This window comes from Enterobacter kobei, from assembly GCF_001729765.1.
Taxonomy (GTDB): Bacteria; Pseudomonadota; Gammaproteobacteria; order Enterobacterales; family Enterobacteriaceae; genus Enterobacter; species Enterobacter kobei.
On record NZ_CP017181.1, the window covers coordinates 514,920 to 628,774 of the forward strand.

A 113,855-nucleotide genomic window follows, 5' to 3' on the forward strand; every position below is an offset into this window, starting at 1 on the left:
CACCACGGCCTGAAACGGCGGCGAGCTCATCGCCGCGCCGACGCTCAGCAGAAACGTCGCCACCAGCAGAACGGCGGGGGTGACGTGTCCGGTGAAGGAGAGCACCGTCAGCCCGGCGGCGGCGATAAACACCCACAGCTGGGAGAAGAGCAGGTATTTACGCCGATCGACGATATCCGCCATTACCCCGGACGGCAGGGCGAAGAGGAACATCGGCAGGCTGCTGGCCGCCTGCACCAGCGCGATGTCCAGCGGATCGGCGCTCAGGGTCAGCATGCTCCAGTTGATGCCGACGTCGCTCATCCATGAGCCGACGTTAGAGACCACCGTGGCGATCCACAGCATCCTGAACACCGGCTGGCTTAGCGGCTGCCAGGGCGAAACCGTTGATGTGTGCGTCGTCTCGACGTGTGCGTCGCGAACGTCGTTAACCTGGGTCATGCGAACCTCTCCGCTGCCTTACGCTGCAATCGCCACTGGCCCGGCCCGGTGAGGGCAAGGGTGGTGAAGATAATCAGCAGCAGCCAGCCAAACTGCCCTTCGGCAATCGACCAGTTCGGGTGCACCGCCAGCATCGCCACCAGCAGCACGGCGATAATCGGCAGGCACGCCAGGCGGGTATACACGCCCGCAATGATAAACAGCGGGCAAATTACCTCGGCGACGATGGCCGGGATCAGGCTGGCATAGGGCCCGAAGCCGAACGGATCTTCAATACGCGTCAGCTCTTCACTGAAGTGCAGTACCTTTGGCAGGCCGTGCACGTACAGCAGCAGCAGGCTGCCGGTCAGGCGCAGGAAGAACAGCCCCAGGTCAACCCGGGGCGGAGCAAGCGTGTTTTTCATCAGAATGCAAAGCAGCTGCAGCCCAGCGCCCCCCAGAAAGCGTTATCGTCGGACACCGGTATTTCTGACGTGCGGGCAAAATCATGCTGGTGGCTGTGAACCCCGCACGGGCCGCTGCAGTGGTGAACGGCGCTCATGCCCACGCGTGCGGCCTGCGGCGGCGCGCTGCGGTAGTGGCCCGGTACTTTCACGACCGGGGACCAGTCGGGCAGAACCGGAATGGCGGGCGGCGCGAGCGGGCCAAAGGTGCCTGCCGCGTAGACGATATCGCCGTTGACCACCGTCAGGACGGACTCGATGCCCTTGATCTCCTCTTCCGGCACGCGGAAGTAGTCTTTGCTGAGTACGGCCAGGTCGGCGAGCTGGCCGACCTTGATCTGCCCCTTCTGATTCTGCTCGCTGGAGAACCACGCGCTGCCCTGGGTCCAGAGCATCAGGGCGGTATCGCGATCCAGACGGGCGCTGTGGTCGTACATCTGCATCCCGCCGACGGTACGGCCGGAGACCAGCCAGTAGAGCGCGATCCACGGGTTGTAGCTCGCCACGCGGGTGGCGTCCGTACCTAAGCCCACCGGTACGCCGGTCTCCAGCATTTTCGCCACCGGCGGTGTATGGCGGGTGGCTTCGATGCCGTAACGTTCGGCAAAGTACTCGCCCTGGAAGGCCATACGGTGCTGGACGGCAATGCCGCCCCCGAGCGCTTTGATGCGGTCGATGTTGGCCTGGGTGACGGTTTCCGCGTGGTCAAAGAACCAGTGCAGGCCGTTGAACGGAATGTCGCGGTTCACCTTCTCGAAGACGTCCAGCATGCGGCTGATGGATTCGTTATAGGTGGCGTGCAGGCGGAACGGCCAGCGGTGCTCCACCAGATGGCGCACCACGCGCTCCAGCTCGTCCTCCATGCCCGGCGCGAGATCCGGGCGAGGTTCGAGGAAATCTTCAAAATCGGCGGCGGAGAAGACCAGCATCTCGCCCGCGCCGTTATGGCGGAAGAAGTCGCTGCCCTGGCCCGGCGTGAGCATGTCGGTCCATTTCTCAAAGTCCTCCAGCTCGTGGCCCGGACGCTGGGTAAACAGGTTGTAGGCGATGCGGATGGTCATCTGCTTTTTCTCGTGCAGCTCGGCAATCACCTCGTAATCTTCCGGGTAGTTCTGGAAGCCGCCGCCCGCGTCGATGGCGCTGGTCAGCCCCAGACGGTTCAGCTCGCGCATGAACTGACGGGTGGAGTTAACCTGCTGCTCCAGCGGCAGCTTCGGTCCTTTGGCCAGCGTGGCGTAGAGGATCATGGCGTTCGGGCGCGCAATCAGCATCCCGGTTGGGTTGCCGTTGGCGTCGCGCTGGATCTCGCCGCCCGGCGGGTTCGGCGTGTCTTTGGTATAGCCGACCACCTTCAGCGCGGCGCGGTTGAGCAGGGCGCGGTCATAGAGGTGCAGGATGAAAACCGGGGTGTCCGGGGCGGCGGCGTTGATCTCGTCCAGCGTCGGCATGCGGCGTTCGGCAAACTGGAACTCGGTCCAGCCGCCCACCACGCGTACCCACTGCGGCGATGGCGTGCGCAGGGCCTGCTCTTTCAGCATCCGCAGGGCATCGGCCAGCGACGGCACGCCTTCCCAGCGCAGCTCGAGGTTGTAGTTCAGCCCGCCGCGAATGAGGTGCAGGTGTGAATCGTTCAGCCCGGGGATGGCGGTGTGGCCTTTCAAATCGACCACTTTCGTACCGTCGCAATGATGTTGCATCACCTCAGCGACGGTACCCACTTCCAGAAATTTTCCATCGCGCACGGCAACGGCTTCCGCGATGGGGTTCTCGCGATCGACGGTATGAAACTGGCCATTAACCAGAATGAGATCGGCTTTACCGAGGGTAACCATAACTGCTCCTGACTGAGAGGGGAATGGTCAGGATTATGGGAACCGGTTTCGGCAAAGATCCAGTTATACAATAGGATAGGTATACCAAAGTATAACTATACCTAAGGTTAACTATACGAAGAGATAATTACGCCCAGGGGCGATAAACCGCAGGATGAGGGTGACTTTATCGCCGTGCGCTCACGGCGATTTCTCCCCTTAACCACTGGAAAATGCTATGACCTCTTCAAAGCTCGAAGTGTTAACCCCTGCGAACTGTCAGATAATCTTTATCGATCACCAGCCACAGATGGCGTTTGGCGTGCAGTCTATTGACCGCCAGGTGCTGAAAAATAACACCGTGGCGCTGGCGAAAGCGGCGAAAGTCTTCAATATCCCGACCATCATCACCACCGTAGAGACCGAAAGCTTCTCCGGTAACACCTATCCGGAACTGCTGGACGTGTTCCCGGGCCAGGACATTCTGGAGCGTACCTCCATGAACTCCTGGGACGACCAGAAAGTGCGTGACGCGCTGAAGGCCAACGGCAAGAAGAAGGTGGTGGTAGCAGGTCTGTGGACCGAAGTGTGCAACAACAGCTTTGCCCTGTGCGCGATGCTGGAAGGCGATTATGAAATTTACATGGTGGCGGATGCCTCCGGCGGCACGTCAAAAGAAGCCCACGACTTCGCGATGCAGCGCATGATCCAGGCGGGCGTGATCCCGGTGACCTGGCAGCAGGTCATGCTGGAGTGGCAGCGCGACTGGGCGCGTAAAGAGACCTACACCGCGGTAATGGATATCGTGCGCGAGCACTCCGGCGCGTACGGCATGGGCGTCGATTACGCCTACACCATGGTGCACAAAGCGCCGTCTCGCCAGAAGAGCGAGCACCGCACCTTAGCGCCGGTCCCGGCTCGCTAAGCCCTGTCGGCGGGCTGGTCCCTCATCCGGCTCGCCGCTGCTTTTTTCTCTGGAGTTCACAATGAGTACTGGGCTGATATCCCTTGCGGCAGGCGTGTTGATTGGCCTGATGTATGCCGTGCTGAAGGTGCGCTCCCCCGCGCCGCCCGCGCTGGCGTTGATTGGCCTGCTGGGGATGCTGGCGGGTGAACAGGCGACGCGGCATCTGTTATCCCGCGACAGTGCGCCTGCACAGGTCACCGTTCCGGCAGCACCGCAGACAGGAGCATCATCATGAAAGCATGGATTATTTCGCTGGTGTGCGGCGTGGTAGCTGGGGTAATTTACGCTCTGCTCGACGTCCATTCGCCGGCACCGCCGGTTGTCGCCCTGCTTGGCCTGTTTGGCATGCTGGTGGGGGAGCAGCTCATCCCGGTGGGACGACGCTTAATGAGTCGCGAACCGCTGACCCTCGCCTGGTTTCGTCACGAATGCGTACCGAAAATCAGCGGCACGGCGCCCCCGGCGCCCGCGAAGGACACGCGCGACGTTTAATGATTTGTGAGAGGAAAGACCGCATGACGCTGCCGTGGCGCATTGCCATCATTGATGACGAACGTTCCGTCCGCAGCGGGTTGAGTAATCTCCTGGAGTCGGAAGGGTATTCGACCGATACGTTTGATTCGGCTGAGGGGTTTCTGAGCCATCCTCTCGCGCTGTCCGGCGCGGCGCTGGTGATCACCGATATCAAGCTGCGAGGCATGAGCGGCCTTGAGCTGTTCGACAAGCTGCGGCTGCTGGCCGTACCGCCACCCCCTGTACTCTTTATCTCCGGTCATGCTGATGAAAATATGCAGCGGTACGCCCTCAGTCTGGGCGCCGCTGCATTTTTGCGTAAGCCGATTAACATCGATATTCTGCTGGATCATATTCAGCGGGAGCTGGCCCGCCGACAATAAGGATCGCGGATGAACGAAAACGAGCAGCCTGCATTCTGGCCCGCCCAGGGAAATCTTCATCAGGGGCGGGTTTTTGTCCTTAAAGAGGATGTGATTTTTACCGTGCTGGCGCAGGAGGGCGGCATCGCCTGGATGAACGCACGTCATCCCCATTCCGGCGGCTCCTTCATCATTGCCACCGCGGTGAGCGACGAAGAGGAAGAGCGGGCCACCCGGCTGCTGAAAAACGAGTTTGCGCTGCGCGACGTGCTCCATGACAGCTGGGCCATTCGCGCCGTCGCCTCTACCCAGTACCGGGGGCGTTTCGCGCTGGTTTACGCCCCGTTTTCGTTTGAGCTGCTGGCGCGACGCGCGGGCAGGGCGATCTCCGGGATTGCGCGCTTTATCGAGCTGGCGATCCAGATCTGCGTCCCCCTGCGCCAGATGCATCTGCAAAACCTGATCCACGGCGATATCAAACCCGGCAGTATTTTTGTTTATCACGATGCCACCTGCCGTCTGGGCAGCTTTGGCCTCTCCTGCCGTTTTTCCGATGCCTTCTCGCAGACCCGTCTTACCGTTTCAGGCGGTACCCCCGCCTGGATGTCGCCGGAACATACCACCCGCACCCGTCGCCCCGTCGACAGCCGCAGCGATCTCTACAGCCTCGGCATGGTGCTGTATGAACTTCTGACCGGGCGCCTGCCGTTTGAACTGGGCGCGGACGATCAGACCAACTGGGCACACTACCATATTGCCTCGGAGCCGCTGGCCCCGGACGTGATACGCCCGGACGTGCCGGGAATGCTCTCGACCATCCTCCTCAAGCTGCTGGAAAAGCATCCTGATAACCGCTATCAGACGGTGGACGGGCTGATTGCCGACCTGCGACGCTGCCAGGCGACGTTGACCGGTGAGGGCGAGATCGCCCCCTTTACTCCCGGTCAGCAGGATCGCACCCCGGCGATCCATCTGGCGGATTCCCTGTTCGCGACGCATCCGCAGGCGAATGACGTCATTGCCGCGTTTGAGCGGGTCGGGCAGAGCCGGGTGCCAGAGCTGGTAACGATCGGCGGACCGTCAGGGATCGGGAAATCCTCGATCATCGCGACGGCGCTTAAAACGCTGCAGCAGCGTACGGTGCTGCTGGCGGTAGGCAAGGTGGACCAGTTTTCGCCGTCACTGCCTTACGGCGTGCTAAGTTCCGCGTTTCGCACCCTGACGTTGCACCTGCTGGGGCTGCCCTCAGACGACGTGGCGAAGTGGAAAATCCGCCTCTCGCGCGCGCTGGAGGGCCACGAGGCGCTCGCTGTCAGTCTTGTGCCTGAACTGGGGCTGCTGCTTGAGAGCAAACCGCGCTTCTCGCCGGATACGTTTTCCATTGATGCCCGGGCGCGCTTCAGCCATATGGTGCTGGCGCTGGTCAAAACCTTTGCCTCTCAGGGCTGCCCGCTGGTGCTGGTGCTTGACGATCTTCAGTGGAGCGACGCCGCCAGCCTGCATACGCTCAAATACCTGCTGGTGAACAGCGGGGCAATCCCGCTGCTGGTGGTGGTTGCTTACCGGGATATCTGTTCGTTATCCGATGCCACTTTACAAGCGCTGCTGACGAGTCTTCCGGAAGCGGCGCTAAACGCGAGCGAAATTGTCCCTCAGGCGCTGTCCGTGAAAGCGGTAGCGCGCTGGCTGGCGACGCTGTTTCGAACCCGCAGCACGGCGACGTCTGACCTCGCCACGCTGATCCATGAAAAAACCGGGGGCAACCCGCTCTTTGTGCATGAGTTTTTCCGCCGCATTGTTGATGACGGGCTGGTGGTGCATAACAAATATCAGGATAAGTGGCACTACGATCTGCAGGCGATTCGCGCCCGGCATTACACCGAAAACGTCGTCACCCTGGTGCTGGAGCAGCTCGAAGAGTTGCCCGACGAGACGCGTCGCCTGCTGGGGAGTTTTGCCTGCCTCGGCGGCAAGGGCGAGATGGAGATGATATGCCGCGTTGTCGGCATGTCGATGGCGGAAATGCGCTATGCGCTCCATCCGGCGGTCATGGCGCAGCTCATCGTGCTGACGGAAAAAGAGTACGCCTTCACCCACGACAGGGTGCAGGAAGCCGCCTTCGCGCTGCTGGATCCGCATGAGAAAAGCCACCTTCATCTGACCACCGCCAGCCTGCTGGCCGATGCCGCGCGGCAGGCTGCGGGAAACGAACTGCTTTTCCGCGCCGTTCACCATGTTACGGCCGCACTGGACAGCATTCAGCCCGCTCCGCAGCGGCAGATGTTCCGCGAGCTGAGCCTGCTGGCCGCGCGCCGGGCGAAACGCACGGGCGATTATCTTTCGGCACTGAGCTACATCCAGACGGCGAGAGCGCTGGGCAATGCCGGGGTGGTGTCAGACTTTGTGCTGGATATTGAAGAGGCGGGCTGCGAGTTTGCGCTCGGCCATCTGGAGCGGACCCGCGAGCTGTGCGATGCGATCCTGGGCTGCCCCGGCGGGCTGACCGAAAAAGCGCTGGCGGCCAACCTGCTGGTGGAAGTCTATATTCGCCAGTCGGATAGCCGTCTGGCGCTGGAGGCGGCGCTCTGCTGGCTGGGTATTTTTGGTATTCAGATTGGCCGCCATCCGGAAGATGCCGACTGCGATGCTGCCTGGAAAGACTTCTGTAACCGCACGGGCGACGCGCCGCAAAGCCGCTATGCCCAGCTCTCGCGGATGGAAAATCCGGAAACGGAAGCGGTAATGAACCTGCTCTACAGCGCCAGCATTTGCGCCAGCTTCATCTGTCCGCGTCTGCACTTTTTGCTGCTCTGCCGCATGATGCACCTGACCCTCGACCACGGCATCACCGGCGCCTCCACCACGGCGATGGCCTGGTTTGGCGTGTTGATCGGCCACCGCTATGCCGAGTATCGCCTCGGGTTCCAGTACGGCACGCTGGCCCGCGAGCTGGTCAATCGCCACGGCTACGATGCGTATGAAGCGAAAACCCTGCTGCCGCTCGATCAGCTCAGCGTCTGGACTCAGCCGCTGTCGTTCACCATTGAGTGCGCAAAAGCCTGCTTCACCGCGGCGGTGACCCACGGTGATATGACGATGGCCTGCTTCGCGGCCTGCCACCAGGCCATTAACTTCCTCTCTCGGGGCGATCATCTCGACGGGGTGCTGACCAGCATCGATCGCGGCCTGGCCTTTGTGCGGAAAACCCACTTCCAGGACGTTGAGACCATTTTGATGGTTCAGCGCGGCTACGTTGAGTTTTTACGCACGCCGGTGATCGGCACCTGGACCGCCTCGCAGGTGCTGCCGGAGGCGCTGCTGCCTGCTTCGCCAGAGCAGGCTCCGGAACAGACGTCGACCATGCTGTTCTGGTACTGGCTCTATCGCGGTATGGCGCACTTTACCTGCGGCGAATTTGCCGATGCGCAGGCGGATCTTGAGATGGCGGGCTGGTACGCGTGGTCTGCGCCTGGCCATATCCATCTGCTGGATTACCATCTCTACAGCGCCCTGGCGCTTTCCCGCCAGCTAACGCCGGAGACGTTCTCGGCGAATCATCGACGCAGTATTCACGCTCACTACGACAAAATTGCCCTCTGGGCGCGCATTAATCCGGGGACGTTTGCGGATAAAGAAGCGCTGATTTACGCCGAAATCGTGCGTCTGGACGGCATGAACAGCATTGCGCTTGAGCAGTATGAGAAAGCGGTCCGGCTGTCACGCGAGGGCGGCTTTAATCCGATTAACGCCCTGGCGCACGAGCTGGCGGGTCGCTTTTCGCTGTCCTGCGGTTACCCGACCGCGTCAGATGCGCATTTTCGCGGCGCCATTGCCGCCTGGGGCCGTGCCGGGGCACAGGCTAAGGTGCGCCAGCTGGAGCAGGATTTCCCGCATCTGCTGGCCTCTGGACAGGCCAGCGCCTATGACACGGTAGCGTTTGCCCAGAATGAAGTGATCCGCGATTTGCAGAGCGTGATCAAAGCCTCACGCGCCCTGTCGGAAGAGATCAACCTTGAGCGGCTCATCGAAAACCTGATGACGCTGCTGCTCGAACGTGCCGGGGCGCAGCGCGGCCTGCTGCTTCGCGTGAGCGATAACCTGATTCCGGAGATCGAAGCCAGCGCGTGGACCAGCACCGATGGCGTGCGGGTGCGGATCCTGAAGGACGTACCGGTAGCGACCGACATGCCGCTGTCGGTGCTGGCGGCGGTGATCCGCACCGGACAGGAGATCCGCACCGGTAAACCGGAGGAGTTCCATCCCTTCAGTCAGGATCCCTACCTGGTGACCTCGGGGGCGGCCGTGATGTGCGTTCCTATGTTCAAACAGGCGCGGCTGGTGGGGGTGCTCTATCTGGAAAACCGCCTGATGCCGGAGGTCTTCACCGCCGAGCACTCTCGCGTGGTGAGCCTGCTGGGGGCGCAGGCTGCGGTCTCTCTGGAGACGGCGCGTCTGTACGCCGAACTGCTGGCGGAGAACATCCAGCGCCGACGCGTGGAAAAAGAGCTGCGCGCCAGCCAGAACTCGCTGATGCTGGGTGAGCAGATCAGCCACACCGGTAGCTGGCGCTGGGAGCTGGAGCAGGATCTGATGTTTATGTCCGAAGAGTACGCCCGTATTCTCGGCCTGCCCGAGCAGCAAAAGATGATCTCCATGGCGGAGTTTTTGACCTTCGTCCATGAGGATGATTACGCCCGCATCAGCGCCATTGTCACCCAGAGCGTGCGCGAGGGGCTCTCTATGCGCGCGGAGTTTCGTATTAAGCGTACCGACGGTTCCACGCGCTATATCCTCGGGATTGGCGATCCGGTGGGCGTGGGCAGTGAGGTGAACGAGTATTACGGCATCATTACCGATATCACCAGTCAGCGCGCCGCAGAGGATGCCATGCGGGTGGCGCAGGCGGAACTGGCGCGGGTGTCGCGTGCCACCACGGTCGGTCAGTTAACCTCTTCCATCGCCCACGAGATCAACCAGCCGCTGATGTCGATCGTCTCTAACGCCGGGGCAAGCCTGCGCTGGCTTAACCGTGAACCCGCCCGGCTGGATAAAGTGCGGGAAGGGCTGGAGGAGATCGCCGCGGAAGGTGCCCGGGCGGGGGAGATCATCCGCAGCATTCAGTCCCTGACCCGCAAGCAGGATCCGACCTTCGCGCGTATCGATCTCCACTATCTGATCCACCACATTATTACCCTTTCCCGCAGCGAGCTGGAGCAGAGACACATCAGCGTGGATTATCTGTTAAACGCCGGTGACAGCTTTATCACCGGGGACAGCGTGCAGATCCAGCAGGTGCTGCTGAATCTGGTGATGAACGCCGTTGAGGCCATGGCGGAGGTTAACGATCGCCCCTGCATCATCACGCTCAGCACCGGCAACGCCGACGGGAACGTTATCGTCGAGATCGCCGATACCGGCAGCGGCATTGAGCCCGAGCGGCTGGAGAAGATTTTTGACTCGTTCTATTCCACCAAGGCGCAGGGAATGGGGATGGGGCTGACCATCAGCGCCAGCATCATTGAGCGACACAGAGGAAAACTGAGCGCGCGCCGCCGGGAGCCACACGGCACGGTGTTTGCGTTTGTGTTACCGCTTGCCGGGCAGGCAGGGGAGTAGTTAATCCGAAGGCTGGCTGTGGGTCAGGCGCTCAACGGCCCTGACCAGCTCCGCCACGGAGCGCACCTGCATTTTTTCCATTACGCGACGGCGATGCACTTTCACCGTGATCTCGCTGACGCCAAGCTCGGCGGCAATTTGCTTGTTCAGCATCCCGCTTATCGCCAGTGTTAACACCTCATGTTCCCGTGGCGTAAGGGACATGTGGCGCTGCTTCAGGGCGTAGTGCTCTTTGTTGCGCACGGCGTTGTTTTCCGCCAGCTGGAGCGCAGACTGAATGGCGTCGATCAGCGCGGTGGATTCAACGGGCTTGGTGAGAAATTCGTACGCGCCGCCTTTAATGGCGCGCACCGACATCGGGATAGTGCCGTGGCCGGTGAGAAAAATAATCGGGATGTCGCGCCCGCTGTCCTTGAGGGCGTCCGCTACGTCAAAACCTGAAATGGCGGGCATTTGCATATCGAGGATCACACACGACGGCAGATCCTCAAAACGGTGCTGAAGAAACGCCTCTGCTGATGAAAACCCCATGGCGTCTAAATCCGCCGATTCCAGCAGGCCGAGAACGGACTGCCTGACCGCGTCATCGTCGTCAACCACATACACAATGTGTTCCATTCACTGCCCCGGTGCTGAGTTAACTGTCGAGAAAATATACACGTCCCGTCATGTAAGAGACTGTTTCTGCTGACTTTCATCTTAACACATTAAATATCATTATCATTTAACAATATGATAACCGTATGAAGAGGAAGTATAGCGAACGGTTGTCGACTGGCGTGCCGTTTGCCTGCGCACGTTTCATCATCGTTCTCGCGATCTGTCTCTGAGGACTTTACCCCGTAAAACAGGCTACACTCTGGTTTTGAGCGCGACAAGCTGAGGAAACAACAATGCTCTACACACTGAAAGAAAGCGACAAGGATAAGGCGGAAGGGTCAAACGGCGCGGGCGCTCTGCAGCAAAAACTGCTGGAATCCCGTTCGATTGTGATCTCCGGGGAGATCAACCAGGAGCTGGCGCAGAAGGTGATCACCCAGATGATCCTGCTGCAAAGCGTCAGCAACGATCCGATCAAGCTGTATATCAACAGCCAGGGCGGCCACGTGGAAGCGGGTGACACCATCCACGACTTTATCAAATTCATCCGTCCGGAAGTGCACGTCATCGGTACCGGTTGGGTGGCGAGCGCGGGGATCACCATCTTCCTGGCGGCGAAAAAAGAGCACCGTTATTCCCTGCCTAATACCCGCTTTATGATCCACCAGCCGCTGGGCGGCGTGCGCGGTCAGGCAACGGATATTGAGATCGAAGCGCGCGAGATCATCCGCATGCTGGATCGCGTGAACAAGCTGATTGCTGACGCCACCGGCCAGCCGCTGGAGAAAGTGAAAAAAGACACCGACCGCAACTTCTGGATGTCGCCGGCAGAAGCGCTGGACTACGGCATTGTGGGCAAGCTGATTACCCACTATGACGAACTGAAGCTGGACTAAGTTTTAGCGCCGTATTGCGTCGGGTGACGGCAATGCCTTACCCGACCTACGCGAGCTGGTTTGACCCATGACAAGTTCCCCCTCCACCGTCTCCCCTATAATCGCGCCTGTTTCCCCTCTCACTGGTGCTACCCATGGCGTATCAACTGAACCTGAACTGGCCGGAATTTCTCGAAAAATACTGGCAAAAACAACCCGTAGTGCTGAAAAATGCCTTCCCGAATTTTGTCGATCCGATTACCCCGGACGAGCTGGCAGGTCTGGCGATGGAGCCGGAAGTCGACAGTCGTCTGGTGAGCCACGCTAACGGCAAATGGCAGGCCAGTAATGGTCCGTTTGAACACTTTGACGATCTGGGCGAAACGGGCTGGTCGCTGCTGGCGCAGGCGGTGAACCATTGGCATATGCCCGCGGCGGAACTGGTGCGTCCGTTCCGCGTTCTGCCGGACTGGCGACTTGACGATCTGATGATCTCCTTCTCCGTGCCGGGCGGCGGCGTGGGTCCGCATATCGATCAGTACGATGTGTTTATCATTCAGGGGATGGGCAGCCGCCGCTGGCGCGTGGGGGACAAGCTGCCGATGCGTCAGTTCTGCCCGCATCCGGCACTGCTGCATGTCGATCCGTTTGAGCCGATCATCGACGAAGATCTTGCGCCGGGCGATATCCTCTACATTCCACCAGGATTCCCGCACGACGGCTTTACCCACGAAACGGCGCTCAACTACTCCGTCGGCTTCCGCGGGCCGAACGGTCGCGATCTGATCAGCAGCTTCGCCGATTACGCGCTGGAAAACGATCTGGGCGGCGAGCACTATAGCGATCCGGATCTGACCTGTCGTGAACACCCGGGCCGCGTGGAGCAGTACGAGCTCGATCGCATTCGTCAGATGATGATCGAGATGATCAGCAAGCCGGATGATTTCACGAAATGGTTCGGCAGCTTTGTCTCGACGCCGCGCCACGAGCTGGATATTGCCGCCGCCGAGCCACCGTATGTGCCGGAAGAGGTGCTGGATGCGCTTCAGGGCGGCGAAACGCTGTCTCGCCTGAGCGGCCTGCGCGTGCTGAATATTAACGGCAGCTTCTTCATTAACAGCGAACAGCTTGAGACGGTGGATGCGAAGGCCGCGGATGCGCTGTGCCGCTACACCGAACTCGGCCAGGCCGAGCTGGGCGATGCGCTGAAAAACCCGGCGTTTGTTGAAGAGCTCACCGGGCTGATTAACCAGGGGTACTGGTACTTCGACGAGTAGTGCGGCACGGTTTTCTCCCTCTCCCTGTGGGAGAGGGTCGGGGTGAGGGCATCAGGCCGCACTAGCCCTCCTCCATCGCAATCACAATCGCTTCACCCATCTTCTTCAATGCCTCGCGATTTTTGTCCGTCGGCGGCAGCGCCACGTTGATGCGCAGGCAGTTGCGGTACTTCCCTGAAGCGGAAAACAGCGACCCGGCTGCGGCCTGGATCTTCAGCCGACACAGCTGCTTGCTGACGCACACCATATCCACCTTCTCCGGCAGCTCAACCCACAGCAGGAAGCTGCCCTGCGGGCGGGTCACGCAAATCCCTGCCGGAAAATACTGCCGTACCCAGCAGGTATAGGTTTCCATATTCTGCTGATAAATCTGGCGCATACGGCGGACGTGGCGATGGTAATGGCCGTCGCGAATGAACGCCGCCACCGCCATCTGCGTGCCCGGTACGTTAAACCCGCCCGCGGCGTATTTCATGTGCATCACCCGGTCGTAATAGCGTCCCGGCACAATCCAGCCCACGCGCAGACCCGGTGCCACGGTTTTGGTAAACGAGCTGCAGAGGATCACCCGGCCGTCGATATCCATCGAATGAATGGTTCGCGGACGCGGGTACTCCGCCGCCAGCTCGCCGTAGATATCATCTTCAACAATCACAATGTCGTGCCGCTGGGCGAGGGCTAAAACCTGCTTTTTCCGCGCTTCCGGCATGATAAACCCGAGCGGGTTATTGCAGTTGGGCACCAGAATCACCGCTTTGATCGGCCACTGCTCCAGCGCCAGCTCAAGCGCCTCAATGCTGATCCCGGTTTCCGGGTCGGTGGGAATTTCAATCGCCTTGATGTTAAACCCGCGCAACATCTGCATGGTGCCGTGAAACGACGGCGACTCCACCGCCACGATATCCCCCGGTTGACACACCGAGAGCAGGGCAATCGACAGCGCGCCGTGGCAGCCGTTGGTGATGACAATCTCGTTCGCTGCCACGGTGGAGCCGCCGTCCAGCATCAGGCGGGCGATCTGCTCGCGCAGCTCCGGGCGCCCGTCGAGCACGTCATAACTCAGCATCTCACCCGGATTATGCTGCGCGATGCGGCTCATCTCGCGCCACAGGGGCTTCAGGCTCGGCTGGTTAATGTCCGGCGAACCGCCGCCAAACGAGATCATCTCTTTGTCAGCGCGGGCGTCCAGCAGCATCATCACCTCATCCCACTGGGTGACGTCCACGGGGCGCTGCACCGGGCGCGTCATCGCCGGGACGGGCGGCTGGGCTTTACGCTGCGAAACAAAATAGCCGGAGCGCGGCTGGGGCGTAATCAGCTGGAGGTTTTCAAGGATTTGATAAGCCTGCTGTATGGTGCTGATGCTCACGCCGTGCTCCTGGCTCAGCGTGCGCACCGACGGCAGACGTTCGCCGCTGCGATACAGCCCTTGTTCAATGCGTTCTGCCAGGAGATTGGCCAGATGTTGATAGCGCGTCATGCTGTATCCTTTGTTTTCACCATACAGATTGTAAAACCAGTACAGATTGCCGTAAAAAATGCCATGCAGATACCGTTTTAGCGGATCTGTATGGTAAACAAAAGGTGTTTTTGCATCTGTATTGCACAGGCGGATTTCCAGGATGATAACCCCACTGGCACAGTGAGGAGAGCATCATGGAATTTTTCGAGAACCGTTCTAAAAGACCGTTTATCGCGTTTGTCTGGATCGCGAAAACGCTGCGTAACTGGTATCGCATCAACCGTACCCGCCGCATCCTGAGCCAGATGAGCGATGAGCAGCTCAAAGATGTGGGTTTATCCCGCAATGATATTTAAACCGTAGGCCGGGTCAGGCGCAGCCGCCACCCGGCGATGTTCAACTCAACAGCGCAAGCGTCTGCCGTTTCGGCCTTTCCAGCAACGCCACCGCCTCCTGGTATGTCCGCACGTTGTTGTAGCCCATCACCAGCCCGTAGCGTTTTCCCGACCCGCGGTACCACTCGGAGAGCGCGTTGACCTGCAGCTGCTGTTCCTGCCAGCAGCGCGCCACTTCCCGGTCACAACTTCCTTTGGTCAGAAACGCCACGATATGCATCCCGCCGTCGTTCTGCTCGGTGAAAAACAGATCGCCATACACCTCGCACAGGGCGGCAATCATCCAGTCGCGGCGGGTCTGATACAGCGCGCGCATCTTTTTCAGGTGACGGAAAAAATGGCCTTCGTTGAGAAATGCGGTGAGGATCTTTTGCGTCAGCACCGGCTGGCCGCTGGTGGTAATGTCCGCACAGTCGGTAAACGCCCCGACGGTGCTGGCGGGCATCACCACGTATCCCATGCGCAGCGACGGCATGATGGTTTTGCTGAAGGTGCCCATAAAAATTACCCGGTCGTGCTGGTCGAGGCTTTTCAGCGACGGCAACACCTTGCGGGTGTAGTGAAACTCGCCATCGTAATCGTCTTCGATGATCCACGCCTCGTTCTGGCTGGCCCAGTCGAGCAGCTGCTGTTTACGCGGCAGGGAGAGCGTCACCGCCAGCGGGCTCTGGTGCGACGGGGTGACGAGGGCAAAACGGGCGTCGCGATGGTGGCGGAGGAGGTATTCCGTGTCCATGCCGCAGCGATCGACCGGCACCGTGTGCAGACGCGGCACGATCCGCTTCAGGAGCTGCTGGCCCATAAAATAACCCGGATCTTCGAACACCACCTTGTCGCTGCGGCTGGCGAGCGTGTCGAGGATCAGGCGCAGGCTGCCGCTGTAGCCGCTGGTGATGAGCACCTGCCCGGCGGTGCAGGACAAGCCACGCGAGATATTGAGATAGCTGGCGATGGCCTGGCGCAGCGGGTACCAGCCCAGAACGGGCGGGTTAAGCATCTCCTCCTGACGCATGGCGCGCGTCGCCTGGCCTGCCAGCAGCAGCCATTTTTTGTACGGAAAGCTGTCGAGGGATGGGATGCCAGGGCGCAGAAACCCTGCCCGCTCGCGCTGGCTGATAAGCGATGCCGGAAGCGTACCGGTAGGCTGTTCCGTCGGGGCAGGACGCTCCGGCAACAGTAAGTCCGGGTTGACCCGCGTGCCGCGCGCGCCCTGGCTAACCAGATACCCTTCGCCCGTCAGAATGGCATACGCCGTTTCGACCGTTTTACGCGCCACCTTCAGCTCTTCGGCCAGCACGCGGATGGCGGGCACTTTGTCGCCCGGCTTGAGCACGCCGCGCGTAATGTTGTCGCGATAGCGGGAGTAGATCTCGTGATAGCCCGGCTTCATGTCCTACCTCATTTCACGCTTTTTGTGTCTTTTTACTATGTCATGAACGGCGTAGATTTGCCTCATCGCATCACCGATGCCGCACAAAAAAAGAGGAAAGACCATGAGCACTCGCGTCAACCACCATAAAGTTACACCTGCCCTCGCTAACGCACTGTCTGCCCTGAGCATGGAGGTGGCGAAAACCTCCATCGACCCGGCGCTGAAGCACCTGATCGACATTCGAGTGTCGCAGCTGAACGGCTGTACCTTCTGTCTGGATATGCATTCGAAAGAGGCCAAAATTGCCGGCGAACGCGAGCTGCGCCTGTACCATCTGGCAGCCTGGCGTGAATCCCCGCTGTTCAGCGCCCGCGAAAAAGCCGCGCTGGCCTTTACCGAAGCGCTGACGCAGATTGGCGTGCATGGCGTGAGCGATGCCCTGTACCGCAGCGTGGCGGAGCACTTCTCGGACGTTGAGATTTCAGAGCTGAACTTCGCTATCGTGGCGATTAACGCCTGGAACCGTCTGGGAATTACCTCCCGCATGGCGCCAGGCTCGCTGGATGCGGCTTACGGGTTGAATAAAGCTAACCTGGAATAATGCCACGCTCGCGGATCATCGCTACCAGCGCCCGTAACCCTGGCGGGACGTGGCGATGACCAGGATAGTAAAGGCGCAGCCCGGCAAACGGCTGCGTCCAGTCGTTTAGCACGCTCACCAGTTCCCCGCTCTCAAGCTCTTCCTGGATATAGAGTTCCGGCAAAAATCCCACGCCTAACCCCGCTTTTACGGCGCGGATCGAGGCGAAAAGATCGGACGTCGCAAAGCGCGGCGGCACGGCAAGCGCGTACGTTTCCCCCCGACGGGCCAGCTCCCAGCGGTAGATCCCGCCGTGAGCCATACGCATGCCGATCCCCTGATGTTGCAGCAGATCGTCCGGCGTTTGCGGAATGCCGTGACGTGCGAAGTAATCTGGCGTGGCGGTGACGAGCTGGCGGATCTCCCCTGTCAGCGGTACGGCGATCATGTCCTGCGGGATGGACTCTTCGAGGCGGATCCCCGCGTCGTAACCCTCGGCGACGATGTCGATCATGCGTGCTTCACTGACGATCTCCACGCGCATTTTCGGGTAGCGGATCATAAAGTCGATCAGCAGTTGGTCGAGAAAAAGCGAGCCGATATGGTTCGGCACGTTCAGACGCAGCGTTCCGGCAGGTTCCCCGGTGTCGCTGTGGATCTCCTCACCCGCGAGGCGGATTTCCTGCAAGGCCGGCCCCACGCGCGCCACGTAGCGCTGCCCGGCGTCCGTAAGCGCCACGCTGCGGGTGGTGCGGTTAAAGAGGCGAGTCTCAAGGCGGCTCTCCAGCCCGGCGATGGCATTGCTCACCGCCGTCGCGGACATCCCGAGCTCCTGCGCCGCGCCGCGAAAACTGCCGCGGCGCACCACGGCCATCACCACTTCCAGCTCTGTCAGACCTGAACGATGCATAGATTATCCTGAAAATCGAAACAACCCTTGCAGCATAGCGTGGATTATCGCAACGGAGAAGCCGTGCCAGACTGTGCTCACACAGCCTGAGGAGGTTTATATGCACCAGATCGAACAGATTTTTATTAACGGCGAGTTTGTTACCCCGCACGGCACCGAATGGTTTGATTTGTATAACCCGGCGACGGCGCAGGTTATTGGTCAGGTTCGTCTGGCGGATGAGGTTGACGCCGGGCGCGCCATCGCGGCGGCGAAGGCAGCGTTTCCTGCGTGGTCGCAGACCACGAAACAGACGCGCATCGCCGCGCTGAAACGCATGCACGCGGCCGTGGCGGCTCGCCATGACGCGTTGCTGGACGCTGTCATCGAGGAGTACGGCGCACCCGCTTCGCGATCGGCGTGGATGGCCCGCTATCCGGCGGAGGTGATTGCCCAGGCCATTGAGGCGCTGGAGGCGTTTGAGTTCGAGACAACCGCGGGGGCCGCGACGGTACAGATGACGCCCCTTGGCGTGGCCGGGCTGATCACGCCGTGGAACAGCGACGCGGGTTTTATCTGCGGCAAGCTGGTGGTCGCGCTGGCGGCAGGCTGTACGGCAGTGATTAAGCCGAGCGAAATGAGCGCCCTGCAAACCCGGATTGTCACCGAAGCGTTGCGCGATGCTGCTTTGCCGCCGGGCGTGTTTAACATTGTCACCGGGCGCGGTGAAACCGTCGGGGACACCATCAGCCGCCATCCGGACGTGGCGAAAATCTCGTTTACCGGCTCGACGAATACCGGCAAGGCCATTCTGCGTAACGCGGCGGAAAGCTTTAAGCGCGTGACGCTGGAGTTGGGCGGTAAATCGCCGACGATCCTGCTGGATGATGTGGACTTAGCGCAGGCGATCCCGCTGGTGATTCAGGCCGGGTTTATGAACAGCGGGCAGGCGTGCGTGGCGGGAACGCGCATTCTGGTGCCGCAGTCGCGTAAAACGGAAATCGAAACCGCGCTGGCGCAGGCCGTGGCGGCGGTGAAATCCGGTGACCCGCGCGACAGTGCCACGGACGTCGGCCCGATGGTCAGCGAGAAGCAGTGGCTGCGGGTGCAGGGGTATATTCGTCAGGGGCTCGACGGGGGCGCACGGCTGCTGGCAGGAGGCGAAGGGCGGCCAGCGGACACGCAGGACGGCTGGTTTGTACGCCCGACGCTGTTTGCTGATGTGAATAATGACATGGTGATTGCCCGCGACGAGATTTTTGGCCCGGTGCTGTGCATCATTCCCTATCAGGACGAAGCGGAGGCTATCGCGATTGCCAATGACACCGAGTACGGCCTGAGCGCGATGGTGCTGGGTGAGGATGTGGACCGCGCCCGCCGCGTGGCGCAGCAGATTGTCTCCGGGCGCGTGCTGGTGAATACGCTTGCCCATGAGCCGAAAGCGCCGTTTGGCGGGTTTAAGCACTCCGGCGTGGGGCGCGAGATGGGCGAGTGGGGGATTCGGGCGTTTATGGAGCCGAGGTCGATCCTGGGCTAAAACCTGCCCGGTGGCGCTGCGCTTACCGGGCCTACAGGTGCTCGTAGGCCGGATAAGCGCAGCGCCATCCGGCAAAGACACTTCGTCAGTCGCCGAAGTATGAAGTTAATTTTCTCTGCATTCTCTCCTCACTATCACAACGGAGAGACACTTATGATCGCAGTCCTTTTCGAAGCCAAAGCGGAGCCTCATCATCAGGCCCGCTACCTGCAACTCGCCGCCGAACTCAAACCTTTGCTGGCCGACATTGATGGTTTTATTGATATCGAACGCTTTCAGAGTTTGACCACCGACGGCAAAATCCTGTCCCTTTCCTGGTGGCGGGATGAAGAGGCCATCCGCAGCTGGAAGCAAAACGTCTTTCACCAGGCGGCGCAGGCCGAAGGGCGGGGAGCCATTTTTGCGTACTATCGCATTCGCGTGGCACAGGTCGTGCGGGAATACAGTTCCGAAAACGGAGGGCGAGCGAATGCATGACGTTCACGTGATTTTCAGCGACATGCCCGGCGAGCTGGCGCGCTTTGGACAACTGTTAGGCCGTCACGGCGTGGGGCTGGAGGGGGGCGGCGTATTTGGTACCGATGCCCATTTCCTGGTGGAGGACGGGGAAAAAGCCTGCCGCGTGCTGATGGAGGCCGGATTTACCGTTCAGGCGGTGCGCAAGCCGGTTATCAGAAAACTCAGGCAGGAGCGGCCAGGCGAGTTAGGTGACATCGCGGCGGTGCTGGCGGCACGCGGTGTGTCTATTCTTACCCAGTACAGCGACCATGCGAATCACCTTATTCTGCTGACGGATGATGATAAGCTGGCCGCAGAGATCACCGAACCCTGGGCGCCCCATGTTAAAAACGAACCAGCCTCCTGAGAACAGCGCGGCACTGGAACAGGCCATTGCGGCGGTGGCGGCGGCAATGGCCGATCCCTCGCGCGTGAAGATGCTCTGCGCGCTGATGGACGGGCGGGCGTGGACCGCTACCGAACTCAGCACTGCGGCAGACGTTGCGCCGTCGACCGCCAGCGGGCATCTCGCCCGGCTGGTGGAAGGAAAGTTGATTACGTGTTTATCGCAAGGGCGGCACCGCTATTATCGCCTTGCCGGGCACGACGTCGCGGCGCTGGTCGAGCAGATGATGGGGCTCTCCTGGAGCCGCATTACGCCGCCGGAAACGTCTGCGCCAAAAGCCCTGCGTGAAGCCCGCACCTGCTATAACCACCTTGCCGGAACGGTGGCGGTTCAGATCTATGATTTTATGCAGGCGGAAGGCTGGCTGGAGGCTGACGGTTCCGCGCTCACCCTGTATGGCCGTGAGCAGTTTCTGAAACTCGGCATTCCATTAAATGCTCATCCCCGTCGCAAGGCCTGCTGCGCCTGCCTCGACTGGAGCGAGCGACGGTTTCATCTTGGGGGAGAAGCGGGCACGGCGCTGCTCACTTATCTGGAGAGTAAAGGCTGGCTCCAGCGGGTGATGGGGTACAGGGAGGTAGTGGTGACGGCGTCGGGGAAAAGTGCCATTACCCGACATTTTAGCTTTAGCCGTTAAATTCCGCTGCGGGCTGATGCCCTCACCGCGGCCCTCTCCCACAGGGAGAGGGAGAACGTCGTTTTCGCAATTCCTGCGCTTTCGTCCCTCGTTTCTTGATACTTACCCTGATAACTATTATCTTGACTGCGTGTGACGAGAGGGACTCCCTATGAGTGAAGAAGAACTGTTTAGCCGCAGGCCGATGGGTATGCGGATGGCGATGATCGTGCGTCAGTGGCGTGCGGTGATCGACGATGCCATTCTCGATACCGGGTTAACCCAGTCGAGCTGGACGGTGATGATGCAGCTTTTTCAACTTGGGGATAACGTCTCAATGAGTGAGCTGGCGGAGGTTCAGGGCATTGAACTGCCGCCGCTGATGCGCACGCTCACACAGCTGGAAAAACAGGGTTACCTGCTGCGCACCACATCGCCTTATGACAAGCGCATCCGGCTTCTGACGCTGACGCCTGAGGGAAAAGCCATCTTAAAAAGGCTTACTCAGGTGATTGAGACCTATCAGGCGCGGGTATCGCAAAATATCGCGCCGGAACATATCGATATCTTCAGCGCCACCCTGAATCAAATCGCCTGTAATTTGCGGACAATCCGCGAAGAAGACAACAAGACCGAAAAATAATGACCCCTGAACAAAAGTTTGCCCGCTGGGTAAGGGTGAGTATTGCCTCTTTCCTGCTGATGTTTATCTATTTTGTCGTCGCGGATATCTGGATCCCGCTGACGCCGGACTCCACCGTGATGCGCGTGGTGACGCCGGTTTCTCCGCGTGTCTCCGGCTATGTGGCGGCCGTGCATGTGCACAACAACAGCCAGGTGAAGCGGGGCGATCTGCTGTTTGAACTCGACGACACGCCGTTTCGCAATAAAGTGGAAGCGGCGCAAATCGCGCTGGAGCAGGCTCGTCTTTCCAACCAGCAGCTGGACGCGCAGATCGCCGCCGCGCAGGCCAGCCTGAAAACCGCCGTGCTGACCGCGCGTAACGATAAAGTGACCTTCGAACGTTATCAGAAGCTGAGCACGTTACAGAACGTCTCGCAGGCGGATCTGGATAAAGTCCGGACCACCTGGCAGAGCAGCGAGCAGTCCGTCAGCACCATTCAGGCCAATATCCAGAACCTGCGTATTCAGCGCGGCGAGCGGGAGGAACACCGCAACGTCACGCTGCAAAAATACCGCAACGCGCTGGATGAGGCGGAGCTGAATCTCGGCTGGACGAAGGTGTATGCTCAGGCAGACGGCACGGTCAGTAACCTGCAGTTAAGCCCCGGTTTTTATGCCTCCTCAGGCGCAGCGGCGCTGGCGCTGGTGAACAACCAGACCGACATCGTGGCCGATTTCCGCGAGAAAAGCCTGCGCCATACCCATCAGGGCACCGATGCCGCGGTGGTGTTTGACGCCTTTCCGGGACGCGTCTTCCGCGCCCACGTGACCAGCAGCGACGCGGGGATCCTCGCGGGTCAGGAGGCGGTGAACGGCCAGCTCTCCGAGCCGGAAACCTCGAACCGCTGGGTGCGTGACGCCCAGCGCATGCGCATTCACGTCATGCTGGACGAGGCGCTGCCGAAGCCACTGCCGACCGGCGCGCGGGCGACTGTCCAGCTCTATAACAGTGAAGGGCCGTTTGCGCGCTTCTTCTCCGGGATGCAGATCCATCTGGTGAGCCTGCTGCATTATGTCTATTAATACGCTGGCGCGGGTGTTTACCCCGCACGGTAACATCGTTTACACGGCAAACGACTTTCGCCAGACTTTGCGCATCGTCTTTGCCGGGATGATTGCGCTGAGCATTTCCAGTTTCTACAACACCAGCTACGGCGTGTTTTTTGTGGTCTACCCGATCATGCTGCTCTCGCTGGTGCCGGTCTTCAACCGCCATGTGGCGAAGCAGTTTATCTTCAGTGCATCGCTGAACTGCGTTGAAATGGTGATTATCATCGGCTATCTGTCGCAATGGCCGGTCATCATGACGCTGGTGGTGTTTGCCCTGTACGTCATGCGTTTTCGCTTTATGAGCAAAGGGCCGCTGTTCCTGTTCGGGTCGATGGGCGTGGTGTGCCAGAGCGTGATGCTCAATTTTATGAGCTACCCCACCACCAACTGGCACACGCTGCTGTTTTCCAACATCGAAGCGAGCGTGATGGCGGTGTGCCTGAGCGCGCTGATGAACTATCTCCTGCCGGACGTGGAACCCCGCAAGCCGCCGCCATTGATTGAGAAAGACGATGCCCGCGTGCGCCATGAGTCGCTGCTCTCCGGCACCGTCGCGACGCTGATTTTCGTCGTTTTTCAAATCAGTGACTTAAGCGATTCCCTCTCGGCGCTGATGGCCGGGATTTTGATCCTGTTCCCGATGCACTATCGTGGCGCGGTGATGAGCTCCATCTGGCGCGTGGTCGGCGTGGTATTGGGCTGTCTTTATATCCTGGTTGTCCAGCTCATCCTCTACGACCACAGTAGCCATATGCTGCTCATGATGCCGCTGATTGGCCTTGGGCTGGCGTTTGGCGCACGTCTGCATGTGATGGAGAAAGTAGGCGCAGGCGTAGGATTTTCCAGTATTACCACCATCGGCATTATGTTCGGGCAGAACATGCATCCTGACAGCGACCTGGTGTTCAGCGATCTCTATCGCATCACCTCCGTCACGTTTTCGCTGGTGGCGACGCTGACGATGGTCTTTCTGGTGCATTTAATCCTGAATCGCTTCGAGGCGACGCGCTATATCATCGCGCCGCCCAAAGCGGATTAATGTCCCAGCACGGCAGGCAGCTGCGAGAGTAAAAACAGGATCAGGCCAATCGTCCCGCCCACCAGCGTACCGTTGACGCGGATAAACTGCAGATCTTTGCCGATATTCAGCTCGATCTGGCGGGACATGTCTTTAGCATCCCAGCTTTTCACCGTGTCGCTGATGTGGCGGGTCAGGAACGCGGCGAAACCCAGCGCGACGCGATGCGCGGCCTGCTCCAGATGCTCGTTCAGCGACGCCCGCAGGCTGGCATCGTTTGTCAGCGTTTCGCCAAACCACAGCCCGGCGTTGGCGATGCGCTGCTTCACGCGCGAGTCTTCACTTTGCATATCCGCCTTCAGCCACTGGCGCAGATCGGCCCACATTTCCCCCAGATAGCGGTTAAACGCCTCGTCATTTTTCAGGTAGTGCTTGATGTTGTCGGCTTTCGCCGCCATTTCCGGATCGTTTTTCAGGTTGTCGATAAGCTTCAGCGTGGCCCGGTCGAACGCCTGACGGATCTGGTGCGTGCGGTCGTGGCTGATATCGTCCAGCAACGTGTTCACCGCATTCGATACCATCTCTGCACTCTGATCGCCCAGCCACTCGGTGGGCAATACCATCGCTTTGCGGGGATGTTCGGTCTTCAGCCAGTGGACGATCTGGTCAGAGATAAATTCCCGCGTGCTGTCGCGCTGAATCAAGGTAATCAGGCGGTTGATGATGGCATCGAGCAGCACCTGGTGGCGGTTGTTTTTGGTCATGCTCTCCAGCATCACGGCGCTGGTTTCGGTGAAATCGACCTTATCGATGGCCTTATGCACCGCGCGTTTGAGCATCCGCTGAATGCGCCCGTCGTCGGTCAACTCAAGGAACCCGCTCATCACCTGCATCAGATGCAGCCCGACGCGCTGGGCGTTGTCAGGCTTGCTGAACCAGGCACCGATCATGTGCGCGGGTTCATAGCGGCGGATTAACGCGACCAGGGACTGGGTATCCAGAAACTTCTCCTGCACAAACTGGCCAAGATTGTCGCCGATACGGTCTTTATTGCGCGGGATAATCGCCGTATGGCGCGCGATAAACGGAATGGGGACCCGGCGAAAAAGCGCAACGACGGCGAACCAGTCCGCCAGTGCGCCGACCATCGCCGCCTCGGCAATCGCCTTTACCCCGCGCACCCAGAAAGTCTGCGGCAGGAACAGAGTGAAGATAAACGCCGCGGCGGCAACCAGCAGCAGCGACAGCGCGAGAAGCTTAGCGCGTTTGAGTTCAGCTATTTTTTCCATGGGTTAAGGATAGAGGGAGACGGGAAGAAAATGCAAAAATCGCCACAGCACCCACCCACCAAACCCCATCAGCACCACGCCCGCCGTGCGTTCAATCCACCCGAGCGCACGGCTGAGCTTCTGTTGCACCGCTCGCAACCCCATTAGCGACACCAGCGCCAGATCCCACACCAGCACCACCATCACCATCCAGACGCCGCAGGTTGCCTGCTGAAGCAGCGTGACGTCTGGCCCCAGTAACGCCGTCATCAGCGCCAGATAGAACAGCGCGTTCTTCGGATTAAGCAGTGCCGAGCCGAGCCCCAGCAGGATTTGCTTACGCAATGCGGGAAGCCGCTGATGAGTTTCATTCAGCGCCAGCGTCTGCGGGCGGCTGCGCACCAGGTGCGAGCCAATCCACTGCAGGTACAGCGCCCCGGACAGTTCGATTAGCGTAAACAGCCACGTAAACTGGCGCAGGGCGCTCCAGCCGACAATCACCAGAACAATATAGAGCGCATTACCCGCGGCGATGCCGAGGCACAGCCCGGCGCTGCCGCGCAGTCGGTAGCGCGCCGCGTAGCCCACAAGCAAGAAGAAATCCGGACCCGGGCTTAACAGCGCAACAAAATGCGCCAGCGCCAGGGCGAGAAAAGCGGAAGGGAAGAACAGTTCCATAGTGACCTCATAGCCGTAACTGAGATCACCTTACGGTGTTACGTATCCTGATTATTGTCTGATATTGATCGTCCTGTGGCGTACTGGCGCGGCGTAGCGGCGCTATAGCGAACGAAGGTCTTATGGAAATGGCTCTGATCGGCAAACCCACTCTGGTAGCTCACGTCGGCAATATCATCCCCGGCGCGCAGCCGTGCTTTGGCGTATTCCACGCGGGAGATATTAAGGAAGCTGCCCGGCGTCAGCCCGGTGTCCTGCCGGAAGGTACGAATCAGCGTCTCCTTGCGTAGCGAGAAGCGTTGAGCCAGTTCATCAAGCGAAGGCGGTGCAGCCAGATCGGCAAGAAGTGCCTGCTGAATATGCTGGCTGGTTGAACGCAGCGCATCAGGGTTATCCGCACGGTGGGGAAGGACAGAAAGCAGCCTGTCCACGGATGCAGGCGACATTGTCTCAACAATATCAAGGAAGTGGTTGAAGAACGTAGCGTTACGGATCACCTGGAGCGCCAGAGGACGATCGGTGTCGATATAGAGCATATGGTAGCTGCGCGCTTGCCCGGCGATGGGGTTGCAGCTGTGCGGCGCATAAGCCGGGATCACAATCAGATCCCCGGGATGAAGGATGTACTCCCTGTCATGGCACACGCAGCAGGTCTGGCCTTCCACAATCGCGCCAAGAGAGAGTTGAGGATGACAATGACGTTTGTAGGCCTGCGTGCTCTGCCGTGTGCTGCGGAGCTCAAGGCCTGAGGCGCGGTGAAAAGTCTGGAGGATGTGTCGGGTATCGGTCATGGGAACTCCTTCTGGACGTTTTTTATACCACGTCAGGGAACCGTCTGGCAGCGCTTCATTAGGAACCGTCCGGATATACCCAACTTTACGTCCAGAGCCAGTCATGTTGACTACCCTTAATACCCTAAGCGGTAAAACATGGAGATTCGATATGGCTTATCAGACAGTAAATCCTGCCACTAACCAGCTCATCAAAGAATACCCCTCACATACCGACGCGGATATTGAAGCGGCCCTGAAGGCGGCTGATGCGCTTTACCATTCTGACTGGGCGAAAGGCGACATCAACCAGCGTCTCCCGGTGTTGCATAAGCTTGCCGACCTGATCGACGAGCGCGTGGACGATCTGGCGAAAATTGCCAGTCAGGAGATGGGTAAGCTCATTGAGCAGAGCCGCGGCGAGGTGAAGCTGTGTGCACAAATCGCCCGCTACTACGCCGACAACGCGAAGCAGTTCCTGGCGCCGGTGAAGTATCCCTCTGAACTTGGGGAAGCGTGGGTGGAGCATCACCCCATCGGCGTACTGATGGCCGTTGAGCCGTGGAACTTCCCGTACTACCAGCTGATGCGCGTTCTGGCGCCGAACCTGGCGGCGGGGAACCCGGTCATCGCCAAACACGCCAGCATTGTACCGCACTGCGCTGAGACCTTTGCCCATCTGGTACGCGAGGCGGGTGCGCCGGAAGGGGCGTGGACCAACCTGTTTATCTCGTCCGATCAGGTGGCGAACATCATCGCTGACGATCGCGTCCAGGGTGCCGCGCTGACCGGTTCCGAAAAAGCCGGTAGCGTCGTGGCCGCACAGGCGGCGAAGCACATCAAGAAATCCACGCTGGAATTGGGCGGTAACGACGTCTTCGTGGTGCTGGATGACGCCGACCTCGAAAAAGCGGTGAAGACGGGGGTCAGTGCGCGCCTCAACAACGCCGGGCAGGTCTGTACCGCGGCGAAGCGCTTTATCCTGCATGAAAAGATTGCGAATGCCTTCCTGACTAAATTCACCGAGGCGTTTAAGCAGGTGAAAATCGGCGATCCGCTGGACGAAAGCACCACGCTGGGACCGCTGTCGTCTAAAGATGCGCTGGAAACGCTGACCAAACAGGTTAACGAGGCGGTGAAAAACGGTGCGACGCTGCACTATGGCGGTAAACCTGTTCAGCGTGACGGCAGCTTCTTCGAGCCGACGATTCTGACGAATATCTCTCGCGACAACCCGGCGTATTTCGAGGAGTTCTTCGGTCCGGTGGCCCAGATGTATGTGGTGAAAAACGACGACGAGGCCGTCGCCCTGGCGAACGATTCACACTATGGCCTGGGTGGGGCGGTATTCAGTCAGGATATCGAGCGCGCGAAGAAAATGGCGTCGTGGATTGAGACCGGGATGGTGTACATCAACTGGCTCACCGATACCGCGCCAGAGCTGCCGTTCGGCGGCGTGAAGCGCTCCGGTTATGGACGCGAGCTGTCGGATCTGGGGATCAAAGAGTTTGTGAACCAGAAGCTGGTGGTGGTGCGTAAGTAACGTCATCGCCTTTCTTGCCGGGTGGCGCTGCGCTTACCCGGCCTACAAAACCCGTAGGCCCGTGCAAGCGTAGCGCCGCCGGGCGAAACGCGCAATACAGCCTTAGAAGGACACACCACCGCCCACGTATGCGCCGTCAATCAGCGTGTGGCCAGGGCGACCGTCTTTGCCATCAACGCTCACGTGGCGGTAACCCACTTTCAGGGTCAGCGGCGTGACAGGCGTCCAGCTTACGCCCCCGTTGGCTTCCACATAGTTTTTCACGCTGTTGTTCAGGCCTTCAGGCGCAACGTAACCTTCGCCATAGACATGGATGCTGTCAGTCAGCGCAACGTTTACGCCGCCACCAATCGGGAACGCCACGCCGTTATCGCCTTTTTTCGGGCCGATGTAGATCGCCTTCGCGCCTGCGTTCAGCATGACCGGGCCCACTTCCAGGTTGTAGCCTGCGCCCACGCCACCGGTCTGGGTACCGTCATCGGTGTTTTTGAGCCAGTTGCTTTCGGCGTACAGGCCGGATGAGGATTTGCCCATTTCCAGATTGAGGTTAGTAAAGTTTTTACCCTGCTCAACGCTACCGCCCATGGCCAGTGCGGAACCAGAGAGGGCTGTCAGTGCAGAAAGAAGAAGGATATTCAGTTTTTTCATGTTTCATGCCTCATCATCAAATTAATCTGGAGGCACCATAACAAGCGATGTTTATGACTGCAAATGTGATGCAAGTCGCTGTTTTATGCTGGTTTTGTTAAATTTTATTTATTTAATGTTGCGTTTTTGTTTGATTGAACGGGAGTCAACGCGTGATTTTCAGGCGTTTAGAAACCGTTTAGTTTTTTGACTAAACATAAACTGAACGAGGGCGGGATAGTGACTGGAGGTGTAATAATGGAGGCTCCAGAAATTTCCAAAAATATTTCAAAAATCACATAAAACAACAAAGATTTACACTTATGGTGGTGAAAACACGTCCTCTCGCGCAGGCGCCTTTCCCTGCGATGTCATTTTTCTGACACGTTTGTTCATTACGTTGTTGGCTTCTCTTACTGGATGCTAACAATATGAAAAGAAAAATCATTCCTGTGCTGGTTGGTTGTGCGCTCTCTTTCTCTGGCCTGGCGGCACAGCCCACGGCTGAACGCTATGTCGTCAGCTTTCCTGAAGGCTCACACGTCAACTACAGCGGCGCGTTCGCCAGCGCATTTCCGAACGGACTCCCGGTGGGCATTGGCTCTGGCCTGCTGTTTACGGGTAAGCAGGGCGATGCTCTGACCTTTGCAACCGTGACCGATCGCGGTCCAAACGCCGATGCGCCAAAAATGGGTAAAAATGAAGCCAAAATTTTTGTCACGCCGGATTTCGCGCCGCTGCTGATGACCATCCGCGTGCAGAACGGTAAAGCAGAAGCGACGGATGCCCGCCCGCTGCATGACGATAAAGGCGAGATTAACGGTCTGCCGCTGCAAAGCGGCGTGATTGGATCCACCAATGAGGTGGCGTTTAGCGACACCCTCAAGACGCTGAAGGGTGACAACCGCGGGCTGGATACGGAAGGCATCACGCCGGACGGCAAAGGCGGCTACTGGCTGTGCGACGAGTATGGCCCGTTTCTGATTAACGTCGACAGTAAAGGGAAAATCCTGGCGATCCACGGCCCGCAGGCGGCGGAAGGGGAAAAGTCGATCGCGGGCGGTCTGCCAAACGTTATCAAATGGCGTCAACCGAACCGGGGCTTTGAAGGCCTGACCCGTATGCCGGACGGGCGCATTATCGCCGCGGTACAAAGTACGCTGGATATCGACGGTAAAAGCAAAAAGCAGGCGCTGTTTACGCGTCTCGTGAGCTTCGACCCGGCGACCGGCAAAACAGCGATGTACGGCTACCCTATCGACAGCGCGGCCTACAGCAAAAACAGTGATGCCAAAATCGGCGACATCGTGGCGCTTGATGACCAGCATATCCTGCTGATTGAGCAGGGAAGCGATAAAAATGACGGGATGCGTAACCTTATCTACAAGGTGGACCTCAGCAAAGCGAGCGACCTGAGCGCCTTTGACAAGCCGGGCGAGTACCCGGAGTTTGATGATGAGAAAACCCTGAAGCAGCGCGGCATTACCCTTGCGGCAAAAACGCAGGTCGTTGATTTGCGCGCGCTGGGCTGGCAGCAGGAGAAAGCTGAAGGGCTGGCGCTGATCGACAGCAAACGGCTTGCCGTGGCGAACGATAATGACTTTGGCGTGAAGGTGGCGATGCAAAATCCGGTCGAGGGCAAGAAGCTCAAGGATTATCGGGTGAACGCGGAAGGCAAGCTGACGCTGGATGATAAACCGGTTGAAACCACGCTTAGCGTGAAGCCGCTGAAGAAGCCTGAGTCGGATAGTGAGCTGTGGATTGTGACGCTGCCGGAGGCGTTGAAATAAGTTTAGGCACCCCTCAACCTTCCCCTCTCCCCACGGGGGAGAGGGGAAGCAGGGCGGTTATTTTTTCAGATCTGCAAACGCCGCGCGAATCTCTTCCTCCGGCAGCTGTATGCCAATAAATACCATTACGCTACGCGGCGCTTCATCGCCCCACGGGCGATCCCAGTCGGCGCTGTATAAGCGCTGCACGCCCTGGAACAGCAGGCGGTTCGGTTCGCCGTCGATCCACAGCATCCCTTTGTAGCGCAGCAGTTTGTCGGCAAATGACAGCAGGAGGTTCTCCATCACGCGGGAGACCTCGCTGATATCCACCGGGTAATCCAGCTCCACCACAATCGACGTCACGTCGTTTTGCTTGTCTCCCATAAAGTGGAAACGCGGTTTCGTGGTGACGTTCTCTTCCAGCATAAAGCCGTTGGTGTTGAACAGCTGTGAGAGGTCGATATCGCCGTGCGTCACGGTGTAAATCGGCGCGCGGGAGTTAATGCGGGTCAGACGTTCACGCAGTTTCTCGCTGTCACCCGCCACGTCGGTTTTGGTCAGCAGGATGCGGTCGGCGTAGCCCACCTGAGACTGGGCGATGGTGAACTGGTTCATCTGATCGTTGGCGTGAACCGCATCGACCAGGGCGATGACGCCGTCCAGCAGGTAGCGCTGGCAAAGAATGTCATGGGAGAAAAAGGTCTGAATAATCGGGCCGGGGTCGGCCATGCCGGTGCATTCAATCACCAGGCGGTCGAAGTCGATTTCACCGCGATCGCGGCTGTCGAGCAGATCCAGCAGGGCGTCTTCCAGCTCGTTTGAGCGGGTACAGCAGATGCAGCCGTTGGTCAGGGTTTTGATCTGCGTGGCGCGATCGCCAATCAATTGATCGTCCACGGAGACTTCGCCGAATTCGTTTTCGATGACGGCGATCCTGAAGCCGTGCTGCTCGTTCAGGATGTGGCGCAGCAGGGTGGTTTTACCGGCGCCGAGGAAACCGGTCAGCAGGGTGACGGCAATCGGGGTCATGTTCTCTCCTTTAGCAGCAGCGGACGCCGCCTTCTCCACTTCCACCGTAGCGTGCTTCCTGACGCTCGCGGAAGAATTCAGTGTAGGTCATGTACGGTTTATCCGGATGGTTGGTCTTCATATGCTCAACGTAGTTGTCATAGTCCGGAATACCAATCAGCATTTTTGCCGCCTGACCGAGGTATTTTTTCGCTTCGCCTAAGTTACCAAACATAATGCATCCTGATAAGACAAAGCCCGGTGGCGCTACGCTTACCGGGCCTAAAGTACCGTTGTAGGGCGGGTCAGCGTAGCGCCACCCGCCATTTTTTTAATGGTGTGAAGAGGTCTTCACGCCACCTTCCGGCACCGGCACGTACGGCGTTTCTTTATCCGTACGGCCTTCGGCGTTACGCACTTTCAGCCAGGTTTTGATACCGTAGAAAATGATGCTGTACACCACCACCAGGAACAGAATGCTCAGACCTGCGTTGGTGTAGTTGTTCACCACGATATGGTTCATGTTGGCAATCTGCTGCGTGGTCAGATCTGCGCCGCCTGCGGCAATCTTCTCTTTGTACTGGTTCGCCATGAAGAAGAAGCCTTCCAGCTGCGGGTTGGTGCTGAACAGCTTCAGGCCCAGCGCCCAGGTAGTGCAGAGCAGCAGCCACAGTGCAGGAATGACGGTCACCCAGATGTATTTGGTGCGTTTCATTTTCACCAGTACGACGGTGCCAAGTACCAGAGCCACAGCGGCCAGCATCTGGTTAGAGATACCGAACAGCGGCCACAGGCTCTTCACGCCGCCGAGTGGATCAACCACGCCCTGATACAGCAGGTAACCCCACAGGCCTACGCAACCCGCAGTGCCGAGCACACCCGCCACCAGAGAGTCGGTTTTCTTCAGGAACGGCACGAAGTTACCCAGCAGGTCCTGCAGCATGAAGCGGCCCGCACGGGTACCGGCATCCAGCGCGGTGAGGATAAACAGCGCTTCAAACAGAATACCGAAGTGGTACCAGAAGCCCATGTCTGCCCACGGCAGCACTTTATGGAACACATGTGCAATACCGACAGCCAGCGTCGGTGCGCCACCTGCGCGGTTCAGCACGGACGGTTCGCCGATGTCTTTCGCGGTCTGCATGATCTGCTCAGGGGAGATCACGAAGCCCCAGGAGCTGACGGTTGCTGCCGCGTGGGCGCTGGCATCCTTCAGCTGGGCCATGATCAGCGCGGTATTTTCGCCGCCCATCTCATGCAGGTTTGGCATGGTGATGCCCAGACCCGCAGGCGGGGTGTTCATTGCGAAGTACAGGCCCGGTTCGATGATAGACGCCGCAACCAGCGCCATGATCGCCACGAAGGATTCCATCAGCATCGCGCCGTAACCGATAAAGCGCGCGTCGGTTTCGTTGGCCATCAGCTTCGGCGTGGTGCCGGAGGAGATCAGCGCGTGGAAGCCAGACACGGCACCACAGGCGATGGTGATAAACAGGAACGGGAACAGCGCGCCTTTCCACAGTGGGCCGGTGCCGTCAATGTACTGAGTCACCGCCGGCATTTTCAGCTCAGGGTTGATGATCACAATCCCGATAGCCAGCCCGACGATAACCCCGATTTTCAGGAAGGTCGCGAGGTAATCACGTGGTGCCAGAATCAGCCATACCGGGAGCAGGGCGGATACAAACGCGTAACCAATCAGCGCGAAGGTGATGGTGGTGTCCTTAAAGGTCAGCGCCGGGCCCCAGTACGGGTCATGCGCAATGACGCCGCCAAAGTAGATAGAGGCAACCAGCAGCACGATACCAATCACGGAGACTTCGCCCACGCGTCCCGGGCGCAGGAAGCGCATGTAAATGCCCATGAACAGCGCAATCGGTACGGTAGAGCAGACGGTAAACACGCCCCACGGACTTTCGGCCAGCGCTTTCACGACGATCAGCGCCAGCACCGCGAGGATAATGATCATAATCAGGAAACAACCGAACAGGGCAATGGTACCCGGCACGCGACCCATCTCTTCTTTGATCATCTCACCCAGCGACGAACCGTTACGGCGTGAGGAGATAAACAGCACCATAAAGTCCTGCACCGCGCCCGCCAGCACCACGCCCGCCAGCAGCCAGAGGGTACCCGGCAGGTAGCCCATCTGCGCGGCCAGTACCGGGCCGACCAGCGGGCCAGCGCCTGCAATGGCGGCAAAGTGGTGACCAAACAGCACGTAGCGGTTGGTTGGCACGTAGTTCAGGCCGTCATTGTTAATGACCGCCGGCGTGGCGCGCGTTGGGTCGAGCTTCATGACCTTCTGCGCGATGTATAAGCTGTAGTAGCGATAAGCCACAAGATAGACGGAAACGGACGCGACGACGATCCACAGGGCGCTGACGTGTTCGCCCCGGCGTAATGCGACAACCGCCAGACAGAAAGCACCGAGGATCCCGAGTAAGGCCCAGGGCACGTGCTTAAGTAGTTTTTTAGTATCCATAGTAAGACCTGGTTTTTTATGTAAAGAAAAAAGGGTCAAGGTTCGTTGTGAGGAGGTATTGAGTAATGCTGGAGCGATCGTGCCAGATCCTCGCGCGTGTAAAGGTGGGTAAATGAATGAGTGGTTGAAAGTGACGGGTGAGCGGTCAAAGGAAGCGGCGAGTGGTTAAGGCTCGCCGCCGCTGGAGGAAATTATGTGATTGAGATCACGTGGTTATCCGGGCTGCGCGCCATCGCCAGATAGTTTTCCAGCGTTTTAACCAGTTTCTCCTTCAGCCAGTTCGGCTCCAGGATTTGAATATTCGGCAGCCAGTAGAACAGCAGCGGCAGGATCTGGTTCTCGTGTGCTGCCCGGCAGCGCAGCGTGATACCGCCACGTTGTTCTTCCAGCAGCTCTTGTTCCGGCAGAAGATCCCGGCGCAGGAAGTAATGTGAAATATTATCTTTAATGAATATTTTCACGGTGAAAGTATCTTCAGACACCCACGGATCGAGGCTTTTTTCCAGGAGCGCGCGGACATTCTCTTCAGGGGTAAAAAGGGTTTTCTGAATATCAAACCAGCGAATCTGACTCAATGAAAAGGATTTAAGCCGACTATTTTCGGTAGCTTGTAAATACCATATATTTTTTTTGTTAATGAGTTTATAGGGATTAATCAGGCGGGTTTTACCCTTATAAACGATCTGGCAAACATTATGGTTATTAATAGATTTCTCAATTTTCGCTAAATGACGGCTGATATCACGTTGTACCGTGTGCTCTGCGTCGTTACCAAGGATAAGAATATGATTTTCGTCAACGCGTGTTTCCAGCTTTTGCCAGAATTCCGTATTTCTTTCAGGGAAAAAGTTATCTGCATTCAGGAGGTTAGCCAGTGTGTGATGTAATCCTTGTCCGCCGGGAGATTGTGCGGAATGGATCAGCCGATATAGCCCGTTACCGGTATGTTCAACGATAGGAGAGAGCGCATTTAAATCCCGGTAGACGGTACGCTCGGTAATTTTAAATTTGGTCATTAGCGCACTGCGGTTTACCACACCGTTTAAATGTAGCTCAACCAGAATATCGACCAGACGTTCAGCCGAGCGGCTCCGCGTCGTTTTAGCCATAAGGTCATCCTGTATATTAGGTATGCGCTGAATGAAGCGGGAAGCACTGACCAGAGATGTCAGTATTCAGGCACAGAAAATTTATCTTATGGTTGTATAACGGCGTGATTTAGCGGAAACCTTAGGAGTTTTTGCAGAAAGTGGCGCTGGCCGAAAAAAAGGCCAGCGCGCGGGAGAATTACGCGGTGGCTTCCACCTCCATCATGACCGGGTGGAAACGGCGTTTGAAGTAGATCAGGCCGTGTCCTGCATCACTCAAAATGATATTTTTAATTTCAACAAGATACACCAGATGCGTGCCGATGGTTTGCACCTGGCTTATCTCGCCTTCAAGGCTGGCCAGCGCACCTTTCAGCATCGGCTGCGCCAGCGGGCCTTTCTGCCAGCAGGAGAGGGCAAAGCGCTCCTCCATTGTCATACCGGTCATCCCGGCGAAGTGGCGAGCCATGATCTCCTGCTCGTGGTTCAGCACGTTTATGCACAGTCTGCCGTTGCCCTGGAATACCGGGTTCATGGCGCTGTTGGCGTTGATACACACCATGACCGACGGCGGGGTGTCCGTAACCGAACAGACTGCGGTGGCGGTAATGCCGCAGCGGCCCGCTTCCCCCTCGGTGGTGACGACATTGACTGCGGCCGACAGGCTGGCCATCGCGTCGCGAAAACGCAGGCGTTCTTCTGATTGCATTGAAACCTCCCGCTGCGCTATTTCAGCAGCTTATCCAGCATGTTGATATCGCTGTTGTTGTGCAGGTGCGGCACCGTCCAGCCGTGTTGGTCGTATTCGGACATACAGCGGTCGACCATCGCCATCATTTTGTCCATGTTGCCGGAGCTCTGCGCCTGGCGCAGGCACTGCAGGCGAATTTCATCCTGGCTACCGGAGTAGTTGATCTCATACAGCTCGTGACGGCCGCCAAACTCGCTGCCAATGGCATCCCACATCAGCTTCAAAATCTTGATGCGTTCGACGTGATCCATGCCGTTGGAGCCGCGCACGTATTTCGCCAGATACTGGTCAATCTGTGGGTTATTCAGGTCCCGCGCGCTGGACGGCAGATAGATCAGCCCGCTGGTGACGTTACGTTCGATAATATTCTTAATCTTCGCGTAGGCCATCGGAGCCATCACGCGGTAGGTCTGCAGCGCCGCGTGGTCCGGCAGATACGCGCCATTGACCCACGGCGTGGCTTCAGAGCACATGGAGTCGCTCAGCGCCCAGAACATATTGCGCCAGGCCACCACCTCGCCGAGATCCGCCTGTATGCCGCGGAATTCAAGGGTGCCGGTACACTCCAGCGATTTTTTCAACAGGGCGGTGATGAAGTCGAGCTTCACTGCCAGGCGCACGCATGCCTGTAGCGGATACATCCGCGCAAAGCCACCTTCCATCGTCCAGCGACGACAGCGGTCGAAATCGCGGTAGATCAGCACGTTTTCCCACGGGATCAGCACATGATCCATGACCAGGATCGCGTCGTTCTCATCAAAGCGGCTGGAGAGCGGATAGTCATACGGGGAGCCGGTTGCGCCAGCCACCATCTCGTAAGAGGCACGGGAGATGAGCTTGACGCCTTCGGCATCCATCGGTGCGACGAACATCAGCGCAAAGTCCGGGTTTTCGCCCATCACCTGCGCGGAGCCGAAGCCGATCATGTTGTAGTGGGTCAGCGCCGAGTTGGTTGCCACCACTTTCGCCCCGCTGACAACGATCCCGGCGTCGGTCTCTTTCTCCAGTTTGATGTAGACGTCTTTCACCTCATCCGCCGGTTTGTGGCGGTCGATAGGTGGGTTAACGATGGCGTGGTTGAAATACAGGCCGGTTTCCTGAATGCGGGTGTACCAGCTGCGGGCGTTCTGCTCGAACTGACCGTAGAAGGCCGGGTTGGCACCGAGTGCGCAGCCGAACGCGGCCTTATAGTCCGGCGTACGCCCCATCCAGCCGTAGCTGAGGCGTGACCATTCGGCGATAGCGTCGCGCTGCTGGCGCAGGTCGTCGGCGCTTTTCGCCACGCGGAAGAACTTGTGGGTGTAACCGCCGCTGCCGGTGTCGGTGCCCCAGCACAGCGTGTCCTGCATGTCCGGCTTGTGCAGGGCGTCGTACATCTGCGCGATGGAGGCTGCCGCATTGCGAAACGCCGGATGGGTGGTGACGTCTTTGACGCGCTCGCCGTAGATATAAATCTCACGCCCGTCCTGCAGGCTTTTTAAATACTCTTCACCGGTTAACGGACGTTTGGCATCGGCGCGGAAATCTTCAGGCTTCATAGGGACCTCGTATCAGAATGGTGATGTTAAATTTATGTTTTGTTTTTGTTGTTTAATTGAAACCTGAGAGGGGCGGAACGTGAAGGGACGATTGGGACAACGGCGGGTACTTTTCGGGTGGGATGTGGATTTGTGATCTGTGCGGCTTTTCGGCGGGTGGCGCTGCGCTTACCCGCCCTACGAACCGTGATGCGTTCAGGAAACCGGTACTTTCTGCGCCCGATATGCGCTTGGCGAGCACCCCACTAAGCGGTTAAAAAAGCGGGCGAAATAGGCCGGATCTTTAAACCCCAGCTGCCAGGCAATCTCGCTGACCGCGCTGTCGGAAAATAGCAGCAGCCGTCTGGCTTCCCGCAGCTGTCGGTCGAAGATCAACCGCTTCGGCGGGCGGTTGGCGAAGCGGCGACAGATATCGGTTAGCCGGGATTCGGTCAGGTGCAGTTCGCTGGCGTATTCCGGCACCGTCCAGTGCTGGTGGTAGTGCGTGTCGATCAGTTGGGTAAAGCGCTGGAACAGCTTCAGCTCGCCGCGCATACCGCCTGAAGCGTGATCGTCGAGCTTCGCGTTGCGCAGCAGCAGAGTGAATACGGCCTGCGCCAGCAGAACCAGCGTATGCTCGCGGCCCGGCAGCTGTTCCATGGACTCCCGGGCTATCAGCTGCCAGTAGTGTTTCAGCGCCGCCAGTTCATCAGGCTTGTCGGCCAGCGACAGGCAGATCCCCGGCAGACCAAACGCTTCCCGCGTGCCGGGGTAGAGCACCTCCAGCAGCGGCCAGATTAGATCCTCGCGCACCGTCAGCACGTGCCCGTCGCTGTCGGATTCGGTAATAAACGCGTGCGGCACCGACGGCGGAGTGAGAACGAAAAGCGGGGCCTGCACCGAGTAACGGTGATCGTCGAGCTGGAGTTCAATCTGCCCGGTATCCAGAAAGTGCATCTGAAAATACTGGTCGTGACGATGCGCCTGCATGTCGCGGCCAAAAAAGGCCGCCATGCGGGCGAACGACTGATAGTGCACATCGTCGGTGCCCAGACTTTCGTCGTACTCCTTGCTGATATCAATGTTGGCGATAGGGCTCTGGCACATGATCGTTCCTCTGTTGATCCCGCTGCGTCATCGGAATGCGCGTCAGCACCAGCGCGCCGACCACCAGCAGCCCGGCCACAAACCACAGCCCGGAGCTGAAGCTGCCGGTCGCGTCGCGCAGAATGCCGATCAGCAGCGGGCTAACGGCAGAACCCACGTTGCCGATGGCGTTGATCACCGCCAGCGCCACCGCGCGGGACTGCAGGCTAATCACCCGATCTGGCGTGGTCCAGAATATCGCCATGGCGGTAAATGATCCGGTTGAGGCCATGATGATGCCAAGCAGCTGGATCAGGCTGTGATCGGTGGCGGAGGCCAGCATCCATCCCGCCGCCGCGAACAGGTACGGCAGGATGGTGTGCTTTTTTCGCTCTTTTAGCCTGTCGGATCGGCGGCTCCACCAGATCATCCCGAGGATGGTGCAAAACTGCGGGATCGCCGCCAGCAGGCCAATGACGATATTGCTGCTGCCGGTGTTAAAGCTCTGCAGGATCTGCGGCGTCCAGATGTTGATCGCGCTCAGCGTGTTGGTCAGGCAGAAGTAGGCCAGCGTATAGAGCAGCACGGCGGGCGTCAGCACTTCTCGCAGCGTCGAGCGCGGCGTGACGGCGCGGGCAATGGCGACCTCCTGCTCGCGGGCGATCATGGTTTTCAGCGCCTGCTTTTCGTCCTCATCCAGCCAGGTGGCCTGATCCGGCGTGTCGTTAAGGTAGAACCAGGTTACTACCCCGAGCACCACTGACGGCAGCCCTTCCAGCAGGAACAGCCACTGCCAGCCCTTCAGGTTCCACAGCCCGTCCATCGCCAGAATGTACCCGGAGAGGATTGAACCGAGCATCATGGTGACCGGCATGGCGATCATAAACAGCGCGTTGGCGCGGGCGCGGTGATAGGCCGGGAACCACCATGTGAGATAGACCAGGATCCCCGGCAGGAAACCGGCTTCGGCAATGCCCACCAGCATGCGCAGGACGTAAAGGGTTTCAGGGCTGGTGGCGAACATGGTGCAGGTGGAGGCGATGCCCCACACCACCATGATCCCGGCGATCCAGCGCCGCGCGCCGATCTTCGCCAGCATGATGTTGCTTGGGATCCCGCACAGCACATAGGTGACGTAAAACAGGGTTGCGGCCAGGCCAAACATGGTGGAGGTGAGGCCGAGATCTTTACCCATCGTCAGTCCGGCAAAGCCGATGTTGATGCGGTCGAGAAACGAGAAAACAAACAGGATAAAGAGAAACACGATTAAACGTCGGAACAGCTTGTTAATGGCGCGTTGTTCAACAGCTTTATTATCATGGGGTTGCAGGGTAGAGGTCGTCATGGTGCGCTCCAGATCTTACGTTTAGTAGACGGATTTATTGTTATTAACTGACGTAACCGGTTGTTCGATAAAGCGTGCAGCCAGCGCTTCCGCACCGCGGGCGAGCAGGGTGGTGTCGACGCCGACGGCGACAAACAGCGCGCCGAGGTCGAGATAGCGTTTTGCCAGCGCCTCGTTTGCCATCAGGATGCCGGGGGCTTTGCCCGCGCTCAGGATCTGCGCGATCGCCTGCTCGATAGCGGCCTGGACCTCCGGGTGCTGCGGATTACCGGCAAAGCCCATGTCGGCGCTGAGATCGGCCGGGCCGATAAACACGCCGTCGACGCCTTCCACGTCGAGGATCTGCGGCAGGTTTTTCAGCGCCTCACGGGTTTCGATTTGCACCAGTACGCACATGGCGTCGTTAGCCTGCTGCAGATAGTCCGGAATGCGGTTCCAGCGCGACGCTCTTGCCAGCGCGCTGCCGACGCCGCGAATGCCCGCCGGTGGGTAACGGGTGGCACGTACCGCCAGCCGCGCTTCCTCGGCGTTTTGCACCATCGGCACCAGCAGGGTTTGTGCGCCGACGTCCAGCAGCTGTTTGATCTGCACCGGATCGTTCCACGACGGGCGTACCACCGGCTGGCTCGGATAAGGGGCGATGGCCTGCAATTGGGTTAAGACGGTTTGCACGCTGTTCGGGGCGTGCTCGCCGTCGATCAGCAGCCAGTCGAAGCCTGCCCCGGCCAGCAGTTCGGCGCTGTAGCTGCTGGTGAGCCCCAGCCATAAGCCGATTTGTGGACGGCCCGCTTTCAGCGCCGCTTTGAATGCATTCTGCATGATCGTCTCCTTACACAAAGCGGCAGCTGATGGAGCCCATGTTGCCGTAGTCAACGTGGAAAGTGTCGCCTCTGCTGGCGGGCACCGGGCGGGTAAACGAGCCGCCGAGGATGATCTGCCCCGGCTCAAGCTGCACGTCGTACGGCGCCAGCTTGTTCGCCAGCCACGCCACGCCGTTCGCCGGGTGGTTAAGCACGCCAGCGGCCACGCCGGTCTCTTCGATCACGCCGTTGCGGTAGAGCAGGGCGGAGATCCAGCGCAGATCCAGCGCGTCGGGCTTAATCGGGCGACCGCCGAGGAGCACCCCCGCGTTGGCAGCGTTATCGGAGATGGTGTCGAACACCTTGCGCGGGCGCTGGGTTTCCGGGTCAACGTTGTGGCAGCGGGCGTCGATCAGCTCCAGCGCGGGAATGACGTAATCCGTGGCGTTGTAGACGTCGAAGATCGTGCAGTTCGGGCCGCGTAGCGGTTTTGCCAGCACGAACGCCAGCTCTACTTCGATGCGCGGGACGATAAAGCGATCGACGGGGATGTCGCTGCCGTCGTGGAAAAACATGTCGTCCAGCAGCGCGCCGTAGTCCGGCTCGCTGATCTGCGAGCTGGCCTGCATCGCTTTGGAGGTGAGGCCGATCTTGAGACCCTTCAGCACGCGGCCTTCGGCGATTTTCAGGCTTACCCATTCGCGCTGAACGGCGTAGGCGTCGTCAATGGTGATCTCCGGGTAGTCCAGCGAGATCGCGCGGATCTGCTCCCGGGTTTGTTCCGCCTGATGCAGGCGGTGGGCGATCAGGGTATGGGTGTGTTTATCGAGCATGGCGATATCCTGTTGTATTGTTTTCTCCCTCTCCCAAAGGGAGAGGGGACAGATCGAGCGGTATTACTTAAACAACGCGTGCACGTTGTTTTGTTTGTAATTGAGCGTCGGGTGCAGTTCGTCCAGCTCGAACGACAGCGCCAGATAGCGGGCAGCCATCAACGCAGCAAAGTGCGCTTTGATAAGCCCAAACAGCATTTCCCCCACGGCTTCCCGACTTTCCAGGCTGCGCCCGGAACCGATCTTCAGCGTCATATGCACAAAGGCGTAATCCTGCTTGCCGTCGGCCATCTGCCAGGTATCCAGCCAGTGGGCGCGGCTGCGGATACCGCCGATCGGGAAGATGCCCGTGGCGGCCAGCGCCTCGTTCACTTTGGCGAACAACCCCGGCAGGTCTGCCTGCTCGCGGATGTTGTCGGTACATTCAGCAATAAAGTGCGGCATGGTGGCTCCTCACGCGGGCAGGGGGAAAACGGCGTTAACCTGGCCGGTGCCGGAGCTGGCGAACAACTCAGTGAGAAACTCCACCTTGCCGTCGTATTTGTCCCAGCCGAGCATGCCCAGCAGCATCACCGTGTCATGCATATTGCCCTCGCCGTAGCAGTAGTCGGCGTACTCCGGCAGCATGCTGCAGAATTCTTTGAACTGCCCCTCTCGCCACAGCTTCACCACGCGCTCGTCCATCTGGCGGTCAAACTCGCGGGTATAGCTGTTCATCCCTTCTTCCGCGCGCTGGTCGTCGATAAAGCGGTGCGACAGTGAGCCGCTGGCGAGCACCGCCACGGTGCCGTCGTATTTTTTGATGGCGCTGACGATGGCCTCACCGAGTTTGCGGCTGTCGGCGAAGTCGTGAACGGTGCAGAACGCCGAGATAGAGACCACTTTGAAGTGTTTATCCGGGTTCATGTAACGCATCGGCACCAGCGTGCCGTACTCCAGCTTCAGGCTCGGGATGTTGTGCACCTTGGCGCGCACGCCGAGCTTCACCGCCTCGTCGGCAATCAGCTGGCCGAGCGCCGGGTTGCCGTCGTAGTCGTAAGTCATGTCGCGGATAAAGTGCGGCAGTTCGTTGCTGGTGTAGACGCCTGAAAAATGGTCCGCACAGTTGATGTGGTATGCGCTGTTCACCAGCCAGTGGGTATCGAAGACGATGATGGTGTCCACGCCCAGCTCGCGGCAGCGCTTGCCGATCTCTTTATGCCCGTCGATGGCGCCCTGACGGCAGCCGTGGTTTTTCCCCGGCAGCTCGGAGAGATACATTGACGGGACGTGGGTGATTTTTGCCGCTAACGCTAATGTACCCATGATCAGATCCCCCATTTTGGAATCGGATGGTCGCCCATGGAGATGCAGACGTTCTTCATCTCCGCAAACACCTCAAAGCTGTACTCGCCGCCTTCGCGCCCGGTGCCGGAGGCCTTCACGCCGCCAAACGGCTGGCGCAGGTCGCGCACGTTCTGGGTATTGACGAACACCATGCCCGCTTCGATATTGCGCGCCAGGCGCAGCACTTTGCTGACGTCCTGGGTCCAGATGTACGACGCCAGGCCGTATTCCACGTCGTTCGCGAGGCGCAGACCTTCCGCTTCATCCTTAAACGGCAGCAGGCAGGCCACCGGCCCGAAGATCTCCTCCTGCGCCACGCGCATGCGGTTGTCGACGTCCGCCAGCACGGTCGGGCGCAGGAAGTTGCCGCCTTTCAGATGCGCAGGCAGGTCGGTCGGTTTGTCCGGGCCGCCCGCCAGCAGGGTCGCGCCCTCTTCAATGCCGAGGCGAATATAGCCAGAGACTTTCTCCCAGTGCTGATGGCTAATGAGTGCCCCAATCTGGGTGGTCGGATCGGTCGGGTCGCCCACGCGCAGACGGTTGGCACGCTCCGCAAAGCGTTTGACGAACTCCGGGTAGATGCTCTGCTGGATGAAGATGCGCGAGCCCGCGGTGCAGCGCTCGCCGTTGATGGAGAAGATGGTGAACAGGGCGGCATCCAGCGCGCGCTCGATGTCCGCGTCTTCAAAAATCAGCACCGGGGATTTGCCGCCCAGCTCCATGGAATACTTCTTCAGCCCGGCGTTTTTCATAATATTGCGCCCGGTGGCCGTGCCGCCGGTAAAGGAGACGGCGCGCACGTCGTGATGACGCACCAGCGCATCGCCTGCCGTCGCGCCGTAGCCCTGCACCACGTTGAGTACACCCGCCGGAATGCCCGCCTCCAGCGCCAGCTCGCCCAGACGGTCGGCGGTCAGCGGGGAGAGTTCAGACATTTTCAGTACCGCGGTATTACCCAGCGCCAGGCACGGGGCGACCTTCCAGGTGGCGGTCATGAACGGCACGTTCCACGGTGACACCAGCGCGCAGACGCCCACCGGCTGCACCAGGGTGTAGTTGAGCATTTTGTCGTCAACCGGGTAGGTTTTGCCGTTCATCTGCTGACACACCTCGGCGAAAAACTCGAAGTTGTGCGAGGCGCGCGGGATCAGCACGTTTTTAGTCTGGTGGATCGGCAGGCCGGTGTCGGCGGTCTCCATAGCGGCGATCTCGGGCACGTTCTGATCGATTAGATCGCCCAGACGACGCATCAGCCGCGCGCGTTCCTTCATCGGCAGGTTGGCCCATTTTGGAAACGCCTCTTTCGCGGCGGCTACGGCCTGATGGATTTCGGCTTCACCGCCGGAAGCCACTTCGGCCAGCACCTCGCCGGAGGCCGGATTGGTGGTGTGGAAATAGTCGCTTCCCGCCACGTTTTTGCCGTTGATCCAATGGTTAATTTTTTTCATTTTGCCGTCTCCTCACTCACAATTCGGTTTACCAGGCGTCCTACGCCTTCCACTTCCACCACCACTTCATCCCCCGGCACCACGTCGGACAGCCCCTTCGGCGTGCCGGTGGCAATCATGTCGCCCGGTTGCAGGGTCATAAAATCGCTCAGGTAGGCAATCAGGAACGGGATGCTGAAAATCAGATCCGCCGTCGTGCCAAGCTGTCGCAGTTCGCCGTTAACGAAGGTGCGCAGGGCGAGGTTGTGTGGGTCGGGAATGGCTTCTTTTGGCACGATGTTTGGGGAAATGGGGGTCAGCCCGTCGCGGCTTTTCACCCGCAGGTTTGGGCGGTAGTAGTTCTCGAGATAGTCGCGGATGGCGTAGTCGTTGCAGACCGTGTAGCCCGCAACAACGTCCATCGCCTCGGCTTCACTCACCTTGCGGGCGGTTTTGCCGATGACCACCACCAGCTCCGCTTCGTAGTGCATGTAGTCGATGTTGTTCGGGCGCACCGAGGTCTGGTCGTCACCGTTGAAAGTGTTCGGCGCTTTGATAAACACCAGCGGCTCGGTGGGGGGCTTGAAGTCCAGCTCGCTGGCGTGGTCGGCGTAGTTCAGGCCAAGGGCGAACAGCGTGGCGTGCGGGGGCGTGCGGTGAGCGATAGCGACGTCGCGTTCGTCCACCACCGGGTTTTCCAGCGGTGGAAAACCTTTTGCCAGAATGCGTACCCGGTCTCCAGGGCGGATTTCGACGCGGCTGTGCGGGGTGCCGAGCAATATCGCATCGCCGGGATTAAGGGTCGCGAACTCACTCAGGGCGCTCAGCAGCTGCGCGGCGTTGCGATGCAAATCGGCCGTATTCCAGTGGTCCGCCTCGCGGCCGTTAATCTCGGTGATGAGGGTCAAGTTATCCACGTTATCAACGTTGACCAGCTCGCCCAGCGGGCAGAATCCGTCCCGGCATTTCGCCTTGATCGCCGGGCGGTAGAAGCTCTCTTCCGGCAGACTCACCTCGTTGGCCAGCGCATATCCGGCAATGTACGCCGCCGCGTCTTCCTCGCGCACCTTGCTGGCCGTTTTGCCCACCACCAGCGCGACCGTTGCACCGCTTAGCACCGTTTCACCCTGCGGGAAGGGAATGGGATCGCCTGCGCGGATCACGGTGTTATGCGGTTTGATAAACCACACTGCCGTTTTCGGCGGCGTGTTGTAGGGGGCTTTTTCAAACGCCTCAGCCCAGGCATCGCGCTGGCTTTGATGATTCAACGCGACGGCAAAAACGGTACCTTTCATTCACCTGCTCCTCACCCCGGCAGTCCGGGTTATGATTTCATTAATATGTTAATGATCTGGTTTTATGCTTTTGCTGTTTATTTCGCAATCAGAAGTGAAAAATTTGTGATATTAATAACAATAAATTTACATATCGGTTTTTATTTTGATTAAAATCAGTGTGTTAACAAAATTGTCGGGTTTCTGTTAGACTTTTTGGCAGAAAACGTGTTGTTTATAAAAACATCTTTTATGAATTGTTTACTTGTTAATGAAGGGCGGGGAGAGGCTATGCATGATTCATTAACCATCGCGCTGCTGCAGGCGCGGGAAGCGGCGATGTCGTACTTCCGACCCATTGTGAAGCGACATAACCTGACCGAGCAGCAGTGGCGGATTGTGCGCGTGCTGGCGGAACATCCGTCGATGGATTTTCACGATCTGGCGTTTCGCACCTGCATTTTGCGTCCCAGCCTGACCGGCATTCTGACGCGCATGGAGCGCGACGGCCTGGTGCTGCGCTTAAAGCCAGTGAACGACCAGCGCAAGCTGTACGTGTCGCTGACCAATGCGGGCAATGCGCTGTATGAGCACGCCCAGGCGCAGGTGGAAGAGGCGTACCAGCAGATTGAGGCGGAATACACGCCGGAGAAGATGAAACAGCTGACGACGCTGCTGGAAGAGTTTATTGAACTCGGAAACCGGCATAACGCAGCGCGGGAAGAAGAGTAAAAACCACAAATTCCAGGATGATTTTCGTAAAGTTTTCCCTTTCCAGGCCGAAAATTCTGTATCTGTCTGAGGAAAGAGAAAACATGTTAAACCGTATCAAGATTGTCACCAGTTTAATGCTGGTTTTAGCTATATTTGGCCTGTTACAACTCACATCCGGTGGTCTTTTCTTCAATGCCCTTAAGCATGACAAAGAGAATTTCACCGTCCTGCAAACCATTCGCCAGCAACAATCCACGCTGAATGCCAGCTGGGTGGCGTTGCTGCAAACCCGTAATACCCTGAACCGCGCGGGTATTCGCTACATGATGGATCAGAGCAATATCGGCAGCGGCGCGACCGTTAACGATCTGATGCAAATCGCGTCCACGTCGCTGAAGCAGGCGGAAAAAAACTGGGCCGCCTACGAGGCCCTGCCGCGCGATCCGCGTCAAAGCGATGCGGATGCCATGGAGATCAAGCGTAACTACGATATCTACCACGGTGCGCTGGCGGAACTGATTCAGCTGCTGGGTGCGGGCAAAATCAACGCCTTCTTCGATCAGCCGACCCAGAGCTACCAGGATGGTTTTGAGAAGCAGTATGTCAGCTACCTGCAGCAGAACGACAAGCTGTATCAAATGGCGGTTGAAGACAGCAAGAGCTCCTTCAGCCAGGCCATCTGGGTGCTGATTAGCGTGCTGCTTGCCGTGCTGGTGGTGATCGTGGCCGTCTGGTTGGGTATCAAGCAGGCGCTGATTTCGCCGCTGACGCGCCTCATCGACAACATTCGCCATATCGCCAGCGGCGATCTGGTGAAGCGCATTGAAGTGGAGGGCTCCAACGAGATGGGCGAACTGGCCGATTCTCTGCGTCATATGCAGAGTGAGCTGGTACGGACCGTTGGCGACGTGCGTAATGGCGCGAATGCTATCTACAGCGGCGCGAGCGAAATCGCGATGGGCAATAACGACCTCTCTTCCCGTACAGAACAGCAGGCTGCGTCCCTGGAAGAGACTGCTGCCAGCATGGAGCAGCTGACGGCGACCGTGAAGCAGAACGCCGAAAACGCCCGTCAGGCGAGCCATCTGGCGCTGAGCGCGTCCGAGACCGCGCAGAAAGGCGGTAAAGTGGTGGACAACGTAGTGCAGACCATGCGCGATATCGCCGGTAGTTCGCAGAAGATTGCCGACATTATTAGCGTGATCGACGGGATTGCTTTCCAGACCAACATCCTGGCACTGAACGCGGCGGTAGAAGCGGCGCGCGCAGGCGAGCAGGGCCGTGGTTTTGCGGTGGTAGCAGGTGAAGTGCGTAACCTGGCCCAGCGCAGCGCCCAGGCAGCACGTGAAATCAAGAGCCTGATTGAAGACTCTGTGGGTCGCGTGGAAGTGGGTTCAACGCTGGTAGAAAGCGCCGGTGAAACCATGGGCGAGATCGTGAATGCGGTAACCCGCGTTACGGATATCATGGGCGAAATCGCCTCGGCTTCTGACGAGCAGAGCCGCGGTATCGACCAGGTAGGTCTGGCGGTCGCCGAGATGGATCGCGTGACCCAGCAGAACGCCTCGCTGGTGGAAGAGTCTGCCGCAGCGGCGGCGGCGCTGGAAGAGCAGGCAAGCCGCCTGACCCAGGCTGTCGCGGTGTTCCGCATTCAGCAGGAGCAGATGAAAGCGCGCGAGTTCGCTTCGGCGAAAAGCGTTGCTACCCCGGTGATGTCGCGTAAAGCGGCAACCGCTGATGCGGGTGATAACTGGGAAACGTTCTGATCGTGCGTGTTGTGCCGGGTGGCGGCTTCGCCTTACCCGGCCTACGGTTCAGGGTTTTGTAGGCCCGGTCAGCGCAGCGCCACCGGGCGATATCAAAGCGGCAGACGCATGGCGCAGCGGGAGTCAAACGCTAAGCCGTGCGCTGTCTCATCTTCCCTTTTCTGACGCAGTTCAGGCGTGAGTTCAGTGACGTAGTCAAACCCCAGCCGCGCATAGAACGGCGCATTCCACGGTACGTCGCAGAATGTCGTCAACGTCAGCGACGACAGCCCCCCTTCGCGGGCATGGTCAGCCACAGTGTTAATGAGCTGCCGACCAATCCCCTTTCCCTGCCAGTCCAGATGCACCGAAAGTTCGACAATAAACAGCGATGTCGCGTGCGCCTCTGCGAGGATAAACCCAACGGGATGGTCGTTCGCCAGCGCCAGCCAGCTTAGCCCCCGTTCGGCATAGTTGAGATGCTCTTCAGTTGAAATCACCTCACCCCCGGCAAGCCAGGCGAGAGGGGGGATTTCACGAAAACGCTCGCCCGCCGCGCGTTCAATGGCGGGCAGGGTGGCAGCATCGCTGAAGGTGGTAGGGCGAATGCGAATGTTCATGGCGGGAAGTATAGCCTGACCCGCCGGTATTATTCTGTGCAGACCAGCACCGGCGAGTAAAAATTGCTGATAACCAGTGCATCATGCGGCGTGCGCTCTATCGCCAGGAGCCTTTTTTTCCCCTGGGTCAGGCCCGCGACGTATTTCTCAAATACGCCCGGCGGCATGGCGTCATGGCCAAAACGCTCCACTTTTTGAATAACGATCTCATACAGTTCCCCTTCCACGTGGCGCCATTTAAACATCTCCTGACGGGACACTTCCCAGTGGTTTGGGGCATTCTCCACGTTACCGTTTAGCGTGATGTACCCGGTTTTGTTGGGGTGAAACTGCATGATGACCTCCCCGTCAAACGTGAATTCGTGGCTGTCACGTTTGTCGGAGAAGGTCAGATATCCATTGCAGGCCACCGACAGCGGTGGCGTGTAGAAATACCACGCCAGTGCAGCGCCGGTAATCATCAGGTTAAGGGCCAGAATGAGCCAGATTTTTGTGTATTTCATATCACCACTCGTAATAGTAAAGCGTACGACAGGCGCTCGCTTTCCCCTGCGTGAGCGAGCATTGGGAGAGCACCAGTCGTCCCTCGTGGCCGTAGAAAAGCGTTCGCTGAATGTGCATGTAGAAAATTGAATTTTCCAGGCACGGAAGGTGACCGTCCTGCTGAAGGCTTTGCGCCAGCGCAGCCGCCCGCTCGTGAAACACATCCGCCAGCGGCGTAAAGGTATAGACCGGACAGTTCCCGATATGGGTCAGCAGATGAATGTCCTTCTGCCGGGTTTCGGGTTTGATAGCCGTTATCCAAAGGCACAGCGCAACGACCGCCAGCGTAAGCGCGCCCCAGAGCAGCCGCTCCGGTCGGGCGGGTACTGCAGTTTTCGCCGTTTCGGCGGCCGGTGTTTCTTCCTCCAGGGCTGTTACCGTGACGTCTGCGCTGAGCATAAAGCCCGTTTTGGGGACAGTGACGATAAACAGCACGTCGGGAAGCAGGCTGGCCAGCATTTTGCGCAAGATGCTGATGTACTGGTTTAACGAATTGTTAGACCCCTGGAGCCCACGCCGATCCCAGACGTCATGCAGGAAGGTCTCCCGCTCGACCACGTTCCCATGATGCTGCACCAGCAGCTTCATAATGCTATTGGCTGTGCAGGTGAGGATCTGCGCATCCTCAGGCGGCACATTGATAAGAGAAATAGAACCGTCCTCGTCGTTGTAGACGATGACGTCAGCAAGCAGGTATTTCATAAGTTGTTGTAAAACAGACAGAGATAACGAATAAAAAAGAGAAGGTTTACGCCTTGTATGCAGAGCTGGTGGCTATTTTAACGCCATTGTTACCGATAACATTGATCCAGACAGGATTTTGGTCTGTTTAATAAGTCAGCGTGATTATCACGTCATCAATAAATTCCCCTGTACCGCTCAGGGGCTGAGCGGGGACTTCCCCGTAAACGGTGAAGTTCTGGGTGCCGCCAGCGGGATGGGTGACATGCAGCGCATCGCCGCTGTGCAGATCGCCCCAGCTTTGCGTGGCACCCGCATCCTGCCAGAGCCTGTAGCGCAGGCACTGACCCTCATCGTTACACAGCTGCCGCTGATTCCCGATGGCATGGTTGCCGTTGCCCATGCCAAGCGTAAACGCTGTACCGGCCGGACAGCGCGTGGTAAGGGTTGCGGTGGAACGCGTCGGGCGCAGCGTGGCGGTACTGTTCAGGGTGCCGAAGTTAAGCGGGGTGACGCGTTCTATGTAGCAGCCCTGGCTGATTTCGGCCTGCGCATTGGTACCGCCCTGCACCTGCTCCCCCTCCGCAGAGCCATCCGAGCAGTTTTGCAGTGCATCCTGACGGCTAGCGCTGTGCCAGGCGATGCGCAGATTCATGTTGTAGTTGTAATAGTGGTACGCCGGAAGTTGGTTTTGCCCTGCCGGGACGGTGGCGATAAGCGGAAAGCTCCCGCTGATGTTGGCATTGCTGTCGGCGGTCAGAGTCTGCTGAATGAGTTCCCCGCTGCTGGCGGGACCGAGTTCCTGAGCGCGCGCGTCGCCGTTAAGCAGGCGGAAAAGCAGGGTGTACTGTTTACCCTCCGAATCTCCCGGTGAGACCATCTGAAAGGGCGGTGCGTCGATACTGCTCAGACAGACGTTGATATATTCCGTCGTGCCGTTGTTGTCAGCCTGACAGCTAAATTTAACTTCGGTGTTGGTCGACGCGGCATTGCCCGCCACGACATTGCCAAAGTTGATGACGGCAGGTGATGTTATCCAGCATGCGGCGGCCATCGCCTTCAAGGACACCGCAAGCAGCAGCAAGAACGGTGCTTTTAATGACACTGTTGTTCTCCAATATTCTGTATGGGTGACGCAGTACGGGGGGCCGGAAGCCTGACCCGGCACTCACCCTCACCGGTTTTTACCACCAGCTCACCTGGCAGAGGCGGGTCTTCAAGCCAGATAAAACCGTCACGCCCCACAATGGTGGCACCGCGTGGCGTTGAGACAATGCTGCCGAGCGGGAGCGGATTATGGTGGAGGTCCACCAGTCGGGCCTGAACTGTGACGGCGTGATGGACGTTAAAATCGACTTTTACCGCGCCGCCGTTGCCCGGTCTGGCCTGCATGTCGGTGACGGGGGCAATCACGTCGGCAGGCAGATCCAGCGGATTGATGCTGACTTTGCTGGCGTGGTAACGCGGCAGGTCGGTCAGCAGCAGATACCCTTTCTCGTCGGTTTCGCCTGCCGGGCGGTTTTCCAGCATCACCGGCACATGTCCGACACCGTGCGTGGAGACCAGCGCCAGGCTTTGTTGGCTGTAGCGCAGCGTGTGCAGGCTGCCATCCAGCAGCGTCAGGCTACCCTCGGCTGAGGCATAGTTAGCGCCCTGCGCCATCCCAACGTGCCACTCACCTGCGTGGCCCAGATAGCCCACGTCCGCATAGGTTTCCCGGTGCTCGCCAAAGCCTCGCCCCAGCTGCCATGACCAGCCGCCGACCTGATCGTCCGGCTGATGGCGATAATCCATGCGCGGCATATCGCGGCTGGCCTGAACGGAGAGGGTATCCTCACGCCCTAACGGGATCGAAAGCATCAGCTGAACGTGGCTCGACGCATCCGTAAACGAGCGGGTGTAGCTCAGCGTGGTGGAAATATGCGCCGGCAGCGAGGCGGACCAGGAGGCGTTGAGATAGCGTTGTTTGGTGCCCTGAATGTTTTGCTGTACCCAGCCCGCACCGAAGGTACCTGAATGGGGTATCGACTGGCTGACCCAAACGCTATCGCTGCGTCTGACGGGGAGGGTACCGCTCATGCGGGCGTTATCGGCAAATGTGGCATCGGTACGAACGGTACTGGCAGAGATCCCCGTCCCGCGACCGTTCCATTGCCAGCCAAGGCCCCACTGTTTTCCCTGACCGTAGGGGCTGTCGCTGATGGCGACATGCTGGCTGATAATCCCTGTCCCGGGCGAGATCAGCCAGTCGACCCCTGTCCCGACATTGCGCAGTTTACTCTGCTGCTCCGTGTGCAGCGCCAGCGTCAGCTGGTTATTCACCCCGTAGCGCCACCCTGCGTCGAGCATGGGCGAGGCGGCATAGTCATTGGATCGCAGGGCGTAGTTTTGTCGCATCCAGCCGATATCCAGCGAGCCGCTGCTGAGTCCTTCCGCCAGCATCCCCGGCGCACCGTAGAGATCGAGCTGTACGGTACGACGCTGACCGTTGATGTCGGTAATGACCACCTGGGCCTGCCCGCTTCCGGTAAATGAGGGCAGGGTATCCAGCAGAAAATCGCCCGGCGTGACGCGCTGGCTGCTCTGCTTAAGCCCGTCGATGTACAGATCGACCGTAGAAGGCAGAACCGCCGTGTCGCTGTAACGGCTACGCGGTTCGGTGTTGAGCTGCGGATTGAGCTCAAAATTACGCGCCCAGTGCAGCCCGCCAAAGCGTACCTGTCGGCTCCAGCGGGCGCCCGTGGTGATGTTGTCGCCCAGCGCCAGGCTCGTGAGCGAGTCCGTGTTGTCCCACTGCCAGCGGGTTTCAAGGCGTGTGTGGCGGGGCCGACCTGCGCTGTTTTCCTCACCGGCATGGCTCGAAAAGCTGCTGCTGAACGTCCCGGGAAGCGCCCCGGATGCGGTGAGCGACGTTTGCGCGTTAAGCTGGCGTTTCCCCTCTGCGCCGCTGCCATAAAGCGCATACCCCAGCGTCAACACGCTGATGGGCTGCGCCTCAGGATAGCGATACTGCGGCGTCGGCCTCCCGACAGACAGATGCTGTTGGCCCTCAAGCGCCTTTGCGTCGGCGGTAATGGAGACCTGCTGAGCATGCAAATCGAGACTGACTTTCAGACCCGGCAGGGACGTCAGCGCGACCCACTCGTTGGCGTTATCCGGGGCGCGAAGCCCCAGTTTTTTGAGGTCGCGGTGGTCCATCCACAGCGCATCTCCCACTACCCGGCAGGCCCACAGATCCCCGCGCGGGTCGTGGTTCACGGTGATTGCCAGCCATTGCAGGGTATCGGCGGCGGGTTCAGTCCGGGCTGACAGCATCAGCGGTAGCCAAAACAGGAGCGCGAGAAGCAAGCGGGCGCAGGGGTATCTGGCTGGCATGGTGGTCGTCATTGAGATAGGCGCGCAACGCGCTGAACGTGTGGCGCGAAGTGTGCTTTAGCGTTATAAGCGCGGTCTGTCCCGGCAGAACATAGCCCGCCAGCCCTTTCAACGACCCGACGACCTGACCGGTGGCCGTCAGAACCTGCAGGTGGCTCAGGCGGATATGGCTGTTTCCGGCGTTATAGCAGCGGATCGTTCCCGGGGTGTCCGCCTGTTCGCAGCTCAGGGCATCGCGGCTGACGGGCATATTCTGGTTTCCGGCAATGAAGACAGGAATAGAGTAGCGAAGCAGAAAGTGTATCGCGTTGGGATTGGCCGCACGGGACGTTGCATCCGGTAGCTCATCAATGACCAGCCGGTAACTTTGCTCCTGTTCACGGATCCCTGGCTGCATCACGATTATGCGCACCAGCTGCTGCTGGCCCGGCGCCAGTGAGGTCATCGCCGGGCTGCTGACCACCTCGTCGGTGGCCGTTAATACATCTTTACCGTTTTGCTGGGTCCATTCGTAAACCCGTATCTGCGCATGGATGGCCGCTTTACCGCTGTTAGTGAGGTAGACCGCCGAGGCGCTTTGCCCGCTCTGGAGGTCGAGCGTCACTGGGGCCACCTGAAGCGTGGCGGCCATCGCGTAGCGAGACAGCAGCGCCAGCATCATGAACCACAGAATGAAGCAGGGGAGAAAACGACGCATGATCAATACACCAGATTCAACGTGACATCATCGCTATAGGCGCCAGCCTGCGCGGTCATCAGGGCACCTGCGTCAATCACGCCATACAGCGTCTCTTGCTGTTCCATGCCGTTGCCGGTGTCGGTGAGTCCATCGGTGCTGGTAATTTGCGTCTGTTTGCCCTCATCGGCAAAAAGTTTCCAGGCAATCTTCTGTGCGCCCGTTTCACCGTTTTCTGGCTTCAGCCAGAAGGTGCCGTTGTCACTGCTATCGTTGCTGGTAGCAGAGAGCGTGAACGGCGTCCCGTTGGTACAGACGATATCGACCTGCGTTTTGGCTTGAATTTCGCTTGATTCGTCCGAGCCGTGGCGCGAGAAATTGAGGTCGTTGGCTTTGAGCGTGCAGGACTTCACCACCTCAAGTGAAACGTGCATCGTCGCGCTTGTGGTGCTGTCTGCGGCGATTGCAGCAGCAGGAAGCAGGAGAACGGAACAACATACAACAACAGGGATAATTCTCATGATCGTATTTCCTGACGTGAATAACAGTGCAATTACAAAGAAGAGGGGAGCGCGTCCAGCAGGCAGAGTTTTTGATGGAATTCCGCCAGGTTCTGGCAGCAAAATTTGTTCATCGCGTTACGTTTGTGGGTGTAGATCGTTTTAGGTGACTTATTAAGGATTTGCGCAATACGTATCGGGCTGAATCCTTTATGGAACAGCATGCAAACCCGCATCTCCTGACAGGTGAGCGTGGCGGTATTCTCGAAAGAGAAGCTTGTGTCGCTAAAACAGAGGCTTAGCTGCGCGAGAGACACATTGTCCGCAACCACTCTGACCCGCGCGTTGTGTAGCCAGGCGTTAATGTCGTTGACCCGGGCCGCGTCCGTCAATAACAGCCAGTTTCCCCCGACGTGCGTATTGAGCAGCAGTGTCTGCAGACGCATAAGCCCTTGTGGATTAACGTTGTTAATCCAGTACACCTCAGGACGGGGTGATACGGCTGTCGACAGGATCGAATTCAGGCCAAGCCATAAAAAAGCGTTGCTGCTCAGAACGATAACCTGATAGCCGGCATTTGCGATGAAAGGCGTCATTTTAGACCCCACAGATAACCCTGGCCGTAATCGGCCGCGCTCGCCCGGGCCAGTGCGAAATCGCCCGCCGTTTCGATGCCTTCAATAAGGACTTTACTGGCGACACGCTTGCATTGACGGGTGAGATGCAGAAACTTCGCCTGCTCTGTGCGCCCGCTCCAGAAAGTATGTTTGTCAATTTTGACGCCACAGAAGCGGATCTGGCTGGCAAGCAGTTCGGGAAGAATGGCTTCACAGACATCATCAGCCCACACTTCAATTCCCCAAAGATGAAGTGTCGCAATGCAGTTTCGCAGGACCCGGCTTTGCGTATCATCGAGTTGTACCATCGTATGGAGATCGGTCACTTCGATAGCAAGCCTCTCCGGACAGGGTGTTGCTTCTTTTAGCCTGTCGAGGAAGTCCGTTTCCAGCAGCAAATCTGATGTCGCGTTGAGATAATATTTGTCGCCCTCTTCGCAAAACATGGCATGGCGAAGCTGCGCAAAGAAAAGTTGTTTACGCTGCGTCGAAGGCATGGCGTCAAAATAGTCTTCGAGATTGACGTGGGGCTTTGCCGTGGACAATACCTCCCAGGCAATCACATGTTCACTGCGCAGTGCCCGGATGGATTCGAACTTATAGCCGGTTAGCATGATAAAAGTGTGTCACTCTCCGTCGTTACTTTAGGAGTTACACATTTTATAGAATGGTGTTTTTGCGGGATATTTATAAATAAAAATGACTTATATATGGTGTTTTTATCTGATTTATAATCAATTTATAGATTTATTTATTTTTATAAGCACCCGGCAGGGACGCCGGGTGCTCAGGCATTAACCTTGTCTGCTGACAATTTTGATTTCGACCATGCCAATCCCGAGCTCGCGCGGTGAGTGGCCAAGAATATTTCCTTCATTGGTGGACTGCGGGTCTGGCGGCACAATCACCAGGGTATTGCTGCGCGATGGGTTGGCAAAATGCAGAGTGTGCGTGCTGACATCATTCCCAAGCGTCAGCGTCTGCTCCTCATCGCCCACGCGCACCGGCACTGGCTTATTCGCGTTAGGTCCATACGCTCTGGCTGTGATCACCAGGTCAAATTGCTCCGGCAGGGGATGGGTGTACTCAATTTTCACTTCGTTACCCAACTGCGCGTTTGACCAGCGTCCCCACGACTCCGGACGAGAGATGCCGCTAAACTGCTTCACTTCTTCAGGCGCGCCGGCCACGTTGAAGATGAAGCTGTCTGCTTTATAGCGAATGTCGTTGTCGACGATTTTCAGCATGTCGATGTTGTGCTGATAGCGTGTGGTATCAATCACCGTATCTTTAAAGGCGGTTTTGCCTTTCCACTGGGCTTTGTCCACATGCTGCACGGTTTGCTCCCCGCCAAGCTGCCCCTGAGAGACGCACCAGTCGGTCGACAGCGCCAGCGGCTGTGACCAGAGCTGACCCATTTTGTAACACCTGTCGATCCAGACAAAGTTATCGCGTGGGGCGAAATCGGCCAGCTGGAAACGCAGCGGTGCGGAATATTCACTTTCCGGTAGCGGTTCAACGCGACTGTCCGACACCCGTACCAGCAGCGGCAGACGGAAGTTACTGCCAGAGAAGGCAATCGTGTTTTTCTCCCGATCGATGGTGAAGTCTTTCATCTCTTTCGGGAAGTTCCACAGCCGGATGATGTCGGGCTTCCAGGCGAGGATTTTCTCCTTCATGTTGAGGAACACTTCCGACAGGGATTGCCCGGACAGCGTGCTGCGACCCAGGCCAATAAAGTTGTCGCCACCCAGAATGTCCAGCACGGTTGCGCCGTTATCCATGGAGTTGCGTTTGGTGGCGATCACCTCTTGTTGCGGCTGGTCGCCGCGCAGAACGAAGAACAGGTTGCTGCGATCCTGCTTGTTGAGCTGATCCCAGGCGCTGTTTTTCATCGCCAGATGGTCAGACGAGACGACGATGACGGTGTTTTTAAAATACGGCGAGGCTTTGATTTTCTCGACCAGCGCGGCGATATGCTCCTGGCTACAGGTCACGGCGCTGAAGGAGGCGTTGCTTTTGCCGTCCACGTCATAGCGTTTGCGTTTACAGGTGCGCGAGACGAAACCATCCGGATGGTGCGTATCTACCGTCAGCGCGAAGAGGGAAAAACGCTTCCCGGCGCGGGAAAGCGCCTCGAATTTCTTCCAGGTTTCGTCCAGTACGGTATCGTCATAGAAACCCCAGTCGTTGCGGTAGGTCGGGTCGGCAACCGTCGTCTTTAACTCTTCTGAGCCGTACAGGTGATCAAAACCGTGGGATTTCAGGAACACATCTTTTCCGGCAAAGCGCAGGTTTGCACCCTGCACGAAGTAGTTTTCGTAACCGGAGTTTTTCAGTATATCGCCCAGGCAAATATTCTGCGGGAAGAACGTCGACATCGAGGCTGAAGCGTTACCTTCAAAAGGTGCGAACAGCGGGATACCGCACTGGGAAGCCACCATCCCGGCGATAGTGTAATCCGTGCCGGGCAACTGCATGGTGTGGCTGAAATCGAGACCTTCATCTTTCAGCGCCCCCAGATCCGGGGTCAGGTTCGGGAACGCAGTGTTGTCGAAGTAGGTGCGCTCAAGGCTTTCACCGTAGATATAGACCAGGTTGAGTTTCGGGTTGGCGATCGTTTTCGATGGCTCTTTGTAGTACGCCACAAAGTCTGGATCGCCGTCACGCGACTGAGATTTCACCAGTTCGGTGATCTGATGAAACGCCGGGCTGGCGTCGACGGAGGCTAACGCCAGGAAAAGAGCCAGCAGGCTGTAACCATGATGGTGAGGAAGATGACGACGGCGACGCAGCACCCAGGCGAGTGCGCCAAAAATGGTTACCAGCGCCACAACCAGGCCCAGCCCCGGAAGAATGTACTTGCCCACTCCCGCGCCCGTCAGGCTGTTCGTCAGGGTATAAAGTACCGCATCGTTGATCCCGTCACCGGTGAAGTAATCGCTGGCGTATAAGGTAATGTTTAAAATAATAAAAAAGCCGAGTACGACCAGTGTGGCGATAAACCACCAGGTGTTACGGCCGGCTTTCCAGGCATAAACGCCCACAGAAGCCAGAAAAAGGACAAGAGACATGAATTCTGACAACAGCATATCCTCATGACGCCAGGTGCTTCGCTGGCTAACTGTTTATTTTTTGGGTTATACAATGTAATGGCGATGTCGTTTAGCTGCAATTTTAGTGTCACGAAAGTGTGCTGTTGTTAGGATTTGGTTTAGAAAATCGTTTTTATGAAGAAGGTCGCATCCTGACAAACGGACGCTGAGACGGTGGCAGGTTGGAAAAACGCTCGTTTCACGCCGCGATGCAAGACTATCGCATTAAACGCGGCGTGTTGTGGCAGAAAATGGGGGAAATCAGGAGATGAAATTAACGCCTTGTTTCAACACCAGATCGCAGGCTTTGGTTTTCACCTGTTTCGCCAGAGAAGAGTTGCCGAGGGTGCTCAGGTTAAGTTGCTGACCGTTTTGTGCGTTAAGCAGACCCTGAATGCCATCCATATAGCTGGTATCCGCTTTTTGCTCCTGAGTATCGAGACCCAGTTTACCCAGCACCTGGTTTTTCACGTTTTGCGCGTCGGTCACCGAGGCCAGTTTTTGCTTCGCGCAATATTCCAGAATCCCCGCCGCGTTGTTCATCGTGCCCGCGCTCAGGCTTTGGGTGCTGTTGCTTAGCAGGCTGGTGAGGGAAGAGGCGGAGAGCCCACCCTGAGTGCTGCTGCTCTCTTTGGTCAGCTCGTTTGCTGCGCTTGAGAGGGACTCCTGCCAGGACGCCGCTTGCGCTGCGCCGGTAACCAGCAGCGCGCCTAAAAAGGTGCTGATAAGGATCTGTTTTTTCATAATGGCTTTCTCAAAAAGGTCCGTTTTGGGCCGGAAGGGGTTCCAGTATATACCTGTGTCCCGCTGGCGATTCCTGGAACTGTCTTAATACTCTTTGCCGGTAACGCGGCTGCGGTAACTGTCCCAGTCGAAGATGACATACAGACTGTTACCCAGCTTCATACGGTCCATGACGCGTTCGCCCAGTAAGCGGGTCATCTCGTCGATGTTGTGGTTTGTGAGCATGCCGGTGGGGCGTTTGGAGGAAGAACGACGATCGACAATCTGATTGATGATGACCTTTTCATAACGGGATTCCGTCTGAACGCCAATCTCGTCGATGACCAGTAAATCGACATTACTCAGATCGTTAAGCAGCTGTTCTTCGCTGGTTTCGCGGTTGCTAAAGGTGTCTTTCATGGCGGACATGATATCGGCCACGGTGATAATGAGCACCGATTTACCGCGCAGAAGCAGTTCGTTACAGATGGCCGCGGCAAGATGGTTCTTCCCGGTGCCCGGTTTACCGCTAAAAATGAAGCTGGCGATATTACCGTCAAATTCATCCACGTACTGACGTGCGGCGGCGAGCGCGTTCATCTGCCCGCTGGTTTCAACTTTATAGTTATCAAACGAGCAGTTCTGATGCAGAGGGCGAATACCGGAGCGGTTAAACGTGCGCTGCATTTTCATCGCCCGGTTTTCGCGGGCGAGCGCGGCGGCACGGATTTTTCCTTGCTCTTTTTGCCACGCCAGCAGTTCTTCCCCCGTCGTGAAAGCGGGCTTCACGTTGGCTGGCATCATTTTTTGCAGACGTTTCATCAGGTCACCGACGTTCTTCATTTCGCACCTCTGAATCCACTGGGGATCTGTTTATCCGGTTCTGAAAACGCGTTGATATCGCGTTTTGGCTGGCCGTTATTGCTGGCGCGGGTAATCTGCAGATGACGCGCGAGCTTTTGCTGCCACTGAATATGGGTGAAAACTTTACCCTCTGCCTGCCACCAGGCCGTAAAGGCGGCGAGCTCTTCCGCGGTGGCCGGTTGGGTTAACGCAATGCCCCACAGCGCGGCCTGCCGTTGAAAATCGGCGTCGGGCTGCCAGCCCGCATAAAGGGCAAATTTGCCCATCGGAACGGTCACCAGGGCGTTAACCGGTTCATCAAACAACTGGTTATCCAGCGTGACATCGCTCGCCGGGCGGGATAATTGCGCTTCAGTCTCCAGAAGCTGTGCCAGACGTTCCGGCGTGATTGCGTAAAACGCCGGCGCGTTGTCGGCAAAAACCGCAACCGTGCCGCCTTCGGCGTGAGTCAACACACCGCGTGGGTCGCGCATAAAGGCATCAATGCCAGCAATGCTGGTGGTCAGAATTCTGGAGGACATAACGCTTACTCTACTGATAACGACGGGCGTGATAAGGGCTTATGGTAGCACAGAGAGGGGGAAGGGAAGGAGGGGATTTCCCCGGTGGCGCTGCGCGTACCGGGGCTACAGTCATAGACCTGATAAGCACAGCGCCATCAGGCATTTATCACGCGATGATATTCAGGGTCACATCGATGTTGCCGCGGGTCGCGTTAGAGTAAGGGCAAACAATGTGCGCCGCATCGACCAGTTTTTTGGCTTCCGCCTGATCCATCCCTTCAACGTGGATGTTCAGTTTTGCTTCGATACCAAAACCGGTTGGCAACGGACCAATACCCACTTCACCTTCAATAAAGGCTTCTTTAGGCAGGGCAAATTTGTCGCGAGCCGCGACAAACTTCATTGCGCCCAGGAAGCAGGCGGAGTAGCCAGCAGCAAACAGCTGCTCAGGGTTAGTCACTTCACCCCCCATGCCGCCCATCTCTTTTGGCACGCCCAGTTTGACATCCAGAACGCCATCGGAAGAGGTCGCGCGGCCGTCACGGCCCCCGGTGGCTTTTGCTTTGGCGGTATAAACAACTTTTTCTAAAGACATGGCAGGTTCCTCATCTTACTTTTATGTGTGCTATTAAATAGCGTGCGATATACATGGGTAAATAAATACGCGTAAAGTATAGCGTCACGCGCGTTGAATCTGTTGTCGCAAAACTTCCAGCTGCTGCTTGAGTGACAGCATGGTCTCGGTATCACACTGTGCCGCGCATCCCACCGCATGAGGGATCCCTGCGGCCTGCTGCTGTAGGTGACGTCCTGCATCAGTCAGGGTGACAGCGACCTGACGTTCGTCTTTACGCGAGCGGTGACGGTTGATGAGACCGGCGCTTTCCAGACGCTTCAGCAGCGGCGTCAGCGTTGCGGAATCAAGGAACAGCCGTTCACCGATGTCTGATACCGTCACGTCATCCTGCTCCCACAGCACCAGCATCACCAGATATTGCGGGTAAGTCAGGTTTAGCGGTGCCAGCAACTGCCGGTACAGCTTGTTAAGCGCCAGATTTGCCGAATAGAGGGCAAAGCAGAGCTGGTTATCCAGCAGGAGCGCAGAGGTTGTGTCGTTCGTTTTCGCGTTCATGAGATGAATATAGATAGTGTGCGATTTAATTGCAAGCAATTTTATGGGCAGGTATACCGCAGCGCCACCTGAACGGCCATTTTACGGTAGTGCTGGCGCTGAGCCCGCTCGTCGGCACCCTCTTCAAACAGCAGAGTGAAGGTGTAGCTGTTGGCGACGTAGTGAAAGCTGAAGCTGCTTATCAGGCGGTGGAGATCGCGGGCGTCAACCGTCTGGCTGAACAGCAGTTTCTCTTTGCCGCGACGCAGGATCTCTTCCAGCAGGTCGAGCGCGCTGCGGTTAACCTGGCGCAGATAATTCGACTGCTGCATAAAGCGGCCACGCTGCATGTTTTCCATGCAGATGATACGGATGTAATCCGGATGGTCAGCATGATAGTCAAAGGTGGTTTCAACCAGGTGGACCAGCGCTTCGACGGGGGGCATATCCGCCAGGCTAAGCGCTTTTTCGCTGGCGCGAATTTCGGTGTAAACGTGTTCCAGCACCAGCAGATAAAGATTTTCTTTATTCTTAAAATGGTAAACCACCATGCGTTTGGTGGTGCCCGCTTTCTCCGCGATCTGCTCCATGCGGGCGCCGTTCAGTCCGTATTCGGCAAACAGCGCAATAGCGCTCTGAAAAATTTTCTCTTTCAGGCTGGACTCTTCGTTGTGCTCGGGGTGTTCGCTGCCAGGGTTAGCCACATCCTTTCCTTATTTTCACCAAACGGACCAGAAAGATTATCTCCACGGCAGCGAAATAACACAAATATCAAACGCGCGGGCGTTTGCGGTACAGCCACAATCCGGGGATCGACAGCCCGATAGAGAGCGCACCGACAATGGACGACGCTTTAAGAAAGTTGCTCAGAAGAAGGATCATCTGCGGCTCGGTGTAGCCAAAATGGCTGATTTTCACCGCTGAAATCATTGCCGTATACGCCGATATGCCAGGAAACATCGGGATCACGGCGGCGACGGTGAAGACTTTAGGATGCGCCAGATACCAGCGCGACCATTGAATGCCGATGCTACCGACCAGCATAGAGGCCATAAATGTCGACCATTCGATATTAAAACCCGCCGCCATCATGGCCATCCGCGAGCCGTGACCAATCGCCCCCAACAGCGCACACCACGGCAGAGCACGTTGCGGAACGTTAAAGACCATCGCAAAGCCGACGGCAGGAATGGCGGCCAGGATCATATCCTGTGCCAGTGCCAGCAGAAAATCTATCACGCCCATCCGCGTAACCCCCAGAGAGTCATAGCCATGACCACGCCGATACAGGTTGCCAGCGTCAGCAGGCTGGCGATGGCCCAGCGTGCCAGACCGGTATTAATGTGCCCTTTAAACATATCGGCAACGGCGTTGATTAACGGAAAGCCCGGCACCAGCAAAAGCACGCTGGCCGCCATGGCAATCGTCGGGGTGTTGGCGAACTGCGGCAGGCGCAGCAGCAGGCCTGAAACGGTAGTGGCGACAAACGCGGTAATGCAAAAGTTAATTTGCGGGTGCAACTGCCGATGGGTCAGCAACTGGCGTACATACATGGCGATACTACTGGCGAAAAAGGTGACCAGTGCGCCATCCCAGCCGCCTTTATTGAGCTTACAGAAACAGGCGCATGAGAGCCCGACCATCAGCACGACAAGCCAGCGCGGATAACGTAACGGTTTGATTTGGTTGAACCGTTTTTCAATCTCTTTGAGATCGAGAAGCTTATGCTCCGCAAGGATGACGATATGCTGCACTTCGGTCACAACGTGCATGTTAATGCCACGGTCCTGGTTTTTACGGGTGGAGGTCAGGCACTGACCGTCCTTGATCGTGGTTAGCACAATGGCGTTGGAAGAGATGGCGCTTTCCACGCTGTCCATCCCCAGCGCCAGCCCCAGCCGGGTTGAAAGTTCCTCAACCAGCGCGCTTTCCGCGCCGTGCTGGAGCAGAAAAAGACCGCACTGAATACAGAGCCGCGTGATAGCACGCTGCGTTGACCGTTCTGCCTGCATGTCGTGTCCTGAAGAGAAGGTGAAGAGTAGCCGCGTGGCCCGTTGTGCCTACTTTTAGCACAAAATGCAGTGGCAGTTGCTGTGGGTCAGATCAAGGTTTATGCAAACAGTTGCAGCCTGGCTGACGAAAGACGTTGGGATCAATTTATCAATTCGGTGAATTATTGGTTTGGAAATATAGAATATTTGTATTTAGTTATTCTAATTTTATATTGTCGATATTTTAATGATTGTCGAATTAAATTTATTGTCGCTTTGTGAGATATTAGTGCAGTTTTAGGCATTTCTTAAACTTAAAACATTTCTCATCTTCTGCTTGTATTAATCAGTTTTACACTCAGGGACGAAAATACGTATAACTTGATGCGTTTTAACGTTACTTATCAAATGAAAATGGACACGGAGGGTCTATGTTGTCATTGCACGGTAAGCATGGCGTTGTCATTAGCCGGATACCCGTAATGCAAAATGGGTTAGGGGATGTGGTGACACGTCATTTTCCCGATTTTGAATTGACCTATTGCCGCTCACTGCAGGAGTTGACCCTGCTTCAGTTACGCCGCGCAGATGTGATTATTGCCGATGTTTCAGGCGAATACAGGAACCCGCGGGGTGCGCTCGAAGAGTATTACCGCTTATTGAATCAGTACAGGGATATCCACTGGATCTTTTTGGTTTCCCGGCCATTTTATCCTATTGCTGTTGAGCTGCTTATGCGCCCGGAAACCACGTTGCTTTCTGATATGGAACCTATCGAAGGTGTCGTGAACGCTATCCGGGCAGGAAGTGAACGCGCAGAGCGGATTAGCCAGACGTTATTAACTCCCGAATCTCAGGAAGGCGAAGAGGAAGACGAACACGTCATTGCGCTTACAAATTCTGAGCGCAAGGTACTTCGTCTGTTAGGTAAAGGGTGGGGGATTAACCAAATCGCTACGTTGCTTAAGAAGAGCAATAAAACGATCAGTGCGCAGAAAAACAGTGCGATGCGAAGGCTGTCATTACGGAGTAATGCCGATATGTACGCCTGGATCAACAGTACACAGGGAATGAGAGAGCTGAATCTCATGTCAGCCTATGGAGAGTTCGAGGAATGGAAAAAACCGATTCAACACGACATATCGCCATCATCGAAAATTGCACGATGAGTGCCATTGGGCTGCAGCATCTTTTTGCGCAGTCCGAACTCAGTCAATATCAACTGCACCTGTTCAATGATTTCGATGGCTTTAAGAAGGCGCTTTATCACGTTAATTTTTTCTCGCTGATCTATTCCCTTTCCGATGCGCGAGAAGCGCGTCGTAACTGCCTGGCACACCTGAGGGATCTCGCGTTTACGCATAGCCATATTCAGCGCATTATACTGGTATCTGATGAGATGGAGGCGCGGCTGATTAGCCATCTTTCCCCTTCTCGTCTTCATGGTGTGGTCAGTAAATCAGTGACGCTTGAACACCTGCGGAAAGAATTCATGGTGCTGTTGAGCGAAACGCTGCGCATAAACGACAATATGCTTAATCACTGGTACTGCAGCCAGAACCGGATGTTAAGCCCGACGGAGAGGGCAATATTGCGTTATATGTCGTGCGGCTATTCCATCCCTGAAATCGCGGCGCAGCTTAAGCGCAATATCAAGACTATCCGCGCACATAAGTTTAATGCGATGGTGAAGCTGGGGGTGAATTCTGACGTCGGGTTGCTCGATGCCGCGGATATTCTTACGCATTTGCCGGTAAGAGAAACGCGTAGTGTGGGGTTAAACAAACCGACATTTTTGTAACCTGCCTTTTGCGCCAGAGATCTTCTGGCGCATCAATCAGATGCACACATCGACCCACTTTGCGGATGTCAGCTCTGCCATTCTGTCCGGAGAAATACGCACAGCACTATGGATTGCGCCAGCGGCAGGAAGCACTTCCGCGTACTGTTTTAGAGAGATATCACAGTAAACCGCGAGCGGGTTTTCCAGCCCGAACGGGCAGACGCCGCCAACGGGATGGCCCGTCACGGTGACCACTTCATCACTGCTGAGCATGCGCGCTTTTGCGCCAAAGGTGTCTTTCAGTTTTTTGTTATCCAGACGCGCATCACCCTTCGCAACGACCAGTATCACCTCATTTTTAATCTTCAAAGATAAGGTTTTGGCGATTTGTCCCGGTTCCACACGATGGGCGGCAGCAGCCAGCGCAACGGTAGCCGTACTCTGGCTAAGTTCTATAACTTCTATCTCCGGCGCGTTGTCGGCAAAAAACTGCTGTACGGACTGCAAACTCATTATTTCCTCCTGACAAATAACCTGCGTAATCTGTCATAAGAATTTATGCTCTGTAAATATCTCTTAAGTAACAAATATCCCGGATGGCTGATTTCTGGATCCCCTTCACAATCACAGAAACCGGTTACAGTAACCGGTTGCAGAGCGTGATGCGTAGATTAATACTGAGTATGTAACGTCCCTGTATCCAATAATAAGAGCCAATTATGAAACCATTTCGTCTGAGCAGTACCGCGGGTACACAAGCCAGCAAGGTTGTGAAGCTGAGTTATGGAACAACGTGCGGCGCGAGCGCGTCCGTTATAAACGTCTGACAGGAGAGCTGCCATGTCTGCCAACCATGCTGCGTTTAATCTGATATTCCGTTTCGTTGAAAATTACGTTAGCCCGATTGCCGGGCGCATCTCTTCTCAACGTCATGTGATGGCTATCCGTGATGGCTTCATCTCCGCGATGCCGTTTATGATTGTGGGTTCATTTTTATTAGTGTTCGCTTACCCGCCGTTTTCGCCTGATACCACCTGGGGTTTCGCACGCGCCTGGCTGGATATGGCGAAACAATTTGAAGGCCAGATCCTCACGCCGTTTGATATGACGATGGGGATTATGTCCATTTATATCTGTGCGGCCATTGCCTATAACCTGGGCAAACACTATGTCAAAACGCACCAGCTCGATCCGTTTATGTGTGCCATGCTCTCGCTCATGGCATTTTTGCTGGTCGCGGCACCGAAAACCAAAGGTACACTTCCTGTCGATAGCCTCGGTGGAACCGGTATTTTCACCGCCATTCTGGTCGCGATTTACTGCGTTGAGATGATGCGTTTCCTCAAGGCGCATAACATCGGTATTCGCCTGCCAGACCAGGTACCGCCGATGATCAAAAACTCCTTTGACCTGCTGATCCCGGTGCTGGTGGTGGTGTTAACGCTCTATCCGCTGAGCCTGGTGATTCAGTCTCAGTTTGACATGCTGATCCCGCAGGCGATTATGTCGATCTTTAAACCCCTGGTTTCCGCGGCAGACTCACTGCCTGCGATTCTGCTGGCGGTACTGATTGGGCATTTGCTGTGGTTCGCCGGGATCCACGGCGCGGCCATTGTCTCCGGGATGCTGCAGATGTTCTGGCTGACAAACCTTGGGGCTAACCAGACAGCGCTGGCCGCCGGTCAGCCTTTGCCACATATTTTTATGGAAGCCTTCTGGACGTTCTTCATCGTGATCGGTGGGTCGGGCGCGACGATGGGGCTGGTGATTTGCTATCTGCGTAGCCGCTCGGCGCATTTACGTTCTATCGGGCGTTTGAGCGTGGTGCCCAGCTTCTTTAACATCAACGAACCCGTTATCTTCGGCACGCCGATTGTGATGAATCCGGTGTTCTTTATACCGTTCCTGCTGGCCCCCATGGTTAACGCCGTCCTGGCCTGGGCCGCGATGACCTTTGATTTGATAGGCCGGGTCATTTCCGTCGTACCCTGGACAGCACCGGCGCCGATAGGCGCAGCATGGGCCCTGGGCTGGGATTTCCGTGCAGCTATTCTGGTTGTCGTTCTGGCCTGCGTATCGGCCATCATCTACTACCCGTTCTTTAAAGTTTACGAGAAACAACTGCTGGAGCAGGAAGCTGAAGAAGCGCAGCGTAATGCGGAAGAGGATAATCAGCAGGTGGCCTAGGTAAAAGCAAAACGGCAACTTTCAGGTTGCCGTTTTTAGTGTTTGTTCCCTCTCCCCGTGGGAGAGGGGCAGGGTGAGGGCATCAGGCCGCACCCAATTACTTCAGCGTACAATCCCCGCACTGCTTAACGTCCGGCAGGCGATAGCGCTGGCAGCAGGTGCGGCGCACCAGGAGTCCGTCACGGAGTACAACGGTACGAAAGAGCGGGTTATCGCGGCCGTCTGAAAGCTGTTTTGCAAAGAAACAGGACTGACGCAGTGCATCAACGTTCTCATCACCAAGCAGCGGTTTCATTTCCGTTAAATACCAGTGGATTAAATATCCGGTATTACTCCAGATAAGCTTTCCGTTGATCTCCCCCGCCGCTTCAAGCGCATCCACCACCGGGATCAAGGCCTGAATGACAAGTTGCTCCAGTCGTTCCTGGGCAGAGAGGTGTGCCGCGTTCAGGTCCTCGTGCAGATCGATCCAGAAACAGGCCGCTCGACCGGTTTCGTGGAACTCGACATGGAAATGTTCCGGGGAGAGCGCCAGCATGCTTTTCTGGGTTAACACCGCCAGCATGAGCGGAGGTACCATCAGCCCGATATACCATTGCGCCCACAGGGAAAGCAAAGGCTTATTTTCTCGCGTCAGGGCTGGCTGATTGCGATAGATATGGTCGGAATAGGTGGCAAGCAGCGACTGCAGCGTAGAGGGTTGTCGCCACTCCGCGAGGGTCATGGCGTGGTGCGGGGGCGCTTCATCAAGCCGGATAAAGTCCAGCAGGTGAGCGCGTGTTTCCGCAATCTTATCCCGTATGGCATCCGCAAGCGACGCATTCCCGTTGGTGAGGGGCGCTCGCCAGAGAAGGGGTTCAACAATGTGTGCGGTATGCGTAGCCATAGTTGAGATAGGAATCTAAATGATAATGATTGCCAATCCTAACTATTGCTTATACCAATGGCAAGACTTTTGTCCTGATTCAACGCCGACCCGTCTACGCGGTTTGCAGCTCTTCGCTCAGAAGAATGTTGTTACGTCCCAGATGCTTTGCTTCATAGAGCGCTCTGTCTGCTCTCTCTAGCGCGCCTTCGACATCTTCATTTTCAAAAATGGCAATACCGATGCTGATGGTGACATTGGTGGCGACGCTTTCGTTGAAGAGATGCGGGATTTTCAAATCGTAGACTTTCTGCCGGATCCGTTCTGCCGTATGACGGGCGTGTTCAAGTGAAATATTCGTCAGCAGCACCATAAACTCTTCCCCGCCGAAACGCGCCACAATGTCACGCGAACGCACGGCGTCGCGGATTGCTGCAGAAACACGTTTTAGGGCCTGGTCACCCATCATATGGCCGTAGTGGTCGTTATAGGCTTTGAAGTGGTCGATATCCATCAGCAGAACAAAGTGTTCACCGTTTTCCACCGCTGGCAGGTTCTCCAGGCGGCTCTGAAGGCCGCGCCGATTATAGAGGCCGGTAAGCGGATCCATCATACTGAGATCGGTAAGGGTCTCCCGTTCTTCCAGCAGCCGGGAAAGCAGTTCCTGCGCAAAGCGATCGTTGCGTCTTTGCAAAATGTTATGAATAGCGATGGCCACCACAGGAAGTGCGAAAGAATAGGTCATTCTCAGCCACATCTCTGGATCGCTTAACCACAGACAGACAATAAACGCGGGGAGTGAATGCAGAGTAAATGCTTTGATATTACTGGCGAATGCCAGCGTTCCGATAAAAAGCACCGTTAATAGGGCGATTAACAAATACGTCGCCTGGTTATGGGTAATTAGCGAAAATTTCGAATCAATTTGCCATGCCCACAAAATACCGAAGATCCCTGAAACAACAGGAATATTTATCTTTCGCGCACACTTTTTCCAGTGCCAGACGAACAGGCCGGTGCTGATGGAAAAAATAGCAATCAGCGGGGCGGAAAACACGCGCACGGAATAGAGCGGATTTGTTACCGAGAACACCGCTGAGGTTGCATTCAGAAATAAAAATAAACGTAACGATAATTGATATTTTCGTTGAACCAAAGACCGCCAGGATTGTGATGTCATAGTCGTGCGTTTTTATTAAAATTTAATTAAAACAGATAAATAGGCGTTGTTTCGCAATAAAATATGCAAAAAACTCAAAGAGTAATTATAAGAAAAACTTTATGTGTAGTTAACAGGTGAGCAATTTATCACCTTAGGCTATTCCTGTCATTCTACATAGCGGTAAAGGTCGAACTTTTTTGATTGTCTGCGCTGACAAATGATAATCTTTATCATATGATATTGTTTATCATTATCGTTATGAAAGGGCGATGCATGTTGAACAGGGTGCTGGGAAGTGCATGGGGGGTACTGCTGCCGGGCGCCGTGCTTGGCGGTTTGATGTTCGCCGATCTCTCCATTGATGTCTGGAAGACCATTCTTGTGTCGGGATTGCTGGTGACTTCATGCATGATCTGGCATAAGCAACTACGTCACTTTGTTTTACTGCCATCCGGTATGGCACTGATCGGTGGAATTCTGGTAATACTCATGAGTTTGAAATAACAGGGAAAAATAAGAGGTACAACAGAAGGGATGCAAGATAATTGGTGCGAGGGGGGGGACTCGAACCCCCACATCCGTAAGGACACTAACACCTGAAGCTAGCGCGTCTACCAATTCCGCCACCTTCGCACAGTTATCTTACTGATTTGATATCGCCTCGTTGGTGCGAGGGGGGGGACTCGAACCCCCACATCCTAAGGACACTAACACCTGAAGCTAGCGCGTCTACCAATTCCGCCACCTTCGCCCAGTGCGAGCAATATCAACGTGATTTATGGTGCGAGGGGGGGGACTCGAACCCCCACATCCGTAAGGACACTAACACCTGAAGCTAGCGCGTCTACCAATTCCGCCACCTTCGCATACCATCGATACTGTAAAAGTATCGTAACCACGGAGGCGCATTCTAGATGTTTTCAGCTTTACGTCAACAGAAAAGTGCGCACGATTTATTGATCGCTGCAAAAATGGTCGGGAGCGAGGTGCCTGTTTGCCGGATAGCGCATGCGCTTATCTGGCAAACAGAACGGGAGATTACTTTTTGGCCTGACGCGTCATCACGGTGCGATACACCTTAAAGCGGCCGGTCTGGGCGATCACTTCGTGGAAGCCAAAGGTTTCATCCAGCACTTTCGGATACGCCAGGAAGGCGTTCGCGACAATACGCAGTTCACCGCCACTGTTGAGGTGACGGGTCGCACCACGAATCAGCGCTTGCGCCGCTTCGAGGCTGGTCTCCATACCGTCGTGGAACGGCGGGTTAGAGATGATCATGTCAAAGCGGCCGGTCACGTCAGAGAAGACGTTGCTGGCAATAACATCGCCTTCAATGCCGTTTGCCGCAAGCGTTGCACGGCTGGCTTCTACCGCCGGGGCGCTCACATCACACAGGGTTAAACGGACTTTAGGCGAATGGCTGGCAAGCACCGTTGAAAGTACGCCCGCGCCGCAGCCCACGTCCAGCACTTTGCCTTTGGTGTGTGGTGTCAGGGTAGAAAGCAGCAGCTTACTGCCGGTATCCAGCGCATCACGGCTGAACACGCCCGGCAGGGTTTTGATGGTCAGGCCGTCAAGCTGATACTCGTCCCAGTAGGTGTTAGCATCGAATTCTGTCTGTTTTTCCAGACGACCATGGTACAGACCGCAGCGACGCGCACTGTCGACTTTATTCAGTGGCGCATAGCCTTCCAGCATCTGTTCAGCACTGCGCACGCCGCTGCGGTTCTCACCGACAACGAAAATGTCGCAACCCACCGGCAGCAGGGAGAGCAGGTTCATCAGCTGAAACTGGGCTTCCGGCTTGTTCTTCGGCCAGTAGTAGATCAGCGTATCGCAGTCAGCAATATCGCGCTGCTCCGCCACCAGGCTAAAGCGCGCGCGCTCGCCCATCTGACGGCTCAGCACCTGCCAGTGGTGGTAGTATTGGGTATGGGCACGGCTTTCAGCACAGTCGAAACGCGCAGGCAGATCATCCTGCATATCTCCGGCAAACAGAATACGGCTTTCTTCGAAATCATCACTGTGACGCAGCAAGACTTCACTTGCCGGGGTAAATGCAGACATGAATTGTTCCTCAATAAACTCAGGCGGGGATTATAGTAGGTAGATGGCGCACTTTCGACACATTTGCTATATTTGCGCGCCTGAGAGACAGGAGTTTTCGCTATGACATCCCGACGAGACTGGCAGTTGCAGCAGCTGGGCATCACCCAGTGGGCCTTGCGTCGCCCGACGGCGTTGCAGGGCGAAATCGCTATCTCCATCCCGGCGCACGTCAGGCTGGTGATGGTGGCGGAAGAACTGCCTGCCCTGAATGAACCCCTGATTGGTGATGTCCTTCGCAGCCTGAAGCTGACTTCCGACCAGGTTTTACAGCTGACGCCGGAACGGGTGGCAATGCTTCCTCCTGAGAGTCGGTGTAACAGCTGGCGCATCGGAGAGACGACCGACATCTCTCTTCAGGGGAGCCAGATCTGCTCGCCAGCGCTGGACGAACTGAAAGCCAACCCAAAAGCGCGCAGCGCGCTATGGCAACAAATCTGCGAATATGAACACGATTTCTTCCCTCACGACGCCTGACCTGACCACCGCGTTCGCGATTGAAACACGCGCCCACGCGTTTCCGTGGAGCGAAAAAACGTTCGCCAGCAACCAGGGCGATCGGTACCTCAACTACCGGCTGGACGTTGACGGCACTATGGCGGCGTTTGCCATAACGCAGGTCGTCCTTGATGAGGCGACGCTGTTTAACATCGCGGTTGACCCTGCGTTTCAGCGCCGGGGACTGGGAAGAGAACTGCTTGAGCATCTCATTCGTGAGCTCGAAACCCGTGACGTTTTTACCCTCTGGCTGGAGGTGCGCGCGTCGAATGTCGCCGCCATCGCGCTCTATGAAAGCTTAGGCTTTAACGAGGCGACAATCCGCCGTAACTACTACCCCACCGCAGAGGGACGTGAAGACGCCATTATTATGGCTCTGCCAATTGGATAACAAAGATAAGGTTGTAACGATGAAATGGGACTGGATTTTCTTTGATGCCGACGAAACGCTGTTTACCTTTGACGCGTTCGGCGGCCTACAGCGGATGTTTCTCGACTATAGCGTGACCTTCACCGCTGAAGATTTTCAGGACTATCAGGCGGTGAACAAGCCGCTGTGGGTGGATTATCAGAACGGCGCCATCACCGCGTTACAACTCCAGCACCAGCGTTTTGACGCGTGGGCGGAACGCTTAAACGTCAGTCCGGGCTCGCTGAACGAAGCTTTTCTCAATGCGATGGCAGAGATTTGCTCCCCACTGCCGGGCGCGGTTTCCCTGCTGGATTCTCTCAAAGGTAAAGCGAAGCTTGGGATCATCACCAACGGCTTTACCGCGCTGCAGCAGATCCGCCTTGAACGCACCGGCCTGCGCGATCATTTTGACGCGCTGGTGATCTCCGAAGAGGTGGGTGTGCCGAAGCCGGATCCGCGAATTTTTGATTATGCCCTGGCGCAAGCCGGAAATCCTGACCGCGACCGCGTGCTGATGGTAGGGGATACCGCAGAGTCTGATATTCTGGGGGGTATGAACTCCGGTCTGTCGACTGTCTGGCTGAATGCGCATGGCCGCGTGAAGCCTGAAGGCATTGAGCCGACCTGGACCGTCACGTCGTTGAACGAACTGGAGCAACTCCTGTGTAAACAATGATTGCCTGCCCCCCATTGATGGGTAAAATAGCCGCAATTTTGTATTCCATGACGCGTGGCGTGCTGCCGCGCTTATAAAAGAAGATTTAATTATGACGTTGTCTCCTTATCTGCAAGAGGTGGCCAAGCGCCGTACTTTTGCCATTATCTCGCACCCGGATGCCGGTAAAACGACCATCACCGAGAAGGTGTTGCTGTTCGGACAGGCGATCCAGACTGCGGGTACCGTTAAAGGCCGTGGCTCCAGCCAGCATGCGAAATCAGACTGGATGGAGATGGAAAAGCAGCGTGGTATTTCGATTACCACCTCCGTGATGCAGTTCCCGTATCACGACTGCCTGGTGAACCTGCTGGACACCCCGGGCCACGAAGACTTCTCCGAAGATACCTACCGTACACTGACGGCAGTGGACTGCTGCCTGATGGTGATCGACGCCGCGAAAGGGGTAGAAGATCGTACCCGTAAGCTGATGGAAGTTACCCGTCTGCGCGATACGCCGATCCTCACCTTTATGAACAAACTCGACCGTGACATCCGTGACCCGATGGAGTTAATGGATGAAGTGGAAAACGAGCTGAAGATCGCCTGTGCGCCAATCACCTGGCCTATTGGCTGCGGTAAGCTGTTTAAAGGGGTGTATCACCTCTATAAAGACGAAACTTACCTGTATCAAACCGGTAAAGGGCACACCATTCAGGAAGTGCGCATTGTGAAAGGTCTGGACAACCCGGATCTGGACGCTGCGGTCGGTGAAGAGCTTGCCGCGCAGCTGCGCGATGAGCTGGAGCTGGTGAAAGGTGCCTCGCATGAGTTCGACAAAGAACTGTTCCTGAGCGGTGAAATTACCCCGGTGTTCTTTGGTACCGCGCTCGGTAACTTTGGCGTAGACCATATGCTCGACGGTCTGGTGGAGTGGGCGCCACAGCCGATGCCACGCAAAACCGACACCCGTGAAGTGGAAGCGAAAGAAGAGAAATTCACCGGCTTCGTCTTCAAGATTCAGGCTAACATGGACCCGAAACACCGTGACCGCGTCGCCTTTATGCGCGTCGTGTCCGGTAAGTATGAAAAGGGCATGAAGCTGCGCCAGGTGCGTATTGGTAAAGATGTGGTGATCTCCGACGCGCTGACCTTTATGGCGGGTGACCGCTCGCACGTTGAAGAAGCGTATCCGGGTGACATCATCGGTCTGCACAACCACGGTACGATCCAGATCGGCGATACGTTCACTCAGGGTGAAATGATGAAGTTCACGGGTATCCCGAACTTCGCCCCTGAGCTGTTCCGTCGTATTCGCCTGCGCGATCCACTGAAGCAGAAACAGCTGCTGAAAGGTCTGGTTCAGCTCTCTGAAGAGGGGGCGGTGCAGGTCTTCCGTCCTATCGCCAACAACGATCTGATCGTCGGTGCGGTCGGCGTACTGCAGTTCGACGTTGTCGTTGCGCGTCTGAAAAGCGAATACAACGTGGAAGCGATTTACGAATCGGTGAACGTGGCGACGGCGCGCTGGGTTGAGTGTTCTGACGTGAAGAAATTCGAAGAATTTAAGCGTAAGAACGAAGTACAACTGGCGCTGGATGGCGGCGATAACCTGACCTATATTGCCCCAACCATGGTGAACCTGAACCTGACGCAGGAGCGTTATCCTGACGTTCAGTTCCGCAAAACGCGCGAACACTAATTCCCTCTCAGAGCACGGCACTCGCCGTGCTCTTCTTTATTTCCTGTCTTATTAGTCCCTTGCGGAATGTTCTTAATTCACTGCGTTTTCACGCCTTTTGCCTATTTTTTGCCCAAATCTGAAAGCGGCATTGTGAGAGTGATCTATATTTAACTCAGTGTTTAGCACCGGGCGTGGATAAATTAACTGTTCAATGCATGGCTTTAGGTTATCCATTTTGCCCGTGTGTTTATTCGCAATATATAAAACTACTAAGGAAGTATGTAGCCCGAATAACGGGTCAACACAGGAATACATCGATGAATATGACAAGACTGAAGATTTCTAAAACTCTGCTGGCTGTAACACTGGGTAGCGTTCTGGTTAGCGGTTCCGCTCTGGCGGAAAGCAGCACCATGGATAAAGCACAGTCCACGGCCGATAGCGCAGGGCAAAAAATCGATAGCTCTATGAATAAAGTCGGTAATTTCATGGACGACAGCTCTATCACAGCAAAAGTGAAAGCCGCACTGGTGGATGACGAAGCGATCAAGAGCACCGATATTTCCGTTAAAACCGACAAGAAAGTCGTGACGCTGAGTGGCTTTGTGGAAAGCCAGGCCCAGGCCGAACAGGCTGTCAAAGTGGCGAAGGGTGTTGAGGGTGTCACCTCCGTGAGCGATAAACTGCACGTTCGCGACAGCAAAGACGCTTCAGTGAAAGGTTATGCCGGGGATGCGGCAACCACCAGCGAAATCAAAGCTAAACTGTTAGCAGATGACATCGTACCGTCCCGTAAGGTGAAAGTGGAAACCACCGATGGCGTGGTTCAGCTTTCCGGTACGGTTGATTCCCAGGCGCAAAGTGAACGCGCCGAGTCAATTGCGAAAGCGATTGATGGTGTGAAAAGCGTTAAAAACGATCTGAAAACGAAGTAAATCTGGACCAGTCGCCCGCCAGGCTCAACCCTGCGGGCGAAATAAGAACGACTCTGGAAAAACGCCGGTGAGTGACCTGAGCGCTCACGTTTAGCGGCCGACATTAACTATGGTAAAGGAGAAGCTTATGTTTCGTTGGGGCATTATATTTCTGGTTATCGCGTTAATTGCCGCCGCATTGGGCTTTGGTGGACTGGCAGGTACAGCGGCATGGGCAGCTAAAATTGTCTTTGTTGTGGGTATTATTCTGTTCCTGGTCAGCCTGTTTACAGGGCGTCGACGTCCATAGCAAACGCAATATTCCATCAACAAAATAAAGCCAGTCACCGCGACTGGCTTTTTCTTATTTGCGTTACAGGTCGGGTGCGTTACTGTGGTGTTATAAAATAATCAAAACAGGAAAGCAGAGGTGGGGCAACGAATTCCCGTTACGCTCGGCAATATTGCGCCGCTGACGTTAAAACCGTTTCGCGCGGGTCAACTCGCACTGGTCTGTGAGGGCGGTGGGCAGCGCGGCATTTTCACCGCTGGCGTGCTGGATGAGTTTATGCGCGCGCAGTTCAACCCGTTTGATCTCTACTTTGGCACGTCTGCCGGGGCGCAGAATCTCTCAGCCTATGTCTGCAACCAGCCTGGCTACGCGCGAAAAGTGATTATGCGCTACACCACGGCGAAAGAATTTTTTAACCCGGTGCGCTTTGTGCGCGGCGGCAACCTGATCGATCTCGACTGGCTGCTGGAGTCGACCTCCAGCCAGATGCCGCTGGCAATGGACACGGCGGCCCGTCTGTTTGATAGCGGAAAAGAGTTTTGGATGTGCGCCAGTCGGGGGGATGACTATTCCCCGGGCTATTTCTCTCCGCAGAAGGAGAACTGGCTGGACATCATCCGCGCCTCCAGCGCCATTCCCGGTTTTTATCGTACCGGTGCCCTGCTGGACGGGATCAGCTATCTGGACGGCGGGATCAGTGACGCGGTACCGGTGCAGGAAGCCGCCCGTCGCGGTGCGAAAACGATCGTGGTGATCCGTACCGTGCCGTCGCAAATGTACTATACACCGCAGTGGTTTAAGCGGATGGAGCGCTGGTTGGGTGACAGCAGCCTGCAACCGCTGGTGAACATCGCGAAGCAGCATGAAACCACCTACGGCGCGATGCAGCGTTTCATTGAAAAACCGCCGGGTAAGCTGCGAATTTTCGAAATCTATCCTCCTAAGCCATTGATCAGCATGGCGCTGGGCAGCCGCGTCCCTGCGCTGCGCATGGACTACAAAACGGGGCGGCTGTGCGGACGCTACTTCCTGGCGACGGTCGGTAAGATGCTGGCGGAGCAACCGCCTCTGCATCGGCATAAACCCATCATTACGCCCCCTGCAATTGTCGCCAACGACGCCCTGACGATGCCGCTGGTGGACATTCCACAGGCGAATGACGCTTTATTAGATAACGAGGATCTGGCGTGACGCACCGCTTTGTTGATACCCACTGCCACTTTGATTTTCCGCCGTTTACGGGAAATGAGGCGCAAAGTATTGCGAAAGCCGCTGAGGCAGGCGTTCAGGCGATCGTTGTACCGTCGGTAGAAGCGGCTGATTTTTCGCGTGTGCTGACGCTCTCCACGCGTTACCCCGCTCTCTATGCTGCGCTCGGCCTGCATCCGATAGTGATTGAGCGCCACCTTGATGAGCATATTGAGGCACTTGATGAAGCCCTGCAGACCGCAGGAGACAAACTTGTCGCTATCGGCGAGATCGGGCTCGATCTCTATCGTGAGGATCCTCGGTTTGAACGCCAGCAGACGATCCTCGACGCGCAGCTTCGGCTGGCTAAGCGTCACGACCTGCCGGTGATCCTCCATTCAAGACGCACGCACGATAAGCTGGCGATGCACCTGAAACGCATCGCTCTACCGCGTAGCGGCGTGGTGCATGGTTTTTCCGGCAGCCTGCAGCAGGCGCAGCGTTTTATCGAGCTGGGCTATAAAATTGGCGTGGGGGGCACCATTACCTATCCGCGTGCCAGTAAAACCCGCGATGTGATGGCACAGTTGCCACTCTCTGCGCTGCTACTGGAAACGGATGCCCCGGATATGCCGCTGAGTGGTTTTCAGGGCCAGCCGAATCGTCCGGAGCAGGCTGCGCGCGTGTTTACCACCCTGTGTGAGCTGCGAACGGAGCCTGAAGAGGTGATTGCCGATGCGTTACTGGAAAATACGCGTGCGGTATTTGGCATCACGCTATAGGTAAAGTGCCGGACGAATCACCGTTATCTTCTGTTTTTCCAGTGCCTGCGCCAGCGGTTCAATGTCCTCCGGCGTGGCGCTGCGCCATGACGCCGCCTCACCGTAAACCCCATGCGCATGAAACGCGTTAATACGCACTGGAACATTCCCAAGCCCGCGGATAAACGTGGTCAGCGGCTTAAGATGTTCCAGATAATCGCACTGCTCCGGGATAACCAGCAAGCGCAGTTCCGTCAAACGGTGGCGATCGGCAAGCCAGCGAATGCTCTGTTTAATCAGCGGGTTTTCGCGCCCGGTCAGGAAACGGTGATGCGCGTTTCCCCATGCCTTGAGATCCAGCATCGCCCCATCCAGTACCGGCAGCAGTTTCTCCCAGCCGGTTTCGCTTAGCAGCCCGTTGCTGTCCACCAGGCAGGTTAAATGCTGCAGTTCAGGATCGGTTTTGATTGCGCTAAAAAGGGCGATTAAAAACGGCAGCTGTGTTGTAGCCTCGCCGCCGCTGACGGTAACGCCCTCAATAAAGGGGGCAGCTTTTCGGATCTGCGTGAGGATCTCCTCCACGCTCAGGCGGTGCGCCATGGGCGTGGACTGCTGCGGGCAAAGATGAAGGCAGGTATCACACTGCTGGCAATGACTCTCCTGCCACCATACGCGTCCGGCCTGAATGTTGAGTGCATCATGAGGGCAGTGGGGCACGCAGTCGCCGCAGTCGTTGCAGCGCCCGATGGTCCATGGGTTGTGGCAGGTTTTACAGCGCAGGTTGCAGCCCTGCAGGAACAGGGCCAGGCGACTGCCCGGCCCGTCCACGCAGGAAAAAGGAATGACCTGACTAACTAAAGCGCATCTGTTGTTCATGGCTTATCACGCGCGGCTGACGTTCCAGGATGCGGGTATTGCGTGCGGCTTCTTCGCCAAGCCAGGTCGTATTGGTGCGCGAACCGGCTTCGCGGAATTTTTCCAGGTCCGACAGGCGCACCATGTAGCCCGTCACGCGGACCAGATCGTTACCCGCAACGTTGGCGGTGAACTCCCGCATACCGGCCCTGAACGCGCCCAGACAAAGCTGCACTATCGCCTGTGGGTTGCGTTTTACCGTCTCATCGAGCGTTAAAATATCGCTGATACCGGAGTGATAGTGTCTGTGATGTGGCGCAACGGCCAGCAGATGGCTGATGGGATCCGGTTCGTCACCATAAGGCAGACGCGCGCCTGGCGTGGTGCCTGAATCAGAGCTGATGCCCGACTGCGCATGGAGCATGGCGCGCTGTTTCCAGCCGTGCTTCACAGGTGTGTTTTCTACAAACGCCGCAAGCTGTTCGCTGATGCGATAGCCCAGCGCGTTAGCCTGCTCGTCTTTGCCATAGCGACCGTTGATTCCGTCCTTCTCACAGAGCGTGTTTACCGCTTCCGCCAGGCCGTACATGCCAAACATTGGCACAAAACGCCCGGCATCAATCAGCCCCTCTTTTACCAGGAAGCTATTCTCAAAGAAGCCTGATTGTTGATAGAGAAAATCACAGCGGGCATCAATGATGGCGATTTGCTGCTGACAGTAGTGCGGAAGCGTACGGTTGAAGAAGTCGTCAACGGAGGTGCTGTGCTCCGCAATGGCTTTGAGGTTAAGGCGCACCAGGGTGCTGCCACCGCCAGCCAGCGGCAGGGAGTTGTAACAGCTCACCACGCCAAAACGGCCTTTTGTGAAAATTTTATCATTCACGGGGCCGTTTGAAATATGCGGTTTACTGCATTCGCAAATGTTTCTTGCCACCTCAAGCAGCAAATCGTCCGGGGTGATTTCAGGATCGTAAATAAAGGTCAGATTCGGCGCGACCTGCTTAAGCTCTGCATCTGCACGTAGAATGGCGCGGATGATGGGGCCGTCAGCGGGCCCGATGTTTGCGTGCATAAACGCATCAGGGAGCGTTCTGTCGAGATAGCGCCAGAAACGTTTTATTCGGCTATCGATTTCTTCTTGTGTTAGAATTCTAACATATGGATTCAGTATCGCATCAAGCTGCCCCAGATAGACCGGCATAGATGTCACTGAAGGAACATGATGGTAGAGAATGGTTAATAGCGAGAGGGCATCATCCAGATCCTTTGCCCCTTCCAGCTCCAGCCATTCAGAACCGTTAGCCAGGAATTTTTCATAATCCGGCAGGACGTAGCGCGGTTTGTAAGGCGCATGGCCTTCGAACATGTCGCAGATAAATCCCTCGTCCAGCGCGGCGCGGGCGGCTTCAGGAAGTGCCGGATAAGGCAGGTTGTTTTCCGCTTCCAGCGCCAGAAAATGACGTTTTTGTTCCGGGGTTAACACCGGACTTGTCACAATGTGCTGGCAACGTTGTTGCAGGGTATCTGGCATGTTCGCTTCCTTGAGTGTTCTGCTGATGATGAACGAATTGTAGAAAGCCAGCCTGTTGGGGCTTTTGATCCCACAGGGGGTATCTCGGCTTTAGTCAGCAATAAGTGCGATAAAGTTTGAAGAAGATCTCATTACAGTAATGCAAATTTGTACGCAGTTTTCATTAACTGTGATGAATGTCGAAGTGTGGATGCGGGTGGATGTTAAAATACTCACAGACCCGCAAGGTAAAATTGATACGGCACTGCCGTTGGAGAATGTTATGACCGATTTAACTGCAAGCAGCCTGCGCGCGTTGAAACTGATGGACCTGACTACCCTGAACGATGACGACACCAATGAGAAAGTCATCGCCCTGTGCCATCAGGCGAAAACGCCAGTGGGTAACACCGCAGCCATCTGTATCTACCCGCGCTTTATTCCGATTGCCCGCAAAACGCTGAAAGAGCAGGGCACGCCGGATGTGCGCATTGCAACCGTAACTAACTTCCCGCACGGCAACGACGATATCGAGATTGCGCTGGCAGAAACCCGCGCGGCCATTGCTTATGGTGCAGACGAAGTTGACGTGGTATTCCCGTACCGCGCGCTGATCGCCGGTAACGAGCAGGTTGGCTTCGACCTGGTGAAAGCCTGTAAAGACGCGTGCGCGGCGGCAAACGTGCTGCTGAAAGTGATTATCGAAACCGGTGAGCTGAAAGAAGAAGCGCTTATTCGTAAAGCGTCTGAAATCTCCATCAAAGCCGGTGCGGATTTCATTAAAACCTCTACCGGTAAAGTACCGGTGAATGCGACCCCGGAAAGCGCGCGCATCATGATGGAAGTCATTCGCGATATGGGCGTGTCCAAAACCGTTGGTTTCAAACCTGCGGGCGGCGTGCGTACTGCCGAAGACGCGCAGCAGTTCCTGGCGATTGCCGACGAGCTGTTCGGCGCCGACTGGGCCGATTCCCGTCACTACCGCTTCGGTGCGTCCAGCCTGCTGGCAAGCCTGCTGAAAGCGCTGGGTCATGGCGACGGTAAGAGCGCAAGCAGCTACTGATTGCCAGGCAATGCCGGATGACGCTTTGCTTATCCGGCCTACAGGGTCGTAGGGCGGGTAAGCGTAGCGCCACCCGCCACAATTCCCCCGATTCCGCATGGAGGTTACCGTGTTTCTCGCACAAGAAATTATTCGTAAAAAACGTGATGGTCATGCATTAAGCGACGAAGAGATCCGCTTCTTTATCAATGGCATTCGTGATAACACCGTCTCTGAAGGGCAGATTGCGGCTCTGGCGATGACCATTTTCTTCCACGATATGTCGATGCCCGAGCGCGTGTCGCTGACCATGGCGATGCGAGATTCAGGAACCGTTCTGGACTGGAAAAGCCTTAACCTTAACGGCCCGATTGTGGACAAACACTCCACCGGCGGTGTGGGTGACGTGACCTCCCTGATGCTGGGCCCTATGGTGGCCGCCTGTGGCGGTTACATCCCGATGATTTCCGGGCGCGGTCTGGGCCACACCGGCGGTACGCTCGACAAACTGGAAGCCATTCCGGGCTTCGATATCTTCCCGGATGACAACCGCTTCCGCGACATTATTAAAGACGTGGGTGTGGCAATTATCGGCCAGACCAGCTCTCTTGCCCCGGCAGACAAGCGTTTCTACGCGACCCGCGACATCACCGCCACCGTTGACTCCATTCCGTTGATCACCGCCTCTATTCTGGCGAAAAAGCTGGCAGAAGGGCTGGACGCGCTGGTGATGGACGTGAAGGTGGGCAGCGGTGCCTTTATGCCGACCTATGAACTTTCTGCCCAGCTCGCCGAAGCGATCGTTGGCGTCTCCAACGGCGCAGGCGTGCGCACCACCGCGCTGCTCACTGACATGAACCAGGTACTGGCCTCCAGCGCCGGTAACGCGGTCGAAGTGCGTGAAGCCGTCCAGTTCCTGACGGGGGAATACCGCAACCCGCGCCTGTTCGACGTGACCATGGCGCTGTGTGTAGAGATGCTGATCTCCGGCAAGCTGGCGAAAGACGAGGCGGAAGCCCGCGCGAAACTGCAGGCCGTGCTGGACAACGGCAAAGCGGCAGAGATCTTTGGCCGTATGGTCGCCGCACAAAAAGGCCCGACCGACTTCGTTGAGAATTACGCCAAATACCTGCCAACCGCGACGCTCAGCAAAGCCGTATATGCCGACAGCGAGGGCTTTGTCTCAGCAATGGACACCCGTGCGCTGGGTATGGCGGTGGTCTCGATGGGCGGCGGTCGTCGTCAGGCGTCAGACACCATTGATTACAGCGTCGGCTTTACCGATATGGCCCGTCTGGGCGACAGCGTTGATGGCCAACGTCCGCTGGCGGTGATCCACGCCAAAGACGAAGCCAGCTGGCAGGACGCGGCGAAGGCGGTGAAAGCGGCCATTACGCTTGCTGATAAAGCGCCAGAAAGCTCACCTTCGGTCTATCGCCGTATCACCGAATAGCGGTATACTGATCTGATCGAATTTTTATGAAGCACTACGTACGGAGAACAATTATGAAACGTGCATTTATTATGGTGCTGGACTCATTCGGCATCGGCGCAACCGAAGATGCAGAACGTTTTGGTGACGTGGGTTCCGATACCATGGGTCACATCGCGGAAGCCTGTGCGAAAGGCGAAGCGGACAACGGTCGTAAAGGCCCTCTGACCCTGCCAAACCTGACCCGCCTCGGTCTGGTGAAAGCGCATGAAGGTTCTACCGGTAAAATCGCAGCCGGTATGGACGGCAACGCGGAAGTGGTGGGCGCCTACGCCTGGGCTCACGAGCTCTCTTCCGGTAAAGATACCCCGTCTGGCCACTGGGAAATCGCCGGTGTGCCGGTCCTGTTCGACTGGGGTTATTTCTCCGATCACGAGAACAGCTTCCCGCAGGAGCTGCTCGATAAGCTGGTGAAGCGTGCCAACCTGCCGGGCTACCTCGGTAACTGCCACTCTTCCGGCACCGTGATTCTGGACCAGCTTGGCGAAGAGCACATGAAAACCGGCAAGCCGATTTTCTACACCTCCGCTGACTCCGTTTTCCAGATTGCCTGCCACGAAGAGACGTTTGGCCTGGATAAACTCTACGAGCTGTGTGAAATCGCCCGCGAAGAGCTGACCGAAGGCGGCTACAACATTGGTCGCGTTATCGCCCGTCCGTTTATCGGCGATAAAGCAGGTAACTTCCAGCGTACCGGTAACCGTCACGACCTGGCCGTTGAGCCACCGGCCCCTACCGTGCTGCAGAAACTGGTCGACGAGAAAGACGGTCACGTGGTGTCCGTGGGTAAAATCGCAGACATCTACGCTAACTGCGGCATCACCAAAAAAGTGAAAGCCACCGGTCTGGATGCGCTGTTCGATGCCACCATCAAAGAGATGAAAGAAGCGGGCGATAAGACCATTGTCTTCACCAACTTCGTGGACTTCGACTCTTCCTGGGGGCACCGTCGTGACGTCGCGGGCTATGCTGCCGGTCTGGAACTGTTCGACCGCCGTCTGCCAGAGCTGATGGAGCTGGTGGGTGAAGATGACATTCTGATCCTGACTGCCGACCACGGCTGTGACCCAACCTGGACCGGTACCGACCACACCCGTGAGCACATTCCGGTGCTGGTGTACGGACCGAAAGTCAAACCAGGTTCACTGGGACACCGTGAAACCTTCGCAGACATCGGCCAGACCCTCGCGAAGTACTTTGGTACGTCCGACATGGAATATGGCAAGGCTATGTTCTGAGGTCATTGCCCGGTGGCGCTTCGCTTACCGGGCCTACGGTTTTGTAGGCCGGGTAAGGCGTAGCCGCCACCCGGCAAAAACAACAATGTAAAAGGAACTGAAGATGGCAACTCCTCACATTAACGCAGAAATGGGTGATTTCGCTGACGTCGTATTGATGCCGGGCGACCCGCTGCGCGCGAAGCACATTGCAGAAACTTTCCTCGAAGACGTGCGTGAAGTGAACAACGTGCGCGGCATGCTGGGTTTCACCGGTACCTATAAAGGCCGCAAAATCTCTGTGATGGGCCACGGTATGGGTATCCCATCCTGCTCTATCTACACCAAAGAGCTGATCACCGATTTCGGCGTGAAGAAAATCATCCGCGTGGGATCCTGCGGCGCGGTGCGCATGGATGTTAAGCTGCGTGATGTGGTTATCGGCATGGGCGCATGCACAGATTCTAAAGTGAACCGTATTCGCTTTAAGGATCATGACTTCGCGGCGATTGCTGACTTCGACATGGTGCGTAACGCGGTGGACGCGGCCAAAGCGCTGGGCGTTGATGCGCGCGTAGGCAACCTCTTCTCTGCCGATCTGTTCTACTCCCCGGACGGTGAAATGTTCGACGTGATGGAGAAGTACGGCATCCTCGGCGTGGAGATGGAAGCGGCGGGTATCTACGGCGTAGCGGCAGAATTCGGTGCGAAAGCGCTGACCATCTGCACCGTCTCTGACCATATCCGTACCCACGAGCAGACGACCGCTGCTGAACGTCAGACCACCTTCAACGACATGATCAAAATCGCGCTGGAATCCGTTCTGCTGGGCGATAAAGAGTAATGTTGTGCTGCCGGGCGGCGAAAGCCGCCCGGTTTCTGTGACTTACAGGTACACCACGCTGATGGTGGCCTGACCATCAAACTCGGTATCTTCTGTCAGAGACAGTTTCTTCAGGTTTTCCACTGCCAGCGAGATGTTCAGCGGGAAAGAGACGCTGGTCACCGCCATCGGAGCCGTTTTGCCCGCAGAGGCGACGCTCATTAAGCCCAGATCCTTATTGGCGATAGTGCCACCATTGGCTTTTTGCCAGCGACTCATGCCCACACCAGCAGTGACTGCCGTACGAATCGGTTCAACCGTCGCCCCGTTTGCCGTCACTTCACCCGTGCTGGTATAGATGGAATAGGCACCGATATTCTTGCCATCGTGCGTTTTGCCAAGGCCAAAGGTCGTCATGCTGCCGCGCAGTTCGCCGCCGTTTGACGTGGCGTTCTGCACCTTCAGGTTTGAGTCGGTTCCGGTGCTGGCGTTCGAATCCGTCCGGTTGTCGGCAATACTCCAGCCCACTTTGGTAGGGGTAGGGCAGGTGATAGTCAGTGTCAGACCCTTTTCACCTAACTGCGTGGTCTGGGTTTGCGAGAGATCGCCAACCTGAACGGTACCGAAGTCAATCACGCCATCGTTGCTGAGTTCCGGCGTACAGGAGTTGCTGGTCAGTGAGGCTTTCACTTTCAGCACTGCCGTATCTCCCGCATGAGCACAGGTCGCTGTCAGCGCCAGCGCAGCGGCAAGGAGACTCTTTTTCATGGTTATTCCTTAACATAGATATATCGTTAAAATAAATGGACGAATCCACGTGCTTTGCCTTTATTTTTCTTCTTTTCTCTTCACCCGAATAATCTATTCGGCGGTGAATGCGTTACTCTGTCGTTAATAGCTCCCAGGCGAGTGCGCTTTCCAGCTCGGTATTATCTGGAATGCCGCGCAGCTGATCGTCATTAATGACAGGTATAATTTTTATCGTCACACTCATTTGTTTGCCACGCACCGGCAGGCCATTTTGATATGCAAGGATGCCGTCATTATTCCTCAGAAAGACTTTTTCCTTGGGGGTTTCCGCAGAGGTGAACGAGACCCGGTCAGAGGTTCTGACCAGATTATAGTGATGACCATCGACCAGAATATTGCTGGCAACCAGCACCAGTCGGCTCTTCTGACCAAACAGAACGCCCCCGTTGCTGCCGGACGTGGATTGCAGAAAAAGCGCCATCACCCTTGGCTGCGGGCAAAAAACCGTGGCGGTGACCTCTTTGCCCGGCATGCGGTTCCAGTTTTTACGCGAGGTGATAATGTCATCCTGTTTGAATCTGCCAAAGGAGACGTTCGGTTGCGACAGCGTAATTTGACACGCTTCGGCCACGACATAAGACGAAAAAAGTGATGCTGCACCGATGAGCACTGCGTTAACTATTTTCACTGGCAAACTCCTTCTGCTTTTTCGTAATAGGCGTCTTTATCTTTTTCGTCTTTCAGGGTGTAAGCGATCTGGCAGAGTTTGGTTAAATTGTCGTCCACCACATAAAGCGCAGGCGTATCCGACGCATCGGGAATAAATACGCTGCCGTTATCCATTACGCTGACAATATAGTTACCGTCCTGATCCACCACGCTCAGCCCTTTTTCCAGCCATGACCCGTTGACTCGCTTGACGTCCAGCATGACGCGACGCGTATTCAGTACGTTAAAATCGATCAGCGCAAAAGAGCCATACGCGGCGGAGACGGTCTGAATACCGTTTGATAAATCCATTCCCTGAGGTAACGAGCTGGCATTAATCACAATTTGCGATTTTTGCCATTCCCGAAGTCCGGGAACCACGGCCTGTCCCCAGCGATCTGTCCAGACGGTTCCATCGGGGGTGGTGATTTCAATACCGCTTTCCGGTTCGCTTAACCGGGCGATGCCGAATGTCTCTTTTACCGGATAGGGCGAAAACGTTATGCCATGACGATGCAGCGCTACGCCACCGTTTAAGGATGCGCTGTAGTTATGCTGATTGCCGTCATTCAGGCCAGCGGATAAACCGAGCTGCGTATAGTGAAGGTTGGTGGTGATATTGCCGTTAAAGGCGTTACTCTTATCCTGGTTATCGCGGTCTGCGGAGACGTTGTAGTTAAGGTTTTGACCGATAGAGCCGCTTTCCTGAACGCCATAATTTTGTTTTTCCCCCTGAGCGCGCATGTAGGTACTGACGCGATCCTCGCCAAAAGGAACGATCAGGCTGACATAAAAGAGATCGTCATCGCGGCTGGTGCTGCTCTGGTTCTGGGTATCACTATTGCTCATGGCATGCTGCCAGTTTACGGACAGCGAGGTACGCCCGAGACTTTTACTCCAGGAGGCCATCAGATAGCGTGAATCACCGCTGTTTTCATCACCGGAATTCACGCTGTATTGCATTGAGATCGCGCCAATGTACTCATTGTTCCAGGTGAGGCTGGCGTTCCAGTTATTTTCGTAGGTCTGCGCCTCTTCATCCATGGCTTCCGTGAGTTCGCGGAAGCCGCCGCTGAACTGGGACGCGCTTACCCCCATCGTCAGCTGGGCGGGCAGTAAGATATTGCTACTAAGTTCAGCCTTGCTGCCCTTCAGTCGATCGTAAAAGCGGGACTGGCTCAGTAAAAAGCTCGGTGAGATCGCCCAGTTTTCGTTAATGGAAACGTCGAGTTTGGCACCGGTAGCCTGATATTTTTCTGCCAGTACGCCGGCGGTTACGGCGGACATTCGTGTGTTCAGCATGGTTCCGTCAGAGAGCGTAAATACCCAGGGCGTACTTGACTCATCCCCGCTGTCGCGAACCCGTCCGAGAGAGAGGTTTAACCCTTCGGCACGGTTACTTCCCTGTATATTGAGGGCGGAAGAGGGGACGGTGAATTGGGTTGTCGAACCGTCCGTTTCCACCACGCTGACGTCAAGATCGACATTTCCGCGCACCACGGGCACGTCCGTCAGGGAGAAAGGGCCTGCGTTGACCAGGGAAGAGTAGATCAGCTGTCCCGACTGGCGAACCTCTACGCGGGCCTGATTCGTCCGGGCAATTCCCGACACCTCAGTGGCCTGGATATTAGGCTGAAGGCCGGTTTCAGGCATCAGCTGCACGCCGGTGATTTGCGCGCCGCTAAACAGGGCCGAATTGACGTTGATCTGCCCAACCTGCGCCCGCATTTTCCGCTCTTCAAAAACGTGTTCAGCGTAGGTGTACAGGTTCTCTGTGCTGCGAGTCCCGTTGTCATCCGTCAAAATGAAATTGCTGCGCAGCGTCCAGTTCGCAAGGTTAATGCCTGCCCCCAAATTTCCCTGGGCATAACGGCTGCTCCCGCCCGAGCCGTACTCGTTAATGTTACTGAAGGCGCTATAGTTAATTAAGCCCGCAACACCGCCGTGCGAGTAATATTTCGCGGCATAAAATCCAGTGTCCATTGCCTCTGCGGGAACGAAAATCTCCAGTGATTCGGTATTCGGTAGAAGCGTTACCGTCGCGGAAGGGTAATCTTTCAGCAGGTTATGACATTTCTCTTTTTCGCTGATATTCAATGGCAGTAGGCCAGCTGCACGGGTGAAGTCATCATCAATGCAAAGCTGCCCCTCTTCTCCTACCCGAATGGCCAGGCTCCCCTTCTCAACGCCGTTAATTTTGACCTGCACGGCATGCTGGCCGGGCAGGTAGCGTTGTGCATCAGAGAAGTAATGGGCGAGATTAGTACTGATTCCCCGCGAGGCCAGTATATCGGTATTGAAATCCAGATCGGATGCATGCAGCGCCGACGACGGCAGAAAAGCGACCGCCACTGCTGTTCGACGCATCGTGTTTTGCAAAGCGCGCGGTATCACTAAAAATTCCCTGTGATATCAGCGTGTAAGCGCGGAAGTGTACTTATCCACTTCAATCCCGTAGCGACTGGCAGGGTTGAACTCGACGGCATTATCGCCGCTACCGATCGGGGTATTTGTCTGCACCTTCATGGTCTCACCCGGCAGGATAAAGGTTTTATTAACCACTCCCTCGGTGTGGGAAGGCAGTAGCGTCACTGATGTGGAAAAACGTACAACGTACGGCGAGGTATTACGGACCTGAACCTCTTTCTCTTGTACGGACCAGGTCAGTAATTTCCATGCATCCGTGACAACAGGAAGATTTTTAGGATGGATCAACACCGGTAAATCCTGACGAAGATTGATACCGACTTTAACGTTTTTATCTTTGGTTTTAGGCGGAATGCCTTCAAAGATCACGCGTTTATAATGTTCAACGGTCAGCGGTTCTTTGGTTTCAAGAATAAAGCGCACCTGCTGTTCCTGGCCTGGCTCAAGGCGTACAACCGGCTGAGTGACGTTGAGCTTGACCCCATTCTCCCCCTCGATGTCGTTAATGGAGGTATAAAGCAGGGTGGGGATGGAGTCCGTGTTTTTCACACTCATGACACCGCCGTGGTTGGCTTCATCAATCATCAGCAGTGTGGTTTCTGGCACCATGCCTGCAGCATAGACTGTCGCTGGAAGGGTGAGAAAAAGAGCGCAGACCAAAGGAGAAGTTTTCACAATTCTTTCCATGAATATTGATATTGAACAATGGGTTAAAACTCCCCGCCTGAGCGGGGAGTTTAGCGTCGTGAATGCGGGTTACAGATAAACCAGCGTGATTGTGGACTGACCGTCCAGGTCGGTCCTGTCAGTCAGGGTCAGATTTTTGCTTGGCGCAATCGCCAGCGCGATCTTCAGAGGGAAAGCCGCCGTCGTGAAGGCCAGCGGAGCGCGTTCACCGGTTTTGGCAACGGTCATGACGTCGGTACCATCGTTAGTGAGGATGCCGGTGGCCCACAGGTTGATCCAGCTTCTGCTGCTGATGGTACCGCCGGTATACATCGCTGCGGCGATAGGCTGAACGGTTGCACCGTCAGCAGTGACCGCGTTCATGTAAGTTGAAACTGAATAGGCACCGATACTTTCGCCAGCGCTGGTTTTTCCGACACCGTTGAGCTGGTAATCGCCGTATGCCTGCGCGCCGCTTGCGGTAGCGTTATCCACATGGAACTCGCTTGACGTTTTATGTGCGCCCGCGTTTGAGTCTTTGCGGTCATCTTTGATTGTCCAGCCGACGCGGGTCGCAGACTGACATGTGATGGTCAGAGTGACATCTTTATGCCCAGCCTGATAAGCCACACCGGAGGAGAGTGAGTCCAGACCCACTTCGCCAAAATCGGCCACGCCGCCGTTGCTAATTTCAGGAACGCAGCCTGCGCTGGTCAGCGTACCGTGAACTTTTAACATTGCAGTAGGTTCGGCATAAACTGCTGTCGCCGCCATCATGATAACGGTGGCGAGAAGGCACTTTTTCATTGTTATTCCTTAACCATAGAAAGAGATAATTCGGATATTTTTAATTTGAATGAATCTTGCCAAAAGATAATTTATGGCATAAGAGTCGCGGCCGATTCTATTAACGAATCAACGCATTAAATAGTTAGATTTTCTTACGACAGTATTGAGATTTTATAATGTCGATTAAACATTTCTGAACGTATGTTTTATGCAGAAACGGCGGAAATATCCGCCGTTGAGTCACGCGTTTTTATCTGTTAGAGATAAACCAGAGTGATGGTGGTTTCGCCGCTCAGCTGCGCTTCGTCTGTGGTGGTCAGACGGTCAGTGTTAACAATGGCCAGAGAGACTTTGAACGGGTAGACAACGCTGGTGATGGCCAGCGGTGCGGTATAACCTGGTCTGGTAGCGGTCATGATCTCGGCGTTACCGTTGGCAATCACACCGGTGGCCAGGTTACGCCACATATATTCGCCTTTGCTGTTGAGGAAGTTTGGCGCAAAGATCGCCTGAGCAGGCACACCTTTAGCGGTGATCTCATTGATACGGGTACTGATTGCATAGGCGCCAATTTTATCGCCAGCAGCGGTGGTACCTACGCCGTAGGTGGTACCTGAACCGTAAACGTCCCCACCATTGTCTGTGGCGTCACGAATGTAAAACTCGCTGGAGTTCAGGTAGGTCGCCGCATTGGAATCTTCTTTGTTATCAGCAATACTCCATGCCACTTTAGTCGCTGACGGGCAATTGATCGTCAGAGACATATCTTTATGACCCATCTGGTTGGTCTGGGTTGGAGAAAGCTGGTCCAGCGCGATTGTGCCAAAATCAATCGATCCGCCGTTACTGAGTTCCGGCGTACAGGATGCATGGTTCATCTTGCCCTGAACCTTCATGACGATGCTGCCTTCGGCGAATACAGCCGAAGAGGTCATCGCAATCAGCGTTGCGAGAAGAAGCTTTTTCATTGTTATTCCTTAACCATTAATAAAATAAATGTATAAATTTCCGTGAAGTCATTAACTTGCTGAAATGCAAGCGCAGGGATTCTATTAATGGTTATTGTTATTTCTGTAATGAGTATTTCTAATCTCTGAATTGAGTTTTATTAAAATGTGTAAATACATTCACGGTTGTATTTACACATTCCGGCAGGATAAGAACGGAGGAAGCTATTTTCTCTTCTTAACCGGGGGCGAGAATTATTTTATCGCCTGAGCGATCCACGCCGACAATTCCCGAAGTTCCCGCTCTTGTTCCGGATAATGTTCAAGCAACCCGTCGCACACATGTTGCAGCATATCGGGACGGTATACACAGCCCTGCAGGCGTGACGCCAACGCTTCCAGCGGTGCCGGGTTAAGACTATCCGTAAAAATTTGTGTGCGGGTAATATGACCTTTCTCCACGTCAAAGTGAAGCTCCACGCCGCCCCAGGTAAAACGCTCATCCAGCAGATGTGAAAACGCCGGTGCCTGGCCGAAGTTCCACTCCCAGCTGCTCTGGCGGGCAAAGGTTTCAACGAAGTTGGGCAGGTCAGGCGTTTTATCAGGGGAAATCACTTCCGCCTCCACACGCTCGCCGTAGTGCGCAAAGAAGGCCTCACGGATCGCGTCGCAAATCTGCTCGTGAGTAATACCCGGCAGAAGCTCCACCAGATTCGCCACGCGGCCGCGTACGGAGGTAATGCCCTTAGCCTGTAACTTTTTCTTGTCAGGATTGAGGTAGTTAGCCAGCCGGCTGAGATCGGCATTCAGCAGCAGAGTGCCGTGGTGGAAACCGCGATCGATTGTTTCGCGATAGGCTGAGCCGGAGACCTTCCGGTCTCCCTCGGGGGTCTTGACGACCAGATCGTTCCGGCCTGACGCCTCTGCGGTTACGCCGAGCGCATTCAGCGCGTTCAGCACAATCGACGTAGAGATGCTTTTGTCGTATTCCGGCTTGCCTGCCATAAAGGTAAAGCAAGTGTTGCCCAGATCGTGAAACACGGCTCCACCGCCGCTGCTGCGGCGCGCCAGGCGGACGTGGTCCTCTTCCATGCGGCGGGTGTTGCACTCTTTCCACGGGTTTTGCGCGCGGCCAATCACCACCGTGTCGGCATTGCGCCAGAGAAACAGTACGCGCTGGGTGGCGGGCATCTGGCGGAAGATGCACTCTTCCACCGCGAGATTAAACCAGGGATCGTAAGAGTCAGAGATAAGCAGGCGTAACGTCGTCATGGCAGAGTTCCTTTTCCATATCCTCCGCCTACTTTATCACTATTCTTTCTTCTCGCTCTCTTCGTCTTCCGGAACCGACTTGCTGGCGGTCAGCAGGAACGGCGACTGTTGCCATCGGGTGCGCTTACCCTGCAGCAGCGTGCGCGCCAGCACCACGCCAATCGCCAGTGAGAGTAATAACATCAGGCGCAGAATATTGGTGGTGTTATCCACCTGCTTGGCTTCGGTCGGCAGGGTGTGAGTGTCGAGCGTCAGGCGCAGATAGCCCAGCGGGCCATTTTTTCCCTGAACAGGTTCGACGAGCTGCTGGTTGAAATAGCCTCCGGCTTTTTTGCCGTCCAGCGCCAGCCTGTCGCGCACGTCGACGTGCTCACCGGCGCGGGCAATCAGGTCGCCTTTTTCATCGTACACGCCCGCATCGAGAATGCGGCTGTTTTCCGTAAGCTGACGCAGGATCTGGCCGATGCGCTTATCGTCCGGCGTCTCGGTGCGCATATAGGGGGCGACGTTAAGGGTCACCTGACGCGCCAGCGTGCGGGCCAGCTCTTCAAACTGCGGGTTACGCTGCCGCTGATGATTCTGGCTAAACCACGATGCCCCTTGCATCAATGCCACTAACAGTGCGAGACAGGAAAGGACAATCACGGCGCGATGAAGCCGGAATTTCAGTTTTGCGCGAGCCATATTCCACCTGCTGAAAATTTAGGGCTTAATGTTGCCAGAAGTGATGGTTACAGGGTAGCCTCATGCGTTATTTTCCCTCTGGAACCTTCCGGCGCGAACGAAATTACAGGAGCTTTGATGCCGAACATTACCTGGTGTGACCTGCCAACGGATGTCTCTTTATGGCCAGGATTGCCGCTCTCGTTAAGTGGCGATGAGGTGATGCCTCTGGATTACCACGCTGGCCGTAGCGGCTGGCTGCTGTATGGACGCGGCCTGGATAAGCAACGCCTGACCCAGTATCAAACCAAACTGGGTGCGGCAATGGTCATCGTCGCCGCCTGGTGCGTAGAAGATTACCAGGTTATCCGCCTGGCGGGTTCTCTGACGCAGCGTGCCACGCGTCTGGCGCATGACGCAGGGCTGGACGTTGCCCCGCTCGGTAAAATTCCGCACCTGAAAACGCCGGGTCTGCTGGTCATGGACATGGACTCCACCGCTATTCAGATCGAGTGTATTGACGAGATTGCTAAACTGGCAGGCAGCGGTGAGCTGGTGGCGGAAGTCACTGAACGTGCTATGCGCGGCGAGCTGGATTTCACCGCCAGCCTGAGACAGCGCGTGGCGACCCTGAAAGGGGCCGATGCTAACATCCTGCGCCAGGTGCGTGATGTGCTGCCGCTGATGCCAGGACTGACGCAACTGGTGCTGAAGCTGCAGTCCCTTGGCTGGAAGGTGGCGATTGCCTCCGGTGGCTTCACCTTCTTCGCGGATTATCTGCGCGAGAAACTGCATTTGACCACCGTGGTGGCCAACGAACTGGAAATTATGGACGGCAAGCTGACCGGACAGGTGATTGGCGACATCGTGGATGCGCAGTACAAAGCTAACACCCTGACCCGTCTGGCCGAAAAATATGAAATCCCGGTGGTCCAGACCGTCGCCATCGGGGACGGCGCGAACGACCTGCCGATGATCAAAGCTGCTGGTCTTGGCATTGCCTACCATGCCAAGCCAAAAGTGAACGAAAAGACGGAAGTGACTATCCGTCATGCTGACCTGATGGGGGTGTTCTGCATCCTTTCTGGCAGCCTTAATCAGAAATAACGGTCTGCTTTGTAGGCCGGGTAAGCGTAAGCGCTACCCGGCACGCAGTCCGCACAGAAATAACGAGGTACACCGTGGCGAAAGCTCCAAAACGCGCATTTGTCTGTAATGAATGTGGTGCGGATTATCCGCGCTGGCAGGGGCAATGCAGCGCCTGTCATGCCTGGAACACCATCACCGAAGTGCGTGGTGTGGCGGCTTCGCCGAGTGTGGCCCGCAATGAACGCCTGAGCGGCTATGCGGGCAATGCAGGCGTGTCGAAGGTGCAAAAGCTTTCAGACATCAGCCTGGAAGCGTTACCGCGCTTCTCCACCGGGTTCAAAGAGTTTGACCGCGTGCTCGGCGGCGGCGTGGTGCCGGGCAGTGCGATTCTGATCGGCGGTAACCCCGGGGCGGGTAAATCGACCCTGCTGCTGCAAACGCTTTGCAAGCTCGCCGAGCAGATGAAAACCCTGTACGTCACGGGGGAAGAATCACTCCAGCAGGTGGCGATGCGTGCGCACCGCCTGGGCCTGCCAACCGGCAACCTGAATATGCTGTCGGAAACCAGCATTGAGCAGATCTGCATGATCGCCGAAGAAGAGCAGCCGAAGCTGATGGTGATCGACTCCATTCAGGTGATGCACATGGCGGACATTCAGTCCTCGCCGGGCAGCGTGGCGCAGGTGCGCGAAACCGCGGCCTACCTGACACGCTTCGCCAAAACGCGCGGCGTGGCGATTGTGATGGTCGGCCATGTGACGAAAGACGGTTCCCTGGCCGGGCCAAAAGTGCTCGAACACTGTATCGACTGCTCGGTGATGCTCGACGGCGACGCGGATTCCCGCTTCCGCACCCTGCGCAGCCATAAAAACCGTTTCGGCGCGGTGAATGAATTAGGTGTTTTTGCCATGACGGAGCAGGGGCTGCGTGAGGTCAGCAACCCGTCGGCCATCTTCCTGAGCCGTGGCGACGAAGTCACCTCCGGCAGTTCGGTCATGGTGCTGTGGGAAGGAACACGCCCGCTGCTGGTTGAAATCCAGGCGCTGGTGGATCACTCGATGATGGGCAACCCGCGTCGCGTGGCGGTGGGTCTGGAACAGAACCGTCTGGCGATCCTGCTGGCGGTGCTGCACCGTCACGGTGGTCTGCAGATGGCGGATCAGGACGTCTTCGTGAACGTTGTGGGCGGGGTGAAGGTCTCGGAAACCAGCGCGGACCTGGCGTTGCTGCTGGCGATGGTCTCCAGCCTGCGCGACAGACCGCTGCCGCAGGATCTGGTGGTGTTTGGCGAGGTTGGCCTGGCAGGAGAGATCCGTCCGGTGCCGAGCGGCCAGGAGCGTATCTCTGAAGCGGCAAAACACGGCTTCCGCCGCGCGATTGTGCCCGCCGCTAACGTGCCGAAAAAAATCCCCGAAGGGATGCAGGTTTTTGGCGTTAAGAAACTCGCAGATGCGTTAAATGTCTTTGACGACTTATAATTACGTATTCGATTTTGCAGGAGGCACCGTAATTTATGTCATCATTTGACTACATCAAAACCGCAATCCGCCAGAAAGGCTGCACGTTGCAGCAGGTGGCGGACGCCAGCGGTATGACCAAAGGCTATTTAAGCCAGCTGCTGAACGCCAAAATCAAAAGCCCCAGCGCGCAGAAGCTCGAAGCGCTGCACCGTTTCCTGGGACTTGAATTTCCCCGTATGCAAAAGAACATCGGCGTGGTGTTTGGCAAGTTTTACCCGCTGCATACTGGTCACATCTACCTGATTCAGCGCGCCTGTAGCCAGGTGGACGAGCTGCACATCATTATGGGGTACGATGAAACCCGTGACCGCCAGTTGTTCGAGGACAGCGCCATGTCGCAGCAGCCGACGGTGCCTGACCGCCTGCGCTGGCTGCTCCAGACCTTTAAGTATCAGAAAAACATTCGCATTCATGCTTTTAACGAAGAGGGCATGGAGCCCTATCCGCACGGCTGGGACGTGTGGAGCAACGGCATCAAAGCGTTTATGGAAGAGAAGGGCATTGCGCCTAACTGGATCTACACCTCTGAAGAGTCCGATGCGCCGCAGTTCCGCGAGCATCTGGGCATCGAGACGGTGCTGATCGATCCGAAACGGACCTTCATGAACATCAGCGGGGCGCAGATCCGCGAAAACCCGTTCCGCTACTGGGATTATATCCCGACCGAGGTAAAGCCCTTCTTTGTACGTACCGTTGCGATCCTGGGCGGTGAGTCGAGCGGAAAATCCACTCTCGTTAATAAGCTGGCGAATATCTTCAACACGACCAGTGCGTGGGAGTATGGCCGCGATTACGTTTTCTCGCACCTCGGCGGTGACGAGATGGCGCTGCAGTATTCCGACTACGATAAAATCGCGCTCGGACACGCCCAGTACATTGATTTTGCGGTCAAATATGCCAACAAAGTGGCGTTTATTGATACCGATTTCGTCACCACGCAGGCGTTCTGTAAAAAGTACGAAGGGCGCGAGCACCCGTTCGTGCAGGCGCTGATTGACGAATACCGCTTTGACCTGGTGATCCTGCTGGAAAACAACACGCCATGGGTCGCTGATGGCATGCGTAGTCTCGGCAGCTCAGTAGACAGGCGCGAGTTCCAGTCCATGCTGGTGGAGATGCTCAACGAAAACAACGTTGAGTTTGTGCATGTTGAAGAGTCGGACTACGACTCCCGTTTCCTGCGCTGCGTCGAGCTGGTGAAGGAGATGATGGGGGAGCAGGGTTAATCTTACCCCTCACCCTAACCCTCTCCCCAAAGGGGAGAGGGAACGATTACCCCTCAGAACGCAACCACCACTTTCCCTCGCATATGTCCCTCCAGCACTTTGCGGTGCGCCTCGGTAATGCTTTCCACGCTCAGTCCGTGAAGCGTTTCGCTGAGCGAGCTTTCCACCACGCCGTTGTCCACCAGCTTTGCAACCTCGTTTAAGATCTCGCCCTGACGCGCCATATCAGCGGTCTGGTACATGCTGCGGGTGTACATAAACTCCCAGTGCAGGGCGGCGGATTTCGATTTCAGCTTATCCTGGTTCAGCGGATGCACGTTCTCAACGATGGAGCAGATGTGCCCCTGCGGTGCGATCAGTTCGCTGACGGCATCCCAGTGGCCGTCGGTGTCATTGAGGATGAAAATGTAATCCACATAAGTGATACCCTGTTTTGCCAGCTCACCTTTCAGGTCGCGGTAGTTCACGACCCGATCCGCACCGCGCTCGCGGCACCACCGGGCGGAATCTTCTCTTGATGCTGTCGCGATGATGTTCACCTTGCTGTTGTGCTTTGCAAACGGGATCGCCAGCGAGCCCACGCCGCCCGCGCCGCCAATAATCAACAGCGTTTTATCCGCGTCCGCATCCTGAATGTTCAGCCGTTCGAACAACCCTTCCCAGGCGGTCAGCGCGGTCAACGGCAATGCGGCTGCTGCCGCCCAGCCAAGGCTGGCAGGTTTGTGCCCGACAATACGCGCATCGATCAGCTGATGGGTGGTATTGCTGCCCGGACGAGTGATATCCCCCGCGTACCACACTTCGTCACCGGGTTTAAATCCCGTAACGGCCGTTCCCACGGCTGTTACGATACCGCTGGCATCCCACCCGAGAATGCGCGGCTCGTTCAGCCCGTTTTTGACAATGCCTGCATGCACCTTGGTGTCGACCGGGTTAACAGACACGGCTTTCACTTCGACAAGCAGATCGTGCTCGCCGGGCTGCGGCATCGGCGGGGCGATTTCAATGAACGTGCCGGGATTCGCAGGATTAACGGCAATGGCTTTAACTGACATGGATGGACTCCTCAATGGCATGCGTTTTGTTGAGGCTAGTCTATTAAGTGGTCAGCTGCATGATAAGATGGACAATCAAGAACGAAGTGTTCTCACAGGATGAACAATCATGTTTAAACAGCTTCAGGATATGGCGCTGTTTGCGCTGGTGGCCGAGATGGGCAGCTTTACTGCTGCGGCACAGAAGGCTGAACTGCCAAAATCCAGCGTCAGCCAGCGAATAAGCCAGCTGGAGCAGCAGGTAGGAATACGCCTGCTCAACCGCACGACGCGCAGAATCAGCCTGACTTTTGCAGGCGAGCATTATCTGGTGCACTGTCGCGAAATGCTGGCGGCCAGCGAGCGGGCGGAGTATGCCATTCAGCGGCTACGCGAAAACCCGAGCGGGCGGCTGCGCATCACCTGCCCGGCGGGGATTGGTGCGACGCTGCTGGCGCATATGAATGCCGAATTCCAGCTTCGCTATCCTGACGTGTCGCTGGACGTGTCGATCTCTGATGATGTGGTGGATCTGGTCGAGTCCGGCTTTGACGTGGCGCTGCGTACCGGTAAGCCGCAGGACTCCTCCCTGATTGGCCGGATGATCGGACATTGTCCGCGCTATATGCTGGCTTCACCCGACTATCTGGTGCGTCGGGAGCCGTTAATCCATCCCCGCCAGCTGGTGGAGCACCGCTGCATTACCCACAAAGCCTGGTCTGAGTGGCTGCTGCGAAGCGAGAGTGAGGATTACCGCTACCTGCCGGATAACGCGCACATGACCGATAATCTGGTCTACGCCCGTGAATGTGCGATTGCTGGCGCCGGGATCACGCTATTACCCGCCTTTCTTCTGGAAGATAAGATTGAGACAGGGGCGCTGGTGAAGGTGCTGCCGGAGTGGAACGTCGAGGGGAATGATTTGTGGCTGGCTTATCCGAGCCGCAAGCTGAACTCGCCTGCGCTGATGAGCTATATCGACTTTGCGATACAGTTTGACGAGGTGAAGCGGTATTACGTGGACAAATAAAAAAGCCGGGTGGCGCTGACGCTTACCCGGCCTACGAACTGTGCGGCCTGATGCCCTCACCCTGGCCCTCTCCCACGGGGAGAGGGAACAAATACTATAAACGGCAACCGAAGTTGCCGTTTTGCTTTTATTTCGCAATACGCTTGTACTTAATACGCTTCGGCTCCAGCGCGTCAGCGCCCAGCGTGCGTTTCTTGTACTCTTCGTATTCGGTGAAGTTACCTTCGAAGAACTCCACTTTCCCTTCATCCTGGTAGTCCAGAATGTGGGTCGCGATACGGTCAAGGAACCAACGGTCGTGCGAGATAACCATCGCGCAGCCCGGGAACTCCAGCAGGGCGTTTTCCAGCGCGCGCAGGGTTTCGATGTCCAGGTCGTTGGTCGGTTCATCGAGCAGCAGTACGTTACCGCCAACCTGCAGCAGCTTCGCCAGGTGCAGACGACCACGCTCACCGCCGGACAGCTCGCCCACGCGTTTTCCCTGGTCGGTGCCTTTGAAGTTGAAGCGGCCAACGTAAGCGCGGCTTGGCATCTCGGTGTTGCCGATACGCATAATATCCAGACCGCCGGACACTTCTTCCCACACGGTTTTGCTGTTATCCATCGCGTCACGGAACTGATCAACGGACGCCAGCTTCACGGTTTCACCCAGGGTGATAGAGCCACTGTCAGGCTGCTCCTGACCGGACATCATGCGGAACAGCGTCGATTTACCCGCGCCGTTCGGACCGATGATCCCGACGATAGCCCCTTTTGGTACGGAGAAGGTCAGATCGTCAATCAGCAGGCGATCGCCGTATGACTTACGCAGATTGGTGACTTCAACCACTTTATCCCCCAGACGTGCTCCAGGCGGAATAAACAGTTCGTTGGTCTCGTTACGTTTCTGGTATTCGGTGTTGTTCAGCTCTTCAAAGCGTGCCAGACGGGCTTTGCCCTTAGACTGACGGCCTTTAGCGCCCTGACGAACCCACTCCAGTTCTTTCTCGATAGACTTACGACGCGCGGCTTCCTGAGAAGCTTCCTGCGCCAGACGCTGATCTTTCTGCTCCAGCCAGGAGGAGTAGTTACCTTCCCATGGAATACCTTCACCACGGTCCAGCTCCAGGATCCAGCCTGCGACGTTGTCGAGGAAGTAACGGTCGTGGGTAATTGCCACCACGGTGCCTTCGAAGTCGTGCAGGAAGCGTTCCAGCCACGCCACGGATTCCGCATCCAGGTGGTTGGTGGGTTCGTCGAGCAGCAGCATGTCTGGTTTTTCCAGCAGCAGGCGGCACAGCGCTACGCGGCGGCGTTCACCCCCGGAAAGATTGGCGATTTTCGCATCCCAGTCCGGCAGGCGCAGGGCATCGGCCGCGCGCTCCAGCTGCACGTTCAGGTTATGACCGTCGTGCGCCTGGATAATCTCTTCAAACTTGCCCTGCTGAGCGGCCAGCTTGTCGAAGTCTGCATCCGGCTCGGCGTATTTGGCATACACTTCATCCAGACCTTTCAGGGCGTTAACCACTTCGGAAACCGCTTCTTCAACGGATTCACGAACGGTGTGTTCCGGGTTCAGCTGAGGTTCCTGCGGCAGGTAGCCGATCTTGATGCCAGGCTGCGGACGGGCTTCACCTTCGATGTCTGTATCGATGCCGGCCATGATGCGCAGCAGGGTGGACTTACCGGCACCGTTGAGACCCAGAACACCAATTTTTGCGCCCGGGAAGAAGCTCAGCGAGATATTTTTAAGAATATGACGTTTCGGCGGGACAACTTTGCCGACACGATGCATGGTATAAACGAATTGAGCCACGTTGGACTTCGCCTCTTTTATCGTAATGAGAAGGAATTTCAGCCTCGAAGTGTAGCCTTTTTCACGCCCTAATCCCAGCCAGGAACGTCGGGAGTGTTAAAACGCGCAAGAAAGGTAAAAAAGTGTCCATAACGTGGCGCGTTGCAGGATGCCTGGTTAGCATAAGTTGGTGTGACTTTGACGTGGCAAGACGCTGCAATTGACGAAAAAACAATGAGGAAGAGCTTGTGGAAAAAGCCAAACAGGTGGTCTGGCGTCTGCTGGCTGCCAGCGTATGCGTAATGGCGGTAAGCCAGGCGGTGCATGCCGATTCACTGGATGAACAACGTAATCGCTACGCCCAGATTAAACAGGCGTGGGACAATAAGCAGATGGATACCGTGCAGGCGCTGATGCCGACGCTGAAGGATTATCCGCTGTATCCGTATCTGGAGTATCGCCAGATCACTGACGATCTCATGAACCAGCCGACCGTCACTGTGAATAATTTCATTCAGGCGAACCCGACCCTGCCGCCTGCGCGAACCCTGCAATCTCGTTTTGTGAATGAACTGGCGCGTCGCGAAGACTGGCGCGGGCTGCTGGCGTTTAGCCCCGATAAGCCGAATACCACCGAAGCGCAGTGTAACTACTACTATGCGAAATGGGCGACCGGACAGCAGGAAGAGGCCTGGGCCGGGGCGAAGGATCTTTGGCTGACCGGCAAAAGCCAGCCGAATGCCTGTGATTCGCTGTTTGGCGCGTGGCGAGCCTCCGGCAAACAGGATCCGCTGGCCTATCTTGAGCGTATTCGCCTGGCGATGAAAGCCGGCAACACGCGCCTGGTGACCGCGCTGGCGGGGCAGATGCCTTCCGATTATCAGACGATCTCTACGGCCGTTATCGCGCTGGCAAACGATCCGAACAGCGTCCTGACCTTTGCCCGCAGCACGGGCGCGACCGACTTTACCCGTCAGATGGCGGCGGTGGCTTTTGCCAGCGTGGCGCGCGACGATGTGGAAAACGCCCGGCTGATGATCCCGCAGCTGGTGCAGGCGCAGCAGCTGAATGACGATCAAACCCAGGAGCTGCGTGACATCGTGGCGTGGCGACTGATGGGCACGGATGTGACCGACGAACAGGCACGCTGGCGAGATGATGCCATTATGCGTTCGAACTCCACGTCGCTGGTGGAGCGCCGCGTGCGCATGGCGCTGGGCACCGGCGATCGCCGGGGGCTGAATACCTGGCTCGCACGTTTGCCGATGGACGCCAAAGAGAAAGATGAATGGCGCTACTGGCAGGCCGATCTGCTGATGGAGCGCGGTCGTGATGATGAAGCCAAAGAGATCCTCCACGGCCTGATGCAGCAGCGCGGCTTCTACCCGATGGTGGCCGCGCAGCGCCTGGGCGAGGAGTATACCTTCCGCATTGATAAAGCACCCGCGAATGCGAACCCGGCGCTGACGCAGGGGCCAGAGATGGCGCGCGTGCGCGAGCTGATGTACTGGAATATGGACAATACCGCGCGCAGCGAGTGGGCGAATCTGGTAACCAGTCGCACCACCGACGAGAAAGCCCAGCTTGCCCGCTATGCGTTTGATAACCACTGGTGGGATCTGAGCGTGCAGGCGACGATCGCCGGTAAGCTTTGGGATCATCTTGAAGAGCGTTTCCCGCTGGCGTACAACGATCTTTTCGAACGCTACACCAGCGGCAAAGATATCCCGCAAAGTTACGCGATGGCGATTGCCCGTCAGGAGAGTGCCTGGAATCCGAAAGTCCGCTCCCCGGTGGGGGCCAGCGGTCTGATGCAAATTATGCCGGGAACGGCGACCCATACGGTGAAGATGTTTAACATTCCCGGGTACAGTAGCCCCTCACAGCTTCTCGATCCGGATACCAACATCAACATCGGTACCAGCTATCTGCAGTATGTTTATCAGCAGTTTGGCAATAACCGCATTTTCTCGTCGGCGGCGTATAACGCGGGGCCGGGGCGCGTGCGTACCTGGCTCGGCAACAGCGCCGGACGCATCGATGCCGTGGCGTTTGTGGAGAGCATTCCGTTCTCAGAAACGCGCGGTTATGTGAAGAACGTGCTGGCGTACGATGCTTACTATCGCTACTTCATGGGGCAGAAAGATACCCTGATGAGCGATGCCGAGTGGCAGAGACGTTACTGATCGGCGTGGGTTGTGTTATGCTGTACTCGCTAATGAGTACAAGAGGCAGCATAACATGACCCAGCATTCCCCGTATTCCTCGGCAATGGCCGAACAGCGTCACCAGGAGTGGCTTCGTTTTGTGGAGCTGCTTCGCCAGTCTTACGATCAGGATTTGCACTTACCTCTTATGCAGCTGATGCTGACCCCAGACGAGCGTGAAGCGCTGGGCACGCGCGTGCGGATCATTGAAGAGCTACTGCGCGGTGAGATGAGCCAGCGTGAGCTGAAAAATGAGCTGGGCGCGGGCATCGCGACGATCACCCGCGGCTCGAACAGCCTGAAGTCTGCGCCGGTCGAGCTGCGCCAGTGGCTGGAAGCGGTGTTGTTGAAAAATACCTAACGATAAATCGCGTTATGGAACGGGCTTAACGCCAAAATCACCGCCTGGTGGTAAACGCCTGAACGCGTGAGCTTGCCCGCAGTAAAGACGCCAATCGCCCCTTCTTTGCGCCCAATCTCATCAATGCCGGTGTACTGTGACATCACCGGCCCGAGCGCTTCGCCTTCGCGCACTTTGTTCAGAATGATCTCTGGCAGCGGCAGGGTGGCAGAACGCGCTTCACCGCGCTGCTCTCGGCTTTCTATCACTACCCAGCTAAAGGTGGCACCTTCGTCGATCCCGGCTTCAATGGCGACCCAGAAGTCCGCCTTTGGGGCCGCGGCTTTAGCATTTGCCACGCGATTTCGTGCGCCAGCGCGCGTTTCCTCGCTGCCAAACGGCTGTTCAGGTACGCCACTCTCGACGCCGATGGCTTCGATATGGCAGGATCCTTCGCCGAAAATCTCTTCAAAAGCCTTTAGAATTGCCTGAATTTTGGCAGGATTGGTGGTAGCAGAGACAACATGGTGCATAATTAAGCTCGATTCAAAAAAAACTCATCGCAGTATAACGGAAAAAAAGCATGTTACAGGTATACCTTGTTCGCCACGGTGAGACGCAGTGGAACGCCGAGCGACGTATTCAAGGCCAGTCAGACAGTCCTCTCACTGAGAAGGGGATCCAGCAAGCGTGGCAGGTGGCAGAGCGTGCCAGGACGCTAGGCATTACCCACGTGATCACCAGCGATTTAGGTCGCACGCAGCAGACTGCGCGCATCATCGCAGATGCCTGCGGCTGTGACGTGATGCTTGAGCCGCGTCTGCGCGAGCTGGATATGGGCGTGCTGGAAAAACGCCATATCGATACGCTGACCGAAACGGAAGAGGGCTGGCGTCGTACGCTGGTCAACGGTACCGAAGATGGCCGCATCCCTGAGGGGGAATCCATGCAAGAGCTGAGCGTGCGTATGCATGCCGCACTGGCGGAATGTCTGAAGCTTCCGGCAGGTAGCCGTCCGCTGCTGGTGAGTCACGGTATTGCGCTGGGCTGCCTGGTGAGCACCATTCTGGGATTACCGGCTTATGCTGAACGTCGTCTGCGTCTGCGCAACTGCTCTATTTCCCGAATTGATTATCAGGAAAGTGCGTGGCTGGCGTCGGGTTGGGTCGTGGAGATGGCAGGGGACATTTCGCATCTCGATGCCCCTGCGCTTGATGAACTGCAGCGTTAACGACGTATCGGAATTAAGAATTCCATCCGCAGATTGATTGGGCCTTCTTCCGGTTTCGCATCCTGCGCCGGGTAGTAGCGCTCAATGTCCTGACCTTTACGGCGATTCAGATTCAGCATCGGCATGCAGGTCCCGTAAACGGTCAGGATGAACTCCTGAACGCCCGTTCCCAGTCCTTCATACGAGAACATCACGTATTCGCCGCCTTCCAGCACGACCGGTTTAGACCCCTGAATATAACCATTTGCCATCTCTGGCGTCAGCGCGGTGGTGTAGAACACCTCCTGCTCGTCGTCTTTTTCCTGGCTTGGGTGCGTTTCGTTGAGACCATAGAGGATCGGTGGGATCGCTGGCGCATGACTCAGGAAGTCGCGCCAGAACTGGACACGCATCTGATGACGGAACTCAGAAATCTGCTCAAGAGAACAGGAGTAGCTCTGGGTCGTACCGATCAGATGGGTTTCCGGCAGCGTGACAATTTCGTATTTCGGCATGGCGAACTCGCCCAGACGCAGCGGCGGACGCATACCAAACGAGCTCCAGTCTGGCGAGCGGCGATAGAGCGCTGGCGTCAACGAGAACTGTTTTTTAAACGCACGGGTGAAGGTCTGCTGCGAATCAAAACGATACTGCAAGGCAATATCCAGAATGGGCCGCGCGGTCAGGCGCAATGCCACCGCAGACTTGGACAAACGACGTGCGCGAATATAGGCCCCGATAGCATGACCGGTGACATCCTTGAACATCCTTTGCAGATGCCACTTGGAATAGCCTGCTTTAGCCGCCACATTATCCAGTGACAAAGGCTGGTCGAGATGACCTTCCAGCCAGGTGAGCAGGTCGCGAATAATTCCAGCCTGATCCATATACTATCCTCATCCTTAAAACAGCAGGTGCCTGATAACAGGTTAGCGGATAATAGCATTTTTTGATGTTTTAGCATTCAGTGTTTTTTTTGCGCATTAATGCCTTTTCTCCCCCGTTTTGGGCGAATATATTCTAATCCTGTGATCTTGCTACATTTTTGTCTAAAGTGTTGAATAATCGCTCAATGCAATTTTAAAGAATGGTAACAATATGAAATACAAGACTTTGCTTCTTACCGCTCTGTTGCTGGTTGCTGGCCGTGCGGCGCAGGCGGAACAGATTGGATCTGTAGATACCGTGTTCAAAATGTTTGGCCCGGACCACAAAATTGTGGTGGAGGCGTTTGACGATCCAGATGTGAAAAACGTCACCTGCTACGTCAGCCGTGCGAAGACGGGCGGTATTAAAGGCGGTCTGGGGCTGGCGGAAGATACCTCCGATGCGGCGATCTCCTGCCAGCAGGTGGGGCCAGTTGAGCTGAGCGATAAAATTAAAAACGGTAAAGCGCAGGGTGACGTGGTGTTCCAGAAACGGACGTCGCTGGTGTTCAAAAAGCTGCAGGTAGTGCGTTTCTATGATGCGAAGCGCAATACGCTGGCTTATCTTGCCTATTCCGACAAAGTGGTGGAAGGCTCGCCGAAAAACGCCATCAGCGCCGTGCCGATTATGCCATGGCATTAATTCAGGGATGAACCATGCAACAACCTGTGGTCTGGCTGGTTGAAGACGAAACCAGTATCGCCGATACGCTTATCTACATGCTTCAGCAGGAAGGCTTTGCGGTAAAGGCGTTTGAGCGCGGTTTACCGATGCTGGAGGAGGCGCGGCGGCAGATCCCGGCGCTCGCCATTCTGGATGTTGGGCTGCCGGACATCAGCGGTTTTGAACTCTGCCGCCAGCTGCTGGCGCAGCATCCGTCACTTCCGGTGCTGTTTCTCACGGCACGCAGTGATGAAGTGGATAAACTCCTCGGGCTGGAAATGGGCGCCGACGACTACGTCGCCAAGCCTTTTTCTCCGCGAGAGGTTTGCGCCCGGGTAAGGACAATTTTACGGCGGATGCAAAAATCCGCCGCGCCAGCAGAAACGATGCGTATCGGGCAATTTGAGCTAAATGAACCTGCCGCCCGAATAAGCTGGTGCGGTGAAGTTTTACCCCTGACCCGCTACGAGTTCTTGCTGCTCAAAACCTTTTTACAGGCCCCCGGGCGGGTATTTTCGCGCCAGCAGCTGATGGACAAGGTATGGGGTGAAGACGGCGACAGCTTCGATCGTACCGTGGATACCCATATCAAAACCCTGCGCGCCAAGCTGCGGGCGGTGAACGATGAACAGTCTCCCATCAGTACCCATCGGGGTATGGGCTACAGTCTGGGCCTTTACTGATGCGCATTGGGATGCGGTTGTTGCTGGGATATTTCCTGATCGTGGGCATCGCCGCGTGGTTTGTGCTGTCGATTTTTGTTCAGGAAGTGAAGCCCGGCGTGCGCAGGGCCACCGAGGGGACGTTGATCGATACCGCGACCTTGCTTGCCGAAATCGGGCGCGACGATCTTCTTTCGGGGAATGCGCAGCAGGGCAAACTGGCGCAGGCCTTTTCACAGCTCCATCAGCGGCCTTTCCGCGCCAACCTCGGCGGCATCTATAAGGTGCGTAACGAGTATCACGTCTATATGACCGATGCGCAGGGCAGAGTGGTGTTTGATTCCGCCGGTCTGGCCGTGGGGCAAGATTACTCGCGCTGGAACGATGTCTGGCTGACGCTTCGCGGTAAATACGGCGCGCGCAGCACTCAGAGCAATCCAGACGATCCTGAGAGTACGGTGATGTATGTTGCCGCGCCGGTTGTGGAGCAGGGTAAGATTATCGGCGTGCTGTCGGTCGGGAAACCGAACAGCGCGATGGCACCGGTTATCCACCGCAGCGAGCGGCGGATCCTCTGGGCGGGTGGCGCGTTGCTCGGCATTGCCTTGCTGATCGGTCTTCTTGTCGCCTGGTGGATCAATCGTTCTATCAGTACGTTATCGCGCTATGCCGATTCGGTGACCACCGACACGCATCTCCCGCTACCTAATCCGGGCAGCAGCGAATTGCACAAGCTTGCCCAGGCGCTGGAGAATATGCGCATTCGTCTCTAAGGGAAAAATTACATTGAACGCTATGTCCATGCGCTCACCCACGAGCTGAAAAGCCCGATGGCGGCCATACGCGGCGCGGCGGAAATCCTTGCCGAGCAGCCGCCGCCGCAGGTGGCAGCACGCTTTATTGATAACATTCTGGTACAAAACGCACGCATGCAGTCGCTGGTTGAAAAACTGCTCGCGCAGGCGCGGCTTGAAAATCGGGTCGAGATTACGCCGGAGGTCATCCGGGTCAATTCACTGTTTACGCGGCTTGCTGACGCGCGCTCGGCCCTGCTATCGGCAAAAGCGATTGTGCTGACTATCCAGCCTGTTCCGTTTAATGTTGAAGGCGATCCCGATCTCCTCGAACAGGCGCTAGGCAATTTGCTGGATAACGCCATCGATTTTACGCCTCAGGGCGGAACTATTGAACTGGCGGCCCGGGAAGAGCAGGGGCAGATACAGCTTGTCATCATCGACAGCGGAAGCGGGATCCCGGATTACGCGCTGGATCGTATTTTTGAACGCTTCTATTCCCTTCCGCGCGAGAACGGGCTTAAGAGCAGTGGGCTCGGGCTGGCCTTTGTGCAGGAGGTGGCGCGTCTGCATCAGGGAGAGATTACATTGCGCAATCGTGATGAGGGCGGCGTGATGGCCACGCTGACACTTCACCGTCCCTTCACATAACTTCAAACTGCCCCCACACAGCCTGGTTACGCTCTCTTCATCACAAAGGAGACGTAATGATGAAATCCCCCCTGTTCTGGAAAATAAGCACCCTGCTGGGGTGCATTCTGCTGCTGTTAGTCCCGCTGTTTATGGTAAGTAACCTCATTGCAGAGCGTGAAAGCTACCGTAATGATGTCGAAAATACGCTTCGCCAGAGCACCAGCGGACCGCAAAAACTGGTCGGCCCGCTGATTGCGATTCCGGTGACAGAGATCTTTTACAAGCTAGAGGATGAGAAGAAGGTCGAGTACAAGAAAAGCTATCTGCATTTTATCCTGCCGGAGTCGCTGCTTGTTGAGGGTAACCAGCGCGTTGAGTCCCGAAATATCGGCATCTATGACGGACAGATCTGGAACACCGATCTCAAAATAAAAGCGCAGTTCAGCACCGAAAAAATGACGCAGCTTAAAGGGGAGACGATGACCCTTGGGCAGCCGTTTATCGTTGTTGGAGTGGGCGATGCACGCGGTATTGGCACGGTGAAAGTCTCCAGTATCAACGGCGAGACGCTGAGCGTAGAGCCGGGTTCGGGCGTATCTGGCGCGCTTTCCGGTGTTCATATCCCGCTGACGGATAAAGCGCTGGAGTCAAAAACGTTTGCCATGGAGATGTCGCTGAATCTGGCGGGGGCGGGGAGTTTTGCCGTGGTGCCCGTGGGACGTAACAGCGAAATGGCGCTGAACAGCAACTGGCCGCATCCGGGCTTCATGGGCAACTATCTGCCGGTGAAACACAAAATCGATGATTCAGGTTTTCAGGCGAACTGGCAGAGCAGCTGGTTTGCGAACAACCTTGAGAGCTGGTTCAACGGGAGTGAATCTCCTGCGTGGGAGTCGATCCCGGCTTTTAGCGTCACGGTAGCCACACCTGCCGATCAGTATCAGCTGACTGACCGGGCAATCAAGTATGCTATTTTGCTGATTGCGCTGACGTTTATGGCCTTCTTTGTCTTCGAAACCTTAACCGGGCTGCGCCTGCACCCAATGCAGTATCTGCTGGTGGGGCTGTCGCTGGTGCTGTTCTATCTGGTGCTGCTGGCGCTGTCAGAACACGTCGGCTTTACGCCTGCCTGGGTTGTTGCAAGCCTGGTGGGTGCTGCGATGAACGGGATGTACCTGCAGGCGGTGCTAAAAAGCTGGAAGCGCAGCGGGTTGTTTGTGCTGGCCTTGCTGGGGCTGGACGTGGTGATGTGGTTCCTGCTGCGCTCGGAGGATAGTGCGCTGTTGTTGGGGTCAGCGGTGCTCGCACTGGCACTGTTCGCCGTGATGTACCTGACCCGGCATTTCGACTGGTATTCGCTTTCACAGCCGAAGCGCCCTGAGCCAACCGCAGAGCCCGATAACGACACGATGCGGATCTGGAAATAAAAAAAACGGCGCGAATGCGCCGTTTTTCTTTATTGCATTGACTGCGGGATTACTCCTGCAGGTCTCCGCAGAAACGGTACCCTTCGCCGTGGATTGTGGCGATGATTTCCGGCGTATCAGGCGTAGATTCGAAATGTTTACGAATACGACGGATGGTCACGTCTACGGTACGGTCGTGTGGCTTCAGCTCACGGCCGGTCATTTTCTTCAGCAGTTCTGCACGGGACTGAATTTTGCCCGGGTTTTCGCAGAAGTGCAGCATCGCGCGGAATTCGCTGCGCGGCAGTTTATACTGCTCACCGTTCGGGCTAATCAGCGAACGGCTATTGATATCAAGTTCCCAGCCGTTGAATTTGTAGCTATCGACGCTACGACGCTCTTCACTGACCGTGCCCAGGTTCATGGTGCGGGACAGCAGGTTGCGTGCACGAATGGTTAACTCGCGTGGGTTGAACGGCTTGGTGATGTAGTCATCCGCACCGATTTCCAGGCCAAGAATTTTATCAACTTCGTTGTCACGGCCCGTCAGGAACATTAACGCGACGTTCGCCTGCTCACGCAGTTCGCGCGCCAGAAGAAGCCCGTTTTTGCCCGGCAGGTTGATATCCATGATTACCAGGTTGATATCATTTTCAGAAAGGATCTGATGCATCTCTGCGCCATCGGTCGCTTCAAAGACATCGTAGCCTTCTGCTTCGAAAATGCTCTTTAACGTGTTGCGTGTTACCAACTCGTCTTCAACGATAAGAATGTGCGGGGTCTGCATGTTTGCTACCTAAATTGCCAACTAAATCGAAACAGGAAGTACAAAAGTCCCTGACCTGCCTGATGCATGTCGCAAATTAACATGATCGGCTTAACGTGACTAAAGTACGTAATTGCGTTCTTGATGCACTTTCCATCAACGTCAACAACATCATTAGCTTGGTCTTGGGTACTTTCCCTTTGGACCCGACAGTGTCAAAAACGGCTGTCATCCTAACCATTTTAACAGCAACATAACAGGCTAAGTGACACCAGACACCCAATAAAACTACGCTTCGTTGACATATATCAAGTTCAATTGTAGCACGTTAACAGTTTGATGAAATCATCGTAGCTGAATGCTAGCCTTTGTCACAATTTTTCAATAAACCAACTAGTTGCGGACATTGATATATAAACGAAGCGAATCCAATCAGAATAGGGTATTCATGATGCCATTATCATTATAAAACATAGGGATAATGGTCTTCTGTTAACATTCTAACTGATTGTTCAGACACAAAATAGTTTAGCGTCTTTAATTTGTTGTGAAACGCTATTTCGGTGATTTGTGTTGCAAATTTGTAAATTTGCGCTGCGTAATATGTTGAAGTACATCACATTTTTACCCGCTAACTGATTAAAAAGAGAGCATAAATGCATCTGTCGATTGTACTGGTCGCCCCAGCCAGAGCAGAAAATATAGGCGCTGCGGCGCGTGCCATGAAGACCATGGGTTTTACCGATTTACGTATTGTGGACAGCACTGCGCACCTGGAGCCTGCTGCCCGCTGGGTGGCGCATGGTTCGGGAGATATTCTCGATAATATAACGACTTACGCTACGCTTGCCGACGCACTGCATGACATTTCGTTTACCGTTGCGACCACCGCCCGCAGCCGCGCGAAGTTCCATTACTACGCCACGCCTGCTGAGCTGGTGCCCATGCTGGAAGAGAAAAGCCAGTGGCTTGAGAAAGCGGCGCTGGTGTTTGGCCGCGAAGATTCCGGACTCACTAACGAAGAGCTGGCACTGGCGGATGTTTTGACTGGCGCGCCGATGGTCGCGGATTATCCGTCTCTGAATTTAGGCCAGGCGGTCATGGTCTATTGCTATCAATTAGCATCCTTAATACAAATCCCCCAGCCGCCCGATACAGGAACCGATGAAAACCAGCTGGCTGCCCTTCGCGCTCGCGTGGAGAACTTGCTCTTGCGGCTGGATGTGGCGGACGATCAAAAAATGGCTGACTGGCTACACCAGCGTCTCGGACGACTTGAGCAGCGGGACACGGCAATGTTGCACCGTTTGCTGCACGATATTGAAAAAAAATTAGCCGAGTAAAATGCTGTCATAAGTTTTTACTATGGCGAAATTGTCTGTCATGGAGGGTTGCATTTGGGGGGATCGGATGAAAATAAATCGGCAAACAGCGGGGCGTGAGTCTCTGCGGAATTGTGATCAAATTAAAAATTCATTGACTTAAGGTGCCCGATCCTTTAACCCTAAAAGAATACAGCACAGACAGATAATAATGACAGAGTACACAACATCCATGAAACGCATCAGCATTACCACCATTACTACAACCATCATCATTACCACAGGTAACGATGCGGGCTGACGCGTACAGGAAAAACAAAAAAAAGCCCGCACCTGAACAGTGCGGGCTTTTTTTTCGGCTAAAGGAAACGAGGTAGAACCATGCGAGTGTTGAAGTTCGGCGGTACATCAGTGGCAAATGCAGAACGTTTTCTGCGTGTTGCCGATATCCTGGAGAGCAACGCCAGGCAGGGGCAGGTTGCGACCGTGCTTTCTGCCCCGGCAAAAATCACGAACCATCTGGTGGCGATGATTGAAAAAACCATCGGTGGTCAGGATGCACTTCCGAACATCAGCGACGCCGAGCGTATTTTCGCTGAGCTGCTGCAGGGGCTGGCGGAGGCACAACCCGGCTTCCCGCTCGCACAGCTGAAGTCTTTCGTTGAGCAGGAGTTTGCTCAGATCAAACATGTGCTGCACGGTATCAGCCTGCTGGGCCAGTGTCCGGACAGCATCAACGCGGCGCTGATCTGCCGCGGTGAGAAACTGTCAATCGCCATCATGGCTGGCCTGCTGGAAGCGCGTGGCCACGGCGTGACCGTCATCAATCCGGTTGAAAAACTGCTTGCGGTGGGCCACTACCTCGAATCTACCGTTGATATTGCCGAATCAACCCGCCGTATCGCCGCGAGCAAAATCCCGTCTGACCACATGATCCTGATGGCGGGCTTTACCGCCGGAAATGAGAAGGGTGAGCTGGTGGTGCTGGGCCGTAACGGCTCCGACTACTCTGCCGCCGTGCTGGCTGCCTGTTTACGCGCAGACTGTTGTGAGATCTGGACTGACGTCGACGGCGTGTATACCTGCGACCCGCGCCAGGTACCGGACGCCAGGTTGCTGAAGTCGATGTCTTACCAGGAAGCGATGGAGCTTTCCTACTTCGGCGCCAAAGTGCTTCACCCACGTACCATCTCCCCGATTGCCCAGTTCCAGATCCCTTGCCTGATTAAAAACACCGGTAACCCGCAAGCGCCAGGCACGCTGATTGGTGCCAGCTCCGATGAAGATGGCCTGCCGGTGAAAGGCATCTCCAACCTGAATAACATGGCGATGTTCAGCGTCTCCGGTCCGGGGATGAAGGGCATGGTCGGCATGGCGGCGCGCGTCTTTGCCGCAATGTCACGCAACGGTATCTCGGTGGTGCTGATCACGCAGTCCTCTTCCGAGTACAGCATCAGCTTCTGCGTGCCGCAGGCCGACTGCCTGCGCGCGCGCCGTGCGCTGGAAGAAGAGTTTTATCTGGAGCTGAAAGAGGAGTTGCTGGAGCCGCTCTCCATTCAGGAGCGTCTGGCCGTCATCTCCGTCGTGGGCGACGGGATGCGCACCCTGCGCGGTATCTCCGCGAAGTTCTTTGCCGCGCTGGCCCGCGCCAACATCAATATCGTGGCGATTGCCCAGGGCTCGTCTGAGCGTTCTATCTCCGTCGTGGTGGATAACGACGATGCCACCACCGGCGTGCGCGTGGTGCATCAGATGCTGTTCAATACCGATCAGGTCATTGAGCTGTTCCTGATTGGCGTGGGCGGTGTCGGCGGCGCGCTGCTCGAGCAGGTGAAGCGTCAGCAGGCGTGGCTCAAGAAGAAGCATATCGATTTGCGCGTCTGCGGTATTGCCAATTCCAGAGCGCTACTGACCAATGTGCATGGTCTGAATCTTGAAAACTGGCAGGCCGGGCTGGAAGAGGCGAAAGAGCCGTTTAATCTGGGTCGCCTTATCCGTCTGGTAAAAGAGTACCATCTGCTTAACCCGGTGATTGTCGACTGTACGTCAAACCAGGCCGTTGCCGACCAGTATGCGGATTTCCTGCGCGAAGGCTTCCACGTGGTGACGCCGAACAAAAAGGCCAACACCTCGTCGATGGATTACTATCACCAGCTGCGTCTGGCGGCGAGCAAGTCGCGCCGTAAGTTCCTGTACGACACCAACGTGGGCGCCGGCCTGCCGGTTATCGAAAATCTGCAAAATCTGCTGAATGCGGGCGACGAACTGCAGCGCTTCTCCGGCATTCTCTCCGGCTCCCTGTCGTTTATCTTTGGCAAGCTGGACGAGGGCATGAGCCTCTCGGAAGCCACCCGCGCCGCGCGCGAGCTGGGCTATACCGAGCCGGATCCACGTGACGATCTCTCCGGCATGGACGTGGCGCGTAAGCTGCTGATCCTCGTGCGCGAAACCGGTCGCGAGCTGGAGCTTTCGGACATTGTGATTGAACCCGTGTTGCCAGCCGAGTTTGACAGCAGCGGTGATGTCAGCACCTTTATGGCGAATTTACCCCAGCTTGACGATGCTTTTGCCGCGCGCGTGGCGAAAGCCCGTGATGAAGGTAAGGTATTGCGCTATGTTGGCAACATTGAAGAAGATGGCGTGTGCCGGGTGAAGATTGCCGAAGTGGATGGCAACGACCCGCTGTACAAAGTCAAAAACGGCGAAAACGCCCTCGCGTTTTACAGCCACTATTATCAGCCATTGCCGCTGGTGCTTCGCGGCTATGGCGCAGGGAACAATGTTACAGCGGCGGGTGTGTTTGCCGATCTGTTGCG

The 113,855-nt window shown here is 56.5% G+C and carries 112 protein-coding genes, 3 tRNA genes, 1 pseudogene and 1 other annotated feature (2 of these 117 cut by a window edge); of the genes and pseudogenes, 51 read left to right on the top strand and 65 right to left on the bottom strand.

Going from position 1 to position 113,855, the window contains the following annotated elements; all coding sequences use genetic code 11:
* The 3 genes in view from BFV64_RS02470 to BFV64_RS02480 are tightly spaced (each overlapping or abutting the next) and all read right to left on the bottom strand, a layout consistent with a single transcriptional unit that may run on beyond the window.
* On the bottom strand, positions 1-441 hold the 5' portion of the coding sequence (locus BFV64_RS02470) for an MFS transporter (RefSeq protein WP_069601667.1). Its footprint begins 1,179 nt before the window's first position; only the first 441 of its 1,620 coding nucleotides appear in the window; its start codon is at positions 439-441; its stop codon lies off the left edge, out of view.
* A complete protein-coding gene (locus BFV64_RS02475; protein WP_014882379.1) occupies positions 438-845 on the bottom strand; it encodes a DoxX family protein in 408 nt (135 codons plus the stop codon). Before BFV64_RS02475 ends, BFV64_RS02470 begins: the two co-directional genes overlap by 4 nt.
* Positions 845-2,716: an amidohydrolase gene (locus tag BFV64_RS02480; RefSeq protein ID WP_069601668.1), complete on the bottom strand. Its 1,872-nt coding sequence runs from the start codon at positions 2,714-2,716 to the stop codon at positions 845-847. The genes BFV64_RS02475 and BFV64_RS02480 overlap by 1 nt, the downstream gene beginning before the upstream one ends.
* A gap of 217 nt (positions 2,717-2,933) precedes the next feature.
* On the opposite strand from BFV64_RS02480, the gene BFV64_RS02485 reads away from it, so the two are divergent.
* From BFV64_RS02485 to BFV64_RS02505, 5 genes are all read left to right on the top strand, one after another.
* Positions 2,934-3,620 carry a hydrolase gene (locus BFV64_RS02485; protein WP_023331928.1) on the top strand — a complete coding sequence of 229 codons (687 nt, stop codon included), beginning with the start codon at positions 2,934-2,936 and terminating at the stop codon, positions 3,618-3,620.
* Between the two features lie 61 nt (positions 3,621-3,681).
* Entirely contained in the window at positions 3,682-3,897 is a 216-nt protein-coding gene (locus BFV64_RS02490) for a DUF1427 family protein (RefSeq protein ID WP_014882382.1), read from the top strand.
* Positions 3,894-4,154: a XapX domain-containing protein gene (locus tag BFV64_RS02495; protein ID WP_014882383.1), complete on the top strand. Its 261-nt coding sequence runs from the start codon at positions 3,894-3,896 to the stop codon at positions 4,152-4,154. Before BFV64_RS02490 ends, BFV64_RS02495 begins: the two co-directional genes overlap by 4 nt.
* A 23-nt stretch (positions 4,155-4,177) precedes the next feature.
* A complete protein-coding gene (locus BFV64_RS02500; protein ID WP_014882384.1) occupies positions 4,178-4,558 on the top strand; it encodes a response regulator transcription factor in 381 nt (126 codons plus the stop codon).
* Between the two features lie 9 nt (positions 4,559-4,567).
* On the top strand, positions 4,568-10,153 hold the full coding sequence (locus tag BFV64_RS02505; protein WP_069601669.1) for a trifunctional serine/threonine-protein kinase/ATP-binding protein/sensor histidine kinase: 5,586 nt from the start codon (positions 4,568-4,570) through the stop codon (positions 10,151-10,153).
* Here the strand turns inward: BFV64_RS02505 and BFV64_RS02510 are convergent, their stop codons facing one another.
* Positions 10,154-10,771 (bottom strand): response regulator transcription factor, encoded by a 618-nt coding sequence (locus BFV64_RS02510; RefSeq protein ID WP_023338979.1) that lies wholly within the window; start codon positions 10,769-10,771, stop codon positions 10,154-10,156.
* A gap of 275 nt (positions 10,772-11,046) precedes the next feature.
* Here BFV64_RS02510 and BFV64_RS02515 point away from each other — a divergent pair, with 275 nt between their 5' ends.
* Positions 11,047-11,649 (top strand): ATP-dependent Clp protease proteolytic subunit, encoded by a 603-nt coding sequence (locus BFV64_RS02515; RefSeq protein ID WP_014882387.1) that lies wholly within the window; start codon positions 11,047-11,049, stop codon positions 11,647-11,649.
* Positions 11,650-11,783: 134 nt separating this feature from the next.
* Entirely contained in the window at positions 11,784-12,905 is a 1,122-nt protein-coding gene (locus BFV64_RS02520) for a ribosomal protein uL16 3-hydroxylase (RefSeq protein ID WP_023331930.1), read from the top strand.
* 61 nt (positions 12,906-12,966) lie between these two features.
* Here BFV64_RS02520 and BFV64_RS02525 read toward each other — a convergent pair whose 3' ends face one another.
* Positions 12,967-14,385 (bottom strand): aminotransferase-like domain-containing protein, encoded by a 1,419-nt coding sequence (locus BFV64_RS02525; protein WP_069601670.1) that lies wholly within the window; start codon positions 14,383-14,385, stop codon positions 12,967-12,969.
* A 176-nt stretch (positions 14,386-14,561) separates the two neighbouring features.
* On the opposite strand from BFV64_RS02525, the gene BFV64_RS02530 reads away from it, so the two are divergent.
* Positions 14,562-14,723: a DUF1127 domain-containing protein gene (locus BFV64_RS02530; RefSeq protein WP_050863189.1), complete on the top strand. Its 162-nt coding sequence runs from the start codon at positions 14,562-14,564 to the stop codon at positions 14,721-14,723.
* A 40-nt stretch (positions 14,724-14,763) separates the two neighbouring features.
* Here the strand turns inward: BFV64_RS02530 and pdxR are convergent, their stop codons facing one another.
* Complete coding sequence (gene pdxR, locus BFV64_RS02535) at positions 14,764-16,152, bottom strand: MocR-like pyridoxine biosynthesis transcription factor PdxR (RefSeq protein ID WP_069601671.1); 1,389 nt, start codon at positions 16,150-16,152, stop codon at positions 14,764-14,766.
* A 103-nt stretch (positions 16,153-16,255) separates the two neighbouring features.
* Here pdxR and BFV64_RS02540 point away from each other — a divergent pair, with 103 nt between their 5' ends.
* Positions 16,256-16,735 (top strand): carboxymuconolactone decarboxylase family protein, encoded by a 480-nt coding sequence (locus BFV64_RS02540; protein ID WP_014882392.1) that lies wholly within the window; start codon positions 16,256-16,258, stop codon positions 16,733-16,735.
* Here the strand turns inward: BFV64_RS02540 and BFV64_RS02545 are convergent.
* Positions 16,722-17,624 (bottom strand): LysR family transcriptional regulator, encoded by a 903-nt coding sequence (locus tag BFV64_RS02545; RefSeq protein WP_023338980.1) that lies wholly within the window; start codon positions 17,622-17,624, stop codon positions 16,722-16,724. The genes BFV64_RS02540 and BFV64_RS02545 overlap by 14 nt on opposite strands.
* 100 nt (positions 17,625-17,724) lie before the next feature.
* Between BFV64_RS02545 and BFV64_RS02550 the strand changes: the two genes are divergently transcribed.
* The 7 genes from BFV64_RS02550 (at position 17,725) to BFV64_RS02580 (ending at position 23,433) form a co-directional block, all read left to right on the top strand.
* Positions 17,725-19,140: an aldehyde dehydrogenase family protein gene (locus BFV64_RS02550; RefSeq protein ID WP_063943931.1), complete on the top strand. Its 1,416-nt coding sequence runs from the start codon at positions 17,725-17,727 to the stop codon at positions 19,138-19,140.
* Between the two features lie 153 nt (positions 19,141-19,293).
* Entirely contained in the window at positions 19,294-19,617 is a 324-nt protein-coding gene (locus BFV64_RS02555) for an antibiotic biosynthesis monooxygenase family protein (RefSeq protein WP_069601672.1), read from the top strand.
* Positions 19,610-20,005, top strand: coding sequence for an amino acid-binding protein (locus tag BFV64_RS02560; protein ID WP_032637588.1), 396 nt, complete (start codon positions 19,610-19,612; stop codon positions 20,003-20,005). Before BFV64_RS02555 ends, BFV64_RS02560 begins: the two co-directional genes overlap by 8 nt.
* The gene (locus BFV64_RS02565; protein WP_069601673.1) at positions 19,980-20,681 is read left to right on the top strand and encodes an ArsR/SmtB family transcription factor; all 702 of its coding nucleotides are present in this window, start codon (positions 19,980-19,982) and stop codon (positions 20,679-20,681) included. Before BFV64_RS02560 ends, BFV64_RS02565 begins: the two co-directional genes overlap by 26 nt.
* A 151-nt stretch (positions 20,682-20,832) precedes the next feature.
* Positions 20,833-21,303 (top strand): MarR family winged helix-turn-helix transcriptional regulator, encoded by a 471-nt coding sequence (locus BFV64_RS02570; protein ID WP_032637586.1) that lies wholly within the window; start codon positions 20,833-20,835, stop codon positions 21,301-21,303.
* On the top strand, positions 21,300-22,367 hold the full coding sequence (locus BFV64_RS02575; protein ID WP_088126416.1) for an HlyD family secretion protein: 1,068 nt from the start codon (positions 21,300-21,302) through the stop codon (positions 22,365-22,367). The genes BFV64_RS02570 and BFV64_RS02575 overlap by 4 nt, the downstream gene beginning before the upstream one ends.
* The gene (locus BFV64_RS02580) at positions 22,357-23,433 is read left to right on the top strand and encodes a DUF2955 domain-containing protein (RefSeq protein WP_014882400.1); all 1,077 of its coding nucleotides are present in this window, start codon (positions 22,357-22,359) and stop codon (positions 23,431-23,433) included. Before BFV64_RS02575 ends, BFV64_RS02580 begins: the two co-directional genes overlap by 11 nt.
* Here the strand turns inward: BFV64_RS02580 and BFV64_RS02585 are convergent.
* Genes BFV64_RS02585 through BFV64_RS02595 form a run of 3 tightly spaced genes read right to left on the bottom strand, consistent with a single transcriptional unit; the run spans position 23,430 to position 26,149 of the window.
* On the bottom strand, positions 23,430-24,701 hold the full coding sequence (locus BFV64_RS02585; protein ID WP_069601674.1) for a DUF445 domain-containing protein: 1,272 nt from the start codon (positions 24,699-24,701) through the stop codon (positions 23,430-23,432). The genes BFV64_RS02580 and BFV64_RS02585 overlap by 4 nt on opposite strands.
* A 3-nt stretch (positions 24,702-24,704) precedes the next feature.
* Positions 24,705-25,358, bottom strand: a complete 654-nt coding sequence (locus tag BFV64_RS02590; protein WP_069601675.1) for a LysE family translocator — start codon at positions 25,356-25,358, stop codon at positions 24,705-24,707.
* Between the two features lie 38 nt (positions 25,359-25,396).
* Entirely contained in the window at positions 25,397-26,149 is a 753-nt protein-coding gene (locus tag BFV64_RS02595) for an AraC family transcriptional regulator (RefSeq protein ID WP_069601676.1), read from the bottom strand.
* A gap of 151 nt (positions 26,150-26,300) precedes the next feature.
* Between BFV64_RS02595 and BFV64_RS02600 the strand changes: the two genes are divergently transcribed.
* On the top strand, positions 26,301-27,671 hold the full coding sequence (locus BFV64_RS02600) for an NAD-dependent succinate-semialdehyde dehydrogenase (RefSeq protein WP_069601677.1): 1,371 nt from the start codon (positions 26,301-26,303) through the stop codon (positions 27,669-27,671).
* A 102-nt stretch (positions 27,672-27,773) separates the two neighbouring features.
* Here BFV64_RS02600 and BFV64_RS02605 read toward each other — a convergent pair whose 3' ends face one another.
* Positions 27,774-28,319 (bottom strand): YfaZ family outer membrane protein, encoded by a 546-nt coding sequence (locus tag BFV64_RS02605; protein ID WP_023331942.1) that lies wholly within the window; start codon positions 28,317-28,319, stop codon positions 27,774-27,776.
* A 410-nt stretch (positions 28,320-28,729) separates the two neighbouring features.
* On the opposite strand from BFV64_RS02605, the gene BFV64_RS02610 reads away from it, so the two are divergent.
* Positions 28,730-30,088, top strand: a complete 1,359-nt coding sequence (locus BFV64_RS02610; protein ID WP_014882406.1) for an esterase-like activity of phytase family protein — start codon at positions 28,730-28,732, stop codon at positions 30,086-30,088.
* Positions 30,089-30,145: 57 nt separating this feature from the next.
* On the opposite strand, the gene yjiA is transcribed toward BFV64_RS02610, so the two are convergent.
* The 14 genes from yjiA to hpaG all read right to left on the bottom strand — a co-directional run bounded on the left by yjiA (position 30,146) and on the right by hpaG (position 45,031).
* Entirely contained in the window at positions 30,146-31,099 is a 954-nt protein-coding gene (yjiA, locus tag BFV64_RS02615) for a GTPase (protein WP_023331944.1), read from the bottom strand.
* Between the two features lie 10 nt (positions 31,100-31,109).
* Positions 31,110-31,313, bottom strand: coding sequence for a YbdD/YjiX family protein (locus tag BFV64_RS02620; protein ID WP_003856610.1), 204 nt, complete (start codon positions 31,311-31,313; stop codon positions 31,110-31,112).
* A 96-nt stretch (positions 31,314-31,409) separates the two neighbouring features.
* Positions 31,410-33,563 (bottom strand): carbon starvation CstA family protein, encoded by a 2,154-nt coding sequence (locus BFV64_RS02625; RefSeq protein WP_045134359.1) that lies wholly within the window; start codon positions 33,561-33,563, stop codon positions 31,410-31,412.
* Positions 33,564-33,754: 191 nt separating this feature from the next.
* Positions 33,755-34,672: a helix-turn-helix transcriptional regulator gene (locus BFV64_RS02630; RefSeq protein WP_069601678.1), complete on the bottom strand. Its 918-nt coding sequence runs from the start codon at positions 34,670-34,672 to the stop codon at positions 33,755-33,757.
* 178 nt (positions 34,673-34,850) lie between these two features.
* Positions 34,851-35,360, bottom strand: a complete 510-nt coding sequence (locus tag BFV64_RS02635; protein ID WP_014882409.1) for a 4-hydroxyphenylacetate 3-monooxygenase reductase subunit — start codon at positions 35,358-35,360, stop codon at positions 34,851-34,853.
* A 17-nt stretch (positions 35,361-35,377) separates the two neighbouring features.
* A complete protein-coding gene (gene hpaB / locus BFV64_RS02640) occupies positions 35,378-36,940 on the bottom strand; it encodes a 4-hydroxyphenylacetate 3-monooxygenase, oxygenase component (RefSeq protein WP_069601679.1) in 1,563 nt (520 codons plus the stop codon).
* A gap of 195 nt (positions 36,941-37,135) precedes the next feature.
* Positions 37,136-38,026 (bottom strand): 4-hydroxyphenylacetate catabolism regulatory protein HpaA, encoded by an 891-nt coding sequence (hpaA, locus tag BFV64_RS02645; RefSeq protein ID WP_014882411.1) that lies wholly within the window; start codon positions 38,024-38,026, stop codon positions 37,136-37,138.
* Positions 37,998-39,350 carry a 4-hydroxyphenylacetate permease gene (gene hpaX, locus BFV64_RS02650; RefSeq protein WP_069601680.1) on the bottom strand — a complete coding sequence of 451 codons (1,353 nt, stop codon included), beginning with the start codon at positions 39,348-39,350 and terminating at the stop codon, positions 37,998-38,000. The genes hpaA and hpaX overlap by 29 nt, the downstream gene beginning before the upstream one ends.
* A 21-nt stretch (positions 39,351-39,371) precedes the next feature.
* On the bottom strand, positions 39,372-40,169 hold the full coding sequence (gene hpaI / locus BFV64_RS02655) for a 4-hydroxy-2-oxoheptanedioate aldolase (RefSeq protein ID WP_014882413.1): 798 nt from the start codon (positions 40,167-40,169) through the stop codon (positions 39,372-39,374).
* A 10-nt stretch (positions 40,170-40,179) separates the two neighbouring features.
* On the bottom strand, positions 40,180-40,983 hold the full coding sequence (gene hpaH, locus BFV64_RS02660; RefSeq protein WP_069601681.1) for a 2-oxo-hept-4-ene-1,7-dioate hydratase: 804 nt from the start codon (positions 40,981-40,983) through the stop codon (positions 40,180-40,182).
* Between the two features lie 63 nt (positions 40,984-41,046).
* Positions 41,047-41,427 carry a 5-carboxymethyl-2-hydroxymuconate Delta-isomerase gene (locus BFV64_RS02665; protein WP_014882415.1) on the bottom strand — a complete coding sequence of 127 codons (381 nt, stop codon included), beginning with the start codon at positions 41,425-41,427 and terminating at the stop codon, positions 41,047-41,049.
* Positions 41,428-41,436: 9 nt separating this feature from the next.
* The gene (hpaD, locus tag BFV64_RS02670) at positions 41,437-42,288 is read right to left on the bottom strand and encodes a 3,4-dihydroxyphenylacetate 2,3-dioxygenase (protein ID WP_069602463.1); all 852 of its coding nucleotides are present in this window, start codon (positions 42,286-42,288) and stop codon (positions 41,437-41,439) included.
* Between the two features lie 2 nt (positions 42,289-42,290).
* On the bottom strand, positions 42,291-43,757 hold the full coding sequence (gene hpaE, locus BFV64_RS02675) for a 5-carboxymethyl-2-hydroxymuconate semialdehyde dehydrogenase (protein ID WP_045268928.1): 1,467 nt from the start codon (positions 43,755-43,757) through the stop codon (positions 42,291-42,293).
* The gene (hpaG, locus tag BFV64_RS02680; RefSeq protein WP_023331949.1) at positions 43,754-45,031 is read right to left on the bottom strand and encodes a 4-hydroxyphenylacetate degradation bifunctional isomerase/decarboxylase; all 1,278 of its coding nucleotides are present in this window, start codon (positions 45,029-45,031) and stop codon (positions 43,754-43,756) included. The genes hpaE and hpaG overlap by 4 nt, the downstream gene beginning before the upstream one ends.
* A gap of 270 nt (positions 45,032-45,301) precedes the next feature.
* Here hpaG and hpaR point away from each other — a divergent pair, with 270 nt between their 5' ends.
* The gene (gene hpaR, locus BFV64_RS02685; protein WP_023331950.1) at positions 45,302-45,742 is read left to right on the top strand and encodes a homoprotocatechuate degradation operon regulator HpaR; all 441 of its coding nucleotides are present in this window, start codon (positions 45,302-45,304) and stop codon (positions 45,740-45,742) included.
* A gap of 83 nt (positions 45,743-45,825) precedes the next feature.
* Positions 45,826-47,490, top strand: coding sequence for a methyl-accepting chemotaxis protein (gene tsr, locus BFV64_RS02690; RefSeq protein ID WP_014882420.1), 1,665 nt, complete (start codon positions 45,826-45,828; stop codon positions 47,488-47,490).
* A 92-nt stretch (positions 47,491-47,582) separates the two neighbouring features.
* Here tsr and BFV64_RS02695 read toward each other — a convergent pair whose 3' ends face one another.
* The 18 genes from BFV64_RS02695 to BFV64_RS02780 all read right to left on the bottom strand — a co-directional run bounded on the left by BFV64_RS02695 (position 47,583) and on the right by BFV64_RS02780 (position 62,789).
* On the bottom strand, positions 47,583-48,089 hold the full coding sequence (locus BFV64_RS02695) for a GNAT family N-acetyltransferase (protein WP_069601682.1): 507 nt from the start codon (positions 48,087-48,089) through the stop codon (positions 47,583-47,585).
* A 29-nt stretch (positions 48,090-48,118) separates the two neighbouring features.
* Positions 48,119-48,592 carry a FidL-like protein gene (locus BFV64_RS02700; protein WP_045134356.1) on the bottom strand — a complete coding sequence of 158 codons (474 nt, stop codon included), beginning with the start codon at positions 48,590-48,592 and terminating at the stop codon, positions 48,119-48,121.
* Between the two features lies 1 nt (position 48,593).
* A complete protein-coding gene (locus tag BFV64_RS02705) occupies positions 48,594-49,334 on the bottom strand; it encodes a winged helix-turn-helix domain-containing protein (protein ID WP_045281849.1) in 741 nt (246 codons plus the stop codon).
* A 127-nt stretch (positions 49,335-49,461) separates the two neighbouring features.
* Complete coding sequence (locus BFV64_RS02710; protein ID WP_023331954.1) at positions 49,462-50,418, bottom strand: Csu type fimbrial protein; 957 nt, start codon at positions 50,416-50,418, stop codon at positions 49,462-49,464.
* Positions 50,409-52,688: a fimbria/pilus outer membrane usher protein gene (locus BFV64_RS02715; RefSeq protein WP_226882674.1), complete on the bottom strand. Its 2,280-nt coding sequence runs from the start codon at positions 52,686-52,688 to the stop codon at positions 50,409-50,411. Before BFV64_RS02715 ends, BFV64_RS02710 begins: the two co-directional genes overlap by 10 nt.
* On the bottom strand, positions 52,609-53,385 hold the full coding sequence (locus BFV64_RS02720) for a fimbrial biogenesis chaperone (RefSeq protein ID WP_023331956.1): 777 nt from the start codon (positions 53,383-53,385) through the stop codon (positions 52,609-52,611). The genes BFV64_RS02715 and BFV64_RS02720 overlap by 80 nt, the downstream gene beginning before the upstream one ends.
* 2 nt (positions 53,386-53,387) lie before the next feature.
* Positions 53,388-53,885: a Csu type fimbrial protein gene (locus BFV64_RS02725; protein ID WP_023331957.1), complete on the bottom strand. Its 498-nt coding sequence runs from the start codon at positions 53,883-53,885 to the stop codon at positions 53,388-53,390.
* A gap of 32 nt (positions 53,886-53,917) precedes the next feature.
* Complete coding sequence (locus BFV64_RS02730; RefSeq protein WP_023331958.1) at positions 53,918-54,460, bottom strand: helix-turn-helix transcriptional regulator; 543 nt, start codon at positions 54,458-54,460, stop codon at positions 53,918-53,920.
* Entirely contained in the window at positions 54,457-55,095 is a 639-nt protein-coding gene (locus BFV64_RS02735; protein WP_023331959.1) for an EAL domain-containing protein, read from the bottom strand. Before BFV64_RS02735 ends, BFV64_RS02730 begins: the two co-directional genes overlap by 4 nt.
* Positions 55,096-55,275: 180 nt before the next feature.
* The gene (gene opgB, locus BFV64_RS02740; protein ID WP_014882430.1) at positions 55,276-57,567 is read right to left on the bottom strand and encodes a phosphatidylglycerol--membrane-oligosaccharide glycerophosphotransferase; all 2,292 of its coding nucleotides are present in this window, start codon (positions 57,565-57,567) and stop codon (positions 55,276-55,278) included.
* Between the two features lie 270 nt (positions 57,568-57,837).
* Complete coding sequence (locus BFV64_RS02745) at positions 57,838-58,320, bottom strand: YjjA family protein (protein ID WP_069601683.1); 483 nt, start codon at positions 58,318-58,320, stop codon at positions 57,838-57,840.
* Between the two features lie 84 nt (positions 58,321-58,404).
* Entirely contained in the window at positions 58,405-59,142 is a 738-nt protein-coding gene (dnaC, locus tag BFV64_RS02750) for a replicative helicase loader DnaC (RefSeq protein ID WP_014882432.1), read from the bottom strand.
* Positions 59,139-59,684, bottom strand: coding sequence for a primosomal protein DnaT (dnaT, locus tag BFV64_RS02755; protein ID WP_023331960.1), 546 nt, complete (start codon positions 59,682-59,684; stop codon positions 59,139-59,141). The genes dnaC and dnaT overlap by 4 nt, the downstream gene beginning before the upstream one ends.
* 148 nt (positions 59,685-59,832) lie before the next feature.
* A complete protein-coding gene (locus BFV64_RS02760; protein WP_023331961.1) occupies positions 59,833-60,261 on the bottom strand; it encodes an organic hydroperoxide resistance protein in 429 nt (142 codons plus the stop codon).
* A gap of 84 nt (positions 60,262-60,345) precedes the next feature.
* Positions 60,346-60,798 carry a MarR family winged helix-turn-helix transcriptional regulator gene (locus BFV64_RS02765; protein ID WP_023331962.1) on the bottom strand — a complete coding sequence of 151 codons (453 nt, stop codon included), beginning with the start codon at positions 60,796-60,798 and terminating at the stop codon, positions 60,346-60,348.
* 41 nt (positions 60,799-60,839) lie between these two features.
* Positions 60,840-61,481 carry a TetR/AcrR family transcriptional regulator gene (locus BFV64_RS02770; RefSeq protein WP_023331963.1) on the bottom strand — a complete coding sequence of 214 codons (642 nt, stop codon included), beginning with the start codon at positions 61,479-61,481 and terminating at the stop codon, positions 60,840-60,842.
* A 67-nt stretch (positions 61,482-61,548) separates the two neighbouring features.
* Entirely contained in the window at positions 61,549-62,022 is a 474-nt protein-coding gene (locus BFV64_RS02775; protein ID WP_014882436.1) for a threonine/serine exporter, read from the bottom strand.
* Positions 62,013-62,789 (bottom strand): threonine/serine exporter family protein, encoded by a 777-nt coding sequence (locus BFV64_RS02780; protein WP_023331964.1) that lies wholly within the window; start codon positions 62,787-62,789, stop codon positions 62,013-62,015. The genes BFV64_RS02775 and BFV64_RS02780 overlap by 10 nt, the downstream gene beginning before the upstream one ends.
* A 410-nt stretch (positions 62,790-63,199) precedes the next feature.
* On the opposite strand from BFV64_RS02780, the gene BFV64_RS02785 reads away from it, so the two are divergent.
* Positions 63,200-63,937, top strand: a complete 738-nt coding sequence (locus BFV64_RS02785) for a helix-turn-helix transcriptional regulator (RefSeq protein ID WP_023331965.1) — start codon at positions 63,200-63,202, stop codon at positions 63,935-63,937.
* The gene (bglJ, locus tag BFV64_RS02790) at positions 63,934-64,569 is read left to right on the top strand and encodes a DNA-binding transcriptional activator BglJ (RefSeq protein WP_014882439.1); all 636 of its coding nucleotides are present in this window, start codon (positions 63,934-63,936) and stop codon (positions 64,567-64,569) included. The genes BFV64_RS02785 and bglJ overlap by 4 nt, the downstream gene beginning before the upstream one ends.
* 36 nt (positions 64,570-64,605) lie before the next feature.
* Here bglJ and BFV64_RS02795 read toward each other — a convergent pair whose 3' ends face one another.
* Positions 64,606-65,064 (bottom strand): YbaK/EbsC family protein, encoded by a 459-nt coding sequence (locus BFV64_RS02795; protein WP_014882440.1) that lies wholly within the window; start codon positions 65,062-65,064, stop codon positions 64,606-64,608.
* 327 nt (positions 65,065-65,391) lie between these two features.
* Between BFV64_RS02795 and BFV64_RS02800 the strand changes: the two genes are divergently transcribed.
* Positions 65,392-66,738 (top strand): PTS sugar transporter subunit IIC, encoded by a 1,347-nt coding sequence (locus BFV64_RS02800; protein WP_014882441.1) that lies wholly within the window; start codon positions 65,392-65,394, stop codon positions 66,736-66,738.
* 97 nt (positions 66,739-66,835) lie between these two features.
* On the opposite strand, the gene fhuF is transcribed toward BFV64_RS02800, so the two are convergent.
* Together fhuF and BFV64_RS02810 are read right to left on the bottom strand one after the other, a co-directional pair.
* Positions 66,836-67,624 carry a siderophore-iron reductase FhuF gene (gene fhuF / locus BFV64_RS02805; RefSeq protein ID WP_045134353.1) on the bottom strand — a complete coding sequence of 263 codons (789 nt, stop codon included), beginning with the start codon at positions 67,622-67,624 and terminating at the stop codon, positions 66,836-66,838.
* A 94-nt stretch (positions 67,625-67,718) separates the two neighbouring features.
* On the bottom strand, positions 67,719-68,783 hold the full coding sequence (locus BFV64_RS02810) for a GGDEF domain-containing protein (protein ID WP_023339001.1): 1,065 nt from the start codon (positions 68,781-68,783) through the stop codon (positions 67,719-67,721).
* Between the two features lie 216 nt (positions 68,784-68,999).
* Here BFV64_RS02810 and BFV64_RS02815 point away from each other — a divergent pair, with 216 nt between their 5' ends.
* Positions 69,000-69,269, top strand: a complete 270-nt coding sequence (locus BFV64_RS02815) for a DUF1435 domain-containing protein (protein ID WP_045134352.1) — start codon at positions 69,000-69,002, stop codon at positions 69,267-69,269.
* Positions 69,270-69,311: 42 nt separating this feature from the next.
* Here the strand turns inward: BFV64_RS02815 and BFV64_RS02820 are convergent.
* The 4 genes from BFV64_RS02820 to rsmC all read right to left on the bottom strand — a co-directional run bounded on the left by BFV64_RS02820 (position 69,312) and on the right by rsmC (position 70,832).
* Positions 69,312-69,398, bottom strand: a tRNA-Leu gene (locus BFV64_RS02820).
* 32 nt (positions 69,399-69,430) lie between these two features.
* A tRNA-Leu gene (locus BFV64_RS02825) sits at positions 69,431-69,516 on the bottom strand.
* Positions 69,517-69,544: 28 nt separating this feature from the next.
* Positions 69,545-69,631, bottom strand: a tRNA-Leu gene (locus tag BFV64_RS02830).
* A gap of 172 nt (positions 69,632-69,803) precedes the next feature.
* Positions 69,804-70,832 carry a 16S rRNA (guanine(1207)-N(2))-methyltransferase RsmC gene (gene rsmC / locus BFV64_RS02835; RefSeq protein WP_014882445.1) on the bottom strand — a complete coding sequence of 343 codons (1,029 nt, stop codon included), beginning with the start codon at positions 70,830-70,832 and terminating at the stop codon, positions 69,804-69,806.
* A 102-nt stretch (positions 70,833-70,934) separates the two neighbouring features.
* On the opposite strand from rsmC, the gene BFV64_RS02840 reads away from it, so the two are divergent.
* From BFV64_RS02840 to BFV64_RS02875, 8 genes are all read left to right on the top strand, one after another.
* On the top strand, positions 70,935-71,348 hold the full coding sequence (locus tag BFV64_RS02840) for a DNA polymerase III subunit psi (RefSeq protein WP_014882446.1): 414 nt from the start codon (positions 70,935-70,937) through the stop codon (positions 71,346-71,348).
* Positions 71,317-71,760, top strand: coding sequence for a ribosomal protein S18-alanine N-acetyltransferase (gene rimI, locus BFV64_RS02845; protein WP_014882447.1), 444 nt, complete (start codon positions 71,317-71,319; stop codon positions 71,758-71,760). Before BFV64_RS02840 ends, rimI begins: the two co-directional genes overlap by 32 nt.
* A gap of 19 nt (positions 71,761-71,779) precedes the next feature.
* Positions 71,780-72,457 carry a pyrimidine 5'-nucleotidase gene (yjjG, locus tag BFV64_RS02850; RefSeq protein ID WP_014882448.1) on the top strand — a complete coding sequence of 226 codons (678 nt, stop codon included), beginning with the start codon at positions 71,780-71,782 and terminating at the stop codon, positions 72,455-72,457.
* Positions 72,458-72,548: 91 nt separating this feature from the next.
* A complete protein-coding gene (gene prfC, locus BFV64_RS02855; protein ID WP_008502076.1) occupies positions 72,549-74,138 on the top strand; it encodes a peptide chain release factor 3 in 1,590 nt (529 codons plus the stop codon).
* Positions 74,139-74,437: 299 nt separating this feature from the next.
* Positions 74,438-75,055, top strand: coding sequence for a molecular chaperone OsmY (osmY, locus tag BFV64_RS02860; RefSeq protein ID WP_023332031.1), 618 nt, complete (start codon positions 74,438-74,440; stop codon positions 75,053-75,055).
* 127 nt (positions 75,056-75,182) lie between these two features.
* Entirely contained in the window at positions 75,183-75,344 is a 162-nt protein-coding gene (locus BFV64_RS02865) for a DUF1328 domain-containing protein (RefSeq protein WP_003856556.1), read from the top strand.
* Between the two features lie 120 nt (positions 75,345-75,464).
* Entirely contained in the window at positions 75,465-76,517 is a 1,053-nt protein-coding gene (locus BFV64_RS02870; protein WP_045134351.1) for a patatin-like phospholipase family protein, read from the top strand.
* On the top strand, positions 76,514-77,296 hold the full coding sequence (locus BFV64_RS02875; protein WP_045282223.1) for a TatD family hydrolase: 783 nt from the start codon (positions 76,514-76,516) through the stop codon (positions 77,294-77,296). Before BFV64_RS02870 ends, BFV64_RS02875 begins: the two co-directional genes overlap by 4 nt.
* On the opposite strand, the gene BFV64_RS02880 is transcribed toward BFV64_RS02875, so the two are convergent.
* Positions 77,291-78,151 carry a YjjW family glycine radical enzyme activase gene (locus BFV64_RS02880; protein ID WP_014882453.1) on the bottom strand — a complete coding sequence of 287 codons (861 nt, stop codon included), beginning with the start codon at positions 78,149-78,151 and terminating at the stop codon, positions 77,291-77,293. The genes BFV64_RS02875 and BFV64_RS02880 overlap by 6 nt on opposite strands.
* Positions 78,126-79,661, bottom strand: coding sequence for a YjjI family glycine radical enzyme (locus tag BFV64_RS02885; protein ID WP_045282221.1), 1,536 nt, complete (start codon positions 79,659-79,661; stop codon positions 78,126-78,128). Before BFV64_RS02885 ends, BFV64_RS02880 begins: the two co-directional genes overlap by 26 nt.
* Positions 79,662-79,923: 262 nt before the next feature.
* Between BFV64_RS02885 and deoC the strand changes: the two genes are divergently transcribed.
* The 4 genes from deoC to deoD all read left to right on the top strand — a co-directional run bounded on the left by deoC (position 79,924) and on the right by deoD (position 84,235).
* Positions 79,924-80,703: a deoxyribose-phosphate aldolase gene (gene deoC / locus BFV64_RS02890; RefSeq protein ID WP_023310320.1), complete on the top strand. Its 780-nt coding sequence runs from the start codon at positions 79,924-79,926 to the stop codon at positions 80,701-80,703.
* Positions 80,704-80,812: 109 nt separating this feature from the next.
* Positions 80,813-82,135, top strand: coding sequence for a thymidine phosphorylase (deoA, locus tag BFV64_RS02895; protein ID WP_023332036.1), 1,323 nt, complete (start codon positions 80,813-80,815; stop codon positions 82,133-82,135).
* 53 nt (positions 82,136-82,188) lie between these two features.
* Positions 82,189-83,412 carry a phosphopentomutase gene (gene deoB / locus BFV64_RS02900; RefSeq protein ID WP_014882457.1) on the top strand — a complete coding sequence of 408 codons (1,224 nt, stop codon included), beginning with the start codon at positions 82,189-82,191 and terminating at the stop codon, positions 83,410-83,412.
* A gap of 103 nt (positions 83,413-83,515) precedes the next feature.
* Entirely contained in the window at positions 83,516-84,235 is a 720-nt protein-coding gene (deoD, locus tag BFV64_RS02905; protein WP_014882458.1) for a purine-nucleoside phosphorylase, read from the top strand.
* Between the two features lie 42 nt (positions 84,236-84,277).
* Here the strand turns inward: deoD and BFV64_RS02910 are convergent, their stop codons facing one another.
* The 8 genes from BFV64_RS02910 to BFV64_RS02945 form a co-directional block, all read right to left on the bottom strand.
* Entirely contained in the window at positions 84,278-84,982 is a 705-nt protein-coding gene (locus BFV64_RS02910) for a DUF1120 domain-containing protein (protein ID WP_023332037.1), read from the bottom strand.
* Positions 84,983-85,094: 112 nt separating this feature from the next.
* Positions 85,095-85,652, bottom strand: a complete 558-nt coding sequence (locus BFV64_RS02915; protein WP_069601684.1) for a DUF1120 domain-containing protein — start codon at positions 85,650-85,652, stop codon at positions 85,095-85,097.
* Positions 85,649-88,039, bottom strand: coding sequence for a fimbrial biogenesis usher protein (locus BFV64_RS02920; protein ID WP_069601685.1), 2,391 nt, complete (start codon positions 88,037-88,039; stop codon positions 85,649-85,651). Before BFV64_RS02920 ends, BFV64_RS02915 begins: the two co-directional genes overlap by 4 nt.
* Before the next feature lie 45 nt (positions 88,040-88,084).
* Positions 88,085-88,786, bottom strand: a complete 702-nt coding sequence (locus tag BFV64_RS02925) for a fimbria/pilus chaperone family protein (RefSeq protein ID WP_069601686.1) — start codon at positions 88,784-88,786, stop codon at positions 88,085-88,087.
* 69 nt (positions 88,787-88,855) lie between these two features.
* Positions 88,856-89,572, bottom strand: a complete 717-nt coding sequence (locus BFV64_RS02930; protein WP_045269572.1) for a DUF1120 domain-containing protein — start codon at positions 89,570-89,572, stop codon at positions 88,856-88,858.
* A gap of 239 nt (positions 89,573-89,811) precedes the next feature.
* Positions 89,812-90,522, bottom strand: coding sequence for a DUF1120 domain-containing protein (locus tag BFV64_RS02935; protein WP_069601687.1), 711 nt, complete (start codon positions 90,520-90,522; stop codon positions 89,812-89,814).
* Positions 90,523-90,756: 234 nt separating this feature from the next.
* On the bottom strand, positions 90,757-91,773 hold the full coding sequence (gene lplA / locus BFV64_RS02940) for a lipoate--protein ligase (RefSeq protein WP_069601688.1): 1,017 nt from the start codon (positions 91,771-91,773) through the stop codon (positions 90,757-90,759).
* 39 nt (positions 91,774-91,812) lie between these two features.
* Entirely contained in the window at positions 91,813-92,457 is a 645-nt protein-coding gene (locus tag BFV64_RS02945; protein WP_014882466.1) for a YtjB family periplasmic protein, read from the bottom strand.
* Positions 92,458-92,574: 117 nt separating this feature from the next.
* Between BFV64_RS02945 and serB the strand changes: the two genes are divergently transcribed.
* From serB to nadR, 3 genes are all read left to right on the top strand, one after another.
* Positions 92,575-93,543: a phosphoserine phosphatase gene (gene serB, locus BFV64_RS02950; protein WP_008502066.1), complete on the top strand. Its 969-nt coding sequence runs from the start codon at positions 92,575-92,577 to the stop codon at positions 93,541-93,543.
* Positions 93,544-93,617: 74 nt separating this feature from the next.
* On the top strand, positions 93,618-95,003 hold the full coding sequence (gene radA / locus BFV64_RS02955) for a DNA repair protein RadA (protein WP_014882467.1): 1,386 nt from the start codon (positions 93,618-93,620) through the stop codon (positions 95,001-95,003).
* Positions 95,004-95,038: 35 nt separating this feature from the next.
* Entirely contained in the window at positions 95,039-96,271 is a 1,233-nt protein-coding gene (gene nadR / locus BFV64_RS02960) for a multifunctional transcriptional regulator/nicotinamide-nucleotide adenylyltransferase/ribosylnicotinamide kinase NadR (protein ID WP_006810194.1), read from the top strand.
* Positions 96,272-96,324: 53 nt separating this feature from the next.
* Here nadR and BFV64_RS02965 read toward each other — a convergent pair whose 3' ends face one another.
* The gene (locus BFV64_RS02965; protein ID WP_069601689.1) at positions 96,325-97,326 is read right to left on the bottom strand and encodes a zinc-binding alcohol dehydrogenase family protein; all 1,002 of its coding nucleotides are present in this window, start codon (positions 97,324-97,326) and stop codon (positions 96,325-96,327) included.
* Between the two features lie 109 nt (positions 97,327-97,435).
* On the opposite strand from BFV64_RS02965, the gene BFV64_RS02970 reads away from it, so the two are divergent.
* Complete coding sequence (locus BFV64_RS02970) at positions 97,436-98,335, top strand: LysR family transcriptional regulator (RefSeq protein ID WP_045282217.1); 900 nt, start codon at positions 97,436-97,438, stop codon at positions 98,333-98,335.
* Positions 98,336-98,462: 127 nt separating this feature from the next.
* On the opposite strand, the gene ettA is transcribed toward BFV64_RS02970, so the two are convergent.
* Positions 98,463-100,130 (bottom strand): energy-dependent translational throttle protein EttA, encoded by a 1,668-nt coding sequence (gene ettA, locus BFV64_RS02975; RefSeq protein ID WP_014882470.1) that lies wholly within the window; start codon positions 100,128-100,130, stop codon positions 98,463-98,465.
* A 227-nt stretch (positions 100,131-100,357) separates the two neighbouring features.
* Between ettA and sltY the strand changes: the two genes are divergently transcribed.
* Both sltY and trpR read left to right on the top strand, forming a co-directional pair.
* Positions 100,358-102,295, top strand: a complete 1,938-nt coding sequence (sltY, locus tag BFV64_RS02980) for a murein transglycosylase (RefSeq protein WP_023332044.1) — start codon at positions 100,358-100,360, stop codon at positions 102,293-102,295.
* 55 nt (positions 102,296-102,350) lie between these two features.
* On the top strand, positions 102,351-102,677 hold the full coding sequence (gene trpR / locus BFV64_RS02985; protein WP_014882472.1) for a trp operon repressor: 327 nt from the start codon (positions 102,351-102,353) through the stop codon (positions 102,675-102,677).
* On the opposite strand, the gene yjjX is transcribed toward trpR, so the two are convergent.
* Positions 102,674-103,189: an inosine/xanthosine triphosphatase gene (yjjX, locus tag BFV64_RS02990; protein ID WP_045134341.1), complete on the bottom strand. Its 516-nt coding sequence runs from the start codon at positions 103,187-103,189 to the stop codon at positions 102,674-102,676. The two genes, trpR and yjjX, sit on opposite strands and share 4 nt — an antisense overlap.
* 50 nt (positions 103,190-103,239) lie before the next feature.
* On the opposite strand from yjjX, the gene gpmB reads away from it, so the two are divergent.
* A complete protein-coding gene (gpmB, locus tag BFV64_RS02995; protein WP_014882474.1) occupies positions 103,240-103,887 on the top strand; it encodes a 2,3-diphosphoglycerate-dependent phosphoglycerate mutase GpmB in 648 nt (215 codons plus the stop codon).
* Here the strand turns inward: gpmB and robA are convergent.
* Positions 103,884-104,753 carry an MDR efflux pump AcrAB transcriptional activator RobA gene (gene robA, locus BFV64_RS03000; RefSeq protein WP_023336739.1) on the bottom strand — a complete coding sequence of 290 codons (870 nt, stop codon included), beginning with the start codon at positions 104,751-104,753 and terminating at the stop codon, positions 103,884-103,886. The genes gpmB and robA overlap by 4 nt on opposite strands.
* Before the next feature lie 211 nt (positions 104,754-104,964).
* On the opposite strand from robA, the gene creA reads away from it, so the two are divergent.
* From creA to creD, 4 genes and pseudogenes are all read left to right on the top strand, one after another.
* Positions 104,965-105,435 carry a protein CreA gene (gene creA / locus BFV64_RS03005; RefSeq protein ID WP_014882476.1) on the top strand — a complete coding sequence of 157 codons (471 nt, stop codon included), beginning with the start codon at positions 104,965-104,967 and terminating at the stop codon, positions 105,433-105,435.
* Between the two features lie 14 nt (positions 105,436-105,449).
* The gene (gene creB / locus BFV64_RS03010) at positions 105,450-106,139 is read left to right on the top strand and encodes a two-component system response regulator CreB (protein WP_047626591.1); all 690 of its coding nucleotides are present in this window, start codon (positions 105,450-105,452) and stop codon (positions 106,137-106,139) included.
* Positions 106,139-107,563, top strand: a pseudogene (gene creC / locus BFV64_RS03015) (two-component system sensor histidine kinase CreC). The gene creB and the pseudogene creC overlap by 1 nt, the downstream one beginning before the upstream one ends.
* A gap of 56 nt (positions 107,564-107,619) precedes the next feature.
* On the top strand, positions 107,620-108,972 hold the full coding sequence (gene creD / locus BFV64_RS03020) for a cell envelope integrity protein CreD (RefSeq protein ID WP_069601690.1): 1,353 nt from the start codon (positions 107,620-107,622) through the stop codon (positions 108,970-108,972).
* Between the two features lie 49 nt (positions 108,973-109,021).
* On the opposite strand, the gene arcA is transcribed toward creD, so the two are convergent.
* Positions 109,022-109,738, bottom strand: coding sequence for a two-component system response regulator ArcA (arcA, locus tag BFV64_RS03025; protein ID WP_003856501.1), 717 nt, complete (start codon positions 109,736-109,738; stop codon positions 109,022-109,024).
* Between the two features lie 95 nt (positions 109,739-109,833).
* Between arcA and yjjY the strand changes: the two genes are divergently transcribed.
* The 4 genes from yjjY to thrA form a co-directional block, all read left to right on the top strand.
* A complete protein-coding gene (gene yjjY, locus BFV64_RS25205) occupies positions 109,834-109,974 on the top strand; it encodes a YjjY family protein (protein ID WP_085928893.1) in 141 nt (46 codons plus the stop codon).
* A 399-nt stretch (positions 109,975-110,373) separates the two neighbouring features.
* Entirely contained in the window at positions 110,374-111,060 is a 687-nt protein-coding gene (locus tag BFV64_RS03030) for a tRNA/rRNA methyltransferase (protein ID WP_023336742.1), read from the top strand.
* Between the two features lie 211 nt (positions 111,061-111,271).
* Positions 111,272-111,340 carry a thr operon leader peptide gene (thrL, locus tag BFV64_RS23965; RefSeq protein WP_015572623.1) on the top strand — a complete coding sequence of 23 codons (69 nt, stop codon included), beginning with the start codon at positions 111,272-111,274 and terminating at the stop codon, positions 111,338-111,340.
* Positions 111,279-111,396 (top strand) — a sequence feature (Thr leader region). Its footprint overlaps the gene before it by 62 nt.
* 24 nt (positions 111,397-111,420) lie before the next feature.
* Positions 111,421-113,855: the 5' portion of a bifunctional aspartate kinase/homoserine dehydrogenase I gene (gene thrA / locus BFV64_RS03035; protein WP_069601691.1), read on the top strand. 28 nt of this gene lie beyond the right edge of the window; the window shows 2,435 of its 2,463 coding nt (coding positions 1-2,435); it begins with the start codon at positions 111,421-111,423; the stop codon falls past the right edge of the window.

Bases quoted from the DNA above. Each gene is read 5' to 3' on its own strand.
- BFV64_RS02475 (WP_014882379.1), bottom strand. From the start codon at position 845: ATGAAAAACACGCTTGCTCCGCCCCGGGTTGACCTGGGGCTGTTCTTC.
- BFV64_RS02480 (WP_069601668.1), bottom strand. From the start codon at position 2,716: ATGGTTACCCTCGGTAAAGCCGATCTCATTCTGGTTAATGGCCAGTTT.
- BFV64_RS02485 (WP_023331928.1), top strand. From the start codon at position 2,934: ATGACCTCTTCAAAGCTCGAAGTGTTAACCCCTGCGAACTGTCAGATA.
- BFV64_RS02490 (WP_014882382.1), top strand. From the start codon at position 3,682: ATGAGTACTGGGCTGATATCCCTTGCGGCAGGCGTGTTGATTGGCCTG.
- BFV64_RS02495 (WP_014882383.1), top strand. From the start codon at position 3,894: ATGAAAGCATGGATTATTTCGCTGGTGTGCGGCGTGGTAGCTGGGGTA.
- BFV64_RS02500 (WP_014882384.1), top strand. From the start codon at position 4,178: ATGACGCTGCCGTGGCGCATTGCCATCATTGATGACGAACGTTCCGTC.
- BFV64_RS02505 (WP_069601669.1), top strand. From the start codon at position 4,568: ATGAACGAAAACGAGCAGCCTGCATTCTGGCCCGCCCAGGGAAATCTT.
- BFV64_RS02510 (WP_023338979.1), bottom strand. From the start codon at position 10,771: ATGGAACACATTGTGTATGTGGTTGACGACGATGACGCGGTCAGGCAG.
- BFV64_RS02515 (WP_014882387.1), top strand. From the start codon at position 11,047: ATGCTCTACACACTGAAAGAAAGCGACAAGGATAAGGCGGAAGGGTCA.
- BFV64_RS02520 (WP_023331930.1), top strand. From the start codon at position 11,784: ATGGCGTATCAACTGAACCTGAACTGGCCGGAATTTCTCGAAAAATAC.
- BFV64_RS02525 (WP_069601670.1), bottom strand. From the start codon at position 14,385: ATGACGCGCTATCAACATCTGGCCAATCTCCTGGCAGAACGCATTGAA.
- BFV64_RS02530 (WP_050863189.1), top strand. From the start codon at position 14,562: ATGGAATTTTTCGAGAACCGTTCTAAAAGACCGTTTATCGCGTTTGTC.
- pdxR (WP_069601671.1), bottom strand. From the start codon at position 16,152: ATGAAGCCGGGCTATCACGAGATCTACTCCCGCTATCGCGACAACATT.
- BFV64_RS02540 (WP_014882392.1), top strand. From the start codon at position 16,256: ATGAGCACTCGCGTCAACCACCATAAAGTTACACCTGCCCTCGCTAAC.
- BFV64_RS02545 (WP_023338980.1), bottom strand. From the start codon at position 17,624: ATGCATCGTTCAGGTCTGACAGAGCTGGAAGTGGTGATGGCCGTGGTG.
- BFV64_RS02550 (WP_063943931.1), top strand. From the start codon at position 17,725: ATGCACCAGATCGAACAGATTTTTATTAACGGCGAGTTTGTTACCCCG.
- BFV64_RS02555 (WP_069601672.1), top strand. From the start codon at position 19,294: ATGATCGCAGTCCTTTTCGAAGCCAAAGCGGAGCCTCATCATCAGGCC.
- BFV64_RS02560 (WP_032637588.1), top strand. From the start codon at position 19,610: ATGCATGACGTTCACGTGATTTTCAGCGACATGCCCGGCGAGCTGGCG.
- BFV64_RS02565 (WP_069601673.1), top strand. From the start codon at position 19,980: ATGTTAAAAACGAACCAGCCTCCTGAGAACAGCGCGGCACTGGAACAG.
- BFV64_RS02570 (WP_032637586.1), top strand. From the start codon at position 20,833: ATGAGTGAAGAAGAACTGTTTAGCCGCAGGCCGATGGGTATGCGGATG.
- BFV64_RS02580 (WP_014882400.1), top strand. From the start codon at position 22,357: ATGTCTATTAATACGCTGGCGCGGGTGTTTACCCCGCACGGTAACATC.
- BFV64_RS02585 (WP_069601674.1), bottom strand. From the start codon at position 24,701: ATGGAAAAAATAGCTGAACTCAAACGCGCTAAGCTTCTCGCGCTGTCG.
- BFV64_RS02590 (WP_069601675.1), bottom strand. From the start codon at position 25,358: ATGGAACTGTTCTTCCCTTCCGCTTTTCTCGCCCTGGCGCTGGCGCAT.
- BFV64_RS02595 (WP_069601676.1), bottom strand. From the start codon at position 26,149: ATGACCGATACCCGACACATCCTCCAGACTTTTCACCGCGCCTCAGGC.
- BFV64_RS02600 (WP_069601677.1), top strand. From the start codon at position 26,301: ATGGCTTATCAGACAGTAAATCCTGCCACTAACCAGCTCATCAAAGAA.
- BFV64_RS02605 (WP_023331942.1), bottom strand. From the start codon at position 28,319: ATGAAAAAACTGAATATCCTTCTTCTTTCTGCACTGACAGCCCTCTCT.
- BFV64_RS02610 (WP_014882406.1), top strand. From the start codon at position 28,730: ATGAAAAGAAAAATCATTCCTGTGCTGGTTGGTTGTGCGCTCTCTTTC.
- yjiA (WP_023331944.1), bottom strand. From the start codon at position 31,099: ATGACCCCGATTGCCGTCACCCTGCTGACCGGTTTCCTCGGCGCCGGT.
- BFV64_RS02620 (WP_003856610.1), bottom strand. From the start codon at position 31,313: ATGTTTGGTAACTTAGGCGAAGCGAAAAAATACCTCGGTCAGGCGGCA.
- BFV64_RS02625 (WP_045134359.1), bottom strand. From the start codon at position 33,563: ATGGATACTAAAAAACTACTTAAGCACGTGCCCTGGGCCTTACTCGGG.
- BFV64_RS02630 (WP_069601678.1), bottom strand. From the start codon at position 34,672: ATGGCTAAAACGACGCGGAGCCGCTCGGCTGAACGTCTGGTCGATATT.
- BFV64_RS02635 (WP_014882409.1), bottom strand. From the start codon at position 35,360: ATGCAATCAGAAGAACGCCTGCGTTTTCGCGACGCGATGGCCAGCCTG.
- hpaB (WP_069601679.1), bottom strand. From the start codon at position 36,940: ATGAAGCCTGAAGATTTCCGCGCCGATGCCAAACGTCCGTTAACCGGT.
- hpaA (WP_014882411.1), bottom strand. From the start codon at position 38,026: ATGTGCCAGAGCCCTATCGCCAACATTGATATCAGCAAGGAGTACGAC.
- hpaX (WP_069601680.1), bottom strand. From the start codon at position 39,350: ATGACGACCTCTACCCTGCAACCCCATGATAATAAAGCTGTTGAACAA.
- hpaI (WP_014882413.1), bottom strand. From the start codon at position 40,169: ATGCAGAATGCATTCAAAGCGGCGCTGAAAGCGGGCCGTCCACAAATC.
- hpaH (WP_069601681.1), bottom strand. From the start codon at position 40,983: ATGCTCGATAAACACACCCATACCCTGATCGCCCACCGCCTGCATCAG.
- BFV64_RS02665 (WP_014882415.1), bottom strand. From the start codon at position 41,427: ATGCCGCACTTTATTGCTGAATGTACCGACAACATCCGCGAGCAGGCA.
- hpaD (WP_069602463.1), bottom strand. From the start codon at position 42,288: ATGGGTACATTAGCGTTAGCGGCAAAAATCACCCACGTCCCGTCAATG.
- hpaE (WP_045268928.1), bottom strand. From the start codon at position 43,757: ATGAAAAAAATTAACCATTGGATCAACGGCAAAAACGTGGCGGGAAGC.
- hpaG (WP_023331949.1), bottom strand. From the start codon at position 45,031: ATGAAAGGTACCGTTTTTGCCGTCGCGTTGAATCATCAAAGCCAGCGC.
- hpaR (WP_023331950.1), top strand. From the start codon at position 45,302: ATGCATGATTCATTAACCATCGCGCTGCTGCAGGCGCGGGAAGCGGCG.
- tsr (WP_014882420.1), top strand. From the start codon at position 45,826: ATGTTAAACCGTATCAAGATTGTCACCAGTTTAATGCTGGTTTTAGCT.
- BFV64_RS02695 (WP_069601682.1), bottom strand. From the start codon at position 48,089: ATGAACATTCGCATTCGCCCTACCACCTTCAGCGATGCTGCCACCCTG.
- BFV64_RS02700 (WP_045134356.1), bottom strand. From the start codon at position 48,592: ATGAAATACACAAAAATCTGGCTCATTCTGGCCCTTAACCTGATGATT.
- BFV64_RS02705 (WP_045281849.1), bottom strand. From the start codon at position 49,334: ATGAAATACCTGCTTGCTGACGTCATCGTCTACAACGACGAGGACGGT.
- BFV64_RS02715 (WP_226882674.1), bottom strand. From the start codon at position 52,688: ATGCCAGCCAGATACCCCTGCGCCCGCTTGCTTCTCGCGCTCCTGTTT.
- BFV64_RS02720 (WP_023331956.1), bottom strand. From the start codon at position 53,385: ATGCGTCGTTTTCTCCCCTGCTTCATTCTGTGGTTCATGATGCTGGCG.
- BFV64_RS02725 (WP_023331957.1), bottom strand. From the start codon at position 53,885: ATGAGAATTATCCCTGTTGTTGTATGTTGTTCCGTTCTCCTGCTTCCT.
- BFV64_RS02730 (WP_023331958.1), bottom strand. From the start codon at position 54,460: ATGACGCCTTTCATCGCAAATGCCGGCTATCAGGTTATCGTTCTGAGC.
- BFV64_RS02735 (WP_023331959.1), bottom strand. From the start codon at position 55,095: ATGCTAACCGGCTATAAGTTCGAATCCATCCGGGCACTGCGCAGTGAA.
- BFV64_RS02745 (WP_069601683.1), bottom strand. From the start codon at position 58,320: ATGAAAAAACAGATCCTTATCAGCACCTTTTTAGGCGCGCTGCTGGTT.
- dnaC (WP_014882432.1), bottom strand. From the start codon at position 59,142: ATGAAGAACGTCGGTGACCTGATGAAACGTCTGCAAAAAATGATGCCA.
- dnaT (WP_023331960.1), bottom strand. From the start codon at position 59,684: ATGTCCTCCAGAATTCTGACCACCAGCATTGCTGGCATTGATGCCTTT.
- BFV64_RS02760 (WP_023331961.1), bottom strand. From the start codon at position 60,261: ATGTCTTTAGAAAAAGTTGTTTATACCGCCAAAGCAAAAGCCACCGGG.
- BFV64_RS02765 (WP_023331962.1), bottom strand. From the start codon at position 60,798: ATGAACGCGAAAACGAACGACACAACCTCTGCGCTCCTGCTGGATAAC.
- BFV64_RS02775 (WP_014882436.1), bottom strand. From the start codon at position 62,022: ATGGGCGTGATAGATTTTCTGCTGGCACTGGCACAGGATATGATCCTG.
- BFV64_RS02780 (WP_023331964.1), bottom strand. From the start codon at position 62,789: ATGCAGGCAGAACGGTCAACGCAGCGTGCTATCACGCGGCTCTGTATT.
- BFV64_RS02785 (WP_023331965.1), top strand. From the start codon at position 63,200: ATGTTGTCATTGCACGGTAAGCATGGCGTTGTCATTAGCCGGATACCC.
- bglJ (WP_014882439.1), top strand. From the start codon at position 63,934: ATGAGTGCCATTGGGCTGCAGCATCTTTTTGCGCAGTCCGAACTCAGT.
- BFV64_RS02795 (WP_014882440.1), bottom strand. From the start codon at position 65,064: ATGAGTTTGCAGTCCGTACAGCAGTTTTTTGCCGACAACGCGCCGGAG.
- BFV64_RS02800 (WP_014882441.1), top strand. From the start codon at position 65,392: ATGTCTGCCAACCATGCTGCGTTTAATCTGATATTCCGTTTCGTTGAA.
- fhuF (WP_045134353.1), bottom strand. From the start codon at position 67,624: ATGGCTACGCATACCGCACACATTGTTGAACCCCTTCTCTGGCGAGCG.
- BFV64_RS02810 (WP_023339001.1), bottom strand. From the start codon at position 68,783: ATGACATCACAATCCTGGCGGTCTTTGGTTCAACGAAAATATCAATTA.
- BFV64_RS02815 (WP_045134352.1), top strand. From the start codon at position 69,000: ATGATATTGTTTATCATTATCGTTATGAAAGGGCGATGCATGTTGAAC.
- rsmC (WP_014882445.1), bottom strand. From the start codon at position 70,832: ATGTCTGCATTTACCCCGGCAAGTGAAGTCTTGCTGCGTCACAGTGAT.
- BFV64_RS02840 (WP_014882446.1), top strand. From the start codon at position 70,935: ATGACATCCCGACGAGACTGGCAGTTGCAGCAGCTGGGCATCACCCAG.
- rimI (WP_014882447.1), top strand. From the start codon at position 71,317: ATGAACACGATTTCTTCCCTCACGACGCCTGACCTGACCACCGCGTTC.
- yjjG (WP_014882448.1), top strand. From the start codon at position 71,780: ATGAAATGGGACTGGATTTTCTTTGATGCCGACGAAACGCTGTTTACC.
- prfC (WP_008502076.1), top strand. From the start codon at position 72,549: ATGACGTTGTCTCCTTATCTGCAAGAGGTGGCCAAGCGCCGTACTTTT.
- osmY (WP_023332031.1), top strand. From the start codon at position 74,438: ATGAATATGACAAGACTGAAGATTTCTAAAACTCTGCTGGCTGTAACA.
- BFV64_RS02865 (WP_003856556.1), top strand. From the start codon at position 75,183: ATGTTTCGTTGGGGCATTATATTTCTGGTTATCGCGTTAATTGCCGCC.
- BFV64_RS02880 (WP_014882453.1), bottom strand. From the start codon at position 78,151: ATGAACAACAGATGCGCTTTAGTTAGTCAGGTCATTCCTTTTTCCTGC.
- BFV64_RS02885 (WP_045282221.1), bottom strand. From the start codon at position 79,661: ATGCCAGATACCCTGCAACAACGTTGCCAGCACATTGTGACAAGTCCG.
- deoC (WP_023310320.1), top strand. From the start codon at position 79,924: ATGACCGATTTAACTGCAAGCAGCCTGCGCGCGTTGAAACTGATGGAC.
- deoB (WP_014882457.1), top strand. From the start codon at position 82,189: ATGAAACGTGCATTTATTATGGTGCTGGACTCATTCGGCATCGGCGCA.
- deoD (WP_014882458.1), top strand. From the start codon at position 83,516: ATGGCAACTCCTCACATTAACGCAGAAATGGGTGATTTCGCTGACGTC.
- BFV64_RS02910 (WP_023332037.1), bottom strand. From the start codon at position 84,982: ATGAAAAAGAGTCTCCTTGCCGCTGCGCTGGCGCTGACAGCGACCTGT.
- BFV64_RS02920 (WP_069601685.1), bottom strand. From the start codon at position 88,039: ATGCGTCGAACAGCAGTGGCGGTCGCTTTTCTGCCGTCGTCGGCGCTG.
- BFV64_RS02925 (WP_069601686.1), bottom strand. From the start codon at position 88,786: ATGGAAAGAATTGTGAAAACTTCTCCTTTGGTCTGCGCTCTTTTTCTC.
- BFV64_RS02930 (WP_045269572.1), bottom strand. From the start codon at position 89,572: ATGAAAAAGTGCCTTCTCGCCACCGTTATCATGATGGCGGCGACAGCA.
- BFV64_RS02935 (WP_069601687.1), bottom strand. From the start codon at position 90,522: ATGAAAAAGCTTCTTCTCGCAACGCTGATTGCGATGACCTCTTCGGCT.
- lplA (WP_069601688.1), bottom strand. From the start codon at position 91,773: ATGACGACGTTACGCCTGCTTATCTCTGACTCTTACGATCCCTGGTTT.
- BFV64_RS02945 (WP_014882466.1), bottom strand. From the start codon at position 92,457: ATGGCTCGCGCAAAACTGAAATTCCGGCTTCATCGCGCCGTGATTGTC.
- serB (WP_008502066.1), top strand. From the start codon at position 92,575: ATGCCGAACATTACCTGGTGTGACCTGCCAACGGATGTCTCTTTATGG.
- nadR (WP_006810194.1), top strand. From the start codon at position 95,039: ATGTCATCATTTGACTACATCAAAACCGCAATCCGCCAGAAAGGCTGC.
- BFV64_RS02965 (WP_069601689.1), bottom strand. From the start codon at position 97,326: ATGTCAGTTAAAGCCATTGCCGTTAATCCTGCGAATCCCGGCACGTTC.
- BFV64_RS02970 (WP_045282217.1), top strand. From the start codon at position 97,436: ATGTTTAAACAGCTTCAGGATATGGCGCTGTTTGCGCTGGTGGCCGAG.
- trpR (WP_014882472.1), top strand. From the start codon at position 102,351: ATGACCCAGCATTCCCCGTATTCCTCGGCAATGGCCGAACAGCGTCAC.
- yjjX (WP_045134341.1), bottom strand. From the start codon at position 103,189: ATGCACCATGTTGTCTCTGCTACCACCAATCCTGCCAAAATTCAGGCA.
- gpmB (WP_014882474.1), top strand. From the start codon at position 103,240: ATGTTACAGGTATACCTTGTTCGCCACGGTGAGACGCAGTGGAACGCC.
- robA (WP_023336739.1), bottom strand. From the start codon at position 104,753: ATGGATCAGGCTGGAATTATTCGCGACCTGCTCACCTGGCTGGAAGGT.
- creA (WP_014882476.1), top strand. From the start codon at position 104,965: ATGAAATACAAGACTTTGCTTCTTACCGCTCTGTTGCTGGTTGCTGGC.
- creB (WP_047626591.1), top strand. From the start codon at position 105,450: ATGCAACAACCTGTGGTCTGGCTGGTTGAAGACGAAACCAGTATCGCC.
- creD (WP_069601690.1), top strand. From the start codon at position 107,620: ATGATGAAATCCCCCCTGTTCTGGAAAATAAGCACCCTGCTGGGGTGC.
- arcA (WP_003856501.1), bottom strand. From the start codon at position 109,738: ATGCAGACCCCGCACATTCTTATCGTTGAAGACGAGTTGGTAACACGC.
- BFV64_RS03030 (WP_023336742.1), top strand. From the start codon at position 110,374: ATGCATCTGTCGATTGTACTGGTCGCCCCAGCCAGAGCAGAAAATATA.